Here is a 115,343-nt window from a genome sequence, read left to right as displayed (position 1 = left end):
CCGATGGTCGCTTCACATTTGCGCACCGGCGGGTTTGACCCTCTTGGTGAGCGATGCTAGTTTGATTTTTCAAAACAATCAGTTAGCAACAATGTGAGCCATTAACCGAAATATGGACAGCCAATTTACCATCGTCATCGCAGATGACCACCCCCTGTTTCGGGGCGCCCTTTACCAAGCGGTGCACATGGCCATCAACGACGCTCAATTGCTGGAAGCGGACTCCATCGACAGCCTGACCAGCCTGCTCGGCGAGCACCCCGAAGTTGACCTGTTGCTGCTCGATCTCAAGATGCCGGGAGCCAATGGATTCGAGGGGCTGGCCCACCTGCGCGGCCAGTATCCCGACCTGCCCATCGTGGTGGTCTCCGCCTCGGAAGATGCGGCCATCATCCAGCAGGTATTGCGGCTTGGGGCGCTCGGCTTTATTCCCAAGTCGGTACCGATGAAGGAGCTGGTCAACGCCCTCAATACGGTGATCGGGGGGGATAACTGGGTGCCGGAAGGCATCTCGCTCCATCCCGAATCGGAAGATGGCCCCGATTTCGCCAGCAAGCTGGCCAGCCTCACCCCCCAGCAATACAAGGTACTGATCATGCTGCGCGATGGCAGCCTCAACAAACAGATCGCTTGGGAGCTCAACGTCTCCGAGGCCACCATCAAGGCCCATATCACCGCCATCTTCAGAAAACTGGGCGTCAAGAACCGCACTCAGGCGGTTATCGCCCTGCAACAGCTCGATATCAAGGAGAGCTGAAACCCGCGCGCAGTGACTCGCGCGAGACGACATAGCCAGCCATGTTGGCTATTTGTTGCTCGACAATTAGCACGATCGTACTTTATGCTGCCAGCGCCAACGAGGAGATAATGATGAGCAAGGGGCGCCTGACCCGGGAAAACATTTTGCAGACTGCCTTCGAGCAGGCGAGCCAGCAAGGGCTGGAGAGCCTGACCATAGGCTCGCTGGCCAGCGCCTGCGAGATGTCGAAAAGCGGCCTGTTTGCCCACTTTCAATCCCGCGACAATCTGCAGATCGCCGTGCTGGAGTACGCCGCCGAGGTGTTCCGGCTGCGGGTGATCCAGCCGGTACGCCAGCAGGAGCACCATAGCCAGCACGACAAGCTGATCGCCCTGCTGCGTGCCTGGCAGGCTTGGAACCACTGCTTCGCCGGACGCTGCATGTTCCTCGACGCCTGGACCTCGGTGCAGGATGGCCATGAGCAAAAGAGCCCTGTGCAGCAAGCCGCCCGGCAACTGGTGCGCTTCTGGCTCGACTATCTGGCCCGTCAGGTAGTGCAGGGTCAGGCCGCAGGCGAGTGGCGACAGGAGATGGATCCCTGGCGCGCCGTTTACCGCCTCTATGGCCTCTATCTGGCGGATCAGGTGTTCAACGATCTCGAACTGTGTCAGGATCCGGCCCGCCACTTCTGGCCCGAGGTGGATGCTCTGCTCGCCAGCTGGCGCTGATGTTTTGGCATCCGTTCAACACTAATTTTTAAAAACCAACAAAAAAGCACGACCGTTCGCACATAAAAACCACAGGATGACCATGAGCAGCAAGATCTACTTCAACACCCGCCGCTTCAGCCCGAGCAAATGGCTGCTGGGGATCGGCACCCGGTTGCACCACAGACTCGCCCCCACCCATGCCAAGCGCACCGCCAGCAAGTTGCTGCTCACCCCCCAACGCAACCAGCGCGGTGGCCACGAACCAGCCGGTCTGGTGAAGCAGGCCGTCCATACCAGCGAAGGGGTATTGATGAGCTATCGGCTAGGTCAGGGGCCGCTGTGGCTGCTGATGCACGGCTGGTCCGGCAGCGCCAGCCAGTTCTATCCGCTGATGAGCCATATCGCTGCGCAGGGTTTCACCGCCATTGCCTACGATCATCCGGCCCACGGCCAGAGCGCAGGCAACACAGGCCACCTGCCCCGTTTCGTGCGCGCCTTCGACGAGCTGGCGACCAAGCTGGCCAGCGAAGTAGGCCCGCTGCACGGGGTCATCGCCCACAGCATGGGAGGCGCCGTCACCCTCTCCAGCCGTCAGGCGGGTATCGATACCCTGCCGCTGCTGTTGATTTCGCCGGTGCTCGACTATGTGCCCCAGCTCTACGGCATGGTGGCGCGCTCCGGCTACTCCATCCGGTTGTTCGATGCGGTGGTCAAGGAGATTGAGCAGGAGTACCAGCACCCCTTGAGCACGGTCGATCCACTGGGTCGCCTCGCCAGTCGCAGCGGCGCGGCGATAATCGTGCACGACGAGGAGGACAGATTTGCCCCGCACGGCGATTCCTTGAGGGCCAGTCAGGATGGTCATACCCGGCTGGTGAGCACCCGGGGACTGGGCCACGGTCGCATCCTCGCCAGCGCCCCGGTATTCGCCGCCTTCGATCAGCTGGCGCGACCGGAAAATCCTCACCGCGCCCTTTGACACGGGGCCATGAAAAAAACGGGCGAACGCCCGTTTTTATATTTGATACAGCGCCTTATAGTTAACTTGTCAGTGGGAACATTCTTGTCAGAACACGATAAGGCGCCAGCATATGGCCAGACCCAATACAGCGTTGTTGCTCACCGGTGGCGGTGCTCGCGCCGCCTATCAGGTCGGCGCCCTCAAGGCGATTGCGGAGCTCTACCCGCGCAATCTCGGCATCCCTTTTCCCATCCTGTGTGGCACCTCGGCGGGGGCTATCAATGTCACCGCGCTCGCCTGCTACGCCTCCTGCTTCCATCTGGGGGTGCGCAAGCTGGAGTGGGTCTGGCGCCGTTTCGAGACTCACCACATCTTCGATTTTCACCCGGGGCGCCTGCTGTGGCGGTTGATGTACGAAGGGTCGGCAGGGCTGATCAATCCCCACACCAACCACGCCTTTCACCTCTTTGACAACGCGCCGCTGCACCGCCTGCTGGATCAGCTCATCGACTATCACCGCATCGATGACAACATCCTCTACGGCAGTCTGGAGGCGCTGGCCATCACGGCATCGGATTACGATGACGGCCTCTCCACAACCTTCTTTCAAGGGCGAGCCGACCACCATCCTTGGGAGCGAGCCAGACGGCGCGGGGTACGCACCGTGCTTACATCTGAGCACCTGCTCGCCTCCTCGGCATTGCCCTTCGTCTTTCCGGCCACCCGGATCGGCGAGAAGTTCTACGGCGACGGATCCATCCACCAGCTGAGCCCGCTCAGCCCCGCCATCCATCTGGGTGCGGAGCGGATCCTGCTGATCACCCTGGATCCGCCAGCCCACTCGGCGCCGACCCATCACCACGGTCATCTCACCAGCTCCAATATCGCCAGCCATCTGCTCGATACCGTCTTTACCGACACTCTCAACTCCGATCTGGAGCGGCTGTGGCGCATCAACCAGACTCTGGATCTGATCCCTGAGCGGGAGCGCAATCGCCTCAAGCTGAAGCGGGTGGAGACCTGCGTGCTAAAACCGAGTCAGGATCTCGACACCATCGCACTGGCCTACCTGCGCAAACTGCCGCTAAAGTTGCGCCGCCTGTTGCGGGTGCTGGGTGTGAAGGGGGATGAGACCAGCAGTCTGGCCAGCTTTTTGATGTTCTATCCGGGTTATTGTCAGCAGCTGATCAAGCTGGGCTATCAGGACACCCTGAGGGAGCGGGAGCGCGTCGTCGCCTTCCTCGATATCGAAGGGCTACCAAAAGAGCGGGAGTAAAGGGGGCGGCCGATGAGTGCGAGGGGACTCAGCGCCCCTCCAGCAAACGCTGCTCCGCCTGCTCCATCGCCACCACGGTACCAAACAGGATCAGCCGATCCCCAGCCGCCAGCACCAGCTCGGGTCTGGGCTCCAGACTCTGATCCCCGCGCTGTACCTCCTTGATCCGCACCTCATCAAGCGGCAACTCGCGCACTTCACGGCCTACCGCCCACGCCTGATCGTGCAACAACAACGGATGGAGGCGTTCAAGCAGCTGATCTGCCTCCAGATTGCTGGCGCTTTGATCCCCCCAGTAGAAGCCGTGCAGGAAGCGATACTGGCTGCTGCGCTCCAGCTCCATCCGACGGATCACCCGGCCAATTGGGATATCGCAGTTGAGCAGCAGGTGGGAGACCAGCATCAGGGCCCCTTCCTGGGATTCGGGGATCACCTCAAACGCCCCCGCCTGCTTGTACTGCTCCAGAAAACTGTCATCCCGGGTACGCACCAGCACCTTGAGATCCCCCGCCAGTTCGCGGATCAGTGCCAGCATCGCCTCCACCCGCTTGCGATCATCGAAGGTGATGATCACCAGCCGTGCCCGCAGCAGCCCGGCAGCCAGCAGAATATCGCGGCGGCTGGCATCGCCGAAGGCCACCTGCTCCCCCGCCAGCTTGGCCTCGCTCACCCGCTCGGGGTCGAGATCGAGGGCCAGAAAGGGGATCTCTTCGATTTTGAGGAAACGGGCACAGGTCTGCCCGGCCCGGCCAAACCCGGCGATGATGACATGCTGGTTTTTGCTCAGGCCCGACTGGGCCACCTCGGAGCGGGTCAGCAGCGCCGGATCGGTCAGGCTGCGGGCCAGCGAATGGGCCTGGGTCACCAGCCAGGGGGTCATGGCGATGGAGATGATGCCGATGCCGATCAGCAGGGAGACCAGTTGCTGATCCAGCAAGCCGTGGTGGAGCGCCAGCGCCAGCAGCACGAAGCCGAACTCCCCCACCTGACTGAGCATGATGCCGGCGGCCATGCTGTCGCGCTTTCGCTCCCCCATCAGCCGCCCGGCCAGCAGCACCAGTAGGGATTTGCACAGCACCAGCAACACCACGCAGATCAGTACCTGCCACCAAGCCCGCGCCACCAGCTCCCACTCCATGGCCATGCCGATGGTGATAAAGAAGAGCCCCATCAGCACATCGCGAAAGGGCTTGATGTCTACCTCAAGCTGATGACGGTAGTGGGACTCCCCCAGCATCATCCCCGCCAGAAACGCCCCCAGCGCCATCGACAGCCCCAGCGAATGGGTCATGTAGGCGGCCAGCAGCGCCACCAGCAGGGCGCTCAGCACAAAAAGCTCGTCGGAGCGGGCCCGCGCCACCTCGTGAAACAGCAGCGGCAGCAACCACTTACCGACCGCCAGCAGAGTGAAGAGGGCAAACAGCCCCTTGAGGGTGGCCCAGGCGATCTCGGCGGCCAGGGCGCTCCCTTGCACTTCCGGCTGGGCGAGGATCGGGATCATCACCAGCAGGGGCACCACCGCCAGATCCTGAAACAGCAGCACGCTCACCCCCAGCTGGGCGCGGCGGGTGTGGAGCTGCTTCTGCTCGCCGAGCTGCTTGATCACCACAGCCGTGGAGGAGAGTGCCAACGTTCCCGCCACCACCAGCGACTGGGCCAGACCCAGCCCCCACCACCAGCCGATGGCGAAGAAGAGCAGTGACGTGAGCAGCACCTGCAACATCCCCACCCCCAGCACCAACCGACGCATCGCCAGTAATTTCGGCAGGGAGAACTCCAGCCCCAGCGAGAACATCAGAAAGACGATCCCCAGCTCGGCAATGGTCTGCATGATCGACTGGCCGGTGATCACCGCCAGCCCGTGGGGGCCGAGCAAGACGCCGGCAATCAGGTAGGCGAGGATGACCGGCAAGCCGAGGCGCCGGAAAGTTGCCACCAGCAGGACGGCGGCGAACAGCAGGATCAACAGATCGGTGTACAAATTTTCCTCTCCTTTTATCGACTTAAGCTTAGTCAGCCGATCTGGCGGGCAGGAAAGATATATTGGGCATGCCAATTGCAGGGAGGAGACAGTAGTCAGGTGTTACAGGTGGAAGACCATGGAAAATACGTCGTCACTTAATGGCTTTAGCCATGGCATCGAGCAGTGGGTTCGCCAGATGGAGCGGCTCACGCCGTTGCCCAGCGTTGAACGCAACCAGTTGCTCGAGCAGTTGTTGGGGCAGAGCGATCTCGGCGGTCTGCTGACAACTTTTGCCGATCGTGCGGCAAGAATTGTCAGGATCCACGGTCTCTACCTCGATTGTGGCCAGCCCCATGTGCTGATCCAGCACCCGCCGCTGGCCACCCTCAACCTGCACAACTATCCGTTCGAGCTGCGCGGCCAGCACGGCCAGCTGCTCGGCCAACTTCACTACGAGCTGGAACATCCGCTGAGCGGCAGTCAGCAACGGGCACTGATGCAATACCATCAGCTGCTCTGCCTGCTGCTCCCCCTCTATCTGCGGCTGGAAAAACTGGATCAGCTGGTCCGGCTCGATCACCTGACCGGCCTTGGCAACCGCTCCTACTTTGACGAGGCCATCGGCCGCGCCATCGAGCAGCACAGCCGAGAGCCCCACGGTCTGGTGCTGGTGCTGCTGGATCTCGATCGCTTCAAGCAGATCAATGACACCTGGGGCCATCCGGTGGGGGATCTGGTGCTGAGCCGCTTCGCCCAGCTGCTCAAGGGGTGTATCCGCAGCACGGATCAAGCCTTCCGGCTCGGGGGAGATGAATTTGCCCTGCTGCTGCAACCGGCCGAACCCGAGGCGTGGCGCCCGGTCTGGCTGCGACTGCAGCATATGTTGATGACCAACAAGGAGCTCAGCACCTTCTCGGTCGGATGCAGCCTTGGCGCCGCCAGCTGGCAATCCGGGGTCGATGTGCCGAGCCTCTACGAGGCGGCCGACAGTCACCTCTACGCCCGCAAAAAAGCCGGCAAGGCCAGCCCTAACGAATAATCCCGAACTCTTCTTTGCTCCGGCACATGCGCGCCATGTGACCGGAGCTTCTTTTTTTGGGGCTAATCCCCCCTCACACCGAGATCACCTCAGGCAAGATCCTGCTCGGGCAAAACCGGAGCTGCACCGCCCCCCTGCCAGTGACAGACCAGCCCGGCCCCCTGCGCCATAAAACCGTCGCAGACAAAGAGCCCCACCACCGCCGCTACCTGCTCGCCATAGTAGAGGATGGGGATGCGCCCCCGCTGCCACGAAGGCACGCCATACTCCTGCAGCAGCTTCTTCATCCGCCGACTGCCGCTTCGCCCCACCGGTTTGAGGGGGATCCCGGGCGCCACCTGAAAACGCACCGAGAGAGGCTTATCCGCTCGGGGGGAACGCAGCCGATCCTCGCCGTGCTCCGCAATGCGCACCACCAGCTCACCCAACCCGTCCGGCAGGGTCAGCGGCTCACCCACGGTCAACGGCAATACCTGATGGCAAGGTTGCAGATCAGGGCTCACCAGATAGAGCCGCTCCTGAAAACGGCGGCAGCTCTGGCGCCCCCAGTTGAGCTGGGGATTGGCATCGCCGCGCGCCAGCGCTACCTCCTGCCAGAGCCGGGCAAGCTGCTCACGGGATGGCATCTCCCCCCCTGACGGCGGATCCAGTAGCGCAGCAGGTTGTTGCGCCGGGTGGGTGAAAGGGCGTGCAGCGGGCCGATATGGAGCGCCTCCCCCTCGCCCGCCAGCTGCCAGTCACTCTCTGCCAGTTCATCCAGCAGCGCCTCCTGCTCGGCGCACAGAGCCATGCTGCGCGCCGCGGTCTGGGCCATGGCGGGCCAGCGCGCCTTGAGCTGGGGGATAAGCGTCTGGCGCAAAAAGTTGCGGTCATAACTCACGTCCTGATTGCTCTCATCCTCCACCCAGCCAAAGGGGAGGCTCGCCGCCGCCTCGGCCAGCTCGGCACGACTCATATCGAGCAGCGGCCGCAGCAGCAGACCGCCAGCAAAGGGCTGGCTTGGCAGGATCCCCGCCAGTCCACGCAGACCGGCGCCGCGCTTGAGGGCCAGCAGCAGGGTCTCCAGCTGATCGTCCTGATGGTGGGCGGTGAGCAGCCACTCCCCCTCCCGCATCCTAGCTGTCAGTCGCTGGTAACGGGCGGTGCGGGCCTGCGCCTCCAGACTCTCGCCATTGCCGCGGATCAGGGTCACCCGCTCGACCAGCAGCTCCACCGCCAATTGCTGACACACAGCTTCACAATGAGCGACCCACTCATCGGCATGGGGACTGAGGCCGTGGTGCACGTGCAGGGCGCGAAGCGGCAGGCTGTGCTGGCGGGCATACTGCGCCGCCAGCACCAGCAGCAGGGTGGAGTCGAGGCCGCCACTGAAGGCCACCAGCAGACCGGTGGAACCTTCCGGCGCTGGCATAGTCAGACAAAAGCGAGAATAAAGATGAGAAATCATAGGCTTCCCCAAAACGGACCGGCCGATCTTAGCAGAGTCGGGCTTATCAAGCTGCAACCCTGCTGCTAGAGTGAGGCTCGCCCGCCCTCTCCACCAGGCTGACCGCAAGGCGGTCGCACAACCGGTTGGAGCAAGGAAGATGGGCAGGGAAGCAAACAACCCGAATTGGAATCAAACAAGATGAACAATAAGAAAAGCTTACTGGCTGGCCTGATTGGACTGGCCCTGCTGGCTGGCTGCAGTCAGGCACCGCAAGACGCCCCCAAACACTCCGGGCTGGCGCTGGCCAATATGGACACCCAGGTCAAACCCGGCGATGACTTCTTCCGCTACGTCAATGGCAAGTGGCTCGCCACCGCCAAGATCCCCGACGATCGTCCCGCCGATGGCGCCTTCTACATGCTGCGGGACAAATCCCTCGCCGATGTACGGGTGCTGGTCGAGGAGCTGGCCAAGCAGGAGGCAGCCACCGACACGCCGACCCAGCAGATCCGCGATCTCTACGCCAGCTATCTGGATCAGGCAGGCCGTGACGCCAAGGGGCTCACCCCGCTGGCACCGGCGCTGGCCGATATCGACCGGATCGGTGATCAGGCTGCGCTGGCCCGCGCCTTTGCCCAGTCGGGCCGCATGGGCGGCGGCGCACCGTTCGGCATCTGGATCGACGCCGATGCCAAGTCCCCCGACCGCTATGCGGTCTACCTCTATCAAGGTGGACTGGGGCTGCCGGATCGGGACTACTACCTCAAGCAGGATCCCGACAGCCAGGCCCTGCGCCAGAAGTACCAGCAGCACATCGCCGCCATGCTGAGCCGCCTCGGAGAGTCTGACCCGAGCGGCAAGGCCAAGCGGATTCTGGCCCTCGAAACCCGGCTCGCCACCATCCAGTGGGACAACGTCGCGCTGCGGGATCGGGAGAAGAACTACAACAAGCGCCCCGTCAGCGAACTGGCACGGCTCGCCCCCCATCTCGACTGGCAGGCTTATCTCAATGCCGCGGGCATCGCTGGCCAGCCGGAGCTCATCATCGGTCAGCCGACCTATCTGAGCGCGCTGGATCAGGTGATGGCCCAGACCCCCATCGCCGACTGGCAGGCCTACCTCAAGTGGCAACTGCTGACCGACTACGCCCCCTATCTCGACAGCGAGACCGACCGCGCCAACTTTGCCTTCTACGGCACCACATTGAGCGGCACGCCCAAGCAGCGCGCCAGCTGGGAGCGGGCACTCGGGGTGCTGAACGATCATCTGGGTGAAGCAGTCGGCCAGCTCTATGTGGCCCGCTACTTCCCGCCAGCAGCAAAGGAGCGGATGGAGCAGCTGGTTGAGAACCTGCGCACCGCCTACGGTCAGAGCATCAAGGAGCTCGACTGGATGTCGCCCGAGACCAAGGCGCAGGCACTCGAGAAGCTGGCCAAGTTCCGCCCCAAGATCGGCTACCCCGACAAGTGGAAGGATTACAGCGCCATCACCATCAAACCGGATGATCTGGTGGGCAACCTGCAACGCTCGCAAGCCTTTGAATACGCAGACAGTCTGGCGCGCCTCGGCAAGCCGGTGGACCGGGACGAGTGGCACATGTCGCCGCAGACGGTGAACGCCTACTACAACCCGAGCAACAACGAGATCGTCTTCCCGGCGGCCATTTTGCAGCCCCCCTTCTTCGACATGACGGCGGATGATGCGGTCAACTACGGCGCCATCGGCGGGGTGATCGGCCACGAGATGGGCCACGGTTTTGATGATCAGGGGGCCAAATCCGACGGCGACGGCATGATGCGCGACTGGTGGACGCCGCAAGATCTCAAGGAGTTCCGCTTCCGCACCAGCCGCCTAGTGGCCCAGTACAACCGCTTCGAGCCCATCAACGGCCAGTTCGTCAACGGCCAGTTTACCCTGGGGGAGAACATCGGCGATCTGGGCGGCCTCACCATCGCCCACAAAGCCTACGAGCTGTCGCTGGATGGCAAGGAGGCGCCGGTGCTGGATGGCTTCACCGGCGAACAGCGCTTCTTCCTCGGCTGGGCGCAGGTGTGGAAAGGGATGTATCGTCCCGAGCTGATGCAGATGCTGCTGCGCTCCGACCCCCACTCGCCCCCCGAGTACCGGGTCAACGGCGTAGTGCCGAACATTCCCGCCTTCTACGAGGCATTCAACATCCAGCCGGGGGACAAGCTCTATCTGCCGCCCCAGAAGCGGGTGAAGATCTGGTAGCAACATCACGGCGGGCTCCCCGGGAGCCTGCACTCAAGAGACAGCAAGAGGTTGCAAGATGAACAGAGCATTGATGATGGCAGGACTGCTGGCCCTGCCGCTGGCGGCGCAAGCACAAGCCGAAGAGGGATTTAGCAAGCAACTGACCCTCCCCTCCGGGCAGGTGATCCGGGTGGCGCAGGGGGTGGGTGAGCCCGCCTCCATCGGCAGCTATGACGTGCGACTCTATTCGGGTCAGAACGCCCAGTTTCCACTGGATGAGTTTCAGGATGGCAAGGTGATGGCTCGTAACGGCTTTATCCGGGAGCTGAAACTGGTCGATTTGAATGGCGACAAACAGCCCGAGCTGGTGGTCATCATCGAGAGCGCCGGCAGCGGCAGCTATCAGGATGCCGATGCCTACACCGTCAGTCCGCAAGGGGAGCTGGAGATCTTCAATCAGGTCAAGGAGCTGGAGCCCAAAGAGGATGTGGTCAAGGCGCTCAAAAGCCCGCAAGACTAAGCCCTCTCCCCGAATCTGAAATATAAAAAGCCCTGATGATCAGGGCTTTGTTGTTTCTGCTGTTGGCGTAACCAGCTCAGAGGCGGGTCGCCCGAATGGAGACCTGCGGCAGCGCCATCTCGTGCTGGGCCGCCACCAGTTGCAGCTCGTAGGCTCCCGCCAGCCAGGTGCGAGCCAGCACGGCATCCACGCTGGCGTTGGTAAGCTCGAACGCAGCTACCGGGGTACAACCGGCCAGCAGATTGGCCAGCATGGTGGCGCTCAGCAGATCCCCCACCCCGATGGGGTGGCGGGCAAAAGGGTAGAGTGGGCGAGAGAGATGAAAGGTTCCCTCCTCGCACACCAGCAGCATCTCGAAGCGGTCCATGGCAAAGCCGGCCTTGCCCAGATGCTTGACCATCACCAGCTTGACCCCTTGCGCGCGCAGCTGCTGGCACGCCTCGATGGCCTCCGGCACATTGCGGATATCGCGGCCGGTGAGCTGTTCCAGCTCCAGCAGATTGGGGGCCAGCATATCGGCGCAGGCCAGTGCCCGATGTTTCAAGAAATCGGCAACGCCGGGTGCCACTATGCACCCCTTGTCGGGGTGACCCATCACGGGGTCACAAAAATAGAGGGCGGCCGGATTGATCGCCTTGAGCCGGGCCACCGCCGCCAGGATCTCCTCCCCCTGTTCGGCCGAGCCGAGGTAGCCGCTCAAGATCGCATCGCACTCGGCCAGCACGCCGATCTCCGCCAGGCCGTTTACCAGCTGACGGATATGGCCGCCGGGCATCACCATCCCCTGCCAGCCTTCGCGGTATTGGGTGTGGTTGGAGAACTGCACCGTGTTCATCGGCCACACCTCGATCCCGAGGCGACGCATGGGAAAAACGGCGGCGCTGTTGCCGGCACAGCCAAAGACTACGTGGGATTGAATGGAGAGCACTCGCTTCATGGTTGGCGACTCACGCAATAAGAACAGGAATTCCGGAGGGAAAAACGGGCCTTGCGGCCCGTTGTTGTCACTTTCGACTGTTGTCACTGTCGATTAACGCAGCACCTTGACGGTGTAGCTGCCATCGGCCTGACGATAGAGGCCGTGGATGTCGGTCTCGAAGCCCGGGTAGTGGGCACCGATCTCGCACAGCATCTCGAGGAACTCGAGCACCGGCAGAGAATCCTGGGTCACCATCTCGCCCGGCAGAACCAGCGGTACTCCCGGCGGGTACGGCAGGATCATGTTGGCGCTGATGCGGTCAACCATGTCACGCAGCGGCACTTCCACCACGTTGCCGGCCAGCTCTTGCTGCCATGCAGCGTGCGGAGTCATCTTCATCTCCGGCAGTACGTCGAACGCCTTGAACATCAGCTCCGGCAGACGGTACTTGCTGGTCAGCTCGTGAATGCGCTGCGCCAGCTCCTGGATACGCATACCTTCGTAGAAGCTCGGGTCTTCACGATAGAGGCTCGGCAGTATGCTCTTGATGGTCAGGTTCAGGTCGTAACCACGCTTGAACTCGGTCAGGGCACGCAGCAGCTGCATCGCCTTGGACTGATCGATACCGATGGAGAAGAGGAACAGCATGTTGTAGGGGCCGGTCTTCTCGACCACGATGCCGCGCTCGTCCAGGAACTTGGAGACCAGTGAAGCAGGAATGCCCTTCTCCAGCAGTTGGCCGTCACGACCCATACCCGGGGTCAGCAGGGTGACCTTGATCGGATCCAGGTACATGTGGTTGTCATCGATGTCCTTGAAGCCGTGCCAGTCATCTTTCGGATCCAGCTTCCAGCACTCGACGGTGTCGATGTTGTCCGGCTGCCATACGTCGAAGAACCAGCCTTCGCTCTGATCACGCAGACGCTTGATCTCTTTGCGGAAGGAGATGGCGCGATCGATGGAGTCCTTGATCAGACGCTTGCCGGTGTTGCCACGCATCATGGCGGCAGAGATCTCGGTAGATGCCACGATGCCGTACTGCGGCGAGGTGGAGGTGTGCATCATGAAGGCTTCGTTGAAGGTCTCTTCCTCCACGTCACCCTTGATGTGGATCATCGAGGCCTGGGAGAAGGCCGCCAGCAGCTTGTGGGTGGACTGGGTTTCGTAGAACACCTTGCCCGGCATCGCTGCACCGCTCATGCCGCACTTGCCTTCATAGATCGGGCTGAAGTTGGTGTAAGGCACCCAGGCACTGTCGAAGTGGATGTAAGGAGTATCCAGCGCTTCCTTGATGAAGCCGGTGTTGTAGAGCAGGCCATCATAGGTGGAATTGGTGACCACGGCGTAACGGGGAGCCTGGGCACCCGGTGTCGCGGCAACCTTGGCAGCGATGGTGTCGCGGCTAAATTCGCTCTGCGGGATACCACCCAGAATGCCGTAGGCGTTGCGGGTCGGACGGAAGTAGATCGGGGTCACGTCGTTCATCATCATCAGGTGAGTGAGCGACTTGTGGCAGTTGCGGTCAACCAGCACTGTGCTGCCGGCCGGCGCGGAGTACATGCCGACGATCTTGTTGGCAGTGGAGGTGCCGTTGGTAACGATATAGGAGCGATCGGCGTTGAAAGTACGGGCGATGTACTCTTCGGCTTCCTTGTGCGGACCTGAGTGATCCAGCAGGGAGCCCAGCTCCGGCATGGAGATGGAGACGTCGGCCTTGAACGCGTTCGGGCCATAGAAGTCATAGAAGATGCTGCCGGCCGGGCTCATCTGGAAGGCGGTACCGCCCATGTGACCCGGAGTACAGAAGGTGTATTTACCCTCTTCCACGTACTTGAACAGTGCCTTGGTGAACGGCGGCAGGATGGCGTCCTGATACTCCTGAGTGGCCTGACCCATCTTGAGGGCGATGTCGTCAGCCATGCCGAGACGGTACTCGAAGAAGTGCACGTTCAGACGCAGGTCGGTCAGGTGAATATCCAGGGTGGACTGGTCGTTGGCGAAGGCGAAGATCGGCAGCTTCTCGTTGCGATCGTGGATCTCCTTGCACAGGCCCAGCGAGTATTTGTCCCAGTCGAAGATGGCGCCGCAAACGCGGGGGTTCTTCTCAATCAGTTTCAGCAGGTCAGCGACGTCGACCGGATAAACAACCTCGAAACCCTTGCGCTCGAGGGAGGCTTGCAGCTGGCGAATGGGTTCTTCTTTAAAGAAAACGCCCAGGTGGTTGAGGATGGCAATGATATTCATCTTGATGCTCCACACGTAATGGGGCGCTCTCCATCAGGGATGGTGAGTGAAGAGCGCTCGGAAGATAAAAGGGGGAATTAGTTGCTGGGTTGTTCGCTCAGCAGGGCGTCGTGCTGACGCAGACCCTGTTTTTTGGCGTAGAACATCAGGATGATGAGCGACACCACGAAGGTAGCGGTAAGGTTGGAACCCTTGGCACCCATCAGGGCCACCAGACAGAAGACACAGGCCACACCGGAGAAGATCATCGCGCCGATGCTGCGGGAGGTCATGCCCTCGAAGCGGATGAGGTTAATGCTGGAGTAGAAGTAGGGCAGCATGGTCAGCAGCACCGCATCTGTGGTCAGCACGTTGAAGAGATCGGCAGCGTGAGCGGACTGGGAGGTGAAGGCGGTCAGGCCAATCATCAGGGCAGTCATCTTGAGGGAGCCCAGGATCAGACCCTTCTTGGCCACGCCGTTCTTGTCCACTTCACCGTAGATTTTCGGGAAGTTGCCGTCGTTGGCGGCACGCTTGCCCGCCTCGCCTACCAGCATCATCCAGGAACCGAGCGAGGTGAAGCAGGCCAGAGCGGTGAAGGCAGAAACAAACGGCGCAGACCAGCTACCGAAGATGGCGGAAGAGGCCATGGCAAACGGGGCGCCGGAAGCAGCCACTTCACCGGCCGGGAACATGCCGCTGATCACCTGGGTAGAGAGGATGTAGATAACACCCGCGATACCAGTACCCAGCATGGTGGCAAGCGGTACGGTGCGCTTGGGGTTCTTCACCATGCCGGAAGAGACGGCGGCAGATTCAACACCGACGAAGGACCAGAGGCAGATCAGCACGGCGCTGATGACCGCATGCAGGTCGCTGCCGCTGGTGGTGTTCCAGTTCTGGCTGTAGACGGTGGCATCAAAATGACCCCAACCCATCACCGCAGTACCGACAACCGGCAGCAGGATCAGCACCAGACCCAGAGTACAGAGTCGGCTTACCCAGCTACCGCCAAGCAGGTTGACGAAGGTGAAGATCCAGACGGCAGCGATGGTGGCTGCGGCAGCCGGAATTGGGCTGTTGAGAATGGGGAAGAAGACCGAGAGGTAGGAGACACCGGTAATGGCGATGGCCAGGTTACCGATCCAGTTGGCGTGGTAATAAAGCACACCAGTCTGGAAACCGAACACCGGAGAGATCTCGCCAGCGTAAGCAATGGGGCCACCCTCTTGCGGGTTCTTGGTAGCCAGGCGGGCGAAGACAAAGGCGAGGCCCATGGCGCCTACCAGACAGATTGCCCAGCTAAAGACAGAGATGGAGCCGATGGTGGCCAGTGCCGAAGGCAGCAGCGCAATACCACTCCCCATCATGTTGCCGGCCACCACACCTGTACAGGCGATAAGGCCAATCTTCTTGCTCGTATCTAGGGACATAAGATCTCCGGTTCTATAAAAGGTCGGGTCGTCACATACACATTTGGCGGAACGCCCCGCCAAAGAATGGGCACAGACTAGGCCTCTCATCCCCGGAAAACATAAAGACCAGCTAACGGATAAAAATATGAGGCAACTTTTTTCGCCGCCTCATTATTTTTGACAAAAACACTTTAAAAACAGCACCTTGACATCATGACACACCACCATCTTGATAAAACCTTGATATCCTTCCGCCCCATTTCTGCCCCTTGATAACCCCCTTATCTCGCCGTCTTGATATTTTTGACCAGATAAACCCGGGATAAAGCAGCTCCCATTACGCCCCCCTGCCCTTGCGGCCATTTGGAAGCCCTGCTGATCATCACCCTGAGTGGCCGCTCACCTCCTGCTTTCCCCTTCGCTCGGCTCATCACAATCCAAACTCAGAGGTAAAGCGCAACGGCGATAACCGGTAAGCAATGAGAAATGGGTCGAGACAGACAGCTTATCCCGCCGCCAACCATGAGCAGATGTCACAAGCTGCACACGGCGTGAAGCCGAACAAACGCGAGTGCAGCGAATGCCGCGTGCAAGGCAAAGGCAAGTGGGGATAGTGGGGATAGTGGGGATAGTGGGGATAGTGGGGAGCTGCGGGGGATAAATCGGGCCGCACCAGAGCGACTATCCCCGGTGGCAAACAAGCAGGATTGAGACAAGCAGAAACCGCACAGGCCGCCCGAAGGCAGCCTGTGGATGAGGTCGGCAACCGCACCGACCCAGGGAGAACCAAAACTGCGATGTTAGAAGAGCTTCACCTTGCTCTGGCCCAGCGCATTGAACAGGGCTGGGGTGAGGCTCTCCATATTGCTGTAGAAACCGAGCTGCTGGCAGAGCAGATAGGTCTGCTCGGTCGCCTCCATCAGAAAGGCCTGACTGTAGGCATCCCCCGCCGCCTCGGGGCGGCCATCCAGCTCCGCCAGCTTGCCCTGCAGTATGTAATAGAGCACCGAGCGGCCGCGACTCGCCGCCTTCTCCAGCAGATAGTTGGCCTGCTGTTGCTGCCCGTTGAGGATCGCCTGCAGGGTCAACGCCTCCCACACCCGAGCAGGGAGAGCGCCGCTGTTTTGCACCACGCTGGCGAGATGAGCGCCAATCCCCTGCAGCCGCTCGCTCTCGGATTTACCCGCCAGGGTGGCCAGCGCCTCGCCCGCCAGATAGCGCTCCGCCAGCAGCAGCGGCTGATCCGGATGGGCAATCAGCGCCTGCTCCAGCAGATCGATGCCGCGCTTGAGGGCGACCGGATCCCGGCTGTTGATGTAGTACTGCGCCTCCATCATCGCCATCAGGGAGGCATCATCGGTCGGCCAGCCCATCCCCGGCTCGGCATCGGGCTGGTCGAGGGCGCGCAGCAGATCCTGGCTGCTCGCCTGCAACACGCCGTGCACACTGTGGCGACTGAGCTGGTACTGATGGCTGAACAGCACCCGGTTGGTGTTGATATTGCGATACTCCAGATCGAGATAGGTGCCGCGCGGCTGGCGGGTGACCCGCACACTCAGCTCCTTGCCGGGCATGATGCCCCCCATCAGAGTGGTGGCACCGTACTGCACCCGCAGCGGCGTAGCCACGGCCACCTCCCCCATCAGGGCGCGGGTAATGCCGTCGGCGAGGCGCACGTTCTCGTTGTTGTCATCCATGCCGGAGTGAAAGCGGAACACCAGCAGATTGGGATCCAGCATGGCATGCACCTGGGGGCTGGTGTGCTGGTAGCTGAGCATGCTGACAATGGCGATCAGCACGATGGCAACGAAGATATCGAAACTCACCATCTTCCAGCGGCTGCGAGCATCCTTGGCATGGGTGGAGATGGCGCGGGTCAGGGGCCCGGCGGGAAAAGGGGCGACATTGGGCTGTGCATCATCATCATCCTGCTCAGCCGCGGGCGGGCTCAGATCGGAGAGCGTCGGGTTGCCTGAGAGAGCGGTATTGACCGCGGGCGCGGGCTGCTCGTCCGCCATCACCACGGAAACCACCTGTAGTGGCCGCACCGGTGCCACCAACTTGTAGCCGCGCTTGGGCACGGTAACGATATAGTCGGTCGCATCGGTGCGACCATCTTTGAGGATCTTGCGCAGTTCGAAGATGGACTGAGTCACCACCTGATCGGTCACCTCGGCGCCATCCCACACCTCGTTGATCAGGGCATCGCGGCCAAACACGGTGCCGGCATTGTGGGCCAGAAACCGCAACAGATTGACCAGTCTGGGTTCGAGGTAGACCTCGCGGTCGGGGCGACACAACATGTTGTCGTCAACGCTCAGGGTCCAGTCGTGGATCTCAAAAACCGATTCGCTCATGATTCACTCGCTGCAGATGGTGACAATGCACGATGAGAGAGACGCAAAACCCGGGCTGACTGAACGGAACAAGGCGCTATCACCACAGGTGACAGATAAAAAGAGAACCGAAGCAATCACATCTCTGAGAGTCAGTCTGGCCAGGCCATCCTGTTTACGTCTGAAGGGCATCCTTGCGGGCATTCCGACCACCGGGATCGGAAGGGATCACTTTAAGCAAAACGGGAGCTGGATCCCACTTTTTTTGGCTATAAATCGCCGTTGAGTTGATCCGACACCGCACTTTTCGGCAAATAGCGTGCCAACTAGTATTCATATGAACATCCCATATGCCGTAATCAAAAAGCCCTGAACATCAGGGCTTTCTCATTTCTTCGACCATCGGGGAGACGTTACTTCGCTACCGGGAGCGCATCCTGCTGACGACTGCGGCGCAGATGACGCCGCCACAACGAGAAGCCGCCGTAGCCAAGACTCAGCACCACCGCATAGAACACCTGAGTGGCGAGCGCCGCCAGCACCAGGGCGCAGAGCAGCACGCTTATCCCCGCCAGCCCCTTGCCCACCCCGCCGAGCAGGCGCCAGCCCGCCGCCATGCAGAGCAGGTAGACCAGCACGAAGTTGCCGTTGGCGTAGCGGATCAGCTCATCGAGCGGCAGTCGCAGCCAGATGATAAGGGTGATGCAGAGCAGACAGATAGCGAGCACCAGACCGAGCGCCCGCAGCGGCGCGCCGCGCGCGGTGAGCACGGCCAGCGAGGGGGGCAACTTGCCTTCCCGCGCCATGCTCCAGATCAGCCGGGCAAAGCCCTGAATGTAGATATTGATGCTGGCAAAGCAGGAGAGGTAGCCGAGCACCGCCACCAGCCACTTGGCGGTGGGGCCAAACAGCAGCGCCAGCAGGGAGGGGATGGCGGTGGCGTTTTTCGCCTCATCGCCGTAGAGGCCATATTTGAGCACCACCAGCGAGTGTACCCAGTAGATCAGCCCCGCCAGCAGTACACCGCCGAGCAGGGCGATGGGGTAGTCCCGCTCCGGCCGCTTGAACTCCTCCCCCATATGAGCAAAGGCTTCCAGCCCGACGAAACACCAGAACATCACCGCCAGCGCAGTGGCCATAGGGGGCCACTCATCCGCGCTCGGCAGCGGCCGGGCCGCATCGCGCCAGCTCACCTCCCCCTTGAACCAGATAAGCAAGGTGAGCCCCAAAATGGCCAGCGCGATCAGCAACTGCAGGTTGCAGGAGGAGCGCGCCCCGCGCAGCCCCAGCAGAAAGACCCCGAGCAGGGTCAGCAGCTGGATGGCCCAGAGGGTCCACTCCCCCATCTCGAACATGGCGTGCCAGAAGCCGGCGGCAATCATCAGGGCGGCAGGCAGGCCCACCGGCAGCACAGCCAGAAACAGGAAGGCGGAGAAGCGCTCGGCGCCGTTGCCAAAGGCGAGGCCAATCAGGTGCGGCGCACCGCCCGCATGGGGATAGCGACGGCCGAGGCGAGCGAAGGTAAAGGCGATGGGCAGCACCAGCGCAATCAGCAGCAACCATGCCCAGAGCGAGGCCCCACCCGCCAGCGAGGCGGCAGTCGCCGGTACCACGAAGATCCCGGTGCCGAGCAGCGAGGTGGCGAGCAGCCCCATCCCCTGCCAGAGCCCGAGATCCTTTTTCAACCCAGACATATCCTTTTGTCCCGACTAGAAAAACATCCCGCCATGTTAGGCCTGCTCCGCCCCTTTGTTAAGCACGATGGTTAAGCGCGGCAGCGAGAATATGCAGCCTTTTATTCGGGCTCGGGCCCAGCTTGCAGGGACTCGGCCAGAAAATCCCCCAGCAGGGTGATTTTGAGCACCTGCCGCCGCGCCGCCGGATAGATGAAGTAGAGGGTCTTGGCCGGGCTCTGATAGCGACCAAGCAGCGGCAGCAGACGCCCCGCAGCGATATGCTCACGCACCTGTTCGGCGGGCTGCAAGGTGATGCCAGCCCCCGAGAGCGCAGCCGTCAACAAGGCTGGCCAGTGATTGATGCGCAGGCGCGAGGCTACCCGCACCTCCTCGCTCTGACCATCGCCCCCGACAAACTGCCAGCGCTCGTGCTCCCCCCAGTTGCCGTGCAGGCACTGGTGGCGAGCGAGATCGGCCGGATGACGGGGTACTCCGTGGCGATTGAGGTAGTCGGGGGCCGCGCAGAGACGGTAGTGCTGGGTCAGCAGCGGACGGGCAATGAATGCCTCATCCTGCGGGCGCAGGGTGCGAATGGCGGCATCGAATCCCTCCTCCACCAGATCGACCCAGCGCGGAGTGAGCTGCAGATCCAGATCCAGCTTGGGGTAGCGGTCGAGAAAAGCGGGCAGCAGCGGCACCAGCCGGTGGTGGCCAAAGCTGAGGGGAGCGGCGATGCGCAGCCGTCCGGCCGGCTCGGCCAGCAGGTTCTGGGTGAGCGACTCGGTCAGTGCCAGCTCCTCCAGTACCCGCTGGCAGCGAGCGAGAAAAAGCTGGCCCAGCTCTGTCAGGGTCTGCTGGCGGGTGGTCTTGTGAAACAGCTTGCCCCCCAGCCACTGCTCCAGTCCCAGCACATGCTTGCCCACCATCTGGGCGCTGATCCCCTCTTCGCTCGCCACCGCGCTGTAGGAGCCGAGATCCACCACCCGGATGAAGATACGCATGCTGGTCAATCGGTCCACAACCCCTCCTTTTTTCCCGTTTCAAGGCCGTTTGGCCCGCGACCAGGGCCCTGATTCACAACCAAAAGTTTAGTAAGAAATGGATTTTAGCCAATTTATTCAACCTTTAGTTACCAATACAGTGATGCCATCCCTCCCCCACAGGATAAATTCCCATGAAAAGCACCTATCTGGCCGCCCTGCTGGTCGGTCTACTGGCGAGCGGCGCCAGTCAGGCTGCCGAGAGCAGCTTTATCAGCAACCACGACCATGCCCCTGCCTCAGCAACTCAAGCCCGGCCCGATATCTTTCGGGTCAGCCTGCTCGGCACCGGCACTCCGGTGCCCCAGATCAGCCGGGGCGGCTACAGCACTCTGGTCGAGGCGGGCAACCAGAAGCTGGTGTTCGATTTTGGCCGCAACTCCGCCACTCGCCTGTGGCAGCTGCATATCCCCATCGGCCGGGTCAACGCCTTCTTCCTCACCCACTTTCACTCCGACCACACCAACGGGCTGGCGGATCTCTGGCTGACCGGCTGGCTGCAACCGGCCTATGGCCAGCGCCACGCGCCGATGGAACTCTACGGCCCCAAAGGCACCACAGCTCTCGCCCGTGGCTTGCAGCAGGCCTACGCCACCGACATCGCCACCCGGGTCAAGGATGAGGGAACGCCGCTGGACGGGGTGGAGATCAACAGCCACGAGGTCACCGCCGGGGTGATCTACAACCAGGACGGGGTCAAGGTAACCGCCTTTGACAACGACCACGGGGTCAACATCAAGCCGTCATTCGGCTATCGCATCGACTATCACGGCCACAGCGTGGTGCTCTCCGGCGATACCCGCTACACCCCCGAAGTGGTGAAGCAGGCCAAAGGGGCCGACCTGCTGGTGCACTGCGTCTCCATGACCTCTGCCGAACAGATGAAGGCCAACCCCGGCTACAAGGCGATCGCCGGTCACCTCGCCTCCCCCGAGCAGGCGGCCCGGGTAATGAACGAAGCCAAACCGGCGCTGACCGTGTTCAGCCATATCGGCCTCAACGGCAAGATCAGGGTCAAAGATCTGGCGCAGGATCTGCGCGCCCGCTACACGGGCCCCTTCGTCATCGGCAACGACCTGATGCAGATTGATCTGCCCACCACGGCCTCCGGCAAGGGCTATGCCCTCTGGCAGTCGGAGAATATCGACAATAAATAGATGGCACGGATGCCGGTCAGCCATGGCCGGCATCCGCAATCGACACCGGGGGCTATCTTTAAGGGGTGTTTGACCACAAGGAGTTATCTCTATGAGCCTGAAATGGAAGCACCTCGCCCTGGCCACTCTTCCCTTGTTCGGCATGTCGGCCGCTCAGGCGGCAGTGTTGACCAGCCTTGAATGGCCCCCTTACACCAGCGCCAGCCTCCCTGAGCAGGGCAAGAGCAGTCAGGTGGTGACCGCAGCCTTTGCCCTGGCTGGCGACCCGCTGACCATCAAGTTCTATCCCTGGCAACGGGCCGTGGACGAGGCGACCAACAACCCCGAGGTACTGGGTTATTTCCCCGAGTATCTCGACCCCAAGAGCAGCTGCCTCTTCTCCGACCCCATAGGTAACGGCCCTCTCGGCTTTGCCCAGCGAGCCGATCAGCCGGTCACCTGGCAGACCCTTGATGACCTCAAGGGCAAGAAAATTGGTGTCGTCACCGGCTATGTGAATACCACCGAGTTTGACGAAAAGGTGGCCAGCAAGGCGCTCTCGGCCGACGCCACCAGCTCGGACAGCCAAAACCTGCTGAAACTGGGCAATGGTCGGCTCGATCTGGCGGTTATCGACCAGAATGTGATGACCTATCTGCTGGAAAGCGATCCCCAGCTCAAGGACGTTGCCGCCAACCTCGGCTTCAACGGCAAGATCCTCGAGGACAAATCCCTCCACGTCTGCTTTACCAACTCCGCCAAGGGGAAAGAGGCGCGGGACAAATTCAACAAGGCGCTGGCCAGTGACGAGGTGAAGAAGCTGATGAAGTAGCGATACCGCATCCGCTCGCCGCCCCAAAAAGCCATAAAAAAGCCGCCTCTTGCGAGGCGGCTTCTTCATTCAACTTGGTAACCGGAGTTATCAGGCAATCAGCTTGTAGATGATACCGGACATGGCGATCAGGCCGATGATGGTCACGAAGCCGTTGCTGATGTTGCCAGCGTATTTGCGCATGGCCGGAACCTTGGTGATGGCGTACATCGGCATCAGGAACAGCAGCATTGCGATGATCGGGCCGCCCAGGTCTTCAATCATGCCGAGGATGCTCGGGTTGATGGTGGCGATGGCCCAGGTGGTCAGGATCATGAACACGGCAGTGACTTTGTTCAGTTGCTTGGTGTCAACGTTCTTGCCCTTCTCGCGCAGCGCCTTGGCCATCAGGCCGTTCATGCCTTCTTGCGCACCCAGGTAGTGACCCAGGAAGGATTTGCTGATGGCAACCATGGCGATCAGCGGAGCCACAGTACCGATAACCGGGTTATCGAAGTGGTTGGCCAGGTAGGACAGGATGGAGATGTTCTGTTCTTTGGCAGCAGCCAAGTCAGCCGGGGAGAGGCTCAGTACGCAGCTGAATACGAAGAACATAACGGTCATCACCATCATGACGTGGGCGCCCAGCAGGATGTTGCTGCACTTCTTCTCGGCACCTTCACCGTAACGACCTTTGTTGTCCACCGCGAAGGAGGAGATGATCGGGGAGTGGTTGAAGGAGAACACCATTACCGGGATAGCCAGCCACAGGGTCTTGATGAAGTCACCGTTGAAGGCGTCGGACAGGGCCGGAGCTTCAGTGATGATGGCACCGTTCCAGTGCGGGATCAGGTAGAACGCCAGACCCATCAGGGTGAGTACGAACGGGAATACCAGCACGCTCATCGCTTTGACGATAACCTGGCCGCCCAGACGAACAACCGCCATCAAACCGAGGATCAGGGCCAGTGACAGAACGGCACGGGGAGGTGCAGACATGCCCAGCTGGTGAACAATCACGCTCTCGACGGTGTTGGTGATGGCGACTGAATACATCAGCACGATCGGGTAGATGGCAAAGAAGTAGAGCAGGGTGATGAATTTGCCTGCGGTCTTGCCGAAGTGCTCTTCTACTACTTCAGTGATGTCGCCATCACGGGTAGAGCCGGACAGCACGAAGCGGGTCAGACCACGGTGAGCAAAGAAAGTCAGCGGCAGCGCCAGGATCAACATGGCAACCAGCGGCCACAGGCCACCTACACCGGCGTTGATTGGCAGGAAGAGCACACCGGCACCGATCGCGGTACCGTACAGACCCAGCATCCAGACCACATCGGCCTTGTTGACGCCGCGGGAGGTGTTGCTGGCTAAACGACCATCAGCTGCAATATTCATGTCAGACATACGTTGTTCCTGTCATCTAGGAAAATGGGATTCTTGTTTGGTCGGGCCTTGGCCCGGTTCCATCTCCCTGGAACGCCTGCTGTCCATCCTTGATATTAACCTCTCGCCCCCCGGCAACCTGGCCATCACTCCTTGTGACAACAGGATTGCAACAAACAACAGTGCGAGATTTTGACCCTGAGGGTCGGCGCCCGTCTCACTTAACAACCGATTAACGTGCGCCACTCTTGATGGGCTGACTTTAATTAAATGCCCTTATTAATCACAGCGTTTTTTTGAATTAATCAACCAAAGTTTGATTTTGGTCGCCTTTCGGGCGACCAAGATCACACTCAAAGCGCCTTATTGTGAGTTTTTTTTAACAATTCAACTTAGTTTCACTGGAATCAATGGCCTGCGAGCAGCTACATATTTGCAACAAGCCACCCGTTTAGCGCGGATTGTATGCAGCATGGCCTTGGCGTACCCTTGTGACTCACGCCTTTTTGTTGATTGATGATGACCATTACCCGTACCGATCTCGCCGAACTGGCGGTGTTTGCCGCCGTCGCCCGTCACCGCAGTTTCAGCAAGGCCGCCCTCGAACTCGGGGTCTCCGCTTCCGCCCTCAGCCATAGCCTGAAGGGGCTGGAAGCCCGTCTGGGGGTGCGGCTGCTCAACCGCAGCACCCGCGCCGTGGTACCGACCGAAGCGGGCCAGCGGCTGCTCAAGCAGCTGCTCCCCACCCTCAATACTCTTGAAGAGGCGCTTTGCGAGCTGGCCCGCAACAGCGATGAACCGGTGGGAAGGCTCAAGCTCTGCGCCCCCCGCGGCGCCATCGACAGCCTGCTGGCACCAGTGCTGATCGACTATCTGGCCCGTTATCCGCGGATGCAGGTGGAGGTAGTGGAGCAGGAGCTGATGCCCCGGCTGATTGAAGATGGTTACGATGCCGCGCTCTTTTATGGCGATCTGCTGCCCAAGGAGATGATCGGCATCCCCCTCGGCCCGCCCCAGCGTTATCTGGTGGTGGGCTCCCCGACCTATCTGGCGGAGCACGGTACGCCGGAACACCCAAGCGAGCTGAGCCGCCACGCCTGCATCGGATATCGCCTCACCCCGCACCACCACTATCGCTGGGCCTTTGCCGCCCATGGCACCATGCTGGAGATCGAAGTGACCGGGCCGCTCACTACCAGCACCCCAGCCCTCTATCTGGGCGCCGCCGAGGCGGGGCTGGGGCTCGCCTACTGTCTGGAAGAGGAGGTGAGCCAAAAAGTCGCGGAAGGGAAACTGCTCACCGTGCTGGAGCCCTGGTGCCCCACCTTTGCCGGTTTCTACCTCTTCTATCCCAGTCGGCATCAGCTGGGCAGCGGGCTGCGCATCCTGATCGACATGCTCAAGGCGCACTACCAAAACCCCGGATTAGTGAGTAATACTCAGCAATTCATCAAGTGAAACCCTTATTATCACCAAATAAGTATTAATCTAGACTAGCTGTTCGATAATCGAACTCCCCGAGAGAACAGATATGTCTGCCTATTTAACACTGCGGCAACGGGCCATGACCCGTCGCTTCTGGGCTTACGCCCTCCCCTCCATTCTTGCCATGCTGGTCTCGGGGGCCTACTACCTCATCGACGGCATCTTCGTCGGCCACTATGTCGGTGCCGCTGGCCTCGCCGGGATCAACTTGGTCTATCCGGTCATCATGGTGCTGATTGGTCTGGCTGCCATGATCAGCATGGGGGCCGCCACCGCCATCTCCTTCCAGCAAGGGGCGAAAAACGACACGCTGGCCCGTCAGGCGCTGGTCAACGCCCTCTGGCTGCTGGCCGGACTCGGGGGCGTTGCACCGATGCTGCTCTATTACACCCACACCGATATCCTGCTGGGGCTGGGAATAGAACAGGGCACCGAGACCTGGAAACAGGCGAGTGACTACCTCACCTGGATTGGCGGCGGTACCCTGCTACTGGCCAGCAATCTGGCGGTCCCCTATCTGCTGCGCAACGATGGCCGCCCGAAACTGGCCATGGTGCTGGTGAGCAGCGGCGCCGTGCTCAACATCATCCTCAACTACATCATGGTGGGTCGGCTGGGGCTGGGATTGATCGGGACCGCGCAAGCCACCCTGATGGCAGAGGGTGCGGTGAGCCTGATCGGCCTTGGCTACTTCTTTACCCCCTGGGCGCGGCTGCGCCTCAGCTGGCGGGATCTGGTGCCCAACCTCCCCGCCATGCCGCACCTGCTCTTTACCGGCCTGCCGAGCCTGATTGCCCAGTTCAACCTCGGCCTGCTGCTGATGCTGCACAACAGCCAGCTGATGGTGTATGGCAATGTGAAGGATCTGGCGGGCTTTACCGTGGCCGGTTACACCGAGGCGGTCTTTATCGTCATTCTGCAGGGGCTCGCCTTCGGCATTCAGCCGCTGATCAGCAAGGCGGCGGGGGCCAAGCGCCACCGCAACCTCAAGTACCTGATGGAGATGGGGCTCAAGTTCACCTTTATCTACGGCATGCTGGTGTGGCTCACCATCCAGCTGCTGCCGGGACAGGTCGCCATGCTCTATACCGGCGACAAGGATCCCGAACTGCTGGCCGCCGCCATCAGCAGCCTGACCCTCAACCTCGGCGCTATTCCGCTGGAGGGGATCATCATGTTCGGCATAGTGCTGCTGCAATCCATGGCACGTACCCGTCAGGCGCTGGTCATCTCCATCGCCAAAACCGTGTTGCTGCTGCCGCTCATCTTCCTGCTGCCGCAACTGTGGGGCCGTGATGGGGTGCTGATGGCCCAGCCCGCCACCGTGCTGCTGCTCACCCTGCCGCTCTGCTGGCTGCTGTGGCGCGAGTGGCTGCGCCTGAAGATGGCCTGCGCGCCAAAAGCCAAACAGCGCCCACAACCGGCCCGCGCACGCGCCGCCGTCCAGCTGGCCCGTTAAGGCCACCCATCCCGCAAAACAATAAAAAACCGGCATCCATTGATGCCGGTTTTTGCTATATGGGCGGGTCTGCCTGCCCTTACACAAGGATTCAGGCCAGCACCGCTGCCCACACTATGCCAATACTTCTGGCCTGAGCTGGGCCATCAGCCCCGGGTTGTCGGAGTAATCCACCGGGATCGCCACCACAGCAGGCCCCTCCACCGCCAGCGCGGCCCGCAGGGTGGCACGCAGCTCGTCGGCCGAGCGCACCGCAAACCCGGCCGCCCCGAACGATTCGGCATAGCGTTTGAAGTCGATGGGACCAAAAGAGACGCCTGAGGTGCGGCAATACTTCTGCTGCTCCTGCATCGCGACCATGTTGTAGCCGTTATCGACCCAGATGATGTGAACGATATTGCTCTTGAGCCGCACCGCCGTCTCCAGCTCCATGCTCGACTGCATGAAGCTGCCATCCCCCGATACCGAGATTACCTTCTCCCCCGGCCGCACCAGCGCCGCACCGATGGCCCACGGCAGTGCCACCCCCATGGTCTGCTGACCATTGGAGATCAGCACCTGACGGGCGCGGAAGCTGTAGAGGTAGCGGGCAATCCAGATATGGAAGCTGCCCATGTCGACGCAGAGGGTCATGTCGTCGCGCACCAGATCCTGCAGCTCGCGCACGATACGCAAGGGGTGAACCGGATTGCCGTGCAGATCATCGGCCCGCATCGCCAGTCGCAGTCGCTGCTGGCGTACCCCTTGCAGCAGCCGATCCACCTCGGGGGGGCGGATTTTCGGATTGCCCATGATGCGGGTCAGCTGCAACAGGTTGGCGCGGATCGACCCCACCAGCTCGGCGGTCGGGCAGTAGCTGCTGTCGATATCGGCAGGCAGCACGTCGATATGGAGGATGCGCCGCTCCCGGTCGCCATTCCACAGCACGGGGTCGTACTCGATGGGGCTGTAGCCGATGCAGATCACCAGATCGGCCCCTGCCAGCAGCTGATCTCCCGGCTGGTTGTTAAACAGCCCCACCCGTCCGGCAAAGTCATCGAAGTGGCAGCTGTCCACCACCCCGGCAGCCTGATAGGTACCGGTCACCGGCAGCCGCGCCTTGTCGAGGAAGGCGCGCACTGCCTCGGCATTCTCCGGCCGACTGGCCATCAGGCCGAGCAGCACCACCGGATTCTGGGCGTTGCGCAGCAGGGTCAATGCCTGCTCCATATTCTGCTCATCGGCGCAGCCCGGCTCAGGCACCTCACGGGGCACCAGCACATTGCCCTGCACCGGCTTGTTGATGATGTCCATCGGCAGACTGACAAACGCCGCCCCCGGCCGCCCCAGCTCGGCAGCGCGAAAGGCGTTGGCCATCACTTCGGAGATCGCCGCCCCGCTGTTGACCTGAGCACTGAACTTGGTGACCGGACGACAGAGATTGACCGTATCCATGCTCTGATGAGTGAGCTTGAGGCCATCGGCACGGCGCACCGCACCGCCCAGCGCCACCATCGGGTCCCCCTCCGAGGTGGCGGTCGCCAACCCGGTAATGAGGTTGGAGCAACCGGGGCCCGAGGTGACCAGCGCCACCCCCGCCTTGCCGGTGAGACGCCCCACGGCGGCAGCCATAAAGGCGGCGTTCGCCTCGTGGCGCACCACTATGGTCTCGATGGGGGAGTCCTCCAGCGCATCGAACACCCGGTCAATCTTGGCGCCGGGGATCCCGAACACCTGCTTGACCCCTTGCGCCTCCAGATGACGAACCACCAGCTCGGCACCGCACTTCCACTGTCTGTTTTCCATGATATTGCTCCTTGTCTATCAGCCTTCGGCGGCCTGAATGGCGCGGTCGAGATCGGCGGGGTTGAGGTCGGCCTGCCGGAAAGCGGGATCCGATGGCAGGGCCAGATTGAGGTGACGCACCACAGAAAGTCGCAGGGTGCCGTGGGCCATGGTGTAGTCGAGCAGATGACCGCCCCCCTTGCGATCGGCGGTGATCATGTGCTCGTGAAAGCCCGCTACATTAACTCCCTGCACGAACGGCGGGCAGCGAAAGCCCACCAGAGTTCCCGCCACCGCGGCAAAGCGGAACAGCGGCTGCTGTTCGATGGCTTCCAGCATGGGACGATAAGGGGGCTCCTGACGCGGCACGGTACGTACCTTTGCCGTTTCAAACTGGCCGTCGAGGCGCAGGGCGACAAAGACGTTATCGGATCCCACCAGCCGATCCACCCACTGGTGGATCTCGTCACGGCTGAGGGGGTGATCGAAGCGACGCTCCAGACAGGGGCGAAAATGGGTCATCACCGCAAAGGGGGTCTTCTGATCGGCGCGGGCGGGACGGGCCGAGCCATCGGAGCGCAACTGGTGGATCTGCCGCTCGAAGGCGATCAGCTCACCATCGAGGTGATTGAAGGTACCGAGGCCAAAGTCGCCGTGGCGCAGCAGCTCGCTCATGGTGGTCTCCCCTTCGTAGACCCCCGCCAGCAGGGCGCTCATCAGGGAACTCTGGTAGATCTCGCCACCGTCATGCTGCCTGCGCCAGCGGGAAAACTGCTGGCTCACTTCGAGGGCACAGCTGCACCCGGCACTGTCAGATGTTGCAATATGTTCCATTCGGGTTTCACCTCCACCGTGAATCCTGTTAGCGTTCGGATCCAATGGTGACTTGGTTCACATTTCAACACCAATACGCTGATCCCATGACTTTGAGACTCAATCGATATGGAACTTCGTACGCTCCGCTACTTCATGGCCGTTGTTGAAAAACAGAATTTCACCCGCGCAGCCGAATCACTCAACATGGCCCAGCCGCCCCTGAGCCAGCAGATCCGCAAGCTGGAGGAGACCCTGGGTACCCCGCTGCTGCGCCGTTTGACCCGCAGTGTCGAACTGACCGAGGCGGGCGAGAGCCTCTATCGGGATGCGGCGCAGATCCTGACGCTGGCCGATGCGGCAAAACTGAAGGTAAAGCGGATTGCCCGGGGCGAGCAGGGGGCGCTGCGGATCGGCTTTGCCGGTTCCACCGTGCTCCACCCTGCGGTGCTGACCCTGCTGCACGACTATCGGGAGCGCTACCCCGAGGTAGCCCTCAGCCCGCAGGAGGGCACCATGCCGGCACTGGTGGAGGCGCTGCGCAACGATCGGCTGGATGCGGCCATCTTGCGGCTCCCCTGCCGGGGTAGCGAGGGCTTTGCCCACCACCTTATCGAGCAGGAGCCGCTGCTGATCGCCCTGCCCACCAGCCACCCCAAGGCCAAGCCGGGCCCCTTGCCACTGGCCAGCCTGAAGGACGAGAGTTTTATTCTGTTTCCCCACGCCATCGGGCCCGGGCTCTATGACGGCATCGTGGGTCTCTGTCGGGAGGCGGGGTTCGAGCCTATATTGGGGCCCGAATGCCCGCAGGTGATCTCTACCGTCGGCATGGTGCAGGCGGGCTTTGGCGTGACTCTGGTGCCCAGCTCAGTGGCGGCGCTGCGCCCACTCGGGGTCAGTTATCACCCCATTGAAGGCAACGGCATGATGACCAGCATCAGTCTGGCGACACGGCCACACCCAGGTAGTGCCGTGCTGCGGCACTTTATCGCCCAGATCCGTGCCGCCCAGATACAACAAGGCCTCCCGAAGGAGGCCCTGTTGAACAAGCTTGAACCGGCCTGATGGCCGGCTTGCCTGATGCGACTGCTTATTTGACAGTCACCCGGGCAAACTTGCGCTTGCCGACCTGATAGACGGCGGTACCGGCACCGATGAGTGCCTTGCCATCTTCCAGCTTCTCGCCATCAACCTTGACCGCACCCTGCTTGATCATCCGCAGCGCTTCGGAGGTGGTGGCCACCAGATCGGCCTCTTTCAGCAGGTTGGCAATGGCCAGACCTTCGCCTTCCAGAGCCAGCTCGACTTCCGGCATTTCGTCCGGAATGGCGTTCTTGGAGAAACGCTGGGTGAAATCTTCGTGGGCCGCTTCGGCCGCCGCTTCGTCGTGATAACGGGCGATGATCTCTTTGGCCAGCCAGATCTTCACGTCGCGCGGGTTGAGAGTACCGGCAGCGATGCCTGCCTTGAACTCTTCGATTTCGGCCAGCGGACGGAAGGAGAGCAGCTCGTAGTAGTTCCACATCAGATCATCGGTGATGGACATGATCTTGCCGAACATCTCGCCCGGAGCGTCGTGAACGCCGATGTAGTTGCCTGCGGACTTGGACATCTTCTTGACGCCATCCAGACCCACCAGCAGCGGCATCATCAGCACGCACTGGGTCGCCATGCCGGCATCTTTTTGCAGCTCGCGGCCCATCAGCAGGTTGAACTTCTGGTCGGTACCACCCAGCTCAACGTCCGCCTTCAGCGCGACCGAGTCATAGCCTTGCAGCAGCGGATAGAGGAATTCGTGAATCGCGATGGATTGGCCGCCGGTGTAGCGCTTTTTGAAGTCGTCACGCTCCATCATGCGGGCCACGGTCTGCTTGGCCGCCAGCTTGATCATGCCGGTCGCACCCAGCTCGCTCAGCCAGGTCGAGTTGTACTCGATACGGGTCTTGGCCGGGTCGAGGATCTTGAACGCCTGCTCGGCATAGGTGAGGGCGTTATGCTTGATGGCCTCTTCGGAGAGCGGCGGACGGGTGGCGTTCTTGCCGGAGGGGTCACCCACCATGGCAGTGAAGTCACCGATCAGCAGGATCACTTCATGGCCCAGATCCTGGAAGGTCTTCAGCTTGTTGAGGATCACGGTATGACCCAGGTGAATGTCGGGGGCGGTCGGGTCCATGCCCAACTTGATGCGCAGCGGGCGCCCTTCCTTCAACTTGGCGACAAGTTCTTCTTCAACCAGAATTTCTTCCGCTCCGCGCTTGATCTCGGCTAGCGCCACCTCGAGCTGGGACATTTTTTGACTCTCCATCACGATTCCACAGGGCCAAACATATTACTGGAATGGCGGGCCAATTGGAAAGGCTGTAAAATCCGTCCATTCTGCCCGACTTCATCTGCTTCTCATGGTTATTTGGCACGCCTTCAACGCACTCCCCCACTGGCACCGCAAGATGGTGCTGATCTTGAGCATCATGATCATGATGCTGGCTGCCTGGCCAAGCGAACAGGCAGTAGCAACACGGGTCGATGAAAACGGCAACGAAATTGCCCTGCGGGAACCGGCCAACGACAACGCGCTAAACGACGAGCTGCCAGCCGAGGCCGCCCAGCCCGTTACCCCGCCCAAGCCGCGCTACATCACCAAGCAGGTGAAAGTACGCCGTGGCGACAACATGGGAGTCATCTTCCAGCGCATTGGCCTGAGCACCACGGACCTGCACCTGATCGATCAGCTCGAGGGCAGCGATCCCCTGCGGATGCTGCAACCGGGGCAGGAGCTCACCTTCAAGCTCACCGAGAACGGCGAGCTGCACAGCCTCTATTACCCCCACAGTCTGGAGCAGGCGCTCAAGGTGAGCCGCAAGGAGGAGACCTTTGTCGCCCGCAACGTCAAGATCGCCCTCGACACCCGCGAACAGGTGAGCAAGGGCGAGATCCGCTCCAGCTTCTGGGGCGCCGCGGTGGATGCGGGGATGACCGAAGATCAGATCATGGACTTGGCCGCCATCTTCGGCTGGGACATCGACTTTGCCCAGGACTTGCAGCCGGGGGACAGCTTCCGGGTGGTCTATGAAGACAAGTTCCGCGACGACGAGCGGGTCGCCTCCGGCGATATTCTGGCGGCCGAGTTCGTCAACCAGGGCACCGCCTACCGCGCCGTGCTCAATGAAGATGGCAACTACTACACCCCGGAAGGGAAGGCGATGCGCAAGAGCTTCCTGCGTGCGCCGGTCAACTTCAAATACATCAGCTCCAACTTCAACCCGCGCCGCCTCCATCCGGTGACCGGCAAGATCCGCCCCCACAACGGCATCGACTATGTGGCGCCGGTGGGCACCCCCATCATGGCGGCGGGCTCAGGCAGCGTGGTGGCCGCCGGTTACAACCAGTTCAACGGCAACTACGTCTTTATCAAGCATGCTGGCAACTATGTGACCAAGTACCTGCACCTCTCCAAGCGCACCGTCAACAAAGGGCAGCGGGTGAAGCAGGGCCAGACCATCGGCACTCTGGGTGGCACCGGCCGCGTCACCGGCCCGCACCTGCACTACGAATTCGTGGTGGGCGGCATTCACAAGAACCCGCGCACCCTCACCCTGCCGCAGGCAGAGACCCTGAGCGGACGCGAGCTGGCCAACTTCAAAAAGCTGGCGATGCCGCAACTGGCCAAGCTCGACAACCCCGAGCTGCAGCTGGCCCAGAACAAGCGGGATAGTCGCGGCAACTAAGCCATCAGGGCTGGCAGGGTGAATGCCCCGCCAGCCTCTTTTATTGAGCTCGCGCCAGGCAACCAGATTGAAATGAGTCCGCTTTCGGGCATAAGATGAGATGGAACACCGGGAGCGGCATGTGGCACGGAAGTAAGGGCTTATCTATCCTGTCTCTCTCACTCTTTTTCCGGTCCGCATTGAGGATGCACCATGGTTGAGCGTTATATCGGTCTGATGTCAAAGACCACGCCATGTGGCATGGGATGAAAGCCGCTCCCCTCTTCACCCTCTCTGCACACCGCATTTTCAAGCAGCAATGTAAGGAGACACATGGCTGAACGCTATATCGGTCTGATGTCGGGAACCAGCATGGACGGCATTGATGCCGTGCTGGTGATGATCGCCGGGGATGAACTGCGGGTCGAAGCGGCGCTTTGCCACCCCTGGCCGCAAGAGACCGCCCGCACGCTGCATGCCCTCTGCACCCCGGGCGACAACGAAATCGACCGCATGGGGGTGGCCGATAATCTGGTGGCGCGAGAGTTTGCCGCCGCCACCCACGCGCTGCTGGCCAAGGCGAAGCTTGAGCCCAAAGATATTCGCGCCATCGGCAGTCACGGCCAGACCATCCGCCATCGCCCCCAGCTCGGGTTTACCCTGCAGATCGGCAACGCCGCCCTGCTGGCCGCCCTGACCGGCATCGACGTTATCGCCGATTTTCGCACCATGGATATGGCCCTCGGCGGTCAGGGGGCGCCGCTGGTGCCCGCCTTCCATCAGGCGCTGTTTGCCAAACCCGGCGCCCTGCGAGTGGTACTGAACCTCGGCGGCATCGCCAATATCTCGGTGCTGCCGGGCAATCCGGGCGGGGTATATGGTTTTGATACCGGCCCGGCCAACACCCTGCTCGATGGCTGGTATCGCCGCCATCAGCCCCACGGCGGCAGCTATGACGCCGGTGGCAAATGGGCCGCCAGCGGCAAGCCCATCCCTGCCCTACTGGAGAAGCTGCTGGCCCACCCCTATTTCGCAGCCCCCGCCCCCAAGAGTACCGGACGGGAGATGTTCACCCTCGATTGGCTCGATGGGGAGCTGGCAGGCACTTCATACGCCCCCGTGGATGTGCAGCGCACCCTGCAGGCGCTCACCTGCCACAGCATCGCCCGCCAACAGCCCGCACGGCCCGAATCAGTGGGTGCCAGCCAGCCGAAAGCCGAGCTGTTTGTCTGCGGCGGCGGTGCCCATAACGCCCCCTTGCTGAAGGAGCTGGCCAGCCTGCTGCCTGCATGGCGCATCGCCAGCACTGCCGAGCTGGGCCTTGCCCCCGACTGGGTGGAAGGCGCAGCCTTTGCCTGGCTGGCCATGTGCTTTGTCCACCGCAAGCCGGGTAACCTGCCCGCCGTCACTGGCGCCAGCCGTCCGGCTGTGCTGGGTGCGCTTTATCCCGCCTGAGTGATGACAAGGGGGCTGCGGATCAGTGTGCCCCCTTGAACAGACGCACAACCTGTTGCCGGATCGGTGCAAACAGCGGGGGCTTTGGCGGCTCCAGATTGATATGGCGCCGCCCGGCACGGGTTTCACAGCGAAGCAGATTCTGGATGTAGTGGTGGTGGGAGCGATGGATCAGCTGTGAGGCCTGATACGCCCACTGTCTGGGCACGCCCCACAGGGTGCTGGCAATCGCCCCGACGATGCAGAAGAAAGCGGGCTCCTGAATTCCCATCCGGCTGGCGTTCTCCAGCGCCTCCTTGAGCGAATTGGAGTGAGCAATACAGGTCATGATATTGACCATGAAGGCGTCGTAATCATCCTCCCCACCCTTGCCAACGCGCACCGTCAGGGTCGCCGCGGGCTGATAACCAAACTGATGGCCGATATTTTCCAACACTGTATTCCGCTGGCGGATCACCTTGCCATAAAACATCAGCATCACCATGCAGTCGATCGCCTTGCACAGCGCCTCGTAGTGGGGATGACTCTTCTTGGGACGCGGCGCCGTAGCGAGGGCCAGCTCTTCAGAGATAGCCAGCAGGCCCACAGGTACGGCGGTGCTGACAAACGAGAGATCAATCGACAGCTCCAGCCCATCCTCCCCTTCCATGCGGGCCACAATCACATGTTCGCCAAACAGCCGACGCTGGCGCTCGATAAAAGCGCCAAAGACCAGATCACGAAACTGCTTTTGCGGATAAGGGGTATCGAGCAGGCTCTCGATGGTCATGATGGCGGCGGATACCCGGCCGCGCAGTCGGTAATCGGCAGGAATGGGAAAGCTCTTTCCCAGGCGAGGAGGTAACCGCTGCCCAGATGTTTGACAATACATATCGCCCAGAACGAAACCCAGCATAAATCCTCCACAGTCAGGTAATGATGATCGCGACGCGATCTCGTTTGCCAATCCTGGGCAATGGCCTGCCGGTGCTTCGATGCTCTCCGTCAGGGCTCCTTGATTACCTTATTAATCATACGATTAATAGCGAGTGAAAAAAGCGACCTGACTCGCAATCACGCCACTAATTAACAGTTTCATCAAGAAACCATAAAAAGCGGTCGATAAATCCATTTTTTGACACATTTCCCTTTAAAAACAGCACATTGAACTTTATTCCTGCGAAATCATCTGAACTGTTCCCGAGCCCTGAAAACCATCCCAATCATCACAACCAGCCACAGATAAGAGGGAGATCAGACAAAGCCACAAAAAGTGGAGAAAGCGATGAGGCGGGGCAACCCCACCCATCGGAGGATGCAACCGGCGTGAAGATAAGCGGATTGCCACCACCGCCCCTCATCCAGCACCACAGCTCCCGCACACCGTCACGCCAACGCCAACGCCAACGCCAATGCCAATGCCAATGCCAATGCCATGCTCCCCACTCCTGTGCAGCAGGGGCAGATCCGCCGTGCAAATTCATGGCATAGAATTTTATGGCGTTAATAACAGATCCCGGCTGCCAGCAAGGCGTCATCGAGTATGCCGGAATAATCATTTACAGAGAGGAATGCAAAAGCCGTGAATTATATTCCAGAGGTATCTTTAATAATGTTGATATGCATATTCAAGGGAATTTTCATAGCCCCTTAAAAAAGCTGGAAACAGATATCCATGCACCATAATATGCATTATTTGCACATCGGCGAATAATATTAACCCTTTATTCACACGCCAATATCCCGAAGAGGGGGAGAGCAAACCCAGTCAGGGCAAGGCTGTCCGCCGGTTCGGCACCATTTGTGCACAAATTGGCTCCTATTTCGGGTGAATTGAATAGCAATATGATTAAATTTGCGCCCATTGAGCCATCTCATAGAAATGTAATCAGCGGTTTGCAACCCCTGATAGCCACTCATAGAATCGCAGCGTCTGAAATATCTACCCTGTCCTCTCCTCCCTTATTCCTCTCAGTAATTGAGTGGATCACAAATAATAACCGGGGATGCCGTCGCTGGCGCAGTGGCCGTGGCGCACAACAAGATGGGGTAAACCTGTACCTGAATGAACAACAAATATTAAAAAGAGGCATATCTATGAGTGGCACCATCATCAAGTCAGCAAGAAATACCCCCCATGCACCCCAGGATCTGGGCCCCAGCACCCAAACGGTGGCGTTTTCTCATTACAACAATATCTCCGCCCAGCTGCCGGTCGATCCCGCCACCGGCAAGATGGTGAGTGGCGATGTCACCGCGCAGGCCAGACAGTGCCTGAGCAATATCAAAGCGATTGTGGAGAGCATCGGCCATGTGATGGACGATATGGTCAAAGCGACCATCTTCCTGAAAGAGATGGCGGATCTGGAGGCGGTCAACGCCGTCTATCGCGAATTCTTCCCGGGCTATCTGCCGACCCGCACCACCCTCGCCGTCGCCGCCCTGCCGCTAGGCGCGCTGGTGCAGATCGATGCCATCATCTCCAACGGCGAAGGCACCTTCCCGCAAGATCCTTGCCCGCTGGTGAAGCTCGCCCGCAACAGTGACAAGGCGCCGCACAATCAGTTCTCCACCCATACCGTGGCCTTCTCCCACTACAACAATATCGGCGCCCAGCTGCCGGTCGATGCGGCCTCTGGCCAGCTGGTTGCCGGTGGCATCACGGAGCAGGCGGGCCAGTGCCTGCGCAATATCAAGGCGGTGCTGGAGAGCATCGACGTGCCGTTTGACGATATCGTCAAGGTCACCGTCTATCTGACCGATCTGGCAGATCTGGAGGCCGTCAACGAGGTCTACACCACCTTCTTCCCCGACTCCGCCATCGCCCGCGCCGTGGCCTATCTGCCCGCCCGCTCGGTAGTCAGTGCCGCCGCTCTGCCCATGGGGGCACGGGTGCAGATGGATGCGGTCATCTCCCACGGTGACGGCACCCCGCCGCAACTGGTGGAAGATCGTCACAATCTGGTGATCCGTGCCCGCAATACCGACAAAGCGCCGAGAAGCCCGCTGCACACCCAGACCGTCGCCTTCTCCCACTACAACCATCTCTCTGCGCAGTTGCCGATAGACCCCGCCACCGGCAAGATCCTGGCTGGCTGCATCAAGGAGCAGACCGCCCAGTGCCTGAGCAATATCAAAGCGATTGTGGAGAGCATCGGCCATGTGATGGACGATATCGTCAAGGTCAATATCCAGCTCGCCAATATCGCGGATCTGGATGCGGTCAACGCCGTCTACACCAAATATTTCCCGGGTTATCTGCCTGCCCGCACCGTAATCGGGGTCAGTGAACTTCCCGCCGGTGCTCTGGTGCAAATTGATGCGGTGATGTCCAACGCCGAAAGTACCCCGCCGCAGGTGTAATGTTGTGGTAAATAAAAAAAGAGACCGGCTGATGGCCGGTCTCTTTTTACATGCCAGACAAAGGGATAGCCCCTCAGCCCTCGATATCGCGGTTCCTGATCGCCACTCTGACCGCCTCTGCGGTAGTGGCCACCCCCAGTCGACGGCGAGCACTTCGCAGATGGTTCTCGACCGTGCGCACCGAAAGCTTCAGGGTGGTGGCGATATCGGCATGGCGCCAACCCCGGGAGACCCACTCCAGCACTTCGCGCTCGCGCCCAGTGAGGCCACGCTCGTGACCCGCTACCGGCATCTCCATCAGGCGACGGGCAGCATGAAAAGCCGCCGCCGCGATCAGTGCAAGGCCAACCCTAGCGGGAGTGCTGGCATCAATCTGATCGCCGCCAAAGCTCATCGCCCCTTCCAGTCCCAATGGCCCATAGACGGGTACCTGCAAGCCATGTCGGCCCGGCCCCTCAGGCTGGCGAACGATACGGTACTGCTCGCCAGCGGCGCTATGGGTCTTGCTCCAGAAGAAGGGCTGGTCTCGCTCCCTGATATGCATCGCCATCGGGCACTCGCGCATATAGGCATGCAGGTCGACCGCCTCGCCGCTCTCCAGCCACTCCCCCTCCAGCCAGTAGAGGTGCTCGACCACTCCCTCCTCGCTGGCACTGATGGAGAAGAGCGCAAAGCGGTGATATCCCAGCGGGGTGGCGAAGGCGCGCACCAGTTGCTGGATCTCCTCCAGCCGCTGACACCCTTCCAGCGCCACCGCGACCTGCAGCGCATTCGCTGGCGATGACGACAACCTCATCGCTTGGCAACCGCCTCCAGCAAGGTGGTGGCGGCCAGCTTACCGAGGTTATTGCCCGCCAGCGGGCTGTCACCGGTCAGCAGATTGCGATCCCGGCACACTTCTCCCGAGATGCCGTTGTTGACGATCTCGAAGCCAATCTCTTTGAGCTTCTCGCCAAACTTCCAGGTGAGGTGGCCCGGCATATAGCCAATTGCCGGGGTCTGGGCATCCAGCTCATCGGGGAAAGCGCAGATCTTGTAGCCCGCGAAGGTCTCTGGATTGGCCACCGCCAGCAGCGCAGCAGGCCCGTGACAGAGGGAGATGATGAAGCGATCGTTGGCCATCGCCCACTCCAGCAGCGCTTTCACCTCGGCACTCTCCGGCAACCCCATCAGGGCGCCGTGGCCGCCGGGAATAAAGACGCCGATATAGTCCGAGTCGGCGGCCAGCGCCTCTTTCAGCAGGTCGGCCAGCTTGGCCGGTTGGCGGAACTGCGCCTGATATTTGCCATAGAGCCCCAGCACCTCTTCATCTTCGCCGGGCATGGCCCACCACTCGAACTTGACCGGATTGCCGGAGAGGGTGGCCACGTCAAAAGCAAAGCCCGCCTTGTCGAGGTGATACATGGGCAACAGGGTTTCGACCGGATGGTTGCCGGTGGAAAACAGGGTACCGTTGTCGGTGGGCAGATAACGCTCATCGGCCCCGATCAGCAGGATCTTCCAGCGCCCCTCCCGATAGGGTGCGGGATAGTCAGCCCCGGCAAGGTCAGATTTGCGCGAGGTGAACTGGCTCAGGGAGTAGGGCGATGGGAAGAAGGCATTCTGCTCTGCCGGATCCGGGGTCGGTTGTTTATCGTCAACAAGCATATCGGTCATGGGTCAGGCTCCAGTAGTGGTGGACTCGGTCTCACAGTATTGACTGTCAGAGACCAAGTAAATGAGGGTTTTCCCTCAACCGCCATGACTATGGCAAGAGGTGTGACCACGCTGCGACAAAACCTGAACAGAATCCCCGCCAGACTTAGGCCATCGCGGCAAATGCCCTGACGATGGCATCCATGACGGCCCTGACCCGCGCGGCATGCTGCACATCCTGATGGGTCACCAGCCACACATCGTAGGATTGCTGTAACTGCCGCTCGGGCCAGACCCGCACCAACCCGGCTTGCTCGGCGAGCGGAACCGCCACCTCGCCAAGTCCCAGCCCCATCAACAGGGCCTGACGCAGCATCAGGCTGGTATTGACCCCCGCGGCGACCGTGGCCCCCTCGGCCGCCTCTTCGAGCATCATTGGCGAGCGAGCGCTCTGCCAGTGGGGCTCATACACCACCAGCGAATGGCCCGCAAAACCGGTGCCCGCTTCGGGAATGCCATGGCGAGCCAGATAGTCGGCGGAGGCATACAACCCGACCGGCCAGGAGGCCAGCTTGCGAATAATCAGGTCGGGATTGTCCGGCTTCACCGTCCGGATCGCGATATCCGCTTCCCGCAGGGACAGATTGACCACCTGGGTCGAGGTATTGAGGATGACCCTGATATCGGGATAACGCTGATGCAGCTCGGTCAGAGCCGGTATCAGGAAATCCATCCCCAGGGTGTCTGTGGTCGCCACGCTGACCTCCCCAACCAGGCGGTTGTCGACCCCTTGCGCCGCCCGCACAAAATCAATGGCCGCCAGCTCCATCTGCTGGGCGCTGGCCAGCACTATCTCTCCGACATGGGTCAGCACATACCCTTTGGATGTGCGGAGAAACAGCGTGGCCGCCAGACGATGCTCCAGTGCGGCAATCCGTCTGCCAATGGTGGCCTGATCGACCCCGACCACACGGGCGGCGCCCCTCAGGCTCCCTTCCCGATGCAACGCCAGAAAAATTTTCGCATCATCCCAGTTCATCACGACTCCCGATTGAAATGCATTTTTGCATTACAGGTGAGGGATAATACTGCGTTTATTCATCAGCAATCTCCACTATCTTGGTGCTCATCCCATCCGGGGAACCTCATATCACCTCGTTACAAGGAGCCGCTGATGCATAACGCCTATTCCATTCCCGCCACCATGAGCGCGGTAGAGATTACCCAGCCAGGTGGCCCCGATGTCTTGCAACTGACCACCCGCGCCACACCGGCGCCCAAGCCGGATGAGGTTTTGATCCGGCACTATGCGACCGGCATCAATGGGCCGGATGTGATGCAGCGCAAAGGGCTCTACCCGCCTCCGGCAGGGGCATCGGATATTCCCGGGCTGGAGGTCGCCGGGGTCGTGGTCGCCAAGGGGGAGCAGGTGACTCATCTCAAGATTGGCGACAAGGTCGCCGCGCTGATTTCGGGTGGCGGCTATGCCGAGTACAGCGTCGCCCACCAGAGCAATGTCCTGCCCCTGCCGCCCGGATTGAGCTTTGTCGAAGCCGCGGCACTGCCGGAAACCTTTATGACGGTCTGGTCAAATATGTTTGAACGGGGCCAGTTCAAAAAAGGGGACATTATCTTGATCCATGGCGGTGCCTCCGGCATCGGCACGACCGCCACCATGCTGGCCAAGACATTTGGCGCCGCCAAAATCATCACCACGGTCGGCTCCCCCGAGCAGCAGGCCGCCAGCATCAAGCTGGGCGCGGATGTGGCCGTGCTCTACAAGGAGGAGGATTTTGTCGAGGCCGTGCATGCAGCCACCGATGGCCATGGCGCCGACATCATTCTCGATATCATTGGCGGAGAGTATGTCGCGCGCAACTATGCGGCGGCCGCCATCAATGGTCGCATAGTCCAGATCGGCATTATTGCGGGCGCCGCCCCCAATCTGGATCTGTTTCCCATGCTGCAAAAGCGGCTGACCCATATCGGCTCCACCCTGCGCTCGCGTACTCCGCAGGAAAAAGCCGAACTGATTGCCCAGCTGCAAACTCATGTCTGGCCATTTATCGAACGCGGCGAGGTCAAACCGCAGGTTTACCAAACCTTCCCGCTGCATGAGGCCGCTGCCGCTCACCATTTGCTGGACTCAGGCCGCCATATCGGCAAGCTGGTGTTAACCATGGCACCGTTATCGTCAGATTGATAAAGCGCATAGTGGAGCAGGCCGAGGTGGATGTGGTGATATCCAACGCGGAAAGCCCCCGCCGCAGGGGTAAGTGTTGCTCTCAATAAAAAGTGACCGGCTATATGCCGGTCTCTATTTTGGTAACAGGAAGGGACATTATTTTTATGGCATCGAAATAAACTTCCTTTTCAGATAGGAAATTACACCTTAGAAAAATAATCTGGCAAGTCGTTTATATAAAGCCTCAATATGTCACCTCGTTTTACTCTGCTATTATGTCCAAGATCTTTTCTAACTGCGAAAAGCAGATCTTCTACAGAGGCTAGAATATGGCGAGAGTCGCCATCGCTAGGAATAGACATCATGGCCTCACGAAAATCTCCAAATGCTTTTACCATATCATGAGAGCCCCAAATAACGAGATCTCTTGTTGTATCAGCAAAAAACTGTATTGTTTCACTTTCAGTTGGAGCATTTTTTTCAAGCTTTGCTGCAAATGTTATAAGGAAAATAAATTCTATGATTTTTTCATATACTGGAACCTTTTTCTGCCTTAGCTGAGCAGCAATTTCTACTTTTTGCTCTTGTCTTTTTGAGAGCATAACCGTAGCGACAGAAACAAAAATAGTTGCCGATGCAGCAATAATACCTGCAGCGAGAGTCGGATTTATAGCCTGAAAAACAGTCCAAACTTTGCTAACTAATATATAGATACCAAAAAAGAGAACCGCTAACAAAATCAACCCTATAGTTACTTGGAAAAATTTTTTCATTAATAAACCCTCTCCCATACAAAACCGACATATCGCTAAACCATTACTTTTAGTGGCTATAGCGTATCGAATGAAGCCAACTTTGGGAATGTTAGGCACGAAAATATAAGCCTTTAAATTGACCTTTGCTGTTTGAAACCAAAGATAGAAAAAACGCCCCCCATCTTGCGATGGAGGGCGTTTTATTTTCTAGCTATTGGGCCAGAGTGGCCCAATGGTCAGCTATTACAGGGATTCAGCGGTCGCAACCACGTTTTCCACGGTAAAGCCGAATTCCTTGAACAGCAGCTCGGCCGGTGCGGACTCACCGAAGGTGGTCATACCAATGATCTTGCCGCCGAAACCGACGTACTTGTACCAGTAGTCAGCGATGCCGGCTTCGATGGCCACACGCTTGGTGACGGAGGACGGCAGGACGGACTCTTTGTACTCGGCAGATTGAGCGTCGAACACGTCGGTAGACGGCAGAGAGACCACGCGCACGGCACGGCCCTTGGCAGTCAGCTGCTCATAGGCAGCAACGGCCAGTTCCACTTCGGAACCGGTGGCGATCAGGATCAGCTCCGGAGTACCGGCGCAATCCTTCAGCACGTAACCACCCTTGGCGGTGTCGGCCAGCTGCTGGGCGGTACGGTCCATCTGGGCCAGGTTCTGACGAGAGAAGATCAGAGAGGTCGGGCCGTCGGTACGCTCGATGGCGTGTTTCCAGGCGATGGCAGATTCAACCTGGTCACACGGACGCCAGGTGCTCATGTTCGGGGTCAGACGCAGGGAGGCGATCTGCTCAACCGGCTGGTGAGTCGGGCCATCTTCACCCAGACCGATGGAGTCGTGGGTGTAAACGAAGATGGCGCGCTGCTTCATCAGGGCGGCCATGCGCAGGGCGTTGCGAGCGTACTCCATAAACATCAGGAAGGTTGCGCCGTAGGGGATGAAACCACCGTGCAGGGCGATACCGTTCATGATGGCGGACATACCGAACTCGCGTACACCGTAGTGGATGTAGTTGCCGGAGGCATCGTCGTTGGTCAGGGACTTGGAGCCGGACCACATGGTCAGGTTGGACGGAGCCAGGTCGGCAGAGCCGCCCATGAACTCCGGCAGCAGCTTGCCGAAGGCTTCCAGAGAGTTCTGGGACGCTTTACGGGTCGCAATCTTGGCCGGGTTGGCTTGCAGGGTTTCGATGATCTTGGCGGATTCAGCAGCCCAGTTGGCCGGCAGTTCGCCAGCGGTACGGCGCTTGAACTCGGCAGCCAGCGTCGGGTGAGCGGCTTCATAGGCGGCGAACTTGGCAGCCCAGTCGGCTTCCAGTGCAGCGCCCTTCTCCTGAGCGTTCCACTCGGCAGCGATATCGGCCGGGATAACGAACGGAGCGTGGTCCCACTTCAGGAATGCGCGAGCCGCGGCGATCTCGTCGTTGCCCAGCGGTGAGCCGTGGCAGTCGTGAGAACCGGATTTGTTCGGAGAACCGTAACCGATGATGGTGCGGCAGCAAATCAGAGTAGGCTTGCCGGTCTCGGCCTTGGCGGCTTCGATGGCGGCATTGATGGCTTCCGGGCTGTGACCGTCAACAGCCGGGATTACGTGCCAGCCGTAGGCTTCGAAACGCTTGACGGTGTCGTCGGTGAACCAGCCTTCTACGTGACCGTCGATGGAGATACCGTTGTCATCCCAGAACGCGATCAGTTTGCCCAGTTGCAGGGTACCTGCCAGGGAGCACGCTTCGTGGGAGATACCTTCCATCAGGCAGCCGTCGCCCATAAAGGCGTAGGTGTAGTGGTCAACGATGTCATGACCCGGCTGGTTGAACTGCTCAGCCATGGCTTTCTCGGCGATCGCCATACCCACGGCGTTGGTGATGCCCTGACCCAGCGGGCCAGTGGTGGTTTCCACGCCCGGTGCATAGCCGTACTCCGGGTGACCCGGGGTGCGAGAGTGCAGTTGGCGGAAGTTTTTCAGATCGTCGATGGAGAGGTCATAACCGGAGAGGTGCAGCAGGGAGTACAGCAGCATGGAGCCGTGGCCGTTGGAGAGAATGAAACGGTCGCGGTCGGCCCACTTGGGGTTGTTCGGGTTATGTCTGAGGTGGCTACGCCACAGCACTTCGGCGATATCCGCCATTCCCATGGGGGCGCCCGGGTGACCGGAGTTGGCTTTTTGAACGGCATCCATACTCAATGCACGAATGGCATTGGCAAGCTCTTTACGAGAAGGCATCTGAATCTCCTGCGATTGCTTCATTTGATGGCCAAGATTAAGGCGCGTTATTGTCCCAGCAGGGCGCGCGGCGTGCAAATATTATCTGGATGAATAAAGTGGCTTTGGGAGGACAATCGCTTTTCTTGCCCTCTATTGACCAAAGCAACCAGAGAAAAACGTTTGACTTCCATCCCTTTCGGGATAGGAGAGCACCGCTTGTGACCCATTGGACACTGCGCGACAAAATAGTGCTGGCAATCGGGGGGGGCGCTAATTAAAATAGACGTCCAGATGTAGATACCTCTACACCATCCCATTCACCCGGTTATTGCCGTGGCGATAACCCAGACAAGCTGAGACTCTTATCATGGCAAAGCTGTTTACTTCCGAGTCGGTCTCCGAAGGCCATCCCGACAAGATTGCGGACCAGATCTCCGATGCGGTACTGGACGCCATCCTCAAGCAAGATACCAAGGCCCGTGTCGCCTGTGAGACCCTGGTCAAGACCGGTATGGTCATGGTGGCCGGCGAAGTAACCACCTCAGCCTGGGTTGATATCGAAGAGATCGTGCGTGATACCGTACGTGAAATCGGCTACACCCACTCCGACATGGGCTTCGACGCTGACTCCTGCGCCGTGCTGAACGCCATTGGCAAGCAGTCCCCGGACATCAACCAGGGTGTTGACCGCAGCGATCCGCTGGAGCAGGGCGCTGGCGACCAGGGCCTGATGTTCGGCTACGCCACCAACGAAACCGACGTGCTGATGCCGGCCCCCATCACCTACTCTCACCTGCTGGTGAAGCGTCAGGCTGAAGTGCGCAAGAACGGCACCCTGCCGTGGCTGCGTCCGGATGCCAAGAGCCAGCTGACCTTCGCCTACGACGACGCAGGCAAGATCATCGGTGTGGATGCCGTTGTGCTGTCTACCCAGCACGCCGAATCCATCAGCCACAAAGATCTGGTTGAAGCGGTACGCGAAGAGATCATCAAGCCGGTACTGCCGGCCGAGTGGGTCAACAAGGACACCAAATACTTCATCAACCCGACCGGCCGTTTCGTTATCGGCGGCCCGATGGGTGACTGCGGTCTGACCGGTCGCAAGATCATCGTCGACACCTACGGCGGCATGGCCCGTCACGGTGGTGGCGCCTTCTCCGGCAAGGATCCGTCCAAGGTTGACCGTTCCGCTGCCTACGCCGCACGTTACGTTGCAAAAAACATCGTTGCCGCCGGTCTGGCCGATCGCTGTGAAATCCAGATCTCCTACGCCATCGGCGTGGCCGAGCCGACCTCCATCAGCGTCGAAACCTTCGGTACTGCCAAGGTCGCCGAAGAGCTGCTGGTCAAACTGGTGCGCGAGCACTTCGAACTGCGCCCGTATGGCCTGATCGAAATGCTGGATCTGAAGCGCCCGATCTACCAGGCTACCGCTGCCTACGGTCACTTCGGTCGTGACGAGTTCCCGTGGGAGCAGACCGACAAGGCCGAACTGCTGCGTTCCGCCGCTGGCCTGTAAGGCTCGCTGTTGTCATAAAAGGGGAGCCTGGCTCCCCTTTTGCTTATCCGCTATCTGACGAGATGTTGATGTCTGCCACTCCTGCCCAGCTTGTCGCCCTGCTGCAACAACGCGTAGAAGCCTGCTTTGTGCAGGCCGAGGCGCGCCTTGGCCGCACCTTCCCCCGCCCGCGGATCTACTGCAATATGCGGGGCCGGGCGGCAGGATCGGCGCGGCTGCAAACCTGGGAGTTGCGCTTCAACCCTGCCCTCTATCAGGCCAACCAGCAGGCGTTTCTGGATGAGGTGGTGCCCCACGAGGTGGCCCATCTGCTGGTCTATGCCCTGTGGGGTGACGGGCGCGGCAAAAACCGGGTGCTACCCCACGGCCGCCAGTGGCAATCGGTAATGCGGGAGGTGTTCGGCCTTGAGCCCAGAACCACCCACAGCTTCGATCTGGCGGTACTGGCCCAGCGCACCGTGCCCTATCGCTGTCACTGCCAGCAGCATCAACTGTCGATACGCCGCCACAACAAGGTGGTGCGTGGCGAAGCCCGCTATCACTGTCGTCGCTGCAAGCAGCCGCTGGAGCGGGAACGGCCGGAGCCAGAGCAGTAAGCCAGCTTGTGTCGCGCCCCTGTGGTAGGGTGCCCGCCATCGTTCGTCAATCACCCCGTTTGCAAGGAATCCCATGCGTTTCATCTCCTCCCTCGCCCTGACCCTGCTGGCCGGTTTACCGCTGCTCAGCGCCCCCCTGCACGCCCAGACCTTTCGCGAAGCCAAGCAGGATCTGGTGAAGATCTATCGCAGCCAGCCTGCGGTCACCACCTTCTACTGCGGCTGCGACATCGACTATCAGGGCAAGAAAATGAGCCCGGATCTCGCCAGCTGCGGTTACGAGCCGCGCAAGCAGGCCAAACGCGCCGCCCGCATCGAGTGGGAACACGTGGTCCCCGCCTGGGAGTTCGGCCACCAGCTGCAGTGCTGGCAGGATGGCGGTCGCAAGAACTGCGAAAAAGCGAGTCCCGAGTTCAACAAGATGGAGGGGGACATGCACAACCTCTTCCCCGCCATTGGCGAAGTGAACGGCGATCGGGCCAACTACCGCTTCTCCGACTGGAACGGCAAGCCGGATCAGTACGGCCAGTGCCAGATGCTGGTGGATTTCAAGGATCGTCGGGTGCAGCCGCCCAAGGGGCCGGTACGGGGCCAGATTGCCCGCGCCTACCTCTACATGAGCCAGCAGTATGGGCTGCGTCTGGCAGCGCAACAGCGTAAACTGTTTGAAGCCTGGGATCGCCAGTACCCGGCAGAGGGCTGGGAGTGCGAGCGCAACCGCCGCATCGGCAAGCTGCAGGGCAATACCAATCCCTTTATTGAAAAGCAGTGCCAATAACCCCATTTGACCAGGGAGGGGATCACCCCTCCTATCATGAAGCCCTTCCCTATTGCCGCGTGAGCCTTGCTTGCCGCAGGATATAAAGGGTTTCCAAGCAAGAGACTGACAAGCAGCCATGCGCATTCCACGTATCTATGAACCGGCCACCCTGCAAGTTGGCCAGACTATCGCCCTGTCGGAAGACGGCGCCAACCATATCGGCCGGGTGCTGCGCATGCAGCCTGGCCAGCAGCTCGAGCTGTTCAACGGCGATGGCAATCAATATCCCGCCACCATCGCCAGCGTCGGCAAAAAGTCGGTGGAAGTGACCATCGACAGCTGCGACGTTCAATCGGTGGAGTCACCGCTGGCCATCCACCTCGGTCAGGTGATCAGCCGTGGCGACAAGATGGACTTCACCATCCAGAAATCGGTGGAGCTGGGCGTCACCTGCATCACCCCGCTCTTCTCCGAACGCTGTGGCGTCAAGCTGCCGGCAGACCGCTTGGAGAAGAAGCGCGAGCAGTGGCAAAAGGTGGTGATCAGCGCCTGCGAACAGTGCGGCCGCAACGTGGTGCCAGAGGTGCGCATGCCGATGGAACTGGACGCCTGGCTGGCAGAAGAGACCAAGGAACTCAAGCTCAACCTGCACCCGCGCGCCGAGTACAGCATCAACACCCTGCCCGTTCCCGAGCATGGGGTGCGCCTGCTGATTGGCCCGGAAGGGGGATTGTCGAGCGACGAGATCGCCCGTACCGTGCAGGAAGATTTCAAAGAGATGCTGCTGGGGCCGCGGGTGCTACGCACCGAAACTGCCGCCCTGACGGCGATCACTGCGCTGCAGTGCCGCTTTGGCGATCTGGCCTGAAGCAGGTTTTAAGAATCTCACTAGCAATCGAGCCACAAGAAGGATATTCGGATGACCATTAAACTCGGCATCGTGATGGACCCCATCTCGGCCATCAACATCAAGAAAGATTCCAGCTTTGCCATGCTCGAAGAGGCGCAAAAGCGCGGCTATGAGCTGTTCTATCTGGAGATGAAGGATCTCTACATGGAAGCCGGTCGCGCCTTTGGTACCATGCGCCCGCTCACCGTCAAATATGACTATGCCGACTGGTACACGCTGGGCGAGGTGGTGGATCAGCCCCTCTCCAACCTCGATGTGATCCTGATGCGCAAGGATCCGCCGTTCGATACCGAATTTATCTACGCCACCTACATGCTGGAGCGTGCCGAGGATGAGGGTTGCCTTATCGTCAACAAGCCGCAGAGCCTGCGCGACGCCAACGAGAAGCTCTATACCGCCTGGTTTGCCGAGCACACCCCGACCACGCTGGTGACCCGCCGCGCCGACAAGCTGCGCGCCTTCCACGCTCAGCACAAAGACGTGATCTTGAAGCCCTTGGACGGCATGGGTGGCGCCTCCATCTTCCGCATGAAGGAAGATGACGCCAACGTCGGTGTGATTATCGAGACCCTGACCGCCCACGGTAGCCAGTACTGTATGGCGCAGACCTATCTGCCCGCCATCAAGGATGGCGACAAGCGGGTGTTGGTGGTGGACGGTGAACCGGTGCCTTACTGCCTCGCCCGTATTCCGGCGCAAGGTGAGACCCGTGGCAATCTGGCAGCCGGTGGCCGTGGTGAAGCGCGCCCCCTGAGCGAAGCCGACTGGGCCATCGCCCGCGCGGTGGGCCCGACGTTGAAAGAGAAAGGGCTAATCTTCGTCGGCCTCGACATCATCGGCGATCGCCTGACCGAGATTAACGTCACCAGCCCGACCTGCATTCGCGAGATTGAAGCGGCCTTCGACGTGCACATTACCGGCATGCTGATGGATGCCATCGAACGTCGGCTGGGCAAATAATCGCCAGGCAGGCTAACCGGCCTGTTCAGGGGTAATCCGCCACTGACAAGCCCGGAAACAGAGAGGGTGGCCCAGCGCCACCCTCTCTGTTTCAAGACAATCCGGAAAGGGGCAGGATCTCGCCCAGCCCAAAAAGCGGTTTTTCCCATGGGGATCAACTGCCATAATTGACCTCAAATACCTTTGCACTATTTGGCCTCTATGCAAACACTGCAAAATCACTTCCTGCTTGCCATGCCAAGCCTGACGGATCCCTACTTCGAGCGCTCGCTGGTCTATCTGTGCGAGCACAACGAAGAGGGCGCCATGGGACTGGTCGTCAACATTCCGGTCGAGATGTCGCTGGAAACCATGCTGACCCAGCTCCAGCTCAATCCGCCCAACAACCCGGAGCTCAAGCAGCCGGTGCTGCAAGGGGGACCGGTTCACGCCGATCGCGGCTTCGTGCTGCACAGCTTCCGCCCCGGTTTCAACTCCACCCTGCAGGTGGGGGATGAGATGATGGTGACCACCTCCAAGGATATTCTGGAAACCCTGGGTACGAGCGAGGCTCCTGCCCATTGGCTGGTGGCCCTTGGTTATGCCGGCTGGAGCGCCGGGCAGCTGGAGCAGGAGCTGGTGGACGGCGCCTGGCTGGTGATCCCCCCCAATCCGGCTCTGGTGTTCAAGACCCCCATTCACAAACGTTGGCAGCAAGCCGCCGCCAGCATAGGGGTGAACCCGGTTCACCTCTCCAGCGACATCGGCCACAGCTGATCGGCTGGCCCGCTCCGCTCTCTATTTCGAGGATTTATCAGTTATGTCATCACGCAGCATCATGGGCTTTGACTATGGCACCAAGAGCATTGGCGTCGCCATCGGTCAGGAGCTGACTGGCACAGCCCAGCCTCTGCGCGCCCTCAAGGCCAACGACGGCATCCCCAACTGGGACGAGATTGAGAAGCTGCTCAAGGAGTGGCAACCGGATCTGCTGGTGGTCGGTCTGCCGCTGAACATGGATGGCACCGATCAGGAGATCACGGTACGGGCCCGCAAATTCGGCAACCGGCTGCATGGCCGTTTCGGCAAGCCGGTGGAGTTCAAGGATGAACGACTCACCACCACAGATGCCCGCGCCCGGCTGTTTGAGCGAGGCGGCTATCGCGCGCTGGAGAAAGGCAGTGTGGACGGGGTATCGGCGCAGCTGATCGTCGAAGCCTGGATGGAAGAGCAGTACAACTAAACCATCAACAGCAAGGCAAGGGTCGCCGCCCTTGCCTTGTCTCGCACAATCCCCTCATTACGCCTGTGATTGTCCCGCCACCAGCCCCTCGGCCTCTGTCGGCGTCGCATTCATCATCCGGTTGAGCCAGGGCACCATCAGCCCCATCACTACCGCAATCAACAGGGTCGCCATCCCGATCTTGCCAAATACGCCGGTGTAAATGGACAAAGTTTGCAGCGGATCCGTCATCCCTTGCGGCACGGCGGTAAAAGTCGCCACATAGCCCCCCAGCAGGGACGCCATCGCTTGAGTCAGGAACCACATTCCGAGAATGAAGCCCATCAGGCGTTGTGGCACCAGCGCGGCGACCATCGCCAGTCCCAGCGCGCTGATCATCAGCTCGCCCAGACTCTGGAACAGGTAGATAAGCACCATAAACCAGGGGGAGGTAAGCCCCTGCTCATCGGCAAACCACCAGCCGGATGCTGCCGCCGTCAGAAAGCCCAGCGAGCAGAAGAACATCCCGAGGGTGAACTTGAGCGGCATGGTGAGATCCCGCCCCTTGCTGCCCATCCGGGTATAGATCATCGCGAGTACCGGGCTACCCACCACCACCCAGAAGGGGTTGAGCGCCTGGAAGCTGATGGGGTTGACGCTCATGCCCAGCATTTCGTGGTGCATGTTGTTGATGGCAAAGAAGTTCAGAGACGTCGGCATCTGGGCGTACAGCACGTAGAAGAGCACCGCCTCCAGCATCAGTACGAAGGCCACATACATCTTGTTGCGGCCCACGGTATCGAGCCTGAACGCCTCGCGAAAGAAGAAAATCACCACGGCGATGGTTACCGTCATCAGCACCATGTTGGCGATCACCACGTGGTGCATCAGCCAGGCGCAGAAGAAGACCATGGCTACCGAACCCAATATAACCAGCAGCAGCTTGCTGTAATCGAGCGGCAGGTGATCCGGCTCGGAGCCAATATCCTTGACCATATTGCGGCAGGCAAAGAAGGTGAGCAGCGCAATAATCAGCCCCACCCCGCACAGGTTATAGGTCACGGTATAGCCGTAGTGATCGGCAATCACCGGCGCGAGCGAAAGGGAAATAAGGGAGCCAATATTGATCGACATATAGAACAGGGTAAAAGCCCCATCCAGCCGCGGATCTTTTGGCTGGTAGCATTTTGACAGCAGGCTGGCCGGATTGGCCTTGAACAGGCAGTTACCGACTGCGATGGTGCCTAGCGCATAGAAAATCAGGTCGGGATTGTAGATAGAGAGGCCGGTCATAAAGTAGCCTATCACTAGCACCACAGCCCCCAGCACCATGGTGCGCTTGGTGCCGAGAACATGGTCACCGACATAACCACCGATCGAGATAAGGCCATACACCAGCGCCGAGAAGGCACCGAAGGTGATAAACGACTGCTCCTGGGAAAAACCCAATTGCTGTACAAAGAAAACTGCCAGGATCCCCTGCACGCCGTAATAACCGAAGCGCTCCCAGAGTTCGACGAAAAATATCATAAAGAAGGGTTTGGGTTGTTGTAACAACCCAGTCGGTGCTGTTGCTGGACGCATATCAACCTGCCTTTGCTGAGATTTATTTTTATTAATCTGGTGGTGGCTGCCGCACTATTTTTTCGTCCGTCATTGCCATTACGGGGAGTACAGTCAGCCTGCCAATCTGGCTATTTTCGGGTGCACGGGCCCCGTTCGATGAAAGGTGTTTTTCATCTAGCCGGTTTCAATTACGGGTTATCGGGGGATGGTGAGTGGCGTCTCCCAGTACAGTTACCGGCTCCGGGTGCTACCTTTGCTGCATCCCTTTACTCAAGCCGGTTTATCAACCTTGATACTTATTCCCCTCTGCTCCGTCACTCATGGCTGGTGGCCAGATAGCCGGGGCATGGCACGGCCACAGACGACCTGTGGGGCTGGCTCACGCTGCCCTCTACTGGCAGTCACCTACGCAGGCGCTATCTAACCCCGCCATTCCAAGGGGGGTCATGCTATATCACTGCAAATACAGGAACTTAATGGTCGATCACACTTTAAAAGTGACCATCAGTGAAGTTTTCTAATGAAACCACATGAATTTTTTTCGTGAAAAGAGCTTCACTCGAGACGTGCAACCAAGGCCAATCTGTGCATAAAGAGAGTTGAATGGCACACAGCTTGAACCCGAACTCGGCACTTAAGTCGTGCAAAAGCCCACTCATCCGGGCGATACGACAACAAAAAGCCGGAGCAGATGGCTCCGGCTGATCGATGGGCACCGTCACGACCACATTAGCGTGGCGATTCATCGTTGTAGAGTCGCCGGATCTCGTTGCGCAGCCACATCACCTTGGCATCCTGATTATGCCGCTTGTGCCACAGCAAGATGAAGGCGATCTCCAGCTGGGCGTAGAGCTTCTCGGGGAGCGGCAGCGGCATGGCGATCAGATTGCCGTGATGCCGACTGGCATAACCACCGCAGTAGGAAGGAGCCACCGCAATCAGTTCGTGGCTCGACTGGGAGGCAATATGCAGCGCCTGCTCGAAGCTTGAGACCATGATGGGCACCTCCCGCTTCAGCCCCTCGTCCTCCAGCAGACTGTCGAGGGCCCAGGTATCGTTCGCCTCCCACACCATGCTGATCTGGGGGCAGGCCAGAAAATTCTCCAGCGACCACTTCTGCTCCAGCAGAGGGTGATCCTTGCGCAGGAACACCACCGGGCGATCGGTGAACAGCACCTCGTGATCGATGTAGTAGGGCAAGCGGTTGACCTTGGCCTGGGAGCGGCCATGGGTCTCGCGGGCACAAAAGCCGAGATCTGCATCGCCATTGACGATGTCGTTGAGGGAGTGGTGATCCCACCCCAGCATCCTGACCACAGAGTTGGGGTACTTCTGGTAGATGGTCATGGGCAGATCGCTCAGGAAGCTGATGTAGAAGGGGGACTCCATCACCAACGTGAAGCGGGCACCGTCGGGGATCGCCTCGCTATTGAGCGAGGTGATGCTGTCGGTGAGCTGGAACCAGACCTTCAGCTCCTCCTCCAGAGTCAGGGAGAGGTTGGTGGGCTGCAACCCCTGCCGCACCCGCACAAACAGGGGATCGTCAAACCACTCCCGCAATTTGGCCAGAGACTTGCTCACCGCCGACGGAGTGACACAGAGCTTTTTGGCAGCCCCTGCCACACTGCGCTCCTGCATCAGGTACTTGAAAACCACCAACAGGTTTAAATCGAGCTCACCCAGATTGCGCATATCCCCTCTCATCTTCCATCAGCCCTGCGACCGCGCTTCACGAAGCGCGAGCCATGGTACCAGCCCTTTAACCGCCAGATAACTGAGCAGTGCCAGCAACAGGGCATAAGTCAGCATCTCGGTTGGAGCAAAGCCAAGTTGACCCAACAGCCAGATGTAGAGGCCGGAAAGGCTGATCTGCATGATGCAGAGCACGGCGCTGGCAAACGCCACATTGTGCTGACAACCATCGAGCGCCTCCCCCATCGCCACCCCGAAGCCACAGGAGAAGCCGACACAGACCAGTGTAAATCCCGGCAGCAGCAGATGGATATCGCCCCCCGTCTGCCAGCTGCCGATCAGTGAGCATGCCGCCAGCAGATAGGAGAGATGAGACAGCGCCAGAACTTTCTGTTTGCCCAGCCAGCGCAACAGCAGCGGCGTCAGGAAGGAGGTGGACATACTCACGCCGGCCATCACCATCATCACGATGGAGTACTGCTCGGTGGTGAAGCCAAACTCCTTCATCAGGATCAGCGGCGAGACGCTGACATAGACCAGAATGGCGGTCACGCTGGCACTGGTCAGCAGGGATAGCAACATAAAGCGCGGCGAGCGCAGCAGGACAAAGGGTTGCCCCGCGCCACTGCCCGGTTGCCGCGCCGGACGGGTCTCTTTGAGCAGCAGCAGGTTGACAAGACCGCTGACAGCCGCCACCAGCGCCATCGCCACGAAGATCCCGCGCCAATCAAAATGGGACAGGATGAGGTAACCGAGCACCGGCGCCAGCACCGGGATCACGCAGATCACCCCGTTGATCATCGAGAGCGCCATCGCCAGCCGCTCCTGACTCAGCACGTCCCGCAGCACGGTAAAGGTCATGATATAGAGCGCCCCCGCCCCGACTCCCTGCCAGAAACGGCCGAAATAGAACTGACTTATCCCCTCTGCGCTGCCTGCCACCAGCGAGGCGAGGACAAAAATCAGCGCGCCACCGAGCACCACCCAGCGCCGCCCGTAGCGATCGGCAATCATCCCGCCCAGCAGCACGGTCGCCGCCATACCGAACAGATAGATGGAGAAGGCGGTATGGATCTGCGCCTCGCTCGCCTGCAGGGTATCGGCAATCTGGGGCACAGCGACCAGATAGAGATCGATCCCGACCGGATAGAGGATGATCATCAGAAAAGTGCACAACAGGAATACAGGCATGGATGCTCCATAACTGATTGGCGTGCCGATGCCTGCCAGATCACAGCGACAGGCGAACAGTGGCGGGGCCAAGGTGGTGACAAAGGTAGCAACACAGCGCGTCGCAATGGGGCAACTATATGGGCGCCCAGCGCCCTCACCTAGTGAAGAGATGGCGATCGGTACATTCCAATCAGGAAATATTGTATTGAGTTACGTGCCATAGCGGCCATATTGAATCGAGCAGACTCAGCAATAAACCGGGTCACCACCCGCTCATAGCCATCCCTGCGCAGCACTTTTACCGCCCGTCTGTTATCTGCCTTCGCTCTTGCGGGCGTATAAGCTGTAGGTGCGACGCAATACAGGAAATGTGTATGAAGGGAATGGAGAGAGAAGAGCAGATTGCCGGGCTGCTGTCAGCACTGGAGCAAGCCATTCTGGGCAAGCCGCTGCAACTGAAAATCGCGCTGGTGACCCTGCTGGCGCGCGGTCATCTGCTGATCGAGGATCTGCCCGGTATGGGCAAAACCACCCTGGCCCACGCGCTGGCACAGGTACTGGGGCTGGCATGCCGGCGCATGCAGTTCACCGCCGATCTGCTCCCCGCCGACCTGCTGGGGTTGCAGATCTTTGACCCCCAGCAGCAAACATTTCGCTTTCACCCCGGCCCCATCTTCACCCAGGTACTGCTGGCGGACGAGATCAACCGCGCCAGCCCCAAAGTACAAAGCGCCCTGCTGGAGGCGATGGCAGAGGGCAAGGTGAGCATTGAGGGGAATACGCATCCCCTCCCCGATCCGTTTTTCGTCATCGCCACCCAGAACCCGGCGGATCAGGCGGGCACCTATCCACTGCCAGAGTCCCAACTCGACCGCTTCGCCGTGCGACTCTCACTGGGTTTTCCGCCGCGAGAGGCGGAGCGCCAGTTGCTGCGCGGCCACCAGCCGACTGGCCCGTTGCCCGCCATGCTGAATGCCGCCGAGCTGACTGCCCTGCAAGCGGAAGGTGATGCTATCCATGTTTCCGATGCCACCCTCGACTACCTGCTGGCGCTGGTGCACCAGAGCCGCTTTGATGGGGATCTGCCACAGCCCCTCTCCCCCCGGGCAGCCCAGACCTTGCTGGCGGTGAGCCGGGCCTGGGCGCTGGTTGCCGGGCGGCGCTTTGTCACGGTGGAGGATGTGCAGGCGGTCTTCCCCTATGTGGCCGAGCATCGGCTGCGGGGCAGCTTTGGCGTGCAGCACGGCGAAGCCTGTCCCCTTAGCCAGCGGCTGCTGGCCAGGGTCGATCCGGACAATCCCTGATGAGCACCTTGTTCACCCGCTGGCAGCAGTGGCGTGCCCGCTGGCAGCGACGCTGGCTCGACCGCCGCATTCCCCCGGCCCGCCAGATCACGCTGGCTACCCGCAGCCTCTTTATCCTCCCTACCCGCATGGGACTGCTCTATCTGCTGGTGCTGCTCGCCATCTATCTGCTCGGCACCAATTACCAGAACAATCTGGTGCTGCTGGTAGCCTACTGCCTCGGCAGCCTGTTTATGGCAGCCATGTGGCTCACCCACCGCAATCTGCTGGGGCTGGCGCTGCTGGGTGGCCCGCCAGTGCTGGGGGAAGCGGGTAGCCAGCTACCTATCCGTATCTTGGTGCAGAGCCCTCGCCCGGTGCAGGCGCTCCGGTTTAACCTCAACGAAGGCAGCCTCTGGCTGGCCCAGGCCGACGCTGTGCCCCGCACAGTTATCCTGCCAGTATCGGGCTCGCGCCGCGGGCCACTGCCCCTTGGTCGATTGCGGGTCGAGAGCCGCTACCCTCTCGGCCTGTTTCGCTGCTGGTCCCTGCTGGACTTGCAACTGGAGGGCTGGCTCGCCCCCAAACCGGCGTTCGGGGCACTAAGAGGGGAGCATGCGACCCAAAGCGAGGGGCATCAGGGCCAGCCCGCGCCAGCTCCCCTCGGTGACTTTGATACCCTGCGGACACATCAGGCCGGTGAGCCACTGAGCCGAGTCGCCTGGAAGCAACTTGCCCAGGGGCGCGGCCTGCTGACCAAGCAGTTCCATGAACCGCAGCAGGATGACACTCACCTTATGTTGCAGCGGATCGCGGGTGGGGATCTGGAGCAGCGGCTGGCGGTGCTGGCCTGGTGGTGCGCCGATTACGGCAAGCGGGGCATCCCCTTCACCCTGACGCTGGCAAACCAGACGCTGGGGCCCGATAGCGGTGCCGCCTTTGTGCAGCGCTGCCTGCTGGCACTGGCCCAGTTCGATGCCACACCACCGAAGAGCACGCAGGATGCTGCTAAATAACCGCCGCCTGCTGCCACTCATCGCCCTGCAACAGCTGCTGCTGGTCGCGGCGCTCTGGCCCCAGTTGCAGCTCTGGGTGGTGGCGGTAAGCGCCGCAACCCTTGGCGTCCGGGCCATGATGCTGTGGCGCGGCTGGCCGCCCCTGCCTGCCCACTGGTTGGCACTGCTGGCCATCACCACTGTGCTGTTGCTGGGGTTGCAGTGGCGCACATTGGGCACCCTGCCAGCCCTGATCAATCTGCTCTGGCTCGGCTATAGCCTGAAGATGATAGAAGTGCGGCGCGAGCGGGATATCGAGCAGGTGCTGCTGCTCGCCTTCTTTCTCATCGCGCTGGCACTGGTGCAGCGACAAAGCATCGGCTGGGCAGTCGGGATGGCAGTGGCGCTCTGGCTGGCAGTGACCACACTGGTGGCCGCCATTGCACCCGAGCAGAAAAGGCCATGGCGCAGCGCGGGCGGTGGCCTGCTGCTGGCGCTTCCCCTGCTTATCACTCTGTTTTTGCTGCTGCCAAGGCTCCCGCCCCTCTGGCAGATGCCCACCACCAGCCGCGCCCTGTCGGGGCTCTCGGAAGAGCTGGCCCCCGGCGATATCAGCGAACTGGTCAACTCCTCGGAACTGGCGTTTCGGGTCACTTTTGCCGATGGCCCGCCCCCTGCCCGCGAGCGCTACTTTCCGGTGATGCGCCAAGAAGTTTTCGATGGCCAGCGCTGGTTGCTGAGCCCCGAGGTCAAAGCATGGCAGCAGACAGTGCCGGTGCAGACCGGGCTCACCCTTCTGGCATCTTCTCAGGCCAACACTCAACTGGCAGATAGCCCGTTGCCAGCCGGGAGCTACGAGGTGATCGCCGAGCCCCAGCGCCACCGCTGGGCCTTTGCCCTGAGTGAACCGCGTCTGCTGGCGGGCCCTGTGCTGCTTACCCCTCTCGACACCCTCTATCGGCAGGGGAGCGGCGAGGTGGCGATCCGCTATCGCATTGGCCGTGGCGAAGCGCTGCCCGAGGATGACCACCAAGCTGCCCAGCGCAACCAGCAACTGCCAGCCGGAGGCAACCCGAGAGCGCGCGCCCATGGCCAAGGGCTGGCCACACGCCATCCGGATCGCGCAGAGCTGGTCGCCGCCCTGCTCGCGCAGTTTCGCAGCCAATCCTATTACTACACCCTGACCCCGCCACAACTTGGCCGTGACGGAGTGGATGAGTTCCTGTTCGATACCAAGCAGGGCTTTTGCGGCCACTACGCCATGGCGACCGCTTTCGTGCTGCGCGCTGCCGGCATTCCGGCACGGCTGGTCACCGGTTATCTCGGCGGCGAGTGGAATCCCACGGGCAACTATCTGGCGGTACACCAGTTCGATGCTCATGCCTGGGTGGAGTATCTCGATGAAGGGGGAAAGTGGCAGCGAATCGACCCCACGGCGGCAGTGGCACCGGAGCGCATTGAAGGCGGCGTGAGGGAGGCGCTGAGCGACGAGTTTACCGCTGCCGACCCGCTCGCTTTGCAGCGTTATCGCAACTGGGCTCTGCTCAATCAACTGCGCTGGTGGGGCAACAATATCGACTACCAGTGGAGTCGCTGGGTGATTGGTTACGATGCGGGCCAGCTCTGGCAGCAAATCAGTCTGCGCTGGCCTGCACTGGCGGGGCACACCCCCTGGTTGATCCTCGCCAGCCTGATGCTGGTCGCCCTGCTGGTGAGCCTGCCCCTGCAGTTGCCCGCCCGCCTGCCGCCAGAGCGGCGTATCTGGCAGCCCTTGCTCAAACGGGGCAAACGCAGTGGCTATCCACCCCAGCCCGCCGAGAGCATGGGGGCATGGTGCGAGCGGCTGGCACGGCTGCGTCCCGACCTTGCCCACCCCTTGTTGCAGGCGGCCTGGCTCTATCGCAGTTGGCGTTATGCCCCCCTCAACGAACGGCAACAAGGGCGCTGCTGGCGCCAGTTACGACGGCGTGTCAGACAGCTCGCCCAGCGCTGGGATCAACAGCCAACGAGTGCGCGATAAAAGAAGGGGGAGCCACCGGCTCCCCCTTCAGGTTTTAATCAAGAGGTTTGATTCACCGCTTGTTACTTTTTGGTCGGATTGTCCCAAATCCCCTCTTCCAGCTGGGAGCGGATCTCGGGGTATTTGTTGGCATCGAAGGTGGGCACCTTGCCCAGCCGGAGCTGGTCGTTGTAATCCTTGGCCAGCTTGATGGCGACGCTGGAGAGCAGCAGGATCGCCACCAGGTTGACGATGGCCATCAGACCCATGGAGACATCCGCCATCGCCCACACGATCGGCAACTCACCCACGGCACCGAACATCACCATCCCCAGCACGAACACCCGGAACAGCATCAGGCCACCCTTGTGGTTGTGCTCGAGGAACACCAGATTGGTCTCGGCATAGGAGTAGTTCGCCACGATAGAGGTGAAGGCGAAGAAGAAGATGGCCGCAGCGATAAAGATGTTGCCACCGCTGCCAATCTGCGAGGAGAGCGCACGCTGGGTCAGCTCGACACCGGTCACGCCGGATCCCGGCTCAAACTGACCGGACATCAGGATGATGGCGGCGGTACAGCTGCAGATGACGATGGTGTCCATAAAGACCCCCAGCATCTGCACATAACCCTGAGAGGCCGGGTGCGGCGGATAGGGAGTGGCAGTCGCCGCAGCGTTGGGCGCAGAGCCCATGCCCGCTTCGTTGGAGAAGAGACCGCGCTTGATACCGTTGATCATCGCCTGGGAGATGGCATAACCGAGCGCACCTGAGCCTGCCTGCTCAATCCCGAAGGCGGACTTGATGATCAGCATGAAGACATGAGGCAACTCGGTGATGTTCATCGCCACGATCACCAGCGCCAGCAGGATATATGCCAGTGCCATAAAGGGCACCACCAGCTCGGCAAAACGGGCAATGCCACGAATGCCGCCGAAGATAATCAGGCCGGAGAGCGCCACCAGCGCCAGACCGCTGACCCAGTCAGGAATGCCAAACGCCACCTTCATCGCCAGACTGATGGAGTTGGCCTGCACCGCGTTGAACACCAGACCAAATGCCAGGATCAGGCAGAGCGAGAAGACCACCCCCATCCAGCGCATGCCAAGGCCTTTCTCCATGTAGTAGGCCGGGCCACCACGGTAGTTGCCATCCTCATCCTTGACCTTGTAGAGCTGGGCCAGAGTGCTTTCGACGAATGCGGTCGCCATGCCGATAAAGGCAATCAGCCACATCCAGAAGATGGCGCCGGGGCCACCCAGATAGATGGCGACAGCCACACCGGCCAGGTTGCCGGTGCCGACACGGGCGGCAAGGCTGGTACAGAGGGCCTGGAAGGAGGAGATGCCCGCGTTGTCCGATTTACGGCTGTTTTTCAGCACGGAAAACATGTGGCCAAAGTGACGGATCTGGATAAAACCCAGGCGGAAGGTGAAAAAGATACCGACCCCGATGAGCAGGTAGATGAGCACGGCTCCCCACATCAGGTCGTTTAGCATCGCAATCAAGGTGTCCATAATTCTCTCGTTGTTATTCACATCCATGGCCAGTCTGCGCTGACCGTTTTCTGTCTGTCGTTTAATTAGGGTTTCGCTAAAGGGGCGGAATCTAGCACAGCGGGAGAGCCCGGAATAGTGATCCCGGTCACGCGAGACACAAAAAACGAACGGTAAAAGCCCATAAAGCTCCATTTAAATCGCAAACTTTCAACAAACTCAATAATTCAATCAGACAGGCCACCATTAAGCCCCATAAGAGAACCATTTTGATATATCCCTGATGAGCTATCCGAAAACGCAAACGCTTGCATGAAATGGCTTTCAAATGGCGACATTTCGCCAAACGTTTTCGCTGTAATTAAATTTCAAGTACGTAGCGAGATAATTTATGTGATCAACGACACAAATATGGATATTGGCTAAAAAAGTTCAGCTGAAAGCAAACCGGAGCGAGGTCGGGAGGAAATGTAAAAAACCTTACTAATCATATAGTTTCAAGCCATAAAACGGGATAACTCAACAGCCTGAATGTTTAACAACCAAGCGCCCCTATTGCAGGATGCAGCACATCAGTATTAATTAGGCAGGCAATGACGATGGGCCGCCCCCATCGCGCTTTTCTGAGCCTGAGGCACCAAGATCCTGTAATTTTATTTCAGAACCACCGTCTCAAGCCCGCAACCCAGGGATTACTCCCTCATTAAGAGATGATATTCGCTATGGCCGATAAATTAACCCAGCTGAAAGCCCTGACCACTGTTGTTGCCGACACCGGTGATATCGAAGCCATCAAACGCTATCAGCCCATCGATGCCACCACCAACCCCTCTCTGGTTCTGAAGGCCTCCGAGATCCCCGAGTACGCTCCGCTGATCGAAGACGCCATCAAGTGGGCCAAAGCCCAGAGCCAGGACAAGGCACAGCAAATCATCGACGCGGGCGACAAGCTGGCCGTCAACATCGGTCTGGAAGTGCTGAAGATCGTTCCGGGCCGCATCTCTACCGAAGTGGATGCCCGCCTCTCCTTCGATACCGAAGCCAGCATCGCCAAGGCCCGCAAGCTGATCCGTCTTTACAACGAAGCGGGTATCAGCAACGACCGCATTCTGATCAAGCTGGCCTCCACCTGGGAAGGGATCCGTGCCGCCGAGGTTCTGGAGAAAGAGGGCATCCAGTGCAACCTGACCCTGCTGTTCTCCTTCGCCCAGGCCCGTGCCTGTGCCGAAGCCGGTGCCTTCCTGATCTCCCCGTTCGTGGGTCGCATCCTCGACTGGTACAAGGCCAAAAATGGCCGTGACTACACCGCCAGCGAAGATCCGGGCGTGGTCTCCGTCACCTCCATCTACAACTACTACAAGCAGCACGACTACCCGACTGTCGTGATGGGCGCCAGCTTCCGCAATACCGGCGAGATCCTGGAACTGGCCGGTTGCGACCGCCTGACCATTGGCCCGGCCCTGCTGGAAGAGCTGAGCAAGACCGAAGGCGCCGTGGTACGCAAACTGGACTACACCGGTGAGCGCAAGGCCAAACCGACTCCGATGACCGAAGCCGAATTCCGCTGGGAACTGAACCAGGATGCCATGGCTCACGAGAAGCTGGGCGAAGGCATCCGCATGTTCGCCATCGACCAGGGCAAGCTGGAAACCATGCTGGCAAGCCGTCTGTAATCAGTTCTTTTTTCTGATAAAAACCGGGCCCCTACCAAGGGGCCCGGTTTTTTTTCATGGGCTTTTTTAGCGCTGTCATAGAGTCGTCACGAAAACGTTTTAATTTCAGATTCGTTATGTTATACGGGTGGTGAAAACGATAAAAACCAAGGAGGGAGCCATGGAAATGTTCAACTTCGATTATGACGAGGTGGTTGAACTCGGTTCGCGTAGCCGCGGGACAACGGGAAAAAAACGTAAATGGCGTGAAATCGAGGCGTTGAAAGACAAACATCGCCTGCAGAAGGAGCTGCAATCCATCGATATCGCCTATGAAGGTCTTACAGACGAGATTGAACTGTAATACTGCCAGACAACTGTAAAAGCGCTCCGCACAGCCGGGGCGCTTTTTTATGCCGCAATCGGATGATCAAGTGGCTTGTCATGCCACCGCTAACGATGCCACAGGATGCAGCGGGCTAATGACAGTCATCACCAACAGCGTGGCATACCAACCCTGCCCCACACCCACGAATGCAGACCTGCGCCGTTTCAGGGCGCGTTGGGGCAAACATCGCAAGACAAGTCATCAGCAATAAAAAGCCCCCGTCGCTGACGGGGGCCTGTCATCACAATAAAAAGCCCCCGTCGCTGACGGGGGCTGACGGCTGACGGCTGCGCTTAGCAGTAGCCGTAGCCCAGCAGACGCTGGTAACGCTGCTCCAGCAGTTGCTCGGTATCGAGCGGACGCAGAGCGTCCAGATCCTGCTTGATGCGGGCCTTGAGGTTTTTGGCCATCTTCTCCACATCGCGGTGGGCACCGCCGAGGGGCTCGTCGATCACGTGGTCGATCAGCTTGAGCTCCTTCAGACGCTGGGCAGTGATACCCATCGCTTCGGCAGCCACAGAAGCCTTGTCGGCGCTCTTCCACAGGATGGAGGCACACCCTTCCGGCGAGATGACGGAGTAGGTGGAGTACTGCAGCATGTTGACGCGGTCACCCACGCCGATTGCCAGCGCACCACCTGAGCCGCCCTCACCGATCACGGTGCAGACCACCGGCACGGTCAGACCGGCCATCACTTTCAGGTTGCGGGCAATCGCTTCGGACTGGCCACGCTCTTCGGCACCGACGCCGGGGTAAGCGCCCGGAGTGTCGATAAAGGTGATGATCGGCATCTTGAAGCGCTCGGCCATCTCCATCAGACGCAGGGCCTTGCGGTATCCTTCCGGACGCGGCATACCGAAGTTGCGCTTGATCTTCTCTTTGGTCTCGCGACCCTTCTGGTGACCAATCACCATCACCGGCTCACCGTCGAGACGGGCGATGCCGCCGACGATAGCCTTGTCATCGGCATAGGCGCGATCGCCAGCCAACTCGTCAAAATCGGTGAAGATATGCTCGATATAGTCAAAGGTGTAGGGGCGCTGGGGATGACGCGCCATCTGGGATACCTGCCAGGCACCCAGATCACCGAAGATCTTCTTGGTCAGCTCTTCGTTTTTCTTCTCCAGCCGGCGGATCTCGTCTTTCAGATCCACGGCGTGATTGCCTTCACTCACATGTTTGAGTTCATCAATCTGCGCCTGCAACTCGGCAATCGGCTGTTCAAAATCCAGAAAAAGACTCATAGGGCCTTAGAACCTCTAATCAAAAACCAATTCAACCCGCTCTCGTCCAAGCAGGACTCGCAAGTCATCTATCAGTTGATCGGTGGGCGTCACCCGCCACTCGGTACCGAGCGTCAATCGCACCCGGGAGCCGGGGCGACGATAGTTTACCTGAACCGGACAGACTCCGGCACGGGCGGGCTCCAAAATCTCGCACAAACGCGGGAAAAAGCGATCATCAATCCGCTGTTCATCGAGGGAGATGCGGATTGCTCTGGCAAAACGCTCCCTCGCATCGTTGATATCCAGTAATTCTCGAGCCGACATTTTAAGGCCACCGGAGAAGTCATCAAAGCTGACCTGTCCAGAAACCACCAAAATGCGGTCTTTTTGCATCAATTCTTCATATTTTTCCAGCGCTTCACTGAACAGGGTCACATCGAGGCGACCGGAACGGTCGTCCAGGGTGAAGATCCCCATCTTGTTGCCACGCTTGGTCACCATGCTGCGAGCCGCAATCACCAGCCCCGCCGCCGTGGTCACGGTATCGCGGGAGGTGGGATGCAGATCGCACAGGCGACCCGAGGTATAACGACGCAATTCGCTGCTGTACTGGTTGATGGGGTGGCCGGTGAGATAGAGCCCGAGGGTCTCGCGCTCCCCTTCCAACCACACCTTGTCAGGCCAGTGCGGCACGTTGGCAAACGCCTTCTTGACGTCGTCAATCTCTTCGGTGAGCACGCCGAACATGTCGACCTGCCCCACCGCCTGCGCCTTGGCGTGCTGCTCGGCGGCACGCATCGCCTCCTCCAGCGTCGCCATCAGCGCCGCGCGGTGGGGGCCCAGTCGGTCCATGGCGCCGGAGAGGATGAGTTTTTCCATCACCCGCTTGTTGAGCTTCTTGATGTCGACTCTGTTGCAGAAGTCGAACAGATCGCGGAACGGGCCGTCCTGATCCCGCGCGCTGAGAATCGCATCTATGGGGCCTTCGCCGACCCCTTTCACCGCGCCTATGCCGTAGACGATGTGACCGTCCTCGTTGACCGAGAAGCGATAGCGGCCTGTGTTCACATCCGGCGGTATCACGGTGAGCCCCATGCGCTGGCACTCGTCCACCAGGGTCACGATTTTGTCGGTGTTGTCCATGTCGGCGGTCATCACCGCCGCCATGAACTCGGCCGGGAAGTGGGTCTTGAGCCAGAGGGTCTGGTAGGAGACCAGCGCATAGGCGGCGGAGTGGGATTTGTTAAAGCCGTAGCCCGCAAACTTCTCCACCAGATCGAAGATCTTCATCGCCAGTTCGCCGTCGACGCCATTCTTGACGGCGCCCTCCTCGAAACCAGCCCGCTGCTTGGCCATCTCCTCGGGCTTTTTCTTACCCATGGCACGGCGCAGCATGTCCGCGCCACCCAGCGTATAGCCCGCCAGGGTCTGGGCGATCTGCATCACCTGCTCCTGATAGAGGATGATGCCGTAGGTCGGTTCCAGAATCGGTTTCAGGCTCTCGTGCTGCCACTTCTCGTCCGGATAGGAGATCGCTTCATTGCCGTGCTTGCGGTCGATGAAGTTATCCACCATGCCTGACTGGAGCGGGCCCGGTCGGAACAGGGCCACCAGTGCGATCATGTCTTCGAAGCAGTCGGGGCGCAGCCGCTTGATGAGATCCTTCATGCCGCGAGATTCGAGCTGGAATACCGCCGTGGTCTCGTAGCGCTGGAGCAGGTCGAACGACTTCTTGTCATCGATGGGGATGGCGGCGATATCGACCGGCGGCTTGCCCTCTTTGACAAGACGCGGGTTTATCATACCGAGCGCCCAGTCGATGATGGTGAGAGTGCGCAGACCCAGGAAGTCGAACTTCACCAGACCGGCGTATTCCACATCGTTCTTGTCAAACTGGGTGACCGGGTGATGGCCCTCATCATCGCAGTAGAGCGGCGCAAAGTCGGTGATCTTGGTGGGTGCGATCACCACGCCACCGGCGTGTTTACCAGCGTTGCGCACCACCCCTTCCAGCCGGCGAGCCATGTCGATGAGGTCTTTGACCTCCTCATCCTGCTCGTAGAGCTCGGGCAGCTTGGGCTCGGCCTCGAATGCCTTGGCAAGCGTCATGCCCGGATCCGGCGGGATCAGCTTGGAGATACGATCCACAAAGCCGTAAGCGTGGCCCAGCACCCGGCCCACGTCCCGCACTACTGCCTTGGCCGCCATGCTACCGAAGGTGATGATCTGGGAGACCGCATCCCGGCCATACATGTCGGAGACGTGCTCGATAACCTCGTCGCGTCGGTCCATGCAGAAGTCGACGTCGAAGTCGGGCATGGATACCCGCTCGGGGTTCAGGAAACGTTCGAACAGCAGGTCAAATTCCAGCGGATCCAGGTCGGTGATCTTGAGAGCGTAGGCCACCAGAGAGCCCGCCCCCGACCCCCGGCCCGGACCAACGGGGATGCCGTTGTCCTTGGACCACTGGATAAACTCCATCACGATGAGGAAGTAACCCGGGAAGCCCATCTGGTTGATCACTTTCAGCTCGACATCGAGACGCTCGTCATACTCGGGACGGCGCTCGGCCCGCACCGCCGGATCCGGGAACAGAAACTCGAGACGCTCCTCCAGACCCTCTTTCGACTTGGCCACCAGAAAATCTTCGGTAGTCATGTCGCCAGTCGGGAAGTTGGGCAGGAAGTACTCGCCAAGACGCACCGTCACGTTGCAGCGCTTGGCGATCTCCACCGTGTTTTCCAGCGCTTCGGGAATGTCGGCAAACAGCTCGGCCATCTCCTCCTGACTGCGCAGGTACTGCTGGGGGCTGTAGCGACGGGGGCGGCGTTTGTCCATCAGGGTATAGCCATCGTGGATGGCGACCCGGATCTCGTGGGCGTCGAAGTCATCGGCGTTGAGGAACACCACCTCGTTGGTGGCGACCACAGGCAGCTCGAACTCGGTGGCGATGGCCACCGCCATGTGCAGGTAGACCTCTTCGTCGGGTCGACCGGTGCGCAGCAGCTCGAGGTAGTAGGCATCGGGGAAGTGGGTCTGATAGAAGGCGACGCACTGCTCGGTCATCTGCCGGTTGCCCTTGAGCAGGAACTTGCCCACATCCCCCTCGCGCCCGCCGGAGAGGACGATCACCCCCTTGGCATGCTCGGCGAGCCAGCTCTTGTCGATAACCGGACGCCCCTGCACGTGGCCGCGCTGGTAACCGCGGGAAATAAGCAGGGTGATGTTCTGGTAGCCGTCGTTATCCATAGCGAGCAGGGTGAGACGGAACTGCTCGTCGCCGAGCTCATCGCTCTGCACCCAGAAGTCGGCACCGACGATGGGTTTGATCCCCTTGCCGTGGGCTGCGCCATAGAAGCGCACCAGACCACACATGTTCATCTGATCGGTCAGCGCCAGCGCCGGCATGTTGTTGGCCGCCGCCGCCCCGACGATGGGGTTGATCTTCTGCAGGCCATCGACCATGGAGAAGTCGGAGTGGACTCGCAGGTGGATAAAACGGGGGTCAGCCATCGTCATCTCCTCTCGCTGCTCAAACTAAATGGCATGGTCTACTCGATCCCCAGTGCGCGGCGCACCGGTTTGAAGCTCTTGCGATATTCGGGCAACGGGCCGCGCTCGGCCAGAATGGCGAGATGCTCCGCAGTCGGATAGCCCTTGTGGCGGGCAAAACCATACTCGGGATGACGGCTGTCCAGCTCGGTCATCTCCGCATCTCGGGTCACCTTGGCGAGGATCGAGGCGGCGCTGATGGCGGCCACCAGGCTATCGCCCTTGACCACAGCGCGCGCTTCCATCGGCAATGCAGGGCAACGGTTGCCATCGATAAAGACCAGCTCGGGGGTGACCTTCAGTCCCGCCACGGCGCGCTGCATCGCCAGCATGGTGGCATGCAGGATGTTGAGCTCGTCGATCTCCTCCGGAGTGGCGCGACCGATGGCCCAGGCGAGCGCTTTCTCTTTGATCTCGTCAAACAGCGCCAGCCGCTTCTTCTCAGAGAGCTTCTTGGAGTCAGCCAGCCCGGCAATCGGATTGGCGGGATCGAGAATGACCGCAGCGGTGACCACGTCACCCACCAGGGGGCCACGGCCCACTTCGTCCACACCGGCAACCAGCTTGTCGTCAGGAATATCGATCATCATCTTGTAGCCTTGAATCAAAACAGGCCCCGTGGGGCCTGACAGGGGTCGACTGGCGCGGCATCACCGCTCGGAAAACGGATTAACGGGCTGCGCGGCGCAATCGACGGTCCGAAATAGCGTTATCTGCCGAGCAGATCCGCCACCGCATCGGCAGCCTGCGAGTCGGCATTGCAGCGGATCAGCTGGTGCAGCTCGGTGAAGGTGTTGACCAGCGCACTGTTGTCGTGCTCGAAGTACTTGCTCACCTCTTCCACCAGATTCTCCGGGGTGCACTCGTGCTGGATGAGTTCCGGCACCAGCATGCGACCGGCAAGCAGGTTGGGCAGAGAGACAAATTCGGTCTTCACCAGTCGCTGGGCCAGCCAATAGCTGAAGGGCTTGAGTTTGTAACCCACCACCATCGGTTTTTTCACCAGCATGGCTTCGAGCGCCGCAGTGCCGGAGGCCAGCATCACCACGTCGGCGGCGATCATCGCCTCGCGGCCCTGCCCTTCCAGCAGCACCATGTCGAGACCCGGCGCTACCTCGGCCTTGATGGCCATAAACTGCTCGCGCCGTTTCTGGTTGACCAGCGGCACGATGAAGCCGAGATCCGGATAGCGCACCGTCAGGTGTTTGCACGCCTCGAGAAACAGGGGGGACATAAACCCCACTTCTGCGGTGCGGCTGCCCGGCAGCACTGCCAGCCAGCGGCGATTGGCATCGATACCGAGATTGCGACGCACGGCTGCCTGATCCGGCACCAACGGAATATCATCCGCCATGGTGTGACCGACAAAACGGCAAGGGGCATCGAAGCGGTCGTAGAAGGCTTTCTCGAAGGGCAGGAAGGCGAGCACCATGTCGGTGGCGGCCTTGATCTTGTGAATGCGGTTCTGGCGCCAGGCCCATACCGAGGGGCTGACATAGTGAACCGTCTTGATACCGGCGCGGCGCAGTTTCAGCTCCACTCCGATATTGAAATCCGGTGCATCCACGCCGATGAAGATATCGGGTGGATTGGCAATAAAGTGGCGCAACAGTTCGCGACGGACCTTGAGAATGCGCGGCAGACGGCCCAGCACCTCGGTAATCCCCATGACGGAGAGCTCTTCCATCTCGAACAGGGCCTTGACGCCGAGGGCCTGCATCCGCGGCCCGGCGATCCCTTCGAACTGCGCATCCGGGTAACGGGCTTGCAGCTCGCGCACCAGACCGGCAGCCAGAATGTCGCCGGAGACTTCTCCGGCGACGATACCGATACGAACCGGATCAGGCACGGATGATCCCGCGCTCGTTATCTTTGAGGAAGTCCACATAGAGCTGGACGGCCGGTTCGGCTTGCGCCATCTCGATCAGCACCGGCAGCACCTCTTCGATGGTCTTGCCGGAACGGAAGATCTCTTTGTAGGCACGCTTGACGGCAGAGATGGCCTCGGCGCTGAAACCGCGGCGACGCAGACCTTCGGAGTTGACCCCGAACGGCTTGGCGTAGTTGCCGGCGGCCATCACGTAGGGCGGCACGTCCTTGTTCAGGGCGGCGCAGCCACCGACGAAGGCGTGGGAACCGACGCGGCCGAACTGGTGAATGGCGGAGAGACCACCAAAGATCACGAAGTCACCGATCACCACGTGGCCCGCCAGGGTCGCGTTGTTGGCGAAGATGCAGTTGTCACCGATGATGCAGTCGTGGGCAACATGAACGTTGACCATGAACAGGTTGCCGCTGCCGACCTTGGTCAGGGATTGATCCTGAATGGTGCCACGGTGGAAGGTGCAGTTCTCGCGAATGACGTTGTTGTCGCCAATTTCGAGGAAGGTGCGCTCACCGGCGTACTTCTTGTCCTGGCAATCCTCACCGATGGAGGTGTGCTGGAAGATCTTGTTGCCGCGACCAATCTTGGTCGGCCCCTTGATCACCACATGGGAACCTACCCAGGTGTTGTCACCGATTTCCACCTCGGCGCCGATGACAGAAAAGGGGCCGATTTCAACCCCTTTACCGATCACGGCAGACTCATGGACGATGGCAGTATCGTGAATGATGGCAGTCTGGTCGATCACGTGTGTTAAACCTCGCGTTTGGCGCACATCAGCTCGGCGGTACAGACCACTTCACCGTCGACGGTGGCGACACCGGTGAACTTGGCAATACCGCGACGCTCTTTCAGGAACTCCACGTCGAGCACCAGTTGATCACCGGGGCCGACTGGGCGCTTGAAACGAGCGTTGTCGATTGAGGCAAAATAGTAGAGTTCGTTGGGAGACGGCTTGCCCACCATGGTAAAGGCCAGGATACCGGTGGCCTGTGCCATCGCTTCCAGGATCAGTACACCCGGGAACACCGGCTTGGCCGGAAAGTGCCCCTGGAAGATCGGCTCGTTGAACGAGACGTTCTTGATGGCGCGCAGAGTTTTGCGCTCATCGCTGATCTCGTAGTCGTCTACACGATCCACCATCAGAAACGGATAACGGTGGGGCAGCAGATCCATGATTTCCTGGATACCCAGGCTCTTCTTTTCAGTAGTCAAAACAGTACCCTATACCAATCGTGATTATTCTTGATCCAGCTTCTTCTCAAGCTTGCTTAACCGCTTGTGCATCTCTTCGATACGCATCACCCGGGCGGCGGTCTTGCGCCACTCTTTATTGGTTTGCAGAGGGATGCCGGAAGAGTAGACACCGGGCTCGGTAATGGGTCGCATCACCATGGCCATACCGGTAACGGTGGCCTGGTCGCAGATCTCCATATGCCCGTTAAAGACGGAAGCGCCGCCAATGATACAGTATTTGCCGACCTTGAGACTACCAGCCATCACGGTGGAGCCCGCCACGGCGGTGCCGTAACCGATCTCCACGTTGTGGGCGATCTGGCACTGGTTGTCGATGATGACGTTGTCTGCGATGCGGGTATCTTCCAGCGCACCGCGGTCAATGGTGGTACAGGCACCGATCTCGACCCGGTTGCCAATGGTCACACCGCCGAGCTGGGGGATCTTGATCCACTCGCCACGCTCGTTGGCGTAACCGAAACCATCGGCCCCGATCACTGTGCCGGATTGAACCAGACAGTCGGTACCCATGGTCACATTGTGATAGAGGGTGACGTTGGCCCACAGCCGGGAGCGGGCTCCCAGCCGGGTATTTTTGCCAACAAAACAGCCTGGGCCAATGCGTACATCGTCACCCAGCACGACGCCGGATTCGATCACTGCATTGGCGCCGATGGCCACTCTCTCGCCCAGTTGCACATCAGCCGCGATAACGGCACTCGGATGAATATCCGTGGCCGGCTGCGGGGTAGTGTCCAGCAGTTGGGCTACCCGGGCAAAGCCCACATAGGGGTCTTTGAGCACCAGGGCATTGGTGGGACAAAATGGCAGATCCGCTTCTGTAATGAGCACGGCGGTCGCCTTGCTCTGCTCCAGATAATGTCGGTACTTCTTGTTGGACAGGAAGGTGATATCCCCCTCCCCGGCCTTTTCCAGTGTCGCTACCTTGCGGATTTCCAGGGTTCCGTCGCCATGGACCTGGGCCCCCAGTTGCTGGGCCAGCTGTGCGAGAGTGAATGCCATCAATTAGTTGCTCTTGCTTACCTGAGAAATAACCTGGCCGGAGATGTCCAGCTTGCTGGCGGCATACGGGGCGGCATTGCGCTCCAGCACCAGATCGTAACCATTGCTCTTGGCGATGGAATCGATGGCAGCCTGCACCTTGGTCAGGATCTTGTTGCGCTCTTCGGACTGACGGCGGCCGTTGTCCTGCTCAAAGGCTTGACGCTTCTGGTTGAACTCCATCTGCAGCTTGGCCAGCTTCTCCTGGTTCTGCTTCTTCTGCTCGGCGCTCATGAAGGCTTCATCCTTGCGGAACTTCTCGACCAGCTTCTGGCCTTCCTGTTCCAGCTTCTGCAGCTCACGCATGCGCGGCTCGAATTCACCTTTCAGCTTGGCTGCAACGGCTTCACGCTGGGGCAGCTTTTGGAAGACTTCGCCCATGTCGACCACGGCGATCTTGGTCTCAGCGAAGGCAGAACCCATGCCGGCAGCCATCAGTGCAAAGCTCAAACCAGCTACTTTCAACGCTTTATTCACACTTACTCCTTGTTCCCTCATGGCGAGGGCTACCTGATTTACCCGATTATGCAAGCGGCGTTAGGACCGTCTTGTTACCTGGTGAGGCACGCATACCGCGCGTCCCATCATTGAAGACCCCCACCGCATGGGTGGGGGTGAAACTCTGCTTAGAAAGTACGACCGATGTTGAAGGAGAAGAACTCGGTGCGATCCCCTTCGTATTGCTTGATCGGCTTGGCCAGGGCGAACACCAGCGGGCCCATCGGCGAGAGCCACTGCAGGGAGACACCGGCAGAGACCCGGATATTGCTCGGGCTGGAGTAGTCCTGGCTCAAGTAGTTGCAATTAGAACTGGCGGTACAGGGATATGCCCCGTTGGCAAAATCAGTGCTCCAGACAGTACCTGCATCGACAAATGCAGTGGTACGGATCTGCGGACGGTAGGTCTCTGAGACAAACGGGGTCGGGAATACCAGCTCGAAGGAAGCCACAGCCAGCGCATTGCCACCCACCGAGGTATCGGAACCTTCGTAATATCCAGTCTCAGTCGGAGCACCGGAGCCATTATTCTTGTACTGCTTGTAAATAGCCTTGGGACCTATGGTATTGCTCTTGAAGCCACGTACCGTATCGAAACCACCGGCATAGTAATTTTCGAAGAACGGCAGCATGCTGCTATTTCCATAGCCATTTCCGTAGGAGACTCGTCCCTTGCCGATCATCACCCAGCTATGATCCACATCGAGCGGGAAGTAATGGGCATCTTCGGCGGAGAGCTTGTAGTACTGCAGCTCCATACCCGGCACAGTCACCTTGGCGTTCACTCGTTGACGCTCACCGGCGGTCGGAAACATCCCCTTGTTCAGGGTTGAACGGGTCCAACCAGCGGTGAGGTCGACTGTCACGAACTCAACACTATCCTCACCCTTGGCATAAAGATCCCAGAACTGATCCATCTGCACTGACTGACGGTTGTCATTCCATTGGTTATAACAATTGTTGTTCTCGTCAACGCCATCAGAACCGATACACTCCTTGAATTTTGCCTCATTAAATGTCGGTCGGCTGAGCTTGGAGCTTTCAATACCGGTACTGAAGTCGAGACGGTTGAACTCGTTGACCGGGAAGCCGCTGGAGAGACGGAAACCGATGGTTTCGTTCTCGTAATCGACGATATCGGCATCATCGGCGCGGAACTGGTTGTAGTAGACCCGACCACCCAGGCTGACACCATCTACGGTGAAGTAGGGGTCGTTGTAGCTCAGGTCAACATTCTTGGAGTAGTCGTTGGTGCTGGCGTTGATGGAGACCTTTTTACCGGTACCCATAAAGTTGTCCTGGGAGATCCCCGCCTGCAGGCTCAGACCCGATTCGGTGCCGTAACCGATACCGGCGTTGATAGAGCCTGCTGGCTGCTCCTTGACCTTGAAGTCGAGGTCAACCAGATCATCGTTGCCCGGCACCCGCTTGGTGTCCACTTCGACACTCTCGAAGTAGCCAAGGCGGTTGAGACGGCTCTTGGACTGCTCGATGTTGTCGGAGGAGAGCCAGGTGCCCTCCATCTGGCGCATCTCGCGACGCAGTACCTGATCTTCGGTGGTGGCGTTACCGCTGAAGTTGATGTTACGCACATAGACACGGGGGCCCGGCTCAACGTTGACGATCAGCTCCACTTCCTTGGTCTTGTCATTGATCTGCGGGAAGGTGACCACTTTCGGATAGGCGTAGCCGTAACGGCCGAGGAACTTGGAGAGCACCTCTTCGGTATGAGTCACCTGACTGGCGGAGTAGGTGCTGCCGGCAGCAATCGGGATCAATCCCTTCATCTCGCCACCGCGGTCGATCAGGTCCCCCTTGAGCTGGACACCGGAGACCTTGTACTGATCCCCTTCCTTGATGTTGAGGGTGACATAGACGCCCTTCTTGTCGGGGGTCATGGAGACCTGGGTAGACTCCTGCTGGAAGCGGATATAGCCGCGGTCCATGTAGTAGGAGCGCAGGGTCTCGATATCCCCCGCCAGCTTCTGCTTCTGATAGCGCTGGTCGGCGGTGAAGTTCCACCAGGGTACTTCGTCGCGCAGGGAGAGCTGGGCAATCAGCTTCTCTTCAGGGAAGATGCTGTTGCCGACGATGTTGATCTGCTGGATCTTGGCCGCTTCCCCTTCCACGAAGGTGAACTTGAGGTCGACCCGGTTGCGCGGCAACGGGGTGACGATGGCCTTGACCTTGGCGGAGTATTTACCCACGCCATAGTAGAAATCTTCCAGCCCCTTCTCGAGGGAGGTGAGCACGGTGCGATCCAGCGGATCGCCCACACGGATACCGGAGGACTCCAGACTCTGGGTCAGTTGCTCCTCTTTGATATCCTTGTTACCGGCAAACTCGATGCTGGAGATGGTTGGACGCTCCTTGACCATCACTTGCAGCACCTGGCCGTCACGGTAAACCTTCACATCCTCGAAGTTACCCGAGGCATAGAGCTTTTTGATGGCGCTGGCCAGAGCCACGGAATCGACGGTATCACCGACCCGGATCGGCAGGTTCAACAGTGCGGCACCCAGGGTCACCCGTTGCAGACCTTCGACCTGGATATCTTGCACCACAAAAGAGGCAGGGGCCGCCTGGGCCAGGAAACTGGCACCCAGCAGGCAACTCAACACCAATGCTTTTTTAACAGCCATTTTGTTCTTATGTGTCCTTGTTGATGCTCTGGCCTCAGAGGCGAGCGAAATCGTTAAACAGCGCAATGCCCATCAATAACATCAGAATGGCGGCGCCGATCCTGAAACCCACTTCCTGTATTTTCTCTGATACCGGCTTGCCGGTGACCGCTTCGATCAGGAAATAGACCAGATGGCCACCATCAAGCACCGGCAGGGGGAACAGATTGATAATTCCCAGGTTGACGCTGATCAGCGCCAGAAAACTCAAGAAATAGACCAGACCATAGTCGGCACTGCTGCCGGCGCCCTTGGCAATGGAGATGGGGCCGCTCAGGTTGTCCAGCGACACGATGCCACCGATCAACTTGCCAATCATGTCAAAGGTGAGCGTTATCAGGCTCCAGGTCTTGTCCGCGCCATACCACAGCGCCTGCAAAGGCCCATACTGTAACAGAATTCGATATTCATCCGGTAATGGAACCAGTTGCGGCGAGAGACCGACGAATCCTACCAGCTTGCCCTGCACCTTGCGGCTATCCGGGGTCAGGGTCACGTTGAGATCACTGTTGTTGCGCTCAACCACCACTTGCAGGGGTTCGCCCGGAGCCTGCTGCACCAGCTCGACAAACTCGGCCCACGCGGTAATAGGCTGATCGCCGACCTGTTTGATACGGTCACCGACCTGCAGCCCCGCCTTTTCACTGGCACTCTTGGCCACCACTGCAGCCACGACTGGCAGCACTTTGCCACTCAGGGGGACGATCCCCAAGCTGCCGATGGGCGACTCTTTATCCGGATCGAAGGTCCAGCCGGTCAGCGACAAGGTTTTATCGGTGGCATAGCTGGTATTGGGTGCCTGCACTTTCAGGGTGACTGCATCATCACCCAGATGACTGATAAGAGCGTAGGTGACGCTCTCCCAGTCACCGGTCTGCTCATCGCCGACCCCGACAATCTCCATCCCCGGCAGCACACCCGCCTCGGCAACTATGGATGACGGACGCACTTCACCGATCACCGGCTTGACGCTCGGAACCCCGATGATAAACATCAGCCAGAGGGCAAACAGGGCAAACACGAAGTTGGCCATGGGGCCCGCGGCAACAATCGCCATCCGCGCCCAGACACTCTTGTGGTTGAAGGCATACTGCTCGTCACCGGGCTTGAGTTCATCGACCCGGCCATCGAGCATCTTGACGTAGCCACCGAGGGGGATCAGCGCCAGCACATATTCGGTGCCATCTTTACCCATCCGGCGCCAGATCGCCTTGCCAAAACCGATGGAGAAGCGCTCAACCTTGACGCCACAACGACGGGCCACCCAGAAGTGACCAAACTCGTGCACCGCGACCAGCAGGCCCAGCGCAACAATAAAGGCACCGATATTCCACAACACACCGCCCATCAGCCAAGCTCCTCAATCAAAGTGTGAGCACGGGCTCTTGCCGCACCGTCCAGGGCAAACAGATCATCGAGCGAGCCGACGGCGCTGCTCTCCAGCACCAGCATCACTGCCTCGTTGATCCGGGCAATATCCATAAAGCCGATGCGCCCGGCCAGGAAGGCGGCAACCGCCTCCTCGTTGGCTGCATTAAGCGCAGTGGTCGCCGCTTGTCCCTTCTGGCAGGCATTGATGGCCAGTGCCAGACAGGGATAGCGATCATAATCAGGCCGGATAAAGCTGAACTCTCCGACACTGAAGAAATCCAAAGGTTCCACACTGGAGGGGATGCGATTGGGATAAGCCAGCGCATGGGCGATGGGGGTACACATATCCGGATTGCCAAGCTGGGCCAGCACGGAGCCATCCTTGTACTGCACCATGGAGTGGATCACCGACTGCGGGTGGATCACCACCTGGATCTGCTCGGGCGCCGCATTGAACAGCCAGCGCGCCTCAATGTACTCCAGCCCCTTGTTGATCATGGTGGCGGAGTCGACCGAAATCTTGGCCCCCATCGACCAGTTGGGATGAGCGATGGCCTGCGCCGGCGTCACCTTCGCCAGCTCGCTGATCTCGGTGTAACGGAACGGGCCGCCAGAACCGGTCAGCAAAATCTTGCTGATCCCCGCCGCCGCCAGATCGCAAAAACCGGGCTGGCGCTGCACGGCGGTCGGCAGACACTGGAAGATGGCATTGTGTTCGCTGTCGATGGGCAGCAGCTCGGCGCCATGTTCGTGCACGGCTTCCATGAAGAAAGCACCGGACATCACCAGCGCCTCCTTGTTGGCCAGCAAAATTCGCTTGCCGGCACGTACCGCGGCCATGGTCGGGGCCAGTCCGGCAGCACCGACGATGGCGGCCATCACGCTATGGGTGTCGGGGTGAGCGGCAACCTCGCAAAGGGCTGCTGCACCAGACATGACCCGGGTCGCACTGCCGTGCGCTTTCAGACGGGCAGCCAGTTCACGGGCGGCATCCTCATCGACCATCACGGCAAAACGGGGGGAGAATTCGAGGCAGTCCCGCAACATGGCATCCACGTTGCGGGCGGCGGTCAACGCCAACACTTGCCAACTGCCCGGGTTATGGCGCAGCACTTTCAAGGTACTCTGACCAATGGAGCCGGAGGCCCCCAGAATAACCAGTGACTTGTGCATCAAAACTCCTGACTGAGTAGCAGATAACTGAGCAGAAACACCGGCAGGGCGGCGGTCAGGCTGTCGATCCGGTCGAGAATGCCGCCATGTCCAGGCAACAGGGTGCCGGAGTCCTTGATGCCCGCCTCGCGCTTGAACATGCTCTCGGTCAGATCACCGAGCACGGAAGCAAGCACCGCCAGCAGAGAGCAAAACAGCACGGTGATCATCTTGGCAGGAACAAATCCCATCGACCAGGTGACACCGATGGCCAGCAGGCTGGCGGTAAAGAGGCCACCGCACATTCCTTCGATGGTCTTGCCCGGACTGACGGCGGGGGCAAGCTTGTGCTTACCGAACGCCTTGCCGAAAAAATACGCGCCAGAATCTGCCGCCCAGACCAGTCCCATCACGAACAACAGGATCCAGGCGCCCATCATGGGGTCATGGTAAAAGTTGTAACCACGGATGGCGACCAGCGACCAGAAGAAAGGAACCAGGGTCACCAGACCAAACAGCGACTTGAGCCAGATAGACTCTTTCCACAGCTTGGCGCTTTGGGGATAGCGCAGCACCAGCAGCAGACCCAGCAACCACCAGCTTACCGCTGTCCAGAGCACACCCATCACGAGAGGGTGCAGGTGGGGCGTCCAGAGTTGCTCCACTGGCAGCCAAAAGAGGCTGGCACCGAGCAACAGACAAAATACGATGGGCAACCATTGCTGCGGAGCAGCAGAGACAAACCCGCTCCATTCGCGACTGGCCAACAAAAACACCAGCGCAGCCAACAGGGCAAAAAATTTCAATGGCAGAAAGAAGAGCGCCCCCAACACCAGGGGGATCAACATCAAAGCAGTAATAATTCGTTGTTTTAGCAAAAGAAACCTCTCTCTTGGGAGCGGGGTTTAGCCGGTCTGCTGCTCGGCGATCAATTCCCGTATCTGTTCACCCGTGCAACCGAAGCGACGCTCGCGGGCAACGAAAGAGGCGACCGCCTCACTGAACTCGGCCTCGTTGAAGTCGGGCCACAATACCGGGGTAAAATAGAGCTCGGCATAAGCGAGCTGCCATAACACAAAGTTGCTGATGCGATGATCACCACCGGTACGGATCAACAGGTCCACGGGTGGCAGATCGGCCATGCAAACCTCGCGGGTCAACATGGATTCATCAATGTCGTCAGCGGCCAGTTCACCGGCCGCCACTGCTTTAGCCAGCTTGCGGGCAGCTTGGGCGATATCCCACTGGCCGCCATAGTTGGCCGCAATGTTCAGGGTCAACCCCTTGTTATTGGCGGTCAAGGCTTCCGCCTTGGCGATTTTGGCCTGCAACCGCTCACTAAAGCGAGCAGTATCGCCAATCACCTTGAGCCGGATCCCGTTGTTGTGCAGTTTCTGCACCTCACGACCCAGCACTGTGATGAACAGTTCCATCAAGGCACTGACCTCCCCTTCCGGGCGGCGCCAGTTCTCGCTGGAGAATGCAAACAGGGTCAATGCCTCGATCTTGGCACGCGCAGCAAAGGTAACGGCCTCGCGCACTGACTTGACGCCCGCCTTGTGGCCATAAACCCGCATCTTGCCTCGGTTCTGGGCCCAGCGACCGTTACCATCCATGATGATGGCGACGTGACGGGGTAAAGACGAGTTGGCACAATCACCCAACGCAGCCAAAAGCGACATGTAATTCTCCCACAAAGACAAAAGCGCCGTGCAGGGGCACTACACGGCGCTCGTAATATACCTTTCAGACGGTTAGATTTCCATTAGCTCCTTCTCCTTTACGGCAAGGGCCTCATCGACCAGCTTGATGTAGGAGTCGGTCAGTTTCTGGATCTCTTCCTGGGCGCGACGGTCGTCGTCTTCGGAGATCTCTTTGTCCTTCAGCAGCGCTTTCAGATCAGCGTTGGCGTCACGACGGATGTTGCGCACGGCAACACGGGCATTTTCCGCTTCGGCACGGACGATCTTGGTCAGGTCGCGACGGCGCTCTTCGGTCAGCGGCGGCAGCGGCACGCGCAGGGTCTGGCCATTGCTGGACGGGTTCAGGCCCAGATCGGAGGTCAGGATCGCCTTCTCTACCGCCTGGATCATGGAGCGGTCAAAGATGGAGATGGAGAGGGTGCGAGCATCTTCTGCCACGACGTTGGCCAACTGTTTCAGCGGAGTGGCAGCACCGTAATACTCAACCTGGATGCCGTCGAGCAGGCTCGGGTGAGCGCGGCCGGTACGGATCTTGGACATTTGAGTCTTGAGCGCTTCTACGCTCTTGCCCATACGGTCCTTGGCGTCGTTTTTAATCTCGTTGATCACAGTGGTTTTCCTTTTGGCGAACGAGCCGCTACACGGCCCGTGTCTATCTTATTTACTGACGTGATGGATAGGATAAGAGCGCCAGGTGGCTCACTTTTATCTTATTTACCAACGTGGTGGATCAGAGTGCCTTCCGGTTCACCCATGACAACCCGGCGCAGGGCACCCGGTTTGTTCATGTTGAACACGCGGATCGGCAGATCATGGTCACGTGCCAGGGTAAAGGCAGCAAGATCCATCACCTTGAGCTCTTTTTCAAGAACTTCATCATAACTCAGTTCATGATACAGCACGGCATCCGGATTCTTGACCGGATCTTCGTTGTATACACCATCAACCTTGGTGGCTTTGAGCACCACGTCAGCTTCGATCTCGATCCCGCGCAGACAAGCCGCAGAATCGGTAGTGAAGAAGGGGTTGCCGGTACCGGCAGAGAAGATAACGACTTTGCCAGCACGCAGCTGGCTGATTGCCTCGGCCCAGCTGTAGGAGTCACAGACCCCCTGCAGGGAGATGGCAGACATCAGACGGGCATTCACATAAGCACGATGCAGGGCATCACGCATGGCCAGACCGTTCATCACGGTTGCCAGCATACCCATGTGGTCGCCCACCACGCGGTTCATGCCCGCTTTGGCAAGACCGGCACCACGGAACAGGTTGCCGCCACCGATGACCAGACCGACCTGAACACCCAACTCAACCAGTTCTTTGATCTCTTGGGCCATCCGCTCCAGCACCGCCGGATCAATGCCGAAACCCTCGGATCCTTGCAGGGCTTCACCACTCAACTTCAGAAGAACACGTCTGTATGCAGGTTTGGGATTGGTACTCATGTCACTGATTCCTGGTCATATAAAGACCGCGACATAAGTCGCGGTCTGGGGAAACGGAAAAACCGGTTCGATTAGGCCTTTTGAGCGGCCGCGATTTGGGCTGCAACTTCAGCAGCGAAATCGGTCTCTTGCTTCTCGATGCCTTCGCCCACTTCGAAACGGGTGAAGGAGACAACGTCAGCGCCTTCTTTCTTCAGCAGTTCGGCAACGGTCATGGAAGGATCTTTCACGAACGGTTGACCAGTCAGGGAAACCTCACCGGTGAACTTCTTCATGCGGCCTTCAACCATCTTCTCGGCGATCTCTTTCGGCTTGCCGGAGTTGATGGCGATGTCGATCTGGATTTCGCGCTCTTTGGCAACGACTTCAGCAGACACGTCTTCAGGCTTGACGAATTGCGGGCTGTTGGCAGCAACGTGCATGGCCAGATCTTTGGCCAGCTCGGCAGAACCACCGGTCAGCTTGGTGATAACACCAATGCGGGAACCGTGAACGTAGGTGCCCAGGTTGTCACCTTCAACCAGCATCACGCGACGCAGGTTCATGTTCTCACCGATCTTGGCGATCAGGTTGGTGATGGTCAGCTCGACGGATTCGCCGTTACCGAAGTCAGCGGCTTTCAGCGCGTCAACGTCAGCAATTTTCTGGGTCGCAGCGATGTCAGCGATCTTCTGGCCCATTGCCATGAAGCTGGCATCTTTGGCGACGAAGTCGGTTTCGCTGTTCAGCTCGATCATGACGGCAACGTTGCCTTCGGTGCGAGCAAAGATAACGCCTTCAGCGGCGATACGGCCAGCTTTCTTGGCGGCTTTGGCCTGACCGGATTTGCGCATGTTCTCAATTGCCAGCTCGATATCACCAGCAGCTTCTTCCAGTGCTTTTTTGCAATCCATCATGCCAGCGGCAGTGCGCTCGCGCAGTTCTTTTACCAGGGCGGCAGTAACGTTAGCCATGTCCAGTATCCTCGGTCTTGAATTGACAAGAAACAGGGGCCACAAGGGCCCCTGCTAACCAATTACATCAGCTTGGTTAATAAGGGCTTTACAGTCCTTATCAATTACTCAGCTTCAACGAAGCCATCTTGTTCGGCTTGAACAACGATGTCCTGAGCGCGAGCTTCCAGTACGGTGTCAGCAGCAGCATTCAGGTACAGCTGTACGGCACGGATAGCGTCGTCGTTACCCGGGATGACATAGTCAACGCCGTCCGGGTTGGAGTTGGTATCAACGATGGAAACTACCGGGATACCCAGGTTATTGGCTTCTTTGATAGCGATATGCTCGTGGTCGGCATCGACAACGAACAGAACGTCAGGCAGGCCGCCCATGTTCTTGATACCACCCAGGCTCTTCTCCAGCTTTTCCATTTCGCGAGTACGCATCAGCGCCTCTTTCTTGGTCAGCTTGTCGAAGGTACCGTCTTGGCTCTGGGTTTCCAGATCTTTCAGGCGCTTGATAGACTGACGAACGGTTTTCCAGTTGGTCAGCATACCGCCCAGCCAGCGGTGGTTTACATAGAACTGGTCGCAACGCTCAGCGGCTTCTTTTACGGCTTCAGACGCGGCACGCTTGGTACCAACGAACAGTACCTTGCCTTTCTTGGCAGCTACGGAGCTGATGAAGTTCATGGCATCGTCAAACATCGGAACGGTTTTTTCCAGGTTGATGATGTGAACTTTGCTGCGGGCACCGAAGATGTAGGATTTCATTTTCGGGTTCCAGTAACGAGTCTGGTGACCGAAGTGAACGCCGGCTTGCAGCATGTCGCGCATAGAAACTTTAGCCATTTTATACCTCTGTATTGGGGTTAGGCCTCCACACATCCCATATAACCGACCCGTTAAGGCACCCCGGCATATGTGTCGATGTGTGTGTGTTGTTTAAGTAAGGGTGATGAAATCGGGACGCAAGTTCCCCATTCCGGCGCGCTTTATACCATAACTTTGTTCAGGACACCACCGGCCGACACCCTAAACAGGTGTAAATATGGATCCCGCCAGAGGATGCTGCGACGCCGATTTGACGTTGTGATGACAATCACACTGGAAGTACACGGGGGTTGCGGATAAAATTTTGCCCTGATTGCAAACGCATCTATTTTTCATTACCTGTCCTGTCTGCCCTCGCAGGCCCAGCGGCAGGCCGCAAGAGAGATCCCATGTCCATTAAAATCAAGACACCGGAAGAGATTGAAAAGATGCGCGTTGCCGGCCAATTGGCCGCCGATGTGCTGGTCATGATTGCGCCCCATGTCAAAGCTGGCGTCACCACTGACGAACTGAACACCCTCTGCCACGACTATATTGTCGACGTACAACAGGCGGTTCCAGCTCCGCTCAACTACCACGGCTTCCCCAAATCCATCTGCACCTCGGTGAACGATGTGATCTGCCACGGTATCCCGAATCACAAGAAGCTGCGCGATGGCGACATCATCAACCTGGATATCACCGTCATCAAGGATGGTTACCACGGCGATACCTCGGCCATGTTCATCGTGGGTGAAACCACCCCGCTGCGCCGCCAGCTCTGCAAGGTTGCGCAAGAGAGCCTCTATGCCGCCATCAAGAAGGTGCGTCCGGGTGCCTGCATTACCGAGATTGGGGCCGTCATTCAGCCCATCGTCGAGAAGGCCGGTTTCTCTGTGGTGCGTGACTACTGCGGTCACGGCATCGGTGCCGAGTTCCACGAAGAGCCGCAGATCCTCCACTACCGCAACAGCGGCAAGCTGGAGCTGAAAGCGGGCATGTGCTTCACCATCGAGCCCATGGTCAACAGCAAGAAGTATCACTGCAAGGTCAATCCGAAGGATGGCTGGACCGTGACCACCAAGGATGGCGGCGACTCCGCCCAGTGGGAGCACACCCTGCTGGTGACCGAGGATGGCTGCGAGGTGCTTACCCTGCGCCCCGATGACACTATCGACCGCTTCATCAAACACAGCTAACATCGAACCCCGGCCCTGAACTTCCAAAGCGCCGGGGTTTTTACTTCTGTTTCAACCGTTTGCCTGCCACTTGCGTGTGAGATGCCATGGACGCCAGCCTGCTTTCCCCCCATTTGTTACCCGATGACCAGCTCACTCGCGACAACTGCAAAGAGTACCTGAGCCGCTTTCTCGGCTGGCTGCACGCCCGTTTTGATGCCGGCGACAACATCATCGAGCTGGTTGCCACCCGCTCCGAATACATGGATCAGCTGCTCTGCCGGCTGTGGCAGAAGTTCGGCTTCGACAAGAGCGACCTCACCCTGATCGCGGTGGGGGGGTATGGTCGCGGCGAGCTGCACCCCCACTCCGATATCGACCTGCTGATCCTCTATGACGGCGACGAGCTGGACGAGGTGCTGGGGCTGCGGATCGGCGAGTTCATCACCTTGCTGTGGGATCTCAAGCTGGAGGTGGGTCAGGCGGTGCGCAACGTGGCGGAGTGTCTCGAGCAGGGGCGCGCCGATATCACGGTCGCCACCAACCTCATCGAGGCGCGCTACATCACAGGTCGCCAGGAGGGATTCCAGCAGCTCAAAGAGGCCACCGGCCCACAGCACTTCTGGCCAAGCGAAGCCTTCTTTCGCGCCAAGCGCCAGGAGCAGGCTGAACGTCATCAGCAGTTTCTCGGCACCGCCTACAAGCTGGAGCCGGATCTCAAAAGCAATCCGGGCGGCCTGCGGGATATTCAAACCCTCGCCTGGGTCGCCCGCCGCCACTTCGGCGCCACTACCTTGTTCGAGATGACCAGCCACGGCTTTCTCAACCGCGCCGAGTATCGTGAGCTGCTCGACTGCCAGAATTTTCTCTGGAAGGTGCGCTTTGCCCTGCACATGGCCATCAACAAGGGGGATAACCGCCTGCTGTTCGATCGCCAGCGCACCGTGGCCCAGATGCTGGGGTTCGAAGGGGAAGGCAACACCCCGGTCGAGCAGATGATGAAGCGCTTCTATCAGACGGTGCGTCGGGTCTCCGAACTCAACGAGATGCTGCTGCAGCTGTTTGACGAGGCGATCCTCGGCAACACCGCCATGGATGTGCGCCGCCTCTCCGACGAGTTCCAACTTCGTGGCCGCCTCATCGATGCGGTGGATGCGGAGCTGTTTAGCCGTGAACCGGCCGCTATTCTGCGCCTCTTCTATCAGATGGCCCAGCATCCCGAGATTGCCGGCATCCACTCGGCAACCCTGCGCCAACTGCGTGAGGCACGGCGCAAACTCAACTGCTGGCTGCAGGACTTGCCTGACTGCCGTCGCCTCTTTATGGCGCTGCTGCGCCACCCCAACGGCATCGGCCTGCCGCTCACCCTGATGCACAAGTACGGCATCCTCGCCGCCTATCTGCCCCAGTGGAACCTCATCGTCGGCCAGATGCAGTTCGACATGTTCCACGCCTACACGGTGGATGAGCACACCCACCGGCTGCTCAAAAACATTCACCAGTTCCCCAATCCGGCCAGTCGCCAGAGCCACCCGCTCTGCCACGAGGTCTTCACCCGGCTGCGCAAACCGGAGCTGCTCAGCATCGCCGCCCTGTTCCACGACATCGCCAAAGGGCGGCGCGGCGATCACTCGGAACTCGGCGCCGTCGATGCGCTGGAGTTCTGCCAGCTGCACGGCCTCGATCGCTACGAGAGTCGACTGGTCGCCTGGCTGGTGCGCCACCACCTGTTGATGTCGGTCACCGCCCAGCGCCGTGACATCTATGACCCCGACGTGGTCACCGATTTTGCCCAGAAGGTGCGCGACGAGCAGCATCTAGACCTGCTCTACTGCCTTACCGTGGCCGATATCTGCGCCACCAACGATACCCTGTGGAACGACTGGAAGGGCACCCTGCTGCGGGAGCTCTACTTCGCGACCCAGAAGGCGCTGCGTCAGGGGCTGGAGAACCCGCCCGACATGCGGCTGCGCATTCGCGAAAACCAGCGTCAGGCCAAGCAACTGCTTGCGCAACGGGATGTATCGGAAGAGGCGATCAATCAGCTCTGGGCCGATTTCAAGGCCGACTACTTCCTGCGCCACAGCCCGGAGCAGATCGCCTGGCACTGCCGCCACATCATCGAGCATGGCGACAATCCGGCACCGCTGGTGATCATCGGCAAACACCCGACCCGCGGCGGCAGCGAGGTATTTATCTACTGCCGCGATACCCCGAATCTGTTTGCCACCGTCGCCTCGGCGCTGGATCAGAAGAACCTCAACATCCACGACGCCCAGATCATGAACTCGCGCAGCAACTATGTACTCGATACCTTCGTGGTGCTGGAGCCGAGCGGCGAACCCATCAGCCCCAACCGCACCGCCACCATCAAGAAGGCGTTGGAGAAGGCGCTGCAGGAGCCGGGCAAGCTGGTGCTGCGCAACAAGCCGCTGTCGCGGCGCCACCGCCAGTTCAGCGTGCCGACCCGGGTAGTCTTTCTGCCCCACAAAGGGGAAAGCCGTCACACCCTGATGGAGCTGACTGCCCTCGATACCCCCGGTCTGCTGGCGCGGATCGGTGCCGTTTTCCAGCAGTGCGGACTGTCGCTGCACGCCGCCAAAATTGCCACTTTCGGTGAGAGGGTCGAGGACTTTTTCAGCCTGACCAGCCTCGATGGCGAGCCACTGACGGCGGAGCAGCAAAAACAGCTGGAAGAGCGACTGGTACACCAACTCAACCCCCAGCAGTCGGTGCTGGATTAAGCGAAGAGTGATTCGAAAGAGGCTGGTTGCCGGGCGTTTTTTGCCATGCCAAACAACTGGTTGGCACACACCGGATGAAGAAATGGCCGCTGGCCGGAAGAATTCCGGTCAACCCCTTAAAAACAGTCGGAAAAGTGTGATACAACAAACAGAATTTTTTAAAGGAAACCTGTCATGACCGAGTTGCAACAGATCATTGAAGCGGCCTTCGAGCGCCGCGACACCATTACTCCGGGCTCCGTGGATAGCGCCACCAAGTCCGCCATCCTGCAAGCCATCGACCTGCTGGACTCTGGCAAGGCACGGGTTGCCGAGAAGATCGCCGGTGAGTGGGTTGTCCATCAGTGGTTGAAGAAAGCGGTACTGCTCTACTTCCGCATCAACGACAACGGCATCATCAAGGGCGATGATGCCCAGTACTACGACAAGGTTCCCCTCAAATTCTCCAACTACACCGCCGAGCAGTTCAAGGAAGCGGGTGTGCGCGTGGTGCCGCCGGCAACAGCCCGCAAAGGCTCCTTTATCGCCCCCAATACCGTGCTGATGCCCTCCTACGTCAACATCGGCGCCTTCGTTGACGAAGGTACCATGGTCGATACCTGGGCCACTGTCGGCTCTTGCGCCCAGATCGGTAAGAACGTTCACCTCTCCGGCGGCGTCGGCATCGGTGGCGTACTGGAGCCACTGCAGGCCAACCCGACCATCATCGAAGACAACTGCTTTATCGGTGCCCGATCCGAAGTGGTTGAAGGGGTCATCGTCGAGGAAGGTTCCGTCATCTCCATGGGCGTCTTCATCGGCCAGTCCACCCGCATCTATGACCGTGAAACCGGCGAGATCCACTACGGCCGCGTACCGGCTGGCTCCGTGGTCGTCTCCGGCTCCCTGCCCTCCAAGTGCGGCAAATACAGCCTCTACGCGGCGGTGATCGTCAAGAAGGTCGATGCCAAGACCCGTGCCAAAGTCGGCATCAACGCCCTGCTGCGCTCCATCGACGAGTAATCAGCATTGCTGTGATGAAAGGGCGCCTGATGGCGCCCTTTTCATTTTGGCGCCCCTGTCACAGGCAAGCCATGAGGCATCGGTTAAGATGGATGGGACAGGATCGTTTCAAACCGAGGAAGCCTGATGTACGAGAATCTGAAGAGCCTGGGGATCCAGGATCCCGCCTCCGTCGACAGCTACACCCTGCGCCAGGAGGCCAACCACGACATCCTCAAGATCTACTTCAAGAAGCAGAAGGGCGAGTTCTTCGCCAAGAGTGTCAAATTCAAGTATCCCCGCCAGCGCAAGACCATGCTGGTCGACTCCGGTACCCATGAGTACAAGGATGTCACCGAGATCAACGCCAACCTCAAGTATGTGGTGGACGAGCTGGATAACCTGACCCAGGGCGTCCATCAGCAGGCCGACCCGGACATCAAGCAGAAGATCCTGCGCGATCTGCGCCATCTGGAAAAAGTGGTACAGAACAAGATCAGCGAAATCGAACGGGATCTGGAGAAACTCTAATCCCCTCGACTCGACAAAAGAGCGCCCAGATGGCGCTCTTTTTATTGGCTGATTACTGGATGACTTTATCTGGCGATAGGTTGATCTGGTGATGGTGTGCGATAAGGCGCCGCGAGGCACACCAGCAGTTGTGCCGACAGAGGGCATCCCGTTACATATCGCCCCTTGGGCAAAGAGACTCCTGCCGAGATCGATCTACAGCGACTCGCACGCTCCATAACCACAAATAGCAAGAGGGAGGCTTTCGCCTCCCTCTTCAAACACGCTGATATTCAGGCAACAGAATTAGTTGCTCTTCATCCAGATGTCCATGTCGGTTTTCAGGTTGTCGGACTTGGTACCGAAGATGGCTTGAACGCCGGAACCAGCCACAACCACACCGGCTGCACCCAGTTTCTTCAGACCAGCCTGGTCAACCTTGGCAACATCTTTCACGCCAACACGCAGACGGGTGATGCAGGCATCCAGAGAAGCGATGTTCTCTTTACCGCCGAAGGCGGCAACCAGAGCAGCAGACATCTCGTCTTTGCCTTGGCCAACAGCCTCTTCAGCAGTCTCGTCTTCACGACCCGGGGTTTTCAGGTTCATGGCACGGATAACGAAGCTGAATACCACGTAGTAGATGGCCGCGTAAACCAGACCCAGACCTACCAGCAGCAGCATGTTGTCGGCACGCGGTGATTGCACCACGAAGTCGATGAAGCCGTTGGAGAAGGTGTGACCGTGTACGATACCCAGAGAGTTGGTCAGCACATAAGCCAGACCAGCCAGTACCGCGTGGATTGCGTACAGAACCGGAGCGATGAACAGGAAGGAGAATTCAATCGGCTCGGTGATACCGGTCAGGAAAGAGGTCAGGGCAGCAGAGGCCATGATACCAACGATCTTGGCGCGGTTTTCCGGCTTGGCAGCGTGAGCGATGGCGAACGCAGCAGCAGGCAGACCGAACATTTTGAACAGGTAGCCACCAGCCAGCTGACCAAAGCCGTTACCGGCAGCGCGGGACGCGTCATCAGCAGTCAGGAAGCAGGTCATGATACCGTGAACAGTTTCACCGGCACCGTTGACGCAGGTACCAGCCTGATAGAAGAACGGTACGTTCCAGATGTGGTGCAGACCGAACGGGATCAGGGAGCGCTCAACCACGCCGTAGATACCGAAGGCCAGTACCGGGTTCTGGTTGGCAGCCCAGTCAGAGAAGGCACCGATGGCGCCACCCACTGGCGGCCAAATCACGGACAGGATCACACCCAGACCGATGGAGAGGAAACCGGTGATGATGGGTACGGCACGTTTGCCCGCGAAGAAGCCCAGGTACTCTGGCAGCTGGATCTTGTAGAAACGGTTGAACGCCCAGGCAGCGATACCACCGGCCAAGATACCACCCAGCACGCCGGTTTCGATGGTTTCAACACCCATCACAGGTGCCATGACCTTCAGGGTTGCGACCATGATGCCGTAGCCAACGATGGCTGACAGACCGGATACACCGTCGTTATTGGTAAAGCCCAGAGCAACACCCACTGCGAACAGCAGGGCCATCTGGCCAAATACGGAACCACCGGCTTGCTCCATCAATTGGGAGACAATTTCCGGCATCCAGCTGAAGTGGGCAGCACCCACCCCCAGCAGAATACCTGCGACTGGCAAGACTGATACTGGCAGCATCAGCGCCTTACCAACCTTTTGCAGATTAGAGAAAGCATTTTTGAACATTGTGTGCGCTCCTGAATGGATTGTCGTCCCTGAACGATCTATCTGGATGAAATAAGCACTGATTCATTCAGATATCTTCGAGTCGGGCTTGTTTATTTTGACCATCAGAATATAACCCAGCGGGTCATAAATTGCTGCTTTCGAAGGCGGGGGAATATTGAATTTGGAGGGAAGATCACAACTTTACAATTCATAAAAAACAAGATGATAATCCGCAATATAACACTACCACAGATAAAATAAAATAATCGTATCAAAGTGTGCCAACAACAATTCACATGGTATCACATAAATTCAAAATGTAACTAAATGTAACGTGTTGAATTGTTTTCCATGGTACTACGGGCACCCAGTATGACCACAAATGACTTACCTGACAAACACAACCCAAGCATGAACGACTGACAGCTGAGTTGTTACTCATAACTATAATAGGGGGCTCTACGGCCCCCTAGAAAAATTTTATATGATGTCCTCGTATGTGCAAGTTATGAGACATTACTATTTGTTAGTAATACCACGCACCTGCTAAACACATACTCCACCTTATCAATATGACTCACAGACTGTATCGCTTACGCAATAAAAAATTATTTTCTTGCAAAGCTTGATGCTTAATATTCCAGTTGGGAATAGAAAATGAAATATCATCAAGAACTGGGTACGTCTCAGTCAAGTTTTTCACACATTCAATAATTACACCCTCAGCAACGCAGTCTTTAATGTTAACCATTATTTTAACTGCCTGTCCTAGCGTTGCCTTAACGGTCCATGTGTCACCACTCTGCAATGGTAGATTAATAATCACACATATATTATCCAGGGGTTTTTCCGTACTTAAACAGTAAATTGTACGTTCATCTTCAACATTTATATTTAAGATGATTTTATTATCACCCCCTAGCGGCAATCGTGCCACTACATTGCGCCACTCACATGGAAGTTTTGGTGATATAGTGACTCGTTTATGGAGCAACTCCGGTTTATATCCAATATAGTCTTGATACAGATTCCTGGTATACTCAGCTACCGACCAAGCTTGAGAATATGTTCCTGATTCAACAAGTTTGGCCGGGTCGTGTTGATAGGCATCAAGATTTTCACTCATAGTTCCCCGATAACCTTGATGCAATATTTGATCAGCAAGATTTTTTGATAATGCATATGCCACATGTATTTTATTAAACTTCAATAAGGCACTAATCGTAAAACCGGCATTCCATCCCCAGATCGTCCCATTATGATATGCAGCATCTTTATGATACATAACTTGATTATCATGGTAGGGATGGAACTCTGAATGGTCTTGGCTAAGAGAACATATACCCCATGGGAAAAGTAAATTATTGATGCTGTTTTTTATTACATGTTGAGCATTATCTATCGGCAATAACATATCACAGTGCGGAATAGTAATTACCATCAACTGATTAGGACGAATACTCCAATCTTGCTCATCAATATCATTAATTCGGTCAGCAAGAATTTCTCTCTCAGCATCCCAGAATTTTTTAACAAAGCTTTCTTTGATTTTTTCAGACATTGCAAGATATTTTTTTTCGCCTACCTGATCACTAATAAGATGCGCTAACTCTTTAGCAACCCCAATAGACTCAAACCACAATGCCTGAATATCATTGGCCTTACAACCACGCGGTGACCAAGGGATCACACCTTCAATTTTCGCATCCATCCAGGTATCTGGATCCTTATGCTTCATAAGACCATCATGATCCAGATAATTTTTTTCGACTCCCTCAATAAATCGTTTGATCACTGGATAAATGACTTTCGCGAATGCCAAGTCGCCACTATGATTAATATATTCCAGAACACCTCTTATCATCCAAGGCGTTCCATCTGTAGTGTTATATATTATGTTATCTTTACTGGTGACCCGATTAGGTATTCTGCCATAGTCAACTGACTGCACATTGCAATTTTGCATGGTGGCAAAATTTTCAATAATTTTCCTCGCAATATCAAACTGTCCATTGACCAGACATATTCCAGGCAAAGAAATGAAACTATCTCTCCCCCAAATATCTTTAAACCATGGAAAACCTGCCCAGATACCGTAACCGAACTCTGTATTGACAAATGATTGGCTCGCCAATCTAGCCCACATAACAGCTTTGCTATATTCCGTATCGCTGCACCAAAAATAGCTACCCATGAGAAAGTCATAGACTCTTTTCTTATGTTGACTTATCTTATCACCAGTAATAGCCTCAGAAACTATAGAGACAGCAGCCTCTTTCGAATCAGAAAATCCGATGTATATCGCAAGTTCTGAAATCTCAGCCAAGGAAGATAGATGAATTTTTTTATTATCGGTGCCATCCAAAGGATCTGATACCGTATCACTGACAGCTACCGTAAAAGGATGATTGCTTGATAATGCCATGAAACGACATGAAGCAGGACAATCCAGCAACTCATACACAATTAATGCGGGATTGTTATGTCCCGCCTTATGCAATAACAATTGCGAACCAATCGAGAACTCAGCCGCTAGCAAGCTATTCAACTCACTTTCAATAGTAAATGAAAGTAAGCGCTGACCACTAATCAATGACATATGCTCACAGGCATTATCATAGTAGTGTGATACACCATATGGCAACAATGTAGCGTTAAGCGCAGTAGCTCGATCACAGACTCCATTATTAATATGGAATCGGTATCCAGTCAAAACAGGATGTGAACCACTGATATACTTGCCACATCGTTCTGATATGTGTGTACAACCAGAATAAAAACCATCTACATTATCAGAAAAGACATAATCAATACTTTCTCTACTATTTATGGCCAATGCATCAAATAGCTCATTCATCGATGGATGCTTATTTTGCTCACGAGCAGTGTATTCACATTCACCTTTCATTTCACCATCATGAAAATCACCACCTTGAGATATTTTCTCCATAAAAACCTCCATATAAATAAAATTACAAAGACAACCAATGGATACCAAAAAGATAAAATGTCTCACCGCAAGGTGAGACATTTAAAGATAATAATGATGATTACTTGGCACTTATGGATTTAATAAACATAGCTTCAGCTTCAACAATACCCAATGCTTTGGCTTCATCACGCAGAGCTAATGCTTTCTGAATATCTTTACCTTTTGCAGCTTGCTCAATTGCATTTAGGTAATAATGCTTGGTATCGTCCTGAATCACGGCAGGGATGGCTGCCTTTTTATCCACAGCCCCAACAGCCACTACCCTTGATGTCATAACAGCACCTACAGGTTGGTTCACCACGGGTTTCAGGGTTAACAACTCAACAGACAACTCCAGCGAACCACCATTTTGGAAGGTATACGCTGGGTCTGTGACCATTGGCATAGGTTCACCCAACTCTTGCGCACGGATTCTTGCCGGATAGTCGTGGTTATTTTTTTTCCTAACAGTTCAGATGGGGAATACACCACCATATATGGTGTTTCAATGGTGTTTATCTTCAGACGATAATTATATCTTGATTTAGTAAATGCATCTGAGGTTGACACCTTAAAATCACTGTTCTTAACATGTTTCACCACTTTAAAATCAGCACTCAACAAAGCAATTTCTGGAGCGAATACTGAACCGTCATAAAAATAACTTGACAATGATACTGTAATGTCAAGACCTCGCTCACCAAATTTGAATGCAGCAAAGTGGCTATTACCACCAGCAAAATTTGCTGCAGGGGATGCGCCATCAATATTGAACTTGACAGTTTCATTATCATTTAATTGAACATAGGGTAGTTGCGAGTAACTCTGACAACATAACTCTGTGTCACTCGGTGGCATAACATTCAACACTGATGGTTGATTGACGGCACACCCTGATATCAATGCGCTAAACACCAGGCATGAAATACTGCTTACATTTTTCATATCTTTTCATCCTAAAATCAAAAATCACGATGATACAAGTCCACTTAAAGTATCTACCGTAAACAATTTAGCACATTGTATCAATGAATCTACCAACAAAAAGGGCAGCATAAATGCTGCCCATTGTTGTAACATATTTCTTAGAACCAAATTTCGGTATGAACACCAACAACTGTTTCATCTTTGCCATCTTTGATACCGATAGTGCTGGCACTGGCGGCATCATCAGCAGCAATATAGCTGACATAAGGTTTAATTTGTGGACGGCCAAAGTAATCAGCATTGACGGTGATCGGCAGAGCCAGCTCTACGTTATAGAACTCACCCTTTACTGCATCGCCAGTTCGGCCCCAATAACCCTCTGCACCTTTCTCCTGACCATATGAACCGGTCATCTCTACGCGAAGGTTATCGTTGATCTTATAAGAAGGACGAACGGCAACCAGGAAGCGAGACAAATCCTCAGCACCAAACAGCTCATCCAGGGCGCCAAAATAGGTGACTTCAGATCCCATCTGCCAACGGTCAGAGATGTTCCACACACCATAGGTGGTTGCAAAAATGGACTCGGCTTTATCATTACCACCGGACCAGCTACCAAAGTTAAGGCCACGGTTCTGAGCCACACCTTTACCATACGCGACGGCACTCTGCGCCCAACCATCCAGCCCGTAATAGTTGGTGTTCAAGGTCACACCGGCACCAATACCATCTTCACTATCGCTGTCTTTGTTGGCCTGCTTCATATATTTGAAGTCAAAATCAAGCTTACCGAAGCCGACATCAACCCCATAGTAATAAAAATCATAGCTGGTCAAAGTACTGCGATCAGTATTGCGATACTGCCCTTTTAACGCATCCTTTTGGCCTTGGGTTAAATTTGGATTTTTATCTATTGCAGCAATTGCGGCCTCACTATATGGCAATGCCCCAGCATCAGGATCTGCCATCACCATGGCCACGCCTGCCGTGTTACCGGCAATTTTGGTCTGTACACCGGTGCCCACACCAGAAGATTGCTTCCAGTATTCACCCGAGAGCAAGCCTGCAGCACGGTTGAGGTAACGCTGACCACCCCAAACAGACGTATCATCCCCCAGGAAGGAGAGACCACCGATTTCGACAAAGGCCTCTTTCACTTCGAATTGCGCTTCATCGTTTTTCTTCTGGCTACCATCGGAGGAATAAGCATAGGAGTTACCGTTGCCATACTCTGAACGCAGTACAAAATCAGACCATACACCATTTTGATGCTCGGTATGTTTTTTCAGAGAAAACTCCACCTGGTTGGTGCTCTTGCCATGAGTACCTGCAGTTTTATAGTCTGGTTTACCAAATTCGGTATCTACCGTTTCCCCATCGATGTTTCTTACGTTCATGGAACCATAACCATGAACCTCCCATCCATCTTTCAACACATCAGTACCTTTAGCCGCATCTTGAGCAAAGGCACACCCAGCAAATAAAACTGAAGCCACTGCAGTAGCAATTACACTTTTGTTAGTCATCATTAACTCCATTTAATAGGAAGTAGAAATAGCAAATCACTAAAAACTAAAGGAATAACTCGTGTTTTTATAATTGTTCACAACTGACTGTTTATTACGTGATGTGAACTTGAGGGGCACTATACATTTCCAATCTTCATTGTAAAAGTGACGAGCATCACAAAGACAAAAACCAAATAATAGACCAATAAAGCAATAATACACCAACAAAAAGCAATAAAGAGTGAATGCGTGCCGAAGTTAGCAAGCCTCGCGCAACAATGCCCCCCTTGAAAACGATATCAATCCCGAACTAACCAATCACGTCGCTCATTATTTTTGCCGATTTATAAACCAATTCTATGATTGAAATCGCTTTCATGATGAAAGATATTTAACCACCACTGAAGTCAATTGCATCACAGGTTATTTTTCTGCAAGCACAACCACAAAATCACATATCTCTATGGAATACTGATGTTGTGATCAAGCTCCCAGAATGATGAGTTACAACAGACTGCAAACCTTTTCAAACCAATGAGTACTTATGATTTTCAATTGACATCAATTACAATTGCCAAAGTTAAATATCTGTAACCATGAATAATTTATCACTACATTTAACTTAATAAATTAGAACCAAGGGGTCTCCATGAAAACTGAACGGAATAGTGTTATCTATCAGATTTACCCACGCAGCTTCCAAGACAGTAATGGGGATGGAATTGGTGATCTCAATGGTATCAGATCTCGCCTTGGTTACTTGTCCCAGTTAGGTGTTGATATGCTGTGGCTTACCCCGGTTTATGCTTCTCCACAGCGGGATAATGGCTATGACATTAGTAATTACCATGATATTGATCCAGCATTTGGTTCCTTTTCAGATATGCTGGCACTCATATCAGAGGCCGCAACGCTAGGCATAGGCATCATGATGGATATTGTTGCCAATCACACATCTACCGAACATTCCTGGTTTAAAAAAGCATTGGCAGGAGACAAATACTATCAAGATTTCTATGTATTTAGAGATCAGCAATTCGTTAATGAATACCCATTGACATCCATTTTTGGTGGTAATGCTTGGGAATATGTACCTGCACTTGATATGTACTATCTGCATAATTTCGATATTACACAGGCAGACCTAGACTGGGATAATGTAAATGTACGTAAGGCTATGGCTGCAGTCGTACAGTTTTGGCTAGACCAAGGCATAAAAGGATTCCGCTTCGACGTGATCGATATGATCAGCAAAAACTGGCCGACTCGCAGCATGAGCAATGGCCCACGCCTGCATGATTACATCAAGGAGCTGAACCACTCCACTTTTGGAGGCAAGAATATTATCACGGTTGGCGAAACATGGTCAGCAGACCTTGAACACATGAAGAGCTATTCATCTCCCGCTGGGGATGAATTTTCTATGGTGTTTAACTTCGAGCACTTGGGATTCGGCCATGATAAATGGCAATCTCACATCGATATAAAGACAATCAAGAATGTGTTTACCAGAAACCAATGTGAACTACGCAACCAAGGTTGGAATAGTTTGTTCTTATCCAATCATGATCTACCTCGAGCCGTATCAAGATTTGGTAATGATACCCCACAATGGCGAGAGTTAAGTGCAAAGCAATGGGCAATTATTCTACACATGCAACAAGGAACGCCATTTATTTACCAAGGTGAAGAACTGGGTATGACCAATCGCCAATGGCACCCTTCTGAGATTCGTGACATAGAGGCTAAAAACTACTTTAACAGCCATATCAATGATGCAACCGAATCAGAAGTATTGACCAGAATCAGCAAAATTAGCAGAGATAATGCGAGAACCCCCATGCAATGGGATGATACTAACCATGCCGGTTTCAGCACTGTCACTCCCTGGATCCAAGTGAATGAAAATTACCATTCAATCAATGTCGCCAATCAACAACATGATGATAACTCTGTATTCAACTGCTATCGCACATTGATCTCTCTCAGAAAAAAACTAGATATTATTCGCGAGGGGGATTTCACTATGCTCAGTAGTGATACCTCAAACCATATCTGCTACAGCCGTCAATGGCAGGGAAAAACCTTGATCGTCATGGCAAACCTGACTACCACACCTTTAGCCATACCTGTGCATAAAGACGACTTGGCAACATTAGAGCCATTACTAACAAACTATCCAACACCAAGCAACTCAGATGAGCTAAGACCACTCGAAGCTGTTGTGTGGCTAACCACAAAATAACGATATAGTGTGGGCTATATTTTAGCCCACACTATATCTATGCGGAATCAATTTATAAAGTAGTTAGAATAAGAGACTTTTCATGGACAAAAAAATCACTCGCGCAGCTATTTTTCATCGTTCTCATACAAATATGTCCTATGCATATAGTAGCAATCAACTCCATATGAGATTGCGCACGGCAAAGGGGGAGGTAACGGAAGTATTCCTGCGTGCAGGAGATCCTTTTGACTGGGCAAGTCAGGGAGGGGGGGGGAATTTAAATAACGAAGGCGCTAGCGGATGGTTAGGTGGACGGAACTATCCAATGAAAAAAGAGTGTGAAACTGAACTCCACGATTACTGGCTATGTGAATTCACCCCTGAATTCTATCGTAGTCGTTATGCTTTTATAGTAAAAAACAACACAGAAATACTCTTAATCGGTGAAAAGAGGATTGTTCCACTTTCTAATCTCTCAGATGACCCAGCTCTGGATCAGCTTGTTAACTTCTATTGTTTCCCATATCTTAATGCTATTGACGTGTTCACCCCTCCAGAATGGGTTAAAAATACTGTCTGGTACCAGATATTTCCGGAACGCTTCGCGAATGGGATGCCGACTCTATCACCTCCACAGGCTCAGCCATGGGGATCAATGATTCCCGCTAACAAAAGTTTCTTTGGCGGTGACTTGCAAGGCGTCATCGACCATCTGGATTACTTAGATGCTCTTGGTATCACTGGTATTTATTTCACACCATTAACACTGGCCCCCAGCAATCACAAGTACGACGCTATCGATTATTTTACTATCGACCCTCACTTTGGTGATATAGATACATTAAAATCTCTTTGTAAAGAGGCTCATCGTCGCGGCATCAAGATCATGCTAGATGCAGTTTTTAATCATCTGGGAGAGCAGTCTCCTCAATGGCAGGATGTAATTAAAAATGGCGTTAAATCAAAGTACTATAATTGGTTTTATATTGATGATTTTCCTTTAATAAATAACGATGCAACTCTAAATAAAGAGCGTTTGAATTATCGCTCATTTTCGTTCTCTACGGGAATGCCAAAATTAAATACAGAAAATCCAGATGTCATTGAGCACTTATTAGAGGTAGGACGTTATTGGATACGTGAATTTGATATTGATGCCTGGCGGCTAGATGTTGCCAATGAAGTTGATCAACATTTCTGGCGACGTTTTAGAATCGAAATGAAACGCTTAAAGCCAGAATTGTTTATTTTGGGTGAAGTATGGCACGACGCACATAATTGGTTAACAGGCGATCAGTTTGATGCGGTCATGAACTATCCGATGGCTGAAGCGATTTTAAACTTTTTCGCACATCAGAGCATTGATGCAAAAACATTTAAGCACCTTATTAATGAGGCTTTTGTTAACTACCCAGTCAATGTCAATGAAGTTATGTTTTCTCTTCTAGATAGCCACGACACCCCAAGAATTCTTCATTTGTGTCATGGCGACAAAAATAGAGTGAAACTTTCATTTTTATTTCTCTTGAGCCAGACAGGCACGCCATGTATCTATTATGGTAGCGAAATAGGGATGGCAGGTGGCTCAGATCCGCTTAATAGAGCATGTATGGAATGGGATCCGGCTAAGCAGGATCGCGACCTGCTACAACACATGAAAAAACTGATTGCTCTTCGTAAAAATACACCAGCAATGATCAGCCATAATATGGACTGGCTATTATCTGATGGTCAGACGCTGATTTACAGTAAAACACATCAACATGATACTGTATTTATCATCATGAATGCATCCGCAGGCCAAAGCACGATCACTTTGCCATCACAATTGGCAGACAAATCAGTCTTTGATTTATATGACAATAACATTGTCCAGCTAAGTGATACGTGCACACTGCCAGAATATGGCTTTGCGATTTATCGCCTCAACACTACCGGGGACTCACAATCTCCCACATTAATCAAATCAGCAAGAGTCATTGCTAATGATCTGACAAGGGAATAAGCACGCTCTTCAACCAGCTGAGTGCCACCTGTTCGGGTTCATCGTGCACGGTGGCATCCAGCTCCAGCGGGAGAATCACTCGCGTGGCCCCCAACTCTTGCAGCAATCCGTCCAGCCGACGGCCCGCGCCACAAAAGTGGTCATAGCTGCTGTCACCCATGGCAATCAGGGCATAACGCAGCCCCTTGAGCCAGGGCGCCTTGTCAGCCAGCTCGCTGGCAAAGGGCTGCAGATTGGGAGGAATGTCCCCCTGCCCGGTGGTGGCACTGACCAGCAATAAAAAACGGCCGGGGTCAATGTCCGCCAGCCGTGCTTCTTCGTGCAGAGAACAGTGATGCCCCTTGCGTTCCAGCTCATCTGCCAAGGTCTCGGCCACCAGCATGGCTGCGCCGTAGACAGTTCCTACCACGATATCGATCTGCGCCATTCTCCTCTCCCTGCTTGAGTCACTCTTTTGAGCAACTCTATCAGCAAGCTGGCGTCAGATGCCACCGGTTCAAGGCTGAGGATCAGGCGCTTAGTAGTCGCTCTCGCTGGCGGGCCAGCCCAACTCGGCAAACAAGCGCAACACATCCTGACCGAGCGGAGCCTGGATCCGCATTGGCACCTTGAGCACCGGATGGGTAAAGCTCAGGGTGCGGGCCACCAGCAGCAGCCGCTCGCAACCGAAGTGCTCGCGAAAGAAACGGTTGTGTCGACCATCCCCGTGGGTGGTATCCCCGACGATGGGGTGGAACAGGTGATCCATATGGCGGCGCAACTGATGCTTGCGACCGGTCTTCGGGAACAATCTGACCAGACTGTAGCGACTGGTAGGGTGCTTCTTGGAGACCGCGTGGGGCAGCTCGACCTGATGCAGGCGCCGGAAGGTGGTGACGGCATCCTGCGCCGGACGATCCGGGTTGCTCATGGCATCGGCAATCTTGTCCAGCTGCTCCTTGAGGGGGTAGTCGATCACCCCCTGCTCGGGCGCCCAACCGCGCACCAATGCCAGATACTCCTTGTGCACCTGACGTTGGGTGAAGGCTTCGGTGAGTGCGCGGGCAATCACCGGATCGAGCGCAAACAGCAGCACACCGGAGGTGGGTCGGTCGAGGCGATGCACAGGATAGACATGGCGACCACCGATGAGATCCCGGGTCATCTGCATGGCAAAACGGGTCTCGCCCTTGTCGAGCCAACTGCGGTGCACCAGTAGACCGGACGGCTTGTTGACCGCCACCAGCCACTCATCCTGATAGAGCAGGGTCAGCTTCAAGTCACTCTCTTCTCGGGTTTGATCTGGCATCATTGTTCGATCACTTTGCCGGAAAGCAGCAGATCGAAGCGGGCGATCAGGCGCAGCAGCGCTTCTGCTTCGGCCAGATCTTCTTTGTAGACTTCGCTGGCCATGGGATAAAGGGAGACGCTGGTGGGCAGTGGCGCCTGCAACATCACCAGCTGCTCCATGCGCGGGATCAGCACGAACTGCAGCCACTGATCAAAGCTCAGGGTATCGACACAAAAAGGCAGGGTGCTTGCCAGGGCTTCGTCACCGGGATGGTCAGCTTGCCAGCGCTCAAGGCGCTGCAACTCGGCGGTGAGTTCCCCCAACAGGCCAGCTACCAGCAAATATTGATTCATCTCGCTCTCTTCCTCATAACCACAAATTGATCCGCCGACCCGACAGGGTCAGCCAGGATGCCGATACATTCAGTCGCACAGCACCGGCGGTTCAGCCGGGTCAACGACACACACGGCAACCAGCGCGGCCTGCCGCCTTTAAAAAAGGGCGATACTATACACCTCCCCCCGCATGGCTGCCATGTTGATATCTGCCGCAACGCGCGTCTGCTGCCACTGGCTATCCTCGGCAAGGGCCTTATAATCGGCCCGCATCACCATTAGCCGGATCTCACCATGTCTGCGACGCCTACTGCCATCAATACCTTGACCGAATTTCTGACTCAGGCTGGCACCCAGTTCCAGCTGTTTGACATGGGCCGCCAGGTGCGGCCACTGGCAAGCGATACCTTTGTGCGCATCGAACAGCAGCAGGAGCCCTATCCCTGGCCGCTGCAACAGCACGCCTGGCTGGGTGTGCACTTCTTCCAGCCGAGCGAGTCTCGCCACTACCTCTGGTTCCTCAAGTTTGCCCTCGATGAGCGCGGCTTGCTGATGTCAAATGGCCCCAAGCTGTTCATGGATCAGGTGGTGGAGACCCTGGGCTACAAGCTCACCGGCGATCTGGATGAAGAGAAAGCCCAGCGCTTGGCCGACAATCCCTACACCTTCCGCCCGGCGGAGGCCAAGATGGCCAGTCTGCATGCCAAGCTGGCGCGCCAGCTGGAGCAGGCCCCTTCCGCCTATTACGATGCCCTCTGCCACTATCTGGCCGCCCCCAACGATACCGGTTGGCAGACGCTGGGGCTGCAGGGCTTTGCCGACCTTGCGGAGCGGCTGCATGATGAGCGCAATCTGGCGCTGATCTGCAAGGCGCTGCCCAAACTGCCGCAAGAGCCGCTCTATGCACTCTGCCAGAGCCTTGAAAACGCCCCGCTGCCGCCAGCAGTACAAGGCGCCCTGCTCGAGCGGATCGGCAAGGAGCAGGAGTGCGCCACCCCCAACCCGGAGACCCTGGCCTACCTCTGCCGCGCCATGGCCTCCTGCCCCGGCAGCACGCTGCGCACCAACAAGCTGCTGACCCTGCTGCAAACCCAGCCGAGCCCTGCGCTGCTGCTCGCCATCGCTGGTCGGCTCTGGCCCGATCTGAAAGATGCCGATCTGCTCAGCCACTATCTGGAACAACTGGCACTGCAACCGACCCAGTTCTTCAATCAGGTTTTTGCCGAGTTGGTCACTTTACCGGCCCTGCGCAATGATATGCTGGCCAGACTGCGTGACCCCGAGCGCAGCGATGCGCTGGGCAAGGCCATCGGCCGTCTGTTTGCCTCGGCCTGATCCCTCGCCTCCCCTCACGCCACGAGGCAATACGGCGGGAATATAGAAAAGGAGATCGGGAGTGCCGAGCAGGACTCCCGGTTATCGTCATCACGATAAGGAAGCCCGCCTATGGGAGAGATGCTCGGAATTTTGTTGCTGATTGCGATTGCCGGCCTATTCTGGCTGCAACGCCAACAGGCAGAAGTGGCCTGGCAATACATGCGCCGCTACTGCCAGCACCATGATCTGCAACTGCTGTCGCTGGCCCGCCATCGGCGGGAGCTGGCGCATAATCCCCTGCGGCTACTGACCCACTATCAGTTTGAATTCTCCAGCGATGGCGAGAGCCACTATCAGGGAACCCTCAAGATGCAGGGGCTGCACGTCGTGGGCGTTGATCTGCCACCCCATCGCATACCCTCTGCCTGATCCCCAATCTCGTCTCTGCGCCCGATGGCTGTGCCTGTCTATAATCTCAGGGATTAAACAAAGGGAGAGACGAGATGGAACCCCTTGTCCACGATCTGCCAGCCCTGTTTGCCCAGCTAGGGATGGCAAACGACGAGCTGAGCCTGCACCGTTTTGTGCACGACCATCACCTCGACAATGAGACCCTGCTGCCGGAGGCCGGTTTCTGGAACGCCGCCCAGGCCAGCTTTCTGCGCGACGCCCTGTGGAACGACTCCGACTGGTGTGAAGCGATCGACCAGCTCGATGTGATGTTGCGCCAGCCCCGCTAGCCGCCCGCCCCTTTCCTCCCCTGCCGGCTTTGGTTAAGATCCCGCCCCGATATCGATCCCTCCTTCTCACCCAGAGCATGCTTATGTCCGCCCACGAGATCATCCGAATTGCCAACGAGCTGGCCGCCAAGGGCCTGACGCCCACCACTGCCATGATCAAGGCCCGCCTCACCCAGCCTGTGCCGATGGCCGAGCTGCTGAAAGTGCTGAGCCAGTGGAAGCAGCAGCCCGTCGCGACCGCCGAGAGCGAGCTCCTGCAAGAGGCAGCCCCTCAGCCAGCACCGGAGCTCACCCTGCAGCAACTCGCCGAACAGCTCGCGCGCATCGAACAGAAGGTGGATCGCCTGACCGACCTGCTCCTCCAGCAGGGGCAGGGCTGAACCATGTATATCGTCGAACTCTGCTTTGAGTGTTACCGCGATACCTCCCTTGGCGACGCCGAGCGGGCCATCGTCAACTACCTCGACATGCTGCGTTATCAGGGCCAGATCCTCGGGCGGGAGTTCCCCACCAGCATGCACGACGGTTATTTCGTCAGTCGGGTAGTCTGCCCGGAGCAGGATAGCCTGCACCCCGACAACCAGAGCGAGCAGGTAAAACTGGCCGAGCAGCAGCTCAATCAGGCCGGGTTATTGGCGCCAAAGCTCCATCTTCAAGGGACGGATCTGCTCTCCGACAGCACAGATCCTTGCGGCCAGCAGGGCGAGCGGCCGAGCTGGATGCTGCTCTATACCAGTTTTTTGCATACCTGCTCGCCGCTGCGCTGTGGCGACCACTTCGCCCCCATTCCGCTCTACCAACTGCCCGCAGTCGCCAATGGCGATCAGAAACAGATCATCAAGTGGCAGGAGGATTGGGAGGCGTGTGATCAGTTACAGATGAACGGCTCCATCGCCGAACATGCGGCGCTGCACGAAATCGGCGACGTGGGCAGCCGCCTCTACCGGCGCGGCACCGATCTGGCCAAACGGCTGGAAGTGCTGAGCGGCATCCCCACCTACTACTACCTCTACCGGGTGGGTGGGCTGAGCGCGGCCGAGGAGAAGGCGCGCCCCTGCCCCAGCTGTGGCGGTGAGTGGGCGCTGGCAGAGCCGCTGCACGAGATCTTCGACTTCAAGTGCGACAGCTGCCGTCTGGTCTCCAACCTCTCTTGGGATTTCAAGGATTAAGCGTGTTCCCTATACGCAACCCCATAAAAAAGAGCCTTGCCGCATAGCAAGGCTCTTTTCGTTCCGATGGGTAACCTTGGCTCGAACCGGCGCTATTGTGGCAACGTCTCCAGCCGTTCCAGAAACGCCGGCAAAGAGGGCGCCAACGGCAGACGGCTGCCAGAGTCGAGCCACTCCAGCCACACCTGACCACTCTCGTTATCCAGCGAGATGAGCGTCATCTCGTTGCGGGTGGTGGCAATAAAGATGGAGGGGGTTCGTTTTAGCTTGCGCAGCATCAGCAGGTGGCCGATGAGGTTCTCCCTGAGCAGGTCGAGATCCGCGTCGTTCCACGGCAAGATCAGTTCAAGGCGCAGCCCCTTGAAGAGGCAGGGGATAGGGCGACTGAACCAGTGGCCAAACAGGGCAATGGCGCTGGGATGAATTGTCAGCTCAAGGGCATCGGCCATGGCTGTAAAGTCGGCGGGCTCGGAGCGATGGTGAGGACGCCAGGCCACCCGACCATCGGCGGGCTCACCAAGCTGGCAGGGGGAACGCCAGTCCGCCTCCCACTCGCACAGGGGCAGGCCTCGTCTGGCCTCGCCATCCCGTTGCCAGCGGGCAAAAAAGTGCTCCAGGGCAGACAAAACTTGATCCGACATCGAAAATCCCCACAATTGCTGGCAAAGTCCGCTATTGCACCACCAAACCCGGTAACAGACAAGGTTGCCAGCCGACCTAGTGACCCGAGAAACAGAACCCGGGATACAGAGAAGCCGATGCCCAAGCCAAACGGCTGCAACCATCCGGCCCTGCAATGGCCCGTTTCATTCCACTCATCATGAGCACATTACGTGAGCAACCCTGTGAGCAAACAAGATAGATACGCCGGGGCCAGCGCCCTGACCGGCCTGAGCCTGGGCCAGCAATCCGATTACATCAGCCAGTACACCCCCTCCCTGCTGCAGCCGGTTCCACGTAGCCTGAACCGAGATGATCTCAAGCTGGGCGATGACCTGCCCTTTAGCGGTTGCGATGTCTGGACCCTCTATGAGCTCTCCTGGCTCAATGCCAAGGGCAAGCCGATGGTGGCGGTGGGTGAAGTGACCATCCCGGCCACCAGTGCGAACCTGATCGAATCCAAATCCTTCAAGCTCTACCTCAACTCCTTCAACCAGACCCGTTGCGACTCTATCGAGGCAGTCGCCGCCACGCTGACCAAGGATCTGAGTGCCTGTGCCGGTGAGACCGTCACGGTCACCCTGTTCCCCCTTGCTCAGGCGCCGCACCAGATTGCCCTGCTGCCCGGCGAGTGCATCGACGAGCAGGATATCGAGGTAGACAATTACGAGTTTGATGCATCCCTGCTGCAAGGGGCGGCCGGTAGCGAGCTGGTCGAGGAGACCCTGCACAGCCACCTGCTCAAATCGAACTGTCTGGTGACCAGCCAGCCCGACTGGGGCTCTGTGGTGATCCGCTACAAGGGGCCGAAACTCGATCGGGAGAAGCTGCTGCGCTATCTCATCTCGTTTCGCCAGCACAACGAGTTCCACGAGCAGTGCATCGAGCGGATCTTTATCGACCTCAAGCACTATTGCCAGCCTGAGCAGTTGACCGTCTATGCCCGCTATACCCGCCGCGGCGGCCTCGACATCAACCCGTTCCGCTCCGATTTCGAAGCCGTGCCCGCCAACTTGCGTCTGATCCGCCAATAAAGTCGAGTTGCGACAGAGAGGGCAGGCACACTGCCCTCCATGACTTGCAAAAAGGTTTCAATCGATGCTTTACGCAGCAGGGATAAGGAGGCTGGATAATAAAATCCAGACGAAACCCACTTGCCGGCCACCAGCAAACCACAGTAAACGCTGGACTCGCAGGGGGGGGCTTGGATAACATGCCAACACCTCTGCGCCGTCCTTAATCCAATGAATCAACTGTTTTTTCTGGCCATGATGATGTCCTCCCTGTCAGCTCCGAATCTGGATCTGGACAAGGAGCAACTCTCTATCGATCTGCAACAAGCGCAATCGATGGTACTGACCGATCCTGCCAGATGTGTCCAGATCACCACAGCCTTCCTGACGCGCGCAGCCAATAATCCCCAGCAAATCATCAGCAATCGCCAGGAGTTCGGTTATCGCGAACCCATCCTGAGTTACAGCACGGCAGCCCAGACCATCGGCGCCCATCTGCTCAAAGGGGAGTGTCTGCTGCAACTGGGCCAATATCAGGCCACCCAGCAAGCGCTCGACAAGGCGATGGCGCTGGCAGACAAAGAGCGGCAACCGGAACTCAAGGCCCACGGCCTCTATCTCAAAATCCGCAGTCAGGCCCTCAAACCGGATAACCAGAGCACCAGCCGCGCCCTGATGGATCAACTGGACGAACAGTTGGCCGTCCCCACGCTCAAGCAGAGCCAGCTGCAGATTTATGGCCGCCTGCAACGCACCAGCTACGACATCGAGAACCAGCACTTCGATGATGCCAAGGCCCACTTGGCAGATGCGCGGATCTGGGCCGCCAAGACCCCCAATCCCCTCGCCAGTGCCTGGGTCAGCGCCATCAGCGGCGACCTTTATCGCGCGCTGCAGCAGCCACAGCTGGCACTGGGGGAATATATCGATGCCCAGCAACAGGCCAAAAGCCTCAACGACCCGCTCTTTCTCGGCCTGCTGTCGAACCAGATAGTCAAACTCTATCAGCAGGAGCAGGAGCCCCAAAAAGCGCTGCAGTATGCCAATGAGGCGGCCAACTACTTCCACTCCATCGGCAACCCCTCCCTGCTGTGTGACTCCCTGATGGTGCTGGCGCGACTCAATCGCGAGCAGGGCGACCTCAATATGGCGCTGGTCTACTTCTTCAATGCGCTGGATCTGCTCGATGAGGGGAGCAACCGACCACAAGCCTCCCTGCTCAAATACGAAATCGGCAAGACCTACCTGCAAAGCGGCAACCTCTCGCTGGCCAGCAACTACCTCAATGCGGCCCGTCAGTCCCATGAGCTGAGCGATGCCAAAGAGCCGCTGATCGATACCCTGTTGCTGCTCGGCGAGCTCTATCTGAAGAAGCAGGAGGCCGCCATCGCCATCCTGCAGTTGGAGAACGCCCGCGCGCTGGCCAATCAGCTCGGCGATACCCGCCGTCAGTACGAGGTATTCCGCCTGTTGTCGCTGGCCTACGAGCAGAAGGGGTATCTGCGTCAGGCACTCGACAGCTACAAGCGCTTCCACCGTCTTGGCGAGGAGGTGCGCCAGCAGGAGCAAGCTATGGAGCAGGCGGCGATCCGCGACAACTATGTTCAGGTCGAGCGGGTACAACATATCAAGGAGCTGGAGCAGCGGCTTAACAACAGCCAGCATCAGCAGGAGCGCTATCTCTGGTCGAGTATCACCACCAGCCTGCTGCTGGCGCTCTTTATCTACCTCTTCTTCACCCTCTGGCTCAAGCTGCGTACTGCCCGCCTGCAACTGAAACGGACCAATGAGGCCCTGCTGATCGAGCCACGCTCGGGGCTGGCCAACTGGCAGCGGCTGATGAACCGCTGGCCGCGGGAGATGGCAAAGCGCCAGCTGAAATCGGATCGCTGGTACCTCAGCGAACAGCCCTCCAGCGAGTTCGATGACAAGCTGCACTATCTGCTGTTCCGGGTGCCTTTCCTGGTCAACACGCTGGAGCGCCACGGCTATCAGGCCAGCAGAGAAATCGAGCAGGCCTTCGGTGCCTATATGGACACCCTGACCCCGCAAGATGGCCGTATCTATGACTTGCGTGAAGGACACATGCTCTATGTGGTGCCACAGCGCCACGTCACCAACCTGCATCAACTGGCGGGAGACCTGCTGACCGCCATCGCCGCCTTCCCTTGCAACTATCCGCTGGATCGCCAGATCAGCCTCGGGATTGTCAGTCACCCCTTCCTGCCGAAAGCGGCGACCGCGCTCGATCACAATGGCCTGTTTGACCTCTGCTATCTCGCCCTGTCGGGAGCCATTCAGCTCAGTGAAAAATGCCAGCAAAACGCCTGGTTGGAGCTCGCGGCGATCGATTGCCAACAAGCGGCATTTTTTAATGGAGATGTGTGGCAATGCGGCCTGATGGCAATTGACAAGGGACTGGTAAAAGTCAATTCTTCTCATGAAAAGCAATGGGTTAATTGGCCCAGCCTTGCAAGGAAGCCGGCAGCCGATAACCACCAGGAAATAATGTAGATAACAGGCGAGGATCGAAACCAGGTTCGACCACTGTTGCTATCCAACACCAAAAACAATAATGACAACAGGGCGACCTGATAATGAATGACATCGCTGCCGTAGCAGGACAATTGGCAAGACTCAGGGAATCCCTTCAGCAGAAACAGCTGGAACTCGACGGCGTGCTGTCGTTTTCCGATGCAGAGCGTGCTCGCGGCATCCAGTTTATCAACAAGTTGATGCTCTCCTGCCGTGGCTTCGACCGCGAGCTGGACAATCGCTTCGCCAAGCTCAAGCAGAAACTGGATAACAATCCCGCATTTACCTCGCTGGACGCCGACCTGCTGGCCATTGAAAAATTGCTGCAGCAGCACAGCAATGCGCTGGAAGAGTCGATCACCCTGACTCAAACTGCCATCGATCTTGGTTCCAAACAGCTGAAAACCATCAAGGGCTTCCCGGAAGAGACCCGCAAGTCCCTCAAGGAATTTCTGGCAAGTCCCGCCGGTTACGGCATTGCCGATCACCAGAAGAAGGTGATCAAGCTGCTGGAGTTCTACCAGCAGGCGATCAAGATCCAGCTGCTGCCAAGCCAACCCCTGTTGGCACCTTCAGGTGCAACTCAACAAGAAAGCGATACTGCCAGCAACGATGGCCAGCCCGATGTCGACCCGTTTGATCTCAAGGATCACGCCCGTATCGCCGATGAGCTGCAGCGACTTATCACCGAACTCGACTTTGCCGGCGCCATCGGCGAGAGCCTGAGCGACATTCGCCGCCAACTACTGATCGGGATCAACCCTGCACTGCTGGCGGAAACCTGCCTGCAGGTGATCGAGCTCATCATCGAAGGCACCCGTGAGGAGCGCAAAGCCTCTCGCGCCTTCCTCAGCTCCCTCAACGAGAGCCTGTCCGCAGTACATGTCGGGTTTACCGAATCCCTCGATGAGGGGCGTGCGCTGCAAAACGAAACCCGCGAGACCCGCGAGGCGCTGGTCAACGAGTTGCAGGCGATCGATCACTCCCTGGCCAGCCATAACTCCATCGATGCGCTCAAGCGCGCCATCTCCGGCCATATGGGCGCCATCAACCTGCTGCTGCAAGAGCGTGACAGCACGGCGGCGCGGGAGCGTCACCTGCTCACCCGCCTCTCCACCATGGAGTCCAAGCTGCGCTTGATGAAGGAGGAGACCGCCGAGTACAAGAAGCGGCTGACCATTCAAAAACACAAGCTGTTCCTCGACAGCCTGACCCAGGTACACAACCGGGCCGCCCTCGATGAACGGCTGGAGCAGGAATACAAACGTTGGCTTCGTTACCGCACTCCGCTCTGCATGGCGATCATCGACATCGATCATTTCAAGAACATCAATGACAACTACGGCCATATGGCGGGTGACAAGGCACTGAAAGTGGTCGCCAAAGCGCTGCAGAGCGCGCTGCGTGACACCGACTTCATCGCCCGTTTTGGTGGGGAAGAGTTCGTGGTGTTGCTGCCCAACATCAACCCGGACAAGTTCCAGAAGCCGCTGGAGACCCTGCGCCAGACCATCAAGAGCATCCCGTTCCGTTTTCGCGATGCCAAGGTGGAGATCACCATCTCCATCGGCGCAACCCTGTTCAAGGATGGGGATAACCCGTCAGATGTGTTTGAACGGGCGGACAAGGCACTCTACCACTCCAAGCACACCGGTCGGGATCAAGTGACACTGGCCTGACAAGCGGCTAAAAAAACAGCGAACAGTCGTCGCCCTATTTCCCTCCACCCTCTGTTACCACTACTATCGATCTCAGGGGATGCAACATAGCGTCCCCTTTTCTCCCCAGGGAAAAACAGAACGATAACAAGTGAGTAAAGGGGAACCTATGATTACGCACATCAATCCCGTCGGCAGCATGGATTTGCTGTCACAGCTTGAGGTGGATCGCCTCAAGCAGACTGCCTCCAGCGATATCTATCAACTGTTTCGCAACTGCTCGCTGGCAGTGCTCAATTCCGGTAGCCATACCGACAGCTCCAAGGAGATTCTGGAGCGCTTCAAATCGTTCGATATTCATGTGATCCGGCGCGAGCGCGGGGTCAAGCTGGAACTGTTCAATGCCCCCGAGCACGCCTTTGTCGATGGCGAGATCATTCGCGGCATTCAGGAGCACCTCTTCTCGGTGCTGCGCGACATTCTCTATGTCTCCAATCAGCTCGAGTCCAACCGCCAGGTCAATCTGACCAACTCCACTCATATCTCCAACGTGGTGTTCGCCATTCTGCGCAACGCCAAGGTGATCCTGCCCGGCGCCGATCCCAACCTGATCGTCTGCTGGGGTGGCCACTCCATCAACGAGATCGAATACCAGTACACCCGCGCCGTGGGCAGCGAACTGGGCTTGCGTGAGCTGAACATCTGTACCGGCTGTGGCCCTGGCGCCATGGAGGGCCCGATGAAGGGGGCCGCCGTTGGCCATGCTAAACAGCGGGTGCGCAACGGGCGCTACATCGGCCTGACCGAGCCCTCCATCATTGCGGCCGAACCGCCCAACCCCATCGTCAACGAGCTGGTGATCCTGCCGGATATCGAGAAGCGGCTGGAAGCCTTCGTGCGTCTGGGCCATGGCATCATCATCTTCCCGGGCGGGGTCGGCACAGCCGAAGAGCTGCTCTATCTGCTCGGCATCATGATGCATCCGGCCAACGAGCGGCAGCCGATGCCTATCATCCTGACCGGCCCGAAAGAGAGCGCCGACTACTTCCGTGCCATCGACGACTTCATCAAGGCGACCCTCGGTGAACCGGCGACCAAGCTCTACCGGATCATTGTCGGTGATGCGCCGGAAGTGGCCCGAGTGATGAAAGAGGCGATGCCGAAAATCCGCGAATACCGCAAATCGGTCGGCGATGCCTACTCCTTCAACTGGTCCCTCAAGATTGAGCCGGAGTTCCAGCTCCCCTTCGAGCCGGATCACGCCAGCATGGCCAGTCTGGATCTGCACCGCAACCAGCCGCCCCAGTTGCTGGCCGCCAACCTGCGTCGAGCCTTCTCCGGTATCGTCGCCGGCAACGTCAAGGAAGGGGGCATTCGCGCCATCGAGAAGAAGGGCCCCTTCAAGTTGCACGGCGACAAGGAGCTGATGCACCTGATGGACAAACTGCTGGAAAGCTTCGTCAAGCAGCAGCGGATGAAGCTGCCGGGCAGCCAGTATGTGCCCTGCTACGAAATCGTCCGCTAGGGTACAGATACATCATCGACAGAGGGGCGCATCAACGCCCCTCTTTATTGGCTCAATGCCTTCCCAACCGCCATCAATCCCCCATAAGGCAAGCGGTTTGTTACAATGGGGCGTCCCGACCGCCAAGAGTGCCCCATGTCAACTATCCGGCCACACCTGCTCATCATCGATGCCCTCAACCTCATTCGCCGTCTGCACGCGGTACAGGCCCAGCAGGCACTGCCCCCTGCCCAGGCGCTGGTTGCAACCCGCGCCAACCTTATCAATACCTGCCGCAAGCTGCTGGCCAATAGCGAGCCGACCCATGTCATTGCCGTGTTTGATGGCGAGGTGCATAGCTGGCGCAAGGAGGTCTATCCGGCCTACAAGGAGGGGCGAACCCCCATGCCCCTCGAACTGCGTGAGGGGTTGACGACCCTGCAGGACGCCTTCTGGGAGTGCGGTGTCGATGCACTGCTCTCCGAGACCGATGAAGCGGATGACCTTATCGCCACCCTCGCCAGTGGCATCGCCAGCCATGGCCATCAGGCGACCATCATCTCCACCGACAAGGGGTTCTGCCAACTGCTCTGCCCACAGATCCGGGTGCGCGACTACTTCAACAAACGCTGGCTGGATGCGGCCTTCGTCCAGCAGCAATATGGGGTAGCCCCTGCTCAGCTGGTCGACTTCTGGGCCCTGACCGGTATCAGCGGTTCCAATATCAAGGGGGTTCCGGGGATCGGCCCCAAGACCGCCACCCAGCTGTTGCAGCAATATGGCAATCTGGCAGCCATGCTCGAAGCCTGTCAGCAAGAGGACGCCGCCAAGCCACTGCTCAAGCTGCGCCAACATAAGGATGAAGCCCTGCTGGCCCAGCGGCTGGTGCACTTGCAGCGGGATATTCCGCTGGGATTCAACCTGCGGGACATCCGCTACCCGCCCCAGCCAGACTAAAGTGCCGAACAAAAATGCAGGCAAGGGCGTGAACCATGACGAGACTCACCCTCGCTGTTGATAAAAGTGAGTAGAATGTAAAGGAATGTGGTTGGTTTGCTGAGTAAATGCTATAAAGCAGCCCCATCCTCCCCTATACCCTGGAAGTGGAACCCTCTCATGTCCAAAAGAAAAATTACCGTGATCCCCGGCGACGGCATCGGCCCCAGCATTATTGAATCAGCCATCCAGATCCTGACCCATGCGGGCTGTGATTTTGAGTACGAATACGCTGATGCAGGTCTGGTTGCCCTCGAGAAGCATGGCGAGCTGCTGCCCCAGGCTACCCTGGATCTGATTGAGAAGAACAAGGTGAGCCTGAAAGGGCCATTGACCACACCGGTCGGCGGCGGTTTTACCTCCATCAACGTCTCCCTGCGCAAGAAGTTCAACCTCTACGCCAACGTGCGTCCGGTCATCTCCTTCAAGGGCACCAGAAGCCGTTACGACAACATCGACATCATCACGGTGCGTGAAAACACCGAAGGGATGTACTCGGGTGCAGGTCAGAAGCGCAGCGATGACAACAAGAGTGCCGAGGCGATGAGCATCATCACCCGCGAAGGGGCCGAGCGCATCGTCAAGTTCGCCTTCGAGCTGGCTCGTCAGGAAGGGCGCAAGAAGGTCACCATCATCCACAAGGCCAACATCCTCAAATCGACCTCCGGCCTGTTCCTCGAAGTGGCACGTGAAATCGCCAGCCACTACCCGGATATCCAGAGCGAAGAGATGATCGTCGATGCCGCCTGCATGAACCTGGTGATGTACCCGGAGCGTTTCGATGTCATGGTCACCACCAACCTGTTCGGCGACATTCTCTCGGATCTTTGCGCCGGTCTGGTCGGCGGCCTTGGCATGGCACCCGGCGCCAACATCGGCGATGGCGCGGCCATCTTCGAAGCGGTCCACGGCTCTGCGCCTGACATAGCTGGCAAGAATATCGCCAACCCGACCTCGGTGATCCTTGCCTCCATTCAGATGCTGGAGTACCTCGGCATGCAGGATAAAGCAGAGCGGATCCGCGAGGCGGTACGAGCTACCATCGAATCTGGTGATCGGGTCACCCGCGATCTGGGCGGCACGGCTTCCACCAGCGAATTCACCCAGGCCATCATCGATCGCTTGTGAGTTAATTCATTGATTTTAAAAGGGAGCTTCGGCTCCCTTTTTTATGTTTCCGAATCCTTTGCCACTCCCCAAACAGCAACTATGTTCAATAGAGAAGAAGAACAGGGAGTGTTTTTCATGAAGGGATACGGGTGCTATCTGGTGTCGGGTCTGATGCTGGTTTGTGGCACTGCCAGTGCCTTCGAACAGGCCCAATCAACCCAAATCGCCAAACTGCCACAGCAGGAAAAACGGACTGCCACCGAGGTATGGCGTTCAAGCCTGGATACCAACGACCTGCTCAAGGCCCCCAAACCCCTGTCGTTTGGTATTGAAGTCTCCACCGACAACTTTGGTAATCAAAAGATCACCTCCTACCCGCAGCTTAATCTGACCCCGGAAAAGAGCGTCAGTCTGTCGGTCGAACGCTTCAGACCCAAGGTCAAGTTTAAGGCTGGCGGAATGAACACCGCCCTCAGGCTGAGAGGAGACGGGATAAAGATGCAATTCAATCCGGTCGACAAAACCATCCCGCTGCAGATAGAGATCAAGGTGACCGACGACGAATCTTCCCTGCGCCTCGATTACCGTTTCTGATTTTTCGAGCCCTGAATAGCAAAAGACCGGCAGGGTTCCCTGTCGGTCTTGGTTTTTATCGTACGGGCTGAACGGCTACATCACGCCTTGGGCTCGAGTTTGGAGACCCAGTACTTGTTGTAAACATGCACGGTGATCTCTTCTCGATCGTGATAGAGCTGCTTGGCCTGGATCACGAACGCGTTGTCGATCTCCTTGAGCATCTCGCGCAGCACCTCGATATTGTGCACCGACTCGGCATAACGCTTCTTCATCGGCAGCTTGAGGTTGAACATCGCCTCCTGGCAGTCACCCTCACGGAACCAGTCCGCAATCATGTGAACGACCCGCGCCGGTTTATCGACCATGTCGCACACCAGCCAGTAGGTGTTCTTCTTGCTCGGACGCCAGACGAAACCGTCATCCCGGATATGCTTGACCTGACCGGTATCCATCAGGGATTGGGCCATCATACCGTTGTCGACCGCCGTCACCATCATGCCACGGCGCACCAACTGATAGGTCCAGCCACCCGGGCAGGCGCCCAGATCCACCGCCTTCATGCCTGAACAGAGACGCACATCCCACTCTTCCCGCGGCACGAACACGTAAAACGCCTCCTCCAGCTTGAGGCTGGAGCGGCTCGGTGCATCGGCCGGGAAGCGCAGGCGCGGGATCCCCATGTGGAATCCGGAGTTGTTGAACGAGTAGGAGTAACCCAGCAACACGTGATCATTGGCCATGAAGAAGGCGTGGAACACCGGACGGTTTGGCGTCTCCTTCTTGGTCAGGATCTCGTTGCTGCGCAGCGCCTGACGAAGCGGCACGGTGAACTTGCGGCAGAAGGCCGACAGCTCTTTCGCTTCGTTGGTATCCGCGGTTTCGACCCGCAGATCGCCGCAAATGGTGTAGTCACTCACCGCCTCAAGGATCGGGGAGATCCTGTCCGCGACATCCAGATCCTTCAGCTCATGGGTGACCACCAGCATCTGGCGGATGAAGATGAGCTCCCGGAACGGCAGCTTGCGAGCCAGCAGGTCCGCCTGCTCCTCGTCATACAGTTCGAAGATCACATAACCGCTGTCGTCCTTGACCCGGGCGAAACCGTAGCACTGCATGTTACCGGCACGCTCGGTGATCTCTGCTGCCGCCTCTTTCTCAAAACCGGGGCGGCAATAAAGCAGCAGATTATTCATTTTTTCCTCCAAGACGACAGCCAGCCCAGATCAGGGCCGCCCATCCCAACATAAAACAGAGGCCACCGGCCGGAGTAATCAACCCCAGCCCCTTGCTGCCAAGCAGCACCATGGCGTAAATACTGCCGGAGAATCCGATGATCCCCAG

Annotated in this window: 95 protein-coding genes and 1 pseudogene (1 of these 96 running past the window's edge); 46 read left to right on the top strand and 50 right to left on the bottom strand. The window is 57.9% G+C overall.

Translation table 11 applies throughout. The features are described 5' to 3' along the window. Positions 1–112: 112 nt before the first annotated feature. From ACTG2J_RS05370 to ACTG2J_RS05355, 4 genes are all read left to right on the top strand, one after another. The gene (locus ACTG2J_RS05370; RefSeq protein ID WP_005338467.1) at positions 113–757 is read left to right on the top strand and encodes a response regulator; all 645 of its coding nucleotides are present in this window, start codon (positions 113–115) and stop codon (positions 755–757) included. A 113-nt stretch (positions 758–870) separates the two neighbouring features. Then, a complete protein-coding gene (locus ACTG2J_RS05365; RefSeq protein WP_257687153.1) occupies positions 871–1,467 on the top strand; it encodes a TetR/AcrR family transcriptional regulator in 597 nt (198 codons plus the stop codon). An 82-nt stretch (positions 1,468–1,549) separates the two neighbouring features. After that, positions 1,550–2,428 carry an alpha/beta hydrolase gene (locus ACTG2J_RS05360; protein ID WP_236287164.1) on the top strand — a complete coding sequence of 293 codons (879 nt, stop codon included), beginning with the start codon at positions 1,550–1,552 and terminating at the stop codon, positions 2,426–2,428. 112 nt (positions 2,429–2,540) lie between these two features. Continuing rightward, positions 2,541–3,686 (top strand): patatin-like phospholipase family protein, encoded by a 1,146-nt coding sequence (locus tag ACTG2J_RS05355; RefSeq protein ID WP_005347843.1) that lies wholly within the window; start codon positions 2,541–2,543, stop codon positions 3,684–3,686. Between the two features lie 28 nt (positions 3,687–3,714). Here the strand turns inward: ACTG2J_RS05355 and ACTG2J_RS05350 are convergent, their stop codons facing one another. Next, a complete protein-coding gene (locus tag ACTG2J_RS05350; RefSeq protein ID WP_005338473.1) occupies positions 3,715–5,667 on the bottom strand; it encodes a monovalent cation:proton antiporter family protein in 1,953 nt (650 codons plus the stop codon). Between the two features lie 118 nt (positions 5,668–5,785). Here ACTG2J_RS05350 and ACTG2J_RS05345 point away from each other — a divergent pair, with 118 nt between their 5' ends. Beyond that, positions 5,786–6,688 (top strand): GGDEF domain-containing protein, encoded by a 903-nt coding sequence (locus ACTG2J_RS05345; RefSeq protein ID WP_257687148.1) that lies wholly within the window; start codon positions 5,786–5,788, stop codon positions 6,686–6,688. Positions 6,689–6,777: 89 nt separating this feature from the next. On the opposite strand, the pseudogene tilS reads toward ACTG2J_RS05345, so the two are convergent. Then, positions 6,778–8,135 (bottom strand): annotated as a pseudogene (gene tilS, locus ACTG2J_RS05340) (tRNA lysidine(34) synthetase TilS). Positions 8,136–8,315: 180 nt separating this feature from the next. On the opposite strand from tilS, the gene ACTG2J_RS05335 reads away from it, so the two are divergent. Continuing rightward, entirely contained in the window at positions 8,316–10,349 is a 2,034-nt protein-coding gene (locus ACTG2J_RS05335) for a M13 family metallopeptidase (protein ID WP_257687150.1), read from the top strand. Between the two features lie 58 nt (positions 10,350–10,407). Next, the gene (locus ACTG2J_RS05330; protein WP_201943266.1) at positions 10,408–10,851 is read left to right on the top strand and encodes a PliI family lysozyme inhibitor of I-type lysozyme; all 444 of its coding nucleotides are present in this window, start codon (positions 10,408–10,410) and stop codon (positions 10,849–10,851) included. Positions 10,852–10,927: 76 nt separating this feature from the next. Here ACTG2J_RS05330 and pdxY read toward each other — a convergent pair whose 3' ends face one another. The 6 genes from pdxY to ACTG2J_RS05300 form a co-directional block, all read right to left on the bottom strand. Next, positions 10,928–11,788, bottom strand: coding sequence for a pyridoxal kinase PdxY (gene pdxY / locus ACTG2J_RS05325; protein WP_201989760.1), 861 nt, complete (start codon positions 11,786–11,788; stop codon positions 10,928–10,930). A 93-nt stretch (positions 11,789–11,881) separates the two neighbouring features. Continuing rightward, positions 11,882–14,014 carry a lysine decarboxylase CadA gene (locus ACTG2J_RS05320; protein WP_201983905.1) on the bottom strand — a complete coding sequence of 711 codons (2,133 nt, stop codon included), beginning with the start codon at positions 14,012–14,014 and terminating at the stop codon, positions 11,882–11,884. A 77-nt stretch (positions 14,015–14,091) separates the two neighbouring features. Continuing rightward, positions 14,092–15,426 carry a cadaverine/lysine antiporter gene (cadB, locus tag ACTG2J_RS05315; RefSeq protein WP_042079861.1) on the bottom strand — a complete coding sequence of 445 codons (1,335 nt, stop codon included), beginning with the start codon at positions 15,424–15,426 and terminating at the stop codon, positions 14,092–14,094. Between the two features lie 782 nt (positions 15,427–16,208). After that, entirely contained in the window at positions 16,209–17,765 is a 1,557-nt protein-coding gene (gene cadC, locus ACTG2J_RS05310) for a lysine decarboxylation/transport transcriptional activator CadC (RefSeq protein ID WP_439997260.1), read from the bottom strand. A 392-nt stretch (positions 17,766–18,157) separates the two neighbouring features. Beyond that, positions 18,158–19,438 (bottom strand): L-methionine/branched-chain amino acid transporter, encoded by a 1,281-nt coding sequence (gene yjeH, locus ACTG2J_RS05305; protein WP_439988923.1) that lies wholly within the window; start codon positions 19,436–19,438, stop codon positions 18,158–18,160. A 101-nt stretch (positions 19,439–19,539) separates the two neighbouring features. Beyond that, entirely contained in the window at positions 19,540–20,439 is a 900-nt protein-coding gene (locus tag ACTG2J_RS05300) for a LysR family transcriptional regulator (protein ID WP_439988924.1), read from the bottom strand. Positions 20,440–20,594: 155 nt separating this feature from the next. On the opposite strand from ACTG2J_RS05300, the gene ACTG2J_RS05295 reads away from it, so the two are divergent. Together ACTG2J_RS05295 and ACTG2J_RS05290 are read left to right on the top strand one after the other, a co-directional pair. After that, complete coding sequence (locus ACTG2J_RS05295; protein ID WP_439988925.1) at positions 20,595–21,617, top strand: MBL fold metallo-hydrolase; 1,023 nt, start codon at positions 20,595–20,597, stop codon at positions 21,615–21,617. 91 nt (positions 21,618–21,708) lie between these two features. After that, entirely contained in the window at positions 21,709–22,428 is a 720-nt protein-coding gene (locus ACTG2J_RS05290; RefSeq protein WP_088869933.1) for a substrate-binding periplasmic protein, read from the top strand. 90 nt (positions 22,429–22,518) lie between these two features. Here the strand turns inward: ACTG2J_RS05290 and ACTG2J_RS05285 are convergent, their stop codons facing one another. Further along, positions 22,519–23,811 (bottom strand): HAAAP family serine/threonine permease, encoded by a 1,293-nt coding sequence (locus tag ACTG2J_RS05285; protein ID WP_005338498.1) that lies wholly within the window; start codon positions 23,809–23,811, stop codon positions 22,519–22,521. 498 nt (positions 23,812–24,309) lie between these two features. On the opposite strand from ACTG2J_RS05285, the gene ACTG2J_RS05280 reads away from it, so the two are divergent. Next, positions 24,310–25,248: a LysR family transcriptional regulator gene (locus tag ACTG2J_RS05280; RefSeq protein WP_113738963.1), complete on the top strand. Its 939-nt coding sequence runs from the start codon at positions 24,310–24,312 to the stop codon at positions 25,246–25,248. Positions 25,249–25,321: 73 nt separating this feature from the next. Continuing rightward, positions 25,322–26,734 carry an MATE family efflux transporter gene (locus ACTG2J_RS05275; protein WP_113738964.1) on the top strand — a complete coding sequence of 471 codons (1,413 nt, stop codon included), beginning with the start codon at positions 25,322–25,324 and terminating at the stop codon, positions 26,732–26,734. 114 nt (positions 26,735–26,848) lie between these two features. On the opposite strand, the gene alsS is transcribed toward ACTG2J_RS05275, so the two are convergent. Both alsS and budA read right to left on the bottom strand, forming a co-directional pair. After that, positions 26,849–28,519, bottom strand: a complete 1,671-nt coding sequence (alsS, locus tag ACTG2J_RS05270) for an acetolactate synthase AlsS (protein ID WP_005338504.1) — start codon at positions 28,517–28,519, stop codon at positions 26,849–26,851. Positions 28,520–28,537: 18 nt separating this feature from the next. Then, on the bottom strand, positions 28,538–29,332 hold the full coding sequence (gene budA, locus ACTG2J_RS05265) for an acetolactate decarboxylase (protein WP_005338506.1): 795 nt from the start codon (positions 29,330–29,332) through the stop codon (positions 28,538–28,540). A gap of 108 nt (positions 29,333–29,440) precedes the next feature. Between budA and ACTG2J_RS05260 the strand changes: the two genes are divergently transcribed. Then, on the top strand, positions 29,441–30,376 hold the full coding sequence (locus ACTG2J_RS05260) for a LysR family transcriptional regulator (protein WP_439997259.1): 936 nt from the start codon (positions 29,441–29,443) through the stop codon (positions 30,374–30,376). Positions 30,377–30,401: 25 nt separating this feature from the next. Here ACTG2J_RS05260 and tyrS read toward each other — a convergent pair whose 3' ends face one another. Beyond that, positions 30,402–31,601: a tyrosine--tRNA ligase gene (gene tyrS, locus ACTG2J_RS05255; RefSeq protein WP_019445249.1), complete on the bottom strand. Its 1,200-nt coding sequence runs from the start codon at positions 31,599–31,601 to the stop codon at positions 30,402–30,404. 109 nt (positions 31,602–31,710) lie between these two features. Here tyrS and ACTG2J_RS05250 point away from each other — a divergent pair, with 109 nt between their 5' ends. Both ACTG2J_RS05250 and ACTG2J_RS05245 read left to right on the top strand, forming a co-directional pair. Further along, positions 31,711–33,036, top strand: a complete 1,326-nt coding sequence (locus ACTG2J_RS05250) for a peptidoglycan DD-metalloendopeptidase family protein (RefSeq protein WP_013724009.1) — start codon at positions 31,711–31,713, stop codon at positions 33,034–33,036. Positions 33,037–33,348: 312 nt separating this feature from the next. Continuing rightward, positions 33,349–34,470 carry an anhydro-N-acetylmuramic acid kinase gene (locus ACTG2J_RS05245; protein WP_439997258.1) on the top strand — a complete coding sequence of 374 codons (1,122 nt, stop codon included), beginning with the start codon at positions 33,349–33,351 and terminating at the stop codon, positions 34,468–34,470. A gap of 22 nt (positions 34,471–34,492) precedes the next feature. On the opposite strand, the gene ACTG2J_RS05240 is transcribed toward ACTG2J_RS05245, so the two are convergent. After that, the gene (locus tag ACTG2J_RS05240; protein ID WP_113738966.1) at positions 34,493–35,365 is read right to left on the bottom strand and encodes a hypothetical protein; all 873 of its coding nucleotides are present in this window, start codon (positions 35,363–35,365) and stop codon (positions 34,493–34,495) included. A 1,181-nt stretch (positions 35,366–36,546) separates the two neighbouring features. Between ACTG2J_RS05240 and ACTG2J_RS05235 the strand changes: the two genes are divergently transcribed. Then, positions 36,547–37,812 (top strand): RidA family protein, encoded by a 1,266-nt coding sequence (locus ACTG2J_RS05235; RefSeq protein ID WP_439997257.1) that lies wholly within the window; start codon positions 36,547–36,549, stop codon positions 37,810–37,812. Positions 37,813–37,885: 73 nt separating this feature from the next. On the opposite strand, the gene ACTG2J_RS05230 is transcribed toward ACTG2J_RS05235, so the two are convergent. The 3 genes from ACTG2J_RS05230 to ACTG2J_RS05220 all read right to left on the bottom strand — a co-directional run bounded on the left by ACTG2J_RS05230 (position 37,886) and on the right by ACTG2J_RS05220 (position 40,486). After that, positions 37,886–38,608, bottom strand: coding sequence for a PA1136 family autoinducer-binding transcriptional regulator (locus ACTG2J_RS05230; RefSeq protein WP_113738968.1), 723 nt, complete (start codon positions 38,606–38,608; stop codon positions 37,886–37,888). Further along, positions 38,605–39,468, bottom strand: coding sequence for a glyoxalase III HchA (hchA, locus tag ACTG2J_RS05225; protein ID WP_041208110.1), 864 nt, complete (start codon positions 39,466–39,468; stop codon positions 38,605–38,607). The genes ACTG2J_RS05230 and hchA overlap by 4 nt, the downstream gene beginning before the upstream one ends. A gap of 145 nt (positions 39,469–39,613) precedes the next feature. Continuing rightward, positions 39,614–40,486 (bottom strand): LysR family transcriptional regulator, encoded by an 873-nt coding sequence (locus ACTG2J_RS05220; protein ID WP_042055160.1) that lies wholly within the window; start codon positions 40,484–40,486, stop codon positions 39,614–39,616. A 135-nt stretch (positions 40,487–40,621) separates the two neighbouring features. Here ACTG2J_RS05220 and ACTG2J_RS05215 point away from each other — a divergent pair, with 135 nt between their 5' ends. Continuing rightward, complete coding sequence (locus ACTG2J_RS05215) at positions 40,622–41,650, top strand: NAD(P)H-quinone oxidoreductase (protein WP_113738969.1); 1,029 nt, start codon at positions 40,622–40,624, stop codon at positions 41,648–41,650. 182 nt (positions 41,651–41,832) lie between these two features. Here the strand turns inward: ACTG2J_RS05215 and ACTG2J_RS05210 are convergent, their stop codons facing one another. Further along, entirely contained in the window at positions 41,833–42,405 is a 573-nt protein-coding gene (locus ACTG2J_RS05210) for a hypothetical protein (RefSeq protein WP_113738970.1), read from the bottom strand. 225 nt (positions 42,406–42,630) lie between these two features. Beyond that, positions 42,631–44,622 carry a transketolase gene (gene tkt / locus ACTG2J_RS05205; protein WP_005338517.1) on the bottom strand — a complete coding sequence of 664 codons (1,992 nt, stop codon included), beginning with the start codon at positions 44,620–44,622 and terminating at the stop codon, positions 42,631–42,633. A gap of 349 nt (positions 44,623–44,971) precedes the next feature. Between tkt and metK the strand changes: the two genes are divergently transcribed. From metK to ruvX, 7 genes are all read left to right on the top strand, one after another. After that, positions 44,972–46,123, top strand: coding sequence for a methionine adenosyltransferase (gene metK / locus ACTG2J_RS05200; RefSeq protein WP_005338519.1), 1,152 nt, complete (start codon positions 44,972–44,974; stop codon positions 46,121–46,123). A 68-nt stretch (positions 46,124–46,191) separates the two neighbouring features. Beyond that, the gene (locus tag ACTG2J_RS05195; protein ID WP_042055152.1) at positions 46,192–46,719 is read left to right on the top strand and encodes a SprT family zinc-dependent metalloprotease; all 528 of its coding nucleotides are present in this window, start codon (positions 46,192–46,194) and stop codon (positions 46,717–46,719) included. Positions 46,720–46,792: 73 nt separating this feature from the next. Continuing rightward, a complete protein-coding gene (locus tag ACTG2J_RS05190) occupies positions 46,793–47,497 on the top strand; it encodes an endonuclease (RefSeq protein ID WP_236302890.1) in 705 nt (234 codons plus the stop codon). Positions 47,498–47,615: 118 nt separating this feature from the next. Next, complete coding sequence (gene rsmE, locus ACTG2J_RS05185; protein WP_005343824.1) at positions 47,616–48,347, top strand: 16S rRNA (uracil(1498)-N(3))-methyltransferase; 732 nt, start codon at positions 47,616–47,618, stop codon at positions 48,345–48,347. A gap of 51 nt (positions 48,348–48,398) precedes the next feature. Further along, complete coding sequence (gshB, locus tag ACTG2J_RS05180; protein WP_076492901.1) at positions 48,399–49,349, top strand: glutathione synthase; 951 nt, start codon at positions 48,399–48,401, stop codon at positions 49,347–49,349. 201 nt (positions 49,350–49,550) lie between these two features. Further along, positions 49,551–50,105, top strand: a complete 555-nt coding sequence (locus ACTG2J_RS05175) for a YqgE/AlgH family protein (protein ID WP_005349793.1) — start codon at positions 49,551–49,553, stop codon at positions 50,103–50,105. 43 nt (positions 50,106–50,148) lie between these two features. Beyond that, positions 50,149–50,571, top strand: coding sequence for a Holliday junction resolvase RuvX (ruvX, locus tag ACTG2J_RS05170; protein WP_005343821.1), 423 nt, complete (start codon positions 50,149–50,151; stop codon positions 50,569–50,571). Positions 50,572–50,628: 57 nt separating this feature from the next. Here ruvX and dtpB read toward each other — a convergent pair whose 3' ends face one another. The 3 genes from dtpB to ACTG2J_RS05155 form a co-directional block, all read right to left on the bottom strand. Beyond that, positions 50,629–52,134, bottom strand: coding sequence for a dipeptide/tripeptide permease DtpB (gene dtpB, locus ACTG2J_RS05165; RefSeq protein ID WP_113738973.1), 1,506 nt, complete (start codon positions 52,132–52,134; stop codon positions 50,629–50,631). 711 nt (positions 52,135–52,845) lie between these two features. Further along, the gene (gene yidZ, locus ACTG2J_RS05160) at positions 52,846–53,808 is read right to left on the bottom strand and encodes an HTH-type transcriptional regulator YidZ (protein ID WP_113738974.1); all 963 of its coding nucleotides are present in this window, start codon (positions 53,806–53,808) and stop codon (positions 52,846–52,848) included. An 18-nt stretch (positions 53,809–53,826) separates the two neighbouring features. Further along, positions 53,827–54,999: an MFS transporter gene (locus ACTG2J_RS05155; protein ID WP_113738975.1), complete on the bottom strand. Its 1,173-nt coding sequence runs from the start codon at positions 54,997–54,999 to the stop codon at positions 53,827–53,829. Positions 55,000–55,355: 356 nt separating this feature from the next. On the opposite strand from ACTG2J_RS05155, the gene ACTG2J_RS05150 reads away from it, so the two are divergent. From ACTG2J_RS05150 to ACTG2J_RS05140, 3 genes are read left to right on the top strand one after another with little or no spacing between them, the layout of a single operon-like run. Then, positions 55,356–56,285 (top strand): AAA family ATPase, encoded by a 930-nt coding sequence (locus tag ACTG2J_RS05150; protein ID WP_419178067.1) that lies wholly within the window; start codon positions 55,356–55,358, stop codon positions 56,283–56,285. Next, the gene (locus ACTG2J_RS05145) at positions 56,285–57,280 is read left to right on the top strand and encodes a DUF58 domain-containing protein (protein ID WP_113738976.1); all 996 of its coding nucleotides are present in this window, start codon (positions 56,285–56,287) and stop codon (positions 57,278–57,280) included. Before ACTG2J_RS05150 ends, ACTG2J_RS05145 begins: the two co-directional genes overlap by 1 nt. After that, positions 57,267–59,279 (top strand): transglutaminase TgpA family protein, encoded by a 2,013-nt coding sequence (locus tag ACTG2J_RS05140; protein ID WP_113738977.1) that lies wholly within the window; start codon positions 57,267–57,269, stop codon positions 59,277–59,279. Before ACTG2J_RS05145 ends, ACTG2J_RS05140 begins: the two co-directional genes overlap by 14 nt. Before the next feature lie 62 nt (positions 59,280–59,341). Here ACTG2J_RS05140 and ACTG2J_RS05135 read toward each other — a convergent pair whose 3' ends face one another. After that, positions 59,342–60,772: an alanine/glycine:cation symporter family protein gene (locus tag ACTG2J_RS05135; RefSeq protein WP_013724018.1), complete on the bottom strand. Its 1,431-nt coding sequence runs from the start codon at positions 60,770–60,772 to the stop codon at positions 59,342–59,344. A 701-nt stretch (positions 60,773–61,473) separates the two neighbouring features. Here ACTG2J_RS05135 and tal point away from each other — a divergent pair. Both tal and ACTG2J_RS05125 read left to right on the top strand, forming a co-directional pair. Then, entirely contained in the window at positions 61,474–62,424 is a 951-nt protein-coding gene (gene tal, locus ACTG2J_RS05130; protein ID WP_005349780.1) for a transaldolase, read from the top strand. Between the two features lie 160 nt (positions 62,425–62,584). Continuing rightward, positions 62,585–62,767, top strand: coding sequence for a DUF3545 family protein (locus ACTG2J_RS05125; protein ID WP_005338547.1), 183 nt, complete (start codon positions 62,585–62,587; stop codon positions 62,765–62,767). Between the two features lie 317 nt (positions 62,768–63,084). On the opposite strand, the gene accA is transcribed toward ACTG2J_RS05125, so the two are convergent. From accA to rpsB, 17 genes are all read right to left on the bottom strand, one after another. Continuing rightward, positions 63,085–64,035 (bottom strand): acetyl-CoA carboxylase carboxyl transferase subunit alpha, encoded by a 951-nt coding sequence (gene accA / locus ACTG2J_RS05120; RefSeq protein ID WP_005338549.1) that lies wholly within the window; start codon positions 64,033–64,035, stop codon positions 63,085–63,087. A gap of 15 nt (positions 64,036–64,050) precedes the next feature. Next, complete coding sequence (gene dnaE, locus ACTG2J_RS05115; protein ID WP_439988930.1) at positions 64,051–67,530, bottom strand: DNA polymerase III subunit alpha; 3,480 nt, start codon at positions 67,528–67,530, stop codon at positions 64,051–64,053. A 38-nt stretch (positions 67,531–67,568) separates the two neighbouring features. Further along, complete coding sequence (gene rnhB / locus ACTG2J_RS05110) at positions 67,569–68,159, bottom strand: ribonuclease HII (protein WP_042055124.1); 591 nt, start codon at positions 68,157–68,159, stop codon at positions 67,569–67,571. Between the two features lie 119 nt (positions 68,160–68,278). After that, positions 68,279–69,418 (bottom strand): lipid-A-disaccharide synthase, encoded by a 1,140-nt coding sequence (lpxB, locus tag ACTG2J_RS05105; protein ID WP_040098041.1) that lies wholly within the window; start codon positions 69,416–69,418, stop codon positions 68,279–68,281. Continuing rightward, entirely contained in the window at positions 69,411–70,202 is a 792-nt protein-coding gene (lpxA, locus tag ACTG2J_RS05100; protein ID WP_005338557.1) for an acyl-ACP--UDP-N-acetylglucosamine O-acyltransferase, read from the bottom strand. Before lpxA ends, lpxB begins: the two co-directional genes overlap by 8 nt. Positions 70,203–70,207: 5 nt before the next feature. After that, positions 70,208–70,669 carry a 3-hydroxyacyl-ACP dehydratase FabZ gene (fabZ, locus tag ACTG2J_RS05095; RefSeq protein WP_005338559.1) on the bottom strand — a complete coding sequence of 154 codons (462 nt, stop codon included), beginning with the start codon at positions 70,667–70,669 and terminating at the stop codon, positions 70,208–70,210. Between the two features lie 24 nt (positions 70,670–70,693). Beyond that, positions 70,694–71,713 carry a UDP-3-O-(3-hydroxymyristoyl)glucosamine N-acyltransferase gene (gene lpxD, locus ACTG2J_RS05090; RefSeq protein ID WP_005338561.1) on the bottom strand — a complete coding sequence of 340 codons (1,020 nt, stop codon included), beginning with the start codon at positions 71,711–71,713 and terminating at the stop codon, positions 70,694–70,696. Positions 71,714–71,716: 3 nt separating this feature from the next. Next, a complete protein-coding gene (locus ACTG2J_RS05085) occupies positions 71,717–72,229 on the bottom strand; it encodes an OmpH family outer membrane protein (RefSeq protein WP_005338563.1) in 513 nt (170 codons plus the stop codon). 149 nt (positions 72,230–72,378) lie between these two features. After that, positions 72,379–74,892, bottom strand: a complete 2,514-nt coding sequence (bamA, locus tag ACTG2J_RS05080; RefSeq protein ID WP_439988931.1) for an outer membrane protein assembly factor BamA — start codon at positions 74,890–74,892, stop codon at positions 72,379–72,381. Positions 74,893–74,926: 34 nt separating this feature from the next. Next, positions 74,927–76,279 (bottom strand): sigma E protease regulator RseP, encoded by a 1,353-nt coding sequence (gene rseP, locus ACTG2J_RS05075; RefSeq protein ID WP_439988932.1) that lies wholly within the window; start codon positions 76,277–76,279, stop codon positions 74,927–74,929. Beyond that, positions 76,279–77,475: a 1-deoxy-D-xylulose-5-phosphate reductoisomerase gene (gene ispC, locus ACTG2J_RS05070; RefSeq protein WP_439997256.1), complete on the bottom strand. Its 1,197-nt coding sequence runs from the start codon at positions 77,473–77,475 to the stop codon at positions 76,279–76,281. Before ispC ends, rseP begins: the two co-directional genes overlap by 1 nt. Further along, the gene (locus ACTG2J_RS05065) at positions 77,475–78,332 is read right to left on the bottom strand and encodes a phosphatidate cytidylyltransferase (RefSeq protein ID WP_026034918.1); all 858 of its coding nucleotides are present in this window, start codon (positions 78,330–78,332) and stop codon (positions 77,475–77,477) included. Before ACTG2J_RS05065 ends, ispC begins: the two co-directional genes overlap by 1 nt. Before the next feature lie 27 nt (positions 78,333–78,359). After that, the gene (gene uppS, locus ACTG2J_RS05060) at positions 78,360–79,136 is read right to left on the bottom strand and encodes a polyprenyl diphosphate synthase (protein WP_005338574.1); all 777 of its coding nucleotides are present in this window, start codon (positions 79,134–79,136) and stop codon (positions 78,360–78,362) included. Positions 79,137–79,208: 72 nt separating this feature from the next. Then, positions 79,209–79,766 (bottom strand): ribosome recycling factor, encoded by a 558-nt coding sequence (gene frr / locus ACTG2J_RS05055; RefSeq protein WP_005338576.1) that lies wholly within the window; start codon positions 79,764–79,766, stop codon positions 79,209–79,211. A gap of 101 nt (positions 79,767–79,867) precedes the next feature. Continuing rightward, complete coding sequence (gene pyrH, locus ACTG2J_RS05050) at positions 79,868–80,602, bottom strand: UMP kinase (RefSeq protein WP_005338577.1); 735 nt, start codon at positions 80,600–80,602, stop codon at positions 79,868–79,870. Between the two features lie 71 nt (positions 80,603–80,673). Next, positions 80,674–81,555 (bottom strand): translation elongation factor Ts, encoded by an 882-nt coding sequence (gene tsf, locus ACTG2J_RS05045; protein ID WP_005338578.1) that lies wholly within the window; start codon positions 81,553–81,555, stop codon positions 80,674–80,676. A gap of 104 nt (positions 81,556–81,659) precedes the next feature. Further along, positions 81,660–82,388 (bottom strand): 30S ribosomal protein S2, encoded by a 729-nt coding sequence (gene rpsB, locus ACTG2J_RS05040; RefSeq protein ID WP_005303470.1) that lies wholly within the window; start codon positions 82,386–82,388, stop codon positions 81,660–81,662. Positions 82,389–82,759: 371 nt separating this feature from the next. On the opposite strand from rpsB, the gene map reads away from it, so the two are divergent. From map to ACTG2J_RS05020, 4 genes are all read left to right on the top strand, one after another. Further along, complete coding sequence (map, locus tag ACTG2J_RS05035; RefSeq protein ID WP_005338579.1) at positions 82,760–83,548, top strand: type I methionyl aminopeptidase; 789 nt, start codon at positions 82,760–82,762, stop codon at positions 83,546–83,548. An 86-nt stretch (positions 83,549–83,634) separates the two neighbouring features. After that, on the top strand, positions 83,635–86,271 hold the full coding sequence (gene glnD, locus ACTG2J_RS05030) for a bifunctional uridylyltransferase/uridylyl-removing protein GlnD (protein WP_150390372.1): 2,637 nt from the start codon (positions 83,635–83,637) through the stop codon (positions 86,269–86,271). Positions 86,272–86,445: 174 nt separating this feature from the next. Beyond that, positions 86,446–87,273: a 2,3,4,5-tetrahydropyridine-2,6-dicarboxylate N-succinyltransferase gene (gene dapD, locus ACTG2J_RS05025; protein ID WP_005338581.1), complete on the top strand. Its 828-nt coding sequence runs from the start codon at positions 86,446–86,448 to the stop codon at positions 87,271–87,273. Positions 87,274–87,399: 126 nt separating this feature from the next. Continuing rightward, on the top strand, positions 87,400–87,783 hold the full coding sequence (locus ACTG2J_RS05020; RefSeq protein ID WP_005338583.1) for a DUF3461 family protein: 384 nt from the start codon (positions 87,400–87,402) through the stop codon (positions 87,781–87,783). Positions 87,784–88,068: 285 nt separating this feature from the next. Here the strand turns inward: ACTG2J_RS05020 and ptsG are convergent, their stop codons facing one another. The 5 genes from ptsG to ACTG2J_RS04995 all read right to left on the bottom strand — a co-directional run bounded on the left by ptsG (position 88,069) and on the right by ACTG2J_RS04995 (position 94,908). Then, on the bottom strand, positions 88,069–89,499 hold the full coding sequence (ptsG, locus tag ACTG2J_RS05015) for a PTS glucose transporter subunit IIBC (protein ID WP_005338586.1): 1,431 nt from the start codon (positions 89,497–89,499) through the stop codon (positions 88,069–88,071). Between the two features lie 559 nt (positions 89,500–90,058). Then, positions 90,059–92,431, bottom strand: coding sequence for an amylo-alpha-1,6-glucosidase (locus ACTG2J_RS05010; RefSeq protein ID WP_439997255.1), 2,373 nt, complete (start codon positions 92,429–92,431; stop codon positions 90,059–90,061). Between the two features lie 100 nt (positions 92,432–92,531). Beyond that, complete coding sequence (locus tag ACTG2J_RS05005) at positions 92,532–92,792, bottom strand: hypothetical protein (RefSeq protein ID WP_439997254.1); 261 nt, start codon at positions 92,790–92,792, stop codon at positions 92,532–92,534. Next, positions 92,786–93,397 (bottom strand): MalM family protein, encoded by a 612-nt coding sequence (locus ACTG2J_RS05000; RefSeq protein WP_439997253.1) that lies wholly within the window; start codon positions 93,395–93,397, stop codon positions 92,786–92,788. The genes ACTG2J_RS05005 and ACTG2J_RS05000 overlap by 7 nt, the downstream gene beginning before the upstream one ends. A 140-nt stretch (positions 93,398–93,537) precedes the next feature. Continuing rightward, on the bottom strand, positions 93,538–94,908 hold the full coding sequence (locus ACTG2J_RS04995) for a carbohydrate porin (protein WP_368167481.1): 1,371 nt from the start codon (positions 94,906–94,908) through the stop codon (positions 93,538–93,540). Between the two features lie 628 nt (positions 94,909–95,536). Here ACTG2J_RS04995 and ACTG2J_RS04990 point away from each other — a divergent pair. Then, positions 95,537–97,132 carry a glycoside hydrolase family 13 protein gene (locus ACTG2J_RS04990; protein WP_113738988.1) on the top strand — a complete coding sequence of 532 codons (1,596 nt, stop codon included), beginning with the start codon at positions 95,537–95,539 and terminating at the stop codon, positions 97,130–97,132. An 82-nt stretch (positions 97,133–97,214) separates the two neighbouring features. Then, positions 97,215–99,119, top strand: a complete 1,905-nt coding sequence (locus tag ACTG2J_RS04985; protein WP_113738989.1) for a glycoside hydrolase family 13 protein — start codon at positions 97,215–97,217, stop codon at positions 99,117–99,119. Here ACTG2J_RS04985 and ACTG2J_RS04980 read toward each other — a convergent pair. From ACTG2J_RS04980 to ACTG2J_RS04970, 3 genes are all read right to left on the bottom strand, one after another. Further along, on the bottom strand, positions 99,097–99,546 hold the full coding sequence (locus tag ACTG2J_RS04980; RefSeq protein ID WP_201989734.1) for a flavodoxin: 450 nt from the start codon (positions 99,544–99,546) through the stop codon (positions 99,097–99,099). The genes ACTG2J_RS04985 and ACTG2J_RS04980 overlap by 23 nt on opposite strands. A 90-nt stretch (positions 99,547–99,636) precedes the next feature. Beyond that, the gene (gene truC, locus ACTG2J_RS04975; protein WP_041202291.1) at positions 99,637–100,410 is read right to left on the bottom strand and encodes a tRNA pseudouridine(65) synthase TruC; all 774 of its coding nucleotides are present in this window, start codon (positions 100,408–100,410) and stop codon (positions 99,637–99,639) included. After that, positions 100,407–100,742 carry a YqcC family protein gene (locus ACTG2J_RS04970; protein ID WP_005338596.1) on the bottom strand — a complete coding sequence of 112 codons (336 nt, stop codon included), beginning with the start codon at positions 100,740–100,742 and terminating at the stop codon, positions 100,407–100,409. The genes truC and ACTG2J_RS04970 overlap by 4 nt, the downstream gene beginning before the upstream one ends. Positions 100,743–101,018: 276 nt before the next feature. Between ACTG2J_RS04970 and ACTG2J_RS04965 the strand changes: the two genes are divergently transcribed. From ACTG2J_RS04965 to ACTG2J_RS04945, 5 genes are all read left to right on the top strand, one after another. Next, positions 101,019–102,059, top strand: a complete 1,041-nt coding sequence (locus tag ACTG2J_RS04965) for a DUF3549 family protein (RefSeq protein WP_439997252.1) — start codon at positions 101,019–101,021, stop codon at positions 102,057–102,059. A gap of 111 nt (positions 102,060–102,170) precedes the next feature. Further along, positions 102,171–102,470, top strand: coding sequence for a DUF3301 domain-containing protein (locus ACTG2J_RS04960; RefSeq protein ID WP_005349738.1), 300 nt, complete (start codon positions 102,171–102,173; stop codon positions 102,468–102,470). Positions 102,471–102,544: 74 nt separating this feature from the next. Further along, a complete protein-coding gene (locus ACTG2J_RS04955) occupies positions 102,545–102,781 on the top strand; it encodes a DUF2789 family protein (RefSeq protein WP_005338602.1) in 237 nt (78 codons plus the stop codon). Positions 102,782–102,864: 83 nt separating this feature from the next. Next, entirely contained in the window at positions 102,865–103,161 is a 297-nt protein-coding gene (locus ACTG2J_RS04950) for a hypothetical protein (RefSeq protein WP_021229224.1), read from the top strand. 3 nt (positions 103,162–103,164) lie between these two features. Beyond that, positions 103,165–103,950, top strand: a complete 786-nt coding sequence (locus ACTG2J_RS04945; protein WP_439997251.1) for a Zn-ribbon-containing protein — start codon at positions 103,165–103,167, stop codon at positions 103,948–103,950. 92 nt (positions 103,951–104,042) lie between these two features. On the opposite strand, the gene syd is transcribed toward ACTG2J_RS04945, so the two are convergent. After that, positions 104,043–104,591, bottom strand: a complete 549-nt coding sequence (syd, locus tag ACTG2J_RS04940; protein ID WP_439997250.1) for a SecY-interacting protein — start codon at positions 104,589–104,591, stop codon at positions 104,043–104,045. A 204-nt stretch (positions 104,592–104,795) separates the two neighbouring features. On the opposite strand from syd, the gene queF reads away from it, so the two are divergent. From queF to ACTG2J_RS04905, 7 genes are all read left to right on the top strand, one after another. Further along, on the top strand, positions 104,796–105,644 hold the full coding sequence (gene queF / locus ACTG2J_RS04935; RefSeq protein WP_439997249.1) for an NADPH-dependent 7-cyano-7-deazaguanine reductase QueF: 849 nt from the start codon (positions 104,796–104,798) through the stop codon (positions 105,642–105,644). Positions 105,645–105,854: 210 nt separating this feature from the next. Continuing rightward, positions 105,855–108,137 (top strand): tetratricopeptide repeat protein, encoded by a 2,283-nt coding sequence (locus ACTG2J_RS04930; RefSeq protein ID WP_005338609.1) that lies wholly within the window; start codon positions 105,855–105,857, stop codon positions 108,135–108,137. An 83-nt stretch (positions 108,138–108,220) separates the two neighbouring features. Continuing rightward, a complete protein-coding gene (locus tag ACTG2J_RS04925; RefSeq protein ID WP_206900345.1) occupies positions 108,221–109,837 on the top strand; it encodes a GGDEF domain-containing protein in 1,617 nt (538 codons plus the stop codon). Between the two features lie 148 nt (positions 109,838–109,985). After that, positions 109,986–111,341, top strand: coding sequence for a nucleotide 5'-monophosphate nucleosidase PpnN (gene ppnN / locus ACTG2J_RS04920; protein WP_005338611.1), 1,356 nt, complete (start codon positions 109,986–109,988; stop codon positions 111,339–111,341). Between the two features lie 135 nt (positions 111,342–111,476). After that, positions 111,477–112,277: a flap endonuclease Xni gene (xni, locus tag ACTG2J_RS04915; RefSeq protein WP_376888750.1), complete on the top strand. Its 801-nt coding sequence runs from the start codon at positions 111,477–111,479 to the stop codon at positions 112,275–112,277. A gap of 159 nt (positions 112,278–112,436) precedes the next feature. Continuing rightward, positions 112,437–113,444 (top strand): isocitrate dehydrogenase, encoded by a 1,008-nt coding sequence (locus ACTG2J_RS04910; protein ID WP_005349723.1) that lies wholly within the window; start codon positions 112,437–112,439, stop codon positions 113,442–113,444. A gap of 117 nt (positions 113,445–113,561) precedes the next feature. Next, positions 113,562–114,020, top strand: coding sequence for a hypothetical protein (locus ACTG2J_RS04905; RefSeq protein ID WP_113738999.1), 459 nt, complete (start codon positions 113,562–113,564; stop codon positions 114,018–114,020). 80 nt (positions 114,021–114,100) lie between these two features. On the opposite strand, the gene rlmM is transcribed toward ACTG2J_RS04905, so the two are convergent. Both rlmM and ACTG2J_RS04895 read right to left on the bottom strand, forming a co-directional pair. Continuing rightward, entirely contained in the window at positions 114,101–115,195 is a 1,095-nt protein-coding gene (gene rlmM / locus ACTG2J_RS04900) for a 23S rRNA (cytidine(2498)-2'-O)-methyltransferase RlmM (protein ID WP_005338617.1), read from the bottom strand. After that, a protein-coding gene (locus ACTG2J_RS04895; protein ID WP_058052208.1) for a DUF423 domain-containing protein crosses the window boundary here: on the bottom strand, positions 115,188–115,343 show its 3' portion. Its footprint extends 231 nt past the window's final position; the window shows 156 of its 387 coding nt (coding positions 232–387); its start codon lies off the right edge, out of view; it ends in the stop codon at positions 115,188–115,190. The genes rlmM and ACTG2J_RS04895 overlap by 8 nt, the downstream gene beginning before the upstream one ends.

Origin of the sequence: Aeromonas sp. 6P (assembly GCF_051919525.1) — a bacterium.
GTDB classification, from domain to species: Bacteria; Pseudomonadota; Gammaproteobacteria; order Enterobacterales; family Aeromonadaceae; genus Aeromonas; species Aeromonas veronii.
The sequence above is the reverse complement of the archived record's forward strand: the minus strand, read 5'-3'. Positions and strand labels throughout refer to the sequence as shown.

Excerpts from the sequence above, each read along its gene's own strand:
- ACTG2J_RS05195 (WP_042055152.1), top strand. The coding sequence starts at position 46,192 with ATGTCTGCCACTCCTGCCCAGCTTGTCGCCCTGCTGCAACAACGCGTA.
- ACTG2J_RS05020 (WP_005338583.1), top strand. The coding sequence starts at position 87,400 with ATGTACGAGAATCTGAAGAGCCTGGGGATCCAGGATCCCGCCTCCGTC.
- cadB (WP_042079861.1), bottom strand. The coding sequence starts at position 15,426 with ATGTCCCTAGATACGAGCAAGAAGATTGGCCTTATCGCCTGTACAGGT.
- metK (WP_005338519.1), top strand. The coding sequence starts at position 44,972 with ATGGCAAAGCTGTTTACTTCCGAGTCGGTCTCCGAAGGCCATCCCGAC.
- cadC (WP_439997260.1), bottom strand. The coding sequence starts at position 17,765 with ATGAGCGAATCGGTTTTTGAGATCCACGACTGGACCCTGAGCGTTGAC.
- rlmM (WP_005338617.1), bottom strand. The coding sequence starts at position 115,195 with ATGAATAATCTGCTGCTTTATTGCCGCCCCGGTTTTGAGAAAGAGGCG.
- ACTG2J_RS05330 (WP_201943266.1), top strand. The coding sequence starts at position 10,408 with ATGAACAGAGCATTGATGATGGCAGGACTGCTGGCCCTGCCGCTGGCG.
- ACTG2J_RS05135 (WP_013724018.1), bottom strand. The coding sequence starts at position 60,772 with ATGGACACCTTGATTGCGATGCTAAACGACCTGATGTGGGGAGCCGTG.
- ACTG2J_RS05155 (WP_113738975.1), bottom strand. The coding sequence starts at position 54,999 with ATGCCTGTATTCCTGTTGTGCACTTTTCTGATGATCATCCTCTATCCG.
- ACTG2J_RS05320 (WP_201983905.1), bottom strand. The coding sequence starts at position 14,014 with ATGAATATCATTGCCATCCTCAACCACCTGGGCGTTTTCTTTAAAGAA.
- tsf (WP_005338578.1), bottom strand. The coding sequence starts at position 81,555 with ATGGCTAACGTTACTGCCGCCCTGGTAAAAGAACTGCGCGAGCGCACT.
- ruvX (WP_005343821.1), top strand. The coding sequence starts at position 50,149 with ATGTCATCACGCAGCATCATGGGCTTTGACTATGGCACCAAGAGCATT.
- ACTG2J_RS05210 (WP_113738970.1), bottom strand. The coding sequence starts at position 42,405 with ATGAAAAAATTTTTCCAAGTAACTATAGGGTTGATTTTGTTAGCGGTT.
- ACTG2J_RS05285 (WP_005338498.1), bottom strand. The coding sequence starts at position 23,811 with ATGTCTGACATGAATATTGCAGCTGATGGTCGTTTAGCCAGCAACACC.
- accA (WP_005338549.1), bottom strand. The coding sequence starts at position 64,035 with ATGAGTCTTTTTCTGGATTTTGAACAGCCGATTGCCGAGTTGCAGGCG.
- xni (WP_376888750.1), top strand. The coding sequence starts at position 111,477 with ATGTCAACTATCCGGCCACACCTGCTCATCATCGATGCCCTCAACCTC.
- ACTG2J_RS05370 (WP_005338467.1), top strand. The coding sequence starts at position 113 with ATGGACAGCCAATTTACCATCGTCATCGCAGATGACCACCCCCTGTTT.
- alsS (WP_005338504.1), bottom strand. The coding sequence starts at position 28,519 with ATGGAAAACAGACAGTGGAAGTGCGGTGCCGAGCTGGTGGTTCGTCAT.
- ACTG2J_RS05360 (WP_236287164.1), top strand. The coding sequence starts at position 1,550 with ATGAGCAGCAAGATCTACTTCAACACCCGCCGCTTCAGCCCGAGCAAA.
- ACTG2J_RS04985 (WP_113738989.1), top strand. The coding sequence starts at position 97,215 with ATGGACAAAAAAATCACTCGCGCAGCTATTTTTCATCGTTCTCATACA.
- ACTG2J_RS05365 (WP_257687153.1), top strand. The coding sequence starts at position 871 with ATGAGCAAGGGGCGCCTGACCCGGGAAAACATTTTGCAGACTGCCTTC.
- budA (WP_005338506.1), bottom strand. The coding sequence starts at position 29,332 with ATGGAACATATTGCAACATCTGACAGTGCCGGGTGCAGCTGTGCCCTC.
- tkt (WP_005338517.1), bottom strand. The coding sequence starts at position 44,622 with ATGCCTTCTCGTAAAGAGCTTGCCAATGCCATTCGTGCATTGAGTATG.
- ACTG2J_RS05175 (WP_005349793.1), top strand. The coding sequence starts at position 49,551 with ATGCAAACACTGCAAAATCACTTCCTGCTTGCCATGCCAAGCCTGACG.
- dnaE (WP_439988930.1), bottom strand. The coding sequence starts at position 67,530 with ATGGCTGACCCCCGTTTTATCCACCTGCGAGTCCACTCCGACTTCTCC.
- glnD (WP_150390372.1), top strand. The coding sequence starts at position 83,635 with ATGGACGCCAGCCTGCTTTCCCCCCATTTGTTACCCGATGACCAGCTC.
- ACTG2J_RS04905 (WP_113738999.1), top strand. The coding sequence starts at position 113,562 with ATGAAGGGATACGGGTGCTATCTGGTGTCGGGTCTGATGCTGGTTTGT.
- ispC (WP_439997256.1), bottom strand. The coding sequence starts at position 77,475 with ATGCACAAGTCACTGGTTATTCTGGGGGCCTCCGGCTCCATTGGTCAG.
- ACTG2J_RS05355 (WP_005347843.1), top strand. The coding sequence starts at position 2,541 with ATGGCCAGACCCAATACAGCGTTGTTGCTCACCGGTGGCGGTGCTCGC.
- uppS (WP_005338574.1), bottom strand. The coding sequence starts at position 79,136 with ATGTCGCTTTTGGCTGCGTTGGGTGATTGTGCCAACTCGTCTTTACCC.
- ACTG2J_RS05215 (WP_113738969.1), top strand. The coding sequence starts at position 40,622 with ATGCATAACGCCTATTCCATTCCCGCCACCATGAGCGCGGTAGAGATT.
- ACTG2J_RS04925 (WP_206900345.1), top strand. The coding sequence starts at position 108,221 with ATGAATGACATCGCTGCCGTAGCAGGACAATTGGCAAGACTCAGGGAA.
- yjeH (WP_439988923.1), bottom strand. The coding sequence starts at position 19,438 with ATGTCTGGGTTGAAAAAGGATCTCGGGCTCTGGCAGGGGATGGGGCTG.
- lpxD (WP_005338561.1), bottom strand. The coding sequence starts at position 71,713 with ATGGCATTCACTCTCGCACAGCTGGCCCAGCAACTGGGGGCCCAGGTC.
- ACTG2J_RS05190 (WP_236302890.1), top strand. The coding sequence starts at position 46,793 with ATGCGTTTCATCTCCTCCCTCGCCCTGACCCTGCTGGCCGGTTTACCG.
- ACTG2J_RS04980 (WP_201989734.1), bottom strand. The coding sequence starts at position 99,546 with ATGGCGCAGATCGATATCGTGGTAGGAACTGTCTACGGCGCAGCCATG.
- pyrH (WP_005338577.1), bottom strand. The coding sequence starts at position 80,602 with ATGAGTACCAATCCCAAACCTGCATACAGACGTGTTCTTCTGAAGTTG.
- rsmE (WP_005343824.1), top strand. The coding sequence starts at position 47,616 with ATGCGCATTCCACGTATCTATGAACCGGCCACCCTGCAAGTTGGCCAG.
- ACTG2J_RS05235 (WP_439997257.1), top strand. The coding sequence starts at position 36,547 with ATGAGTGGCACCATCATCAAGTCAGCAAGAAATACCCCCCATGCACCC.
- ACTG2J_RS05275 (WP_113738964.1), top strand. The coding sequence starts at position 25,322 with ATGTCTGCCTATTTAACACTGCGGCAACGGGCCATGACCCGTCGCTTC.
- ACTG2J_RS04950 (WP_021229224.1), top strand. The coding sequence starts at position 102,865 with ATGTCCGCCCACGAGATCATCCGAATTGCCAACGAGCTGGCCGCCAAG.
- ppnN (WP_005338611.1), top strand. The coding sequence starts at position 109,986 with ATGATTACGCACATCAATCCCGTCGGCAGCATGGATTTGCTGTCACAG.
- rpsB (WP_005303470.1), bottom strand. The coding sequence starts at position 82,388 with ATGGCTAAAGTTTCTATGCGCGACATGCTGCAAGCCGGCGTTCACTTC.
- ACTG2J_RS05335 (WP_257687150.1), top strand. The coding sequence starts at position 8,316 with ATGAACAATAAGAAAAGCTTACTGGCTGGCCTGATTGGACTGGCCCTG.
- ACTG2J_RS05295 (WP_439988925.1), top strand. The coding sequence starts at position 20,595 with ATGAAAAGCACCTATCTGGCCGCCCTGCTGGTCGGTCTACTGGCGAGC.
- hchA (WP_041208110.1), bottom strand. The coding sequence starts at position 39,468 with ATGACCGATATGCTTGTTGACGATAAACAACCGACCCCGGATCCGGCA.
- truC (WP_041202291.1), bottom strand. The coding sequence starts at position 100,410 with ATGATGCCAGATCAAACCCGAGAAGAGAGTGACTTGAAGCTGACCCTG.
- syd (WP_439997250.1), bottom strand. The coding sequence starts at position 104,591 with ATGTCGGATCAAGTTTTGTCTGCCCTGGAGCACTTTTTTGCCCGCTGG.
- ACTG2J_RS05240 (WP_113738966.1), bottom strand. The coding sequence starts at position 35,365 with ATGCTGGGTTTCGTTCTGGGCGATATGTATTGTCAAACATCTGGGCAG.
- ACTG2J_RS04965 (WP_439997252.1), top strand. The coding sequence starts at position 101,019 with ATGTCTGCGACGCCTACTGCCATCAATACCTTGACCGAATTTCTGACT.
- ACTG2J_RS05245 (WP_439997258.1), top strand. The coding sequence starts at position 33,349 with ATGGCTGAACGCTATATCGGTCTGATGTCGGGAACCAGCATGGACGGC.
- ACTG2J_RS05125 (WP_005338547.1), top strand. The coding sequence starts at position 62,585 with ATGGAAATGTTCAACTTCGATTATGACGAGGTGGTTGAACTCGGTTCG.
- dtpB (WP_113738973.1), bottom strand. The coding sequence starts at position 52,134 with ATGCGTCCAGCAACAGCACCGACTGGGTTGTTACAACAACCCAAACCC.
- ACTG2J_RS05280 (WP_113738963.1), top strand. The coding sequence starts at position 24,310 with ATGACCATTACCCGTACCGATCTCGCCGAACTGGCGGTGTTTGCCGCC.
- ACTG2J_RS04960 (WP_005349738.1), top strand. The coding sequence starts at position 102,171 with ATGGGAGAGATGCTCGGAATTTTGTTGCTGATTGCGATTGCCGGCCTA.
- ACTG2J_RS04995 (WP_368167481.1), bottom strand. The coding sequence starts at position 94,908 with ATGATGACTAACAAAAGTGTAATTGCTACTGCAGTGGCTTCAGTTTTA.
- pdxY (WP_201989760.1), bottom strand. The coding sequence starts at position 11,788 with ATGAAGCGAGTGCTCTCCATTCAATCCCACGTAGTCTTTGGCTGTGCC.
- ACTG2J_RS05140 (WP_113738977.1), top strand. The coding sequence starts at position 57,267 with ATGCTGCTAAATAACCGCCGCCTGCTGCCACTCATCGCCCTGCAACAG.
- rnhB (WP_042055124.1), bottom strand. The coding sequence starts at position 68,159 with ATGATGATCGATATTCCTGACGACAAGCTGGTTGCCGGTGTGGACGAA.
- ACTG2J_RS04910 (WP_005349723.1), top strand. The coding sequence starts at position 112,437 with ATGTCCAAAAGAAAAATTACCGTGATCCCCGGCGACGGCATCGGCCCC.
- ptsG (WP_005338586.1), bottom strand. The coding sequence starts at position 89,499 with ATGTTCAAAAATGCTTTCTCTAATCTGCAAAAGGTTGGTAAGGCGCTG.
- ACTG2J_RS05000 (WP_439997253.1), bottom strand. The coding sequence starts at position 93,397 with ATGAAAAATGTAAGCAGTATTTCATGCCTGGTGTTTAGCGCATTGATA.
- ACTG2J_RS04970 (WP_005338596.1), bottom strand. The coding sequence starts at position 100,742 with ATGAATCAATATTTGCTGGTAGCTGGCCTGTTGGGGGAACTCACCGCC.
- rseP (WP_439988932.1), bottom strand. The coding sequence starts at position 76,279 with ATGGGCGGTGTGTTGTGGAATATCGGTGCCTTTATTGTTGCGCTGGGC.
- dapD (WP_005338581.1), top strand. The coding sequence starts at position 86,446 with ATGACCGAGTTGCAACAGATCATTGAAGCGGCCTTCGAGCGCCGCGAC.
- ACTG2J_RS05290 (WP_088869933.1), top strand. The coding sequence starts at position 21,709 with ATGAGCCTGAAATGGAAGCACCTCGCCCTGGCCACTCTTCCCTTGTTC.
- tal (WP_005349780.1), top strand. The coding sequence starts at position 61,474 with ATGGCCGATAAATTAACCCAGCTGAAAGCCCTGACCACTGTTGTTGCC.
- ACTG2J_RS05145 (WP_113738976.1), top strand. The coding sequence starts at position 56,285 with ATGAGCACCTTGTTCACCCGCTGGCAGCAGTGGCGTGCCCGCTGGCAG.
- ACTG2J_RS05010 (WP_439997255.1), bottom strand. The coding sequence starts at position 92,431 with ATGGAGAAAATATCTCAAGGTGGTGATTTTCATGATGGTGAAATGAAA.
- map (WP_005338579.1), top strand. The coding sequence starts at position 82,760 with ATGTCCATTAAAATCAAGACACCGGAAGAGATTGAAAAGATGCGCGTT.
- ACTG2J_RS05260 (WP_439997259.1), top strand. The coding sequence starts at position 29,441 with ATGGAACTTCGTACGCTCCGCTACTTCATGGCCGTTGTTGAAAAACAG.
- ACTG2J_RS05220 (WP_042055160.1), bottom strand. The coding sequence starts at position 40,486 with ATGAACTGGGATGATGCGAAAATTTTTCTGGCGTTGCATCGGGAAGGG.
- ACTG2J_RS05345 (WP_257687148.1), top strand. The coding sequence starts at position 5,786 with ATGGAAAATACGTCGTCACTTAATGGCTTTAGCCATGGCATCGAGCAG.
- ACTG2J_RS05150 (WP_419178067.1), top strand. The coding sequence starts at position 55,356 with ATGAAGGGAATGGAGAGAGAAGAGCAGATTGCCGGGCTGCTGTCAGCA.
- bamA (WP_439988931.1), bottom strand. The coding sequence starts at position 74,892 with ATGGCTGTTAAAAAAGCATTGGTGTTGAGTTGCCTGCTGGGTGCCAGT.
- ACTG2J_RS04955 (WP_005338602.1), top strand. The coding sequence starts at position 102,545 with ATGGAACCCCTTGTCCACGATCTGCCAGCCCTGTTTGCCCAGCTAGGG.
- ACTG2J_RS04945 (WP_439997251.1), top strand. The coding sequence starts at position 103,165 with ATGTATATCGTCGAACTCTGCTTTGAGTGTTACCGCGATACCTCCCTT.
- ACTG2J_RS05230 (WP_113738968.1), bottom strand. The coding sequence starts at position 38,608 with ATGAGGTTGTCGTCATCGCCAGCGAATGCGCTGCAGGTCGCGGTGGCG.
- gshB (WP_076492901.1), top strand. The coding sequence starts at position 48,399 with ATGACCATTAAACTCGGCATCGTGATGGACCCCATCTCGGCCATCAAC.
- ACTG2J_RS04990 (WP_113738988.1), top strand. The coding sequence starts at position 95,537 with ATGAAAACTGAACGGAATAGTGTTATCTATCAGATTTACCCACGCAGC.
- ACTG2J_RS04930 (WP_005338609.1), top strand. The coding sequence starts at position 105,855 with ATGAATCAACTGTTTTTTCTGGCCATGATGATGTCCTCCCTGTCAGCT.
- yidZ (WP_113738974.1), bottom strand. The coding sequence starts at position 53,808 with ATGCGCAATCTGGGTGAGCTCGATTTAAACCTGTTGGTGGTTTTCAAG.
- tyrS (WP_019445249.1), bottom strand. The coding sequence starts at position 31,601 with ATGTCCCAGCTCGAGGTGGCGCTAGCCGAGATCAAGCGCGGAGCGGAA.
- ACTG2J_RS05250 (WP_013724009.1), top strand. The coding sequence starts at position 31,711 with ATGGTTATTTGGCACGCCTTCAACGCACTCCCCCACTGGCACCGCAAG.